Genomic DNA, 115343 nt, shown 5'->3' on the forward strand with positions numbered 1-115343 from the left:
ATTGTAATCGTTCCTGTATTACACGTTTCGTCTACTAACGTAGTTGTTAATCCTAATTGTGGATTTAATGTATGATTTGTTTGTGTTGATACACAACCCGATCCATCGCGTACATCTACTGTATATGCTTTTGGCGTTAATCCTGTAAATGTATAGGTAGTTGCCGTAGCTGGAGTTGGGGTTTGCCATGGTCCGCCATCTAAACTAAATTGATAATCGCCGTTTCCTTGCGTTACATTTACAACTATCTCGCCATTACTTCCATCGTAACATTGTGTTACTGTGGCCGTGTGTAATACTGTTGCTGGTGGATCAACAGTTACACTAACTGGTACACAACTATTTCTCGCTATTGTAATTTGTACATTGTCAATTAAATTACCTACACTTAAACTTCCCGTTGCTGTAGATACTGCATCAAAAGCAATAACTGTAGTTGACTGTCCTACTGGAACTGTATAAGTTCCTGAATAGACTCCCCAAGCTGATGTACCATCAGACATTGTTTCTACTATTGGTGCAGTTGCTAAATCTCCTCCAATCTTAACAGAAGCTACATCTACTCCACTTCTACCTCTATGTGCTACAGACCAATTGATTACATCTCCTGGTTCTGTACAGTATTCTTGATATAATGACCCTGGATTTCTAGCATTTAATTCAGCTAAAGCTACTCCATCATGCGGAGTTACACCTAAGAAATTATTATACCATATTTCTATTCTATTTGAAGGGTCTGTTGTATCCCAACCTGGGACATCATCTTCATTTCTTTGACGAAAACCAGTTGTAGCTAACGCTGGTGATTCAAAACTTCCATTTTCAAATAAGTTTGCCGTACATCCACATTCGTTACAATTTCTAGAGTCACGAACCATTACAATGTAATTCCCTACTGCAACATTTGTAAATACTGGAGATGATTGCCAATTTGCTCCTCCATCAACACTAAATGTATATGGAGGTATACCTCCTGTAGACACAGCTGTAATTGTACCTCCTGTTGCTGCACCAGCACAAACAGCTTGCTGTGTTACTGAAGCTGATAAAGTTAATTCTGTAGGTTCTCCTATTATAACTTGCCCTAAATCAATATCACAATTTAAAGCTCCAGAAGTTTCTCTTACAAATACACTATATGTTCCTGCTGCTAATCCAACAATTCTATATGGATTATCTGCTGTTGACGACCAAGTTGTTCCTCCATCAATTGAATATTCATAACTTCCTCCAGTAAAATTATTGGCAGAAATAGTTATTGTCCCATTATCAGAACCATGACATTCACTATCTGTATTTCCAACAACGCTACCTGTAAACTCTTGCCCTGCAGCAATATTTACAATAATATCTTCTGTACATGCACTTCCGTATGCAACTGTAAACGTATGTGATCCTACGGCTACATTATTAAATACATTACTTGACTGTGCTGTTCCTCCATCTAAGCTATATGTATAAGTTCCTACACTTGGAGTTATCGTTACATTTGCTGTACCGTCGCAATTATAAACAACTGAACTTCCTAAAGTAGGTGCTGCTGGTAATGGAGCTATTACTACATCTCCTAAATCTCTTATACACCCTCTCGCATCCTCTACTCTTGTATTGTATGTTCCTGCTGGTAAATTTGAAACAGTGGTTCCTGCTGCTGCACTATAATTAGTAGCGCCCGTTAATCGATAATAAAATGTATAAGCTGGTGTACCTCCTGTTGGTGCTGTAAATGTTAAACTTCCTAATACGGTATTTCCTGCCGCATTACATACAAGATCTGTAGCAGCAACTGTACCTCCTGCTAAAGCAGTTGGTTCGTTAATTGCAATATTTGTTATTTCGTAATTACATTGATAACCTGTTTTAGACGCTCTAATTGTAATCGTATAATTAGTATTTGCTGATAAATTATTGAACACTCCTGTTGTATTCCAATTTGTACCTCCATTGATACTATACTCTATCGGAGCAAAGCCTAAATCACTTCCTACTACATTTACTTCTATTCTACCATCTGTTAAACCGTTACATGAAATATCAGTTGTGGTGTGTGTAAATTGTAATGGTGGTTCAACATTAATTGTTACTGGACTTGATATTGTAGAACAATTATTACTATCTATTACTAAAAAAGTATAGGTTCCTTCTTGCCCATTAATAACATTAAATGTAGTATTTGTAAAATAATCACCTGATGGTATCGCTGCAATACTAGCATGCAAATTTACTCCATCTTTAGACCATACAGCAAAAGTATAATTATCTCCAGTATTAATTGTACCTCCAGTGGCATTTAATGTTATAATTCCATTAGAAGCCCCATTAAGACATGAAATATCTTTTGTAGCTACTGCAGCTAAATTAAGCTCTGCTGGCTCTACTATATTTATCATTTCTGTAGCAGCACAATCCGCAGTAGTAACATTTACAGTATAGGTACCACCATCTGTTACATTAAAAGTATGATCGTTTGTAGCTACAGGTCCAAAAGTAGCAACTGTTGCACCTCCTTGTGTTAACGTATATGTATAATCTCCTGGAACGTTATTTACTTGAATTCTAATTTGTGCTTGTTCATTAGCACATTGCATATTCGTTGTAATTACGTCTATATCTATAGTTTCTTCTTGTATGTTTATTGAAGGAAAAGTATAAGTACACGCCGCTGCAGAAGATCCTGCTAAACGAATAGATAAATCATAATCTCCTGGTTGTGTTACTGTAAATGTATTACCAGCTTGGAATGGAGCATTGAAACCTCCTGGTCCTGTTAAGCTATATTCGTATCCAACTGGAATATTGTTTATGGTAATATCTGCAGAAGCCCCACAAAGAATATCTTCTTTTACTATAGTAGGATTCAACGTTGCTTTATAAACATTAAAGTAATAGGTAGTTGGACATAATCCGTCATACAATACTTCTAATTTATACTCTCCTGCATCACTAAAAGTCCTTGTTAAATCAGTTCCTAAATCATTCCATGTACATGCTGAACTTACGTTTGCACATCCTACTACTGTTTGATCTGGGCATGAGCTTTCATCTAATTGAAACCATCGTACTGTAGTTGCTGAACTTGCAACAAAAGGTAAATTTATTTCTCGTGTACTTCCATCTCCACATAAATAAATTTCAGCCAAAGGAAAACTATTACTTGGACATGAAGTTAAAATTTGATCTGCAAAACCTGCTAAAGGATTCGGTTGCGAATTAAAATCAGTTACAATAACTGTTTCTGTACTATCAATACAACCTACTGGCGCTGTTTTAGTTACTGTATAGGTACCTGCTTGGGTAACTGTTAATGTTTGGTTAGTTCCTATTACCGTTCCAGGATTATTTGCATTTACCCATGAATAAGATGCAAAACCATTTCCTGCTACTAAATCTAAATTCCCACCACATAAAACTTGTGTTCTTTCAAATGTACATCCAGAAGTATCAACCAAGAAATTTGAAGTACCTACAATACCAAAATTACATGCGTCAATACCTGCAAAACTTGGTTCATTTATTACTCTCGGCGTTCCTCCTTCATCACTATCATAATTTGCAAAAGCCTGATTTTGAATACGATTAGAACAAACATCTCTTAAATCGTTACAATCTGAAACTACTTGTACCTTTATTTTTATTTCATACGCAGGATCACCTTCTTCAACCATACTATCTGGTATGTTAAAACGTAATTCTCCTCTAAAACCGTTTGCTAAAGCCGGTGGTGTATACGTATAATTCGCTGCAGTTAAACCTGCAGGTAATATTAAATCTGCTTCTATTAAATCTACATTTTTAGGAAGTAAATCAACCAACTCAGTATTTAAAGCATTGTCAGTTCCTACATTCTGGAATCGTACTGTATAAAATAATTCATTTCCTAAGCCTACCGGTGCTCCTGCCAAATCATTACCAGCAGCATCTTCAATCGTTTTAATTAACTGTATTTTAGGCTCAATAATTTCAACCGATAAAGCATTTAAAAAAGCCCAATACACGTCTCCACTTGTGGTAAATCGTAAACTTGCACTCGTTTGATCGTTTGCTATAATACTGTTACTACTATTGTCTAACTGATATAAATCAACATCAAACCCTAAAGTATTCTCACTGTTTGGAGTTCTATCTGTTAAGTATGCATCGTTTTCACTAATAGATCCATTAAAAAAGTTATAATTTCTTCTCCAAACCCAACCAATAGTAGGATCCCACACCCAACCAAATTGCGCTGGGTTTATATTTGGTGTTTCCTGATCTATATAATCTCCATTAGTATCTTGAATTTGAAAGCTATCACCTCCTATCCCTTTATCTCCTTCTAATACTCCAACCAAAAGTTTTGCTCTTACAGGACCTACAGGTATAGTTTGAAAACCTGAATACGATATTGTTTCACTACTATTAATACTAGGGTCTATTGATGTAAAACCATCGAAAATAGAAATGTTTTTACTCGACAAGTTTTCGTTTTCATAAATTACCACCATAGTCCATCCTCCAGCTCCACCAACTCCATTAAGATTATCTACTCCTACAGTTGCTTTAATATCTGCTGCAAAATAATCTCCATTGGCATTAGTTCCTAAACCTGCTAACAATGTAGTTACATCATTATAGTATAGGTAAGGTCTCAATGTAGGTTGATCATTTTGGTCATATATAACAGTACCTGTTATATTTCTATAATTTATATCCCCTGGAATTTTAAATTTAATTTGATCTTTATTAGGATCTCTAGTTGAAGAATCTTGATTTAACCAAGTTTCATATGGATATACTGCTCCCCAATACAATCCTGCATATACAACTCTTGAACAAGCTGGTAATGTAAGTCCAGCTCTTGAAGATGACTCTGTTGAAGCATCTCCATCAATATCAATGTATTGCATATCGAAGCTTCCATTGGTAGAATTTCCATTATAAGGTACATCTGGCGTATCAGTTCCAGACGACCTACTTATAATATTATTCCCTATAAAAGTAATATCTCCTCTTATGTTAACACCACCACTACCTAAACGATTAGTGAAAGGCCTATCTGGTCTTTTATTAGTTTTTTTAACTATTTCTCTTACAGGCTTAGGATATGCCTGAGACTGTAAATCTATTACTTGAAGTAATAATATTAATATTAATAGTAATCTTTTCATCATCGTATGGGGGAATTTAATTATTGGGGATAATTATTATACCTAAACTTAAAACTATTTTACATTTATTATGGATTTCCTATCATAAAAAGCGCCATCTAAATTGCTATTATACAATCGTATTGCTTCTTTTCGATCTTGGGTCTTAGCTATATATATATGCATATAACCTGTTGCTGGATTTATAAAATATCCTGCGTCTATATTATCGTTTCTTAATTCATCAACATTTCTATCTGCTAACGATTTTTTAGAGTTTACCCACACAACAATATAATAGCCTGGTGCTACTCCTTGCATTTTTGCCATGGTACGTACTCTTGCTGGCGGTTGCTTTTTAGGTTCTTTATAACTATCTCCTTCTTTTCCAATAGTTAATTTTCGAACATAAACTCCATCTTTACCGCTCTTTTTTACTTTTATAGAAGACTCATCGTTCTTATCATTGTTTTTTTCATATAGCCTAGTTTTATCACTAAACTCTTCAAAAAACTTTTCATCTGCATCTTCTTCTTTAGCAAATCTATCAAGGTATACATAATACCATTTTGTTTTAGGTTCAAAAATGTATTTTGCCTCGTAACCTAATCGACTCCATTTTTCAATTAATGGATCAACACGATCTTTATTTCTATATCTGTCTGCAACTATATAGTACATAGTACCTCCACCTCCTGTGTAGGTTACTGTACTTTGACGCCATGGTTTGTTTGATCTCCTTTTTAAAGAAGTATCTTTTTCATCCGTGCTATTTTCAACAGGTGTATTTACAGTTACTTTTACTGGTTCTGGTTGATTCTTTAACAAACGAAGTATTTGATCTACCTTTTTATTTAAAATATCTATAGAATCTTGTGCTTGTTGAATTTCGTCTGATAAATCATTATGCTCAGGATTATCATAGTCTAACTTCTTCTTAGTACCTCTATTAGGCAAGGTAACTTTTACATTACCACCTCTTCTTGTTGGACGATCTCTTGTAAAATATTTTTTACCAAAATTGTAGATTATTCCAATCTCATTTGTTGATGCAAAATCACTTTTCTCATAGGTAAATCCTATGGCTAAGTTTTCAGAAATATTTACTCCTACTCCTGCTGAAATCCCGTATGTCTTATCGTAACCTGCTTTAATCCAACCCGCTTTTGGCAAATCTAAAATAGCATTACCTCCTGCACTAAATGTTTCTTCTCCTGGTTTTCTTGCAATTGCTAAAACTCTTAAATCGGCTCCTTCAAAAATTCCTGATGCATAGGTAAATTCATGGGAATACATTGCATGAGCAGAAAACGTTTTTTCACCAAAAGAAGTAGCCATTTCGCTACTTTTTAAATTAAAATCTACTAAATTTTCAAAAAACACCCCTACATCAAACTTTCCAAACGATAAGGTTACCGCTGGTTGAAAATTTACGATGGGTATATCTTGAAAATTTGCTACTTGTGGATCTGGTACTGCTGAATTTACTTTTAGTCCGTCTGCACTTCTACGACTGTATAAAAAGTTAAATCCAAAAGTTAAATCCATATTATCATTTAACTGTAAACGGTGAGCATAATTTGCTAAGGCTCCAAAATCTTTAAAAACACCTACTTCTTGTTGGTAAATAGCCAATCCAGCTCCAACATTTTCGCGCATTTTTCCTGAATACGTTCCTACATACAACCTAGGATTGTCTTCAAACGCTACATTACTATTACGAACAATAGCTGTTATTGATGTTTTATTTTCTCTAAGTGCTGAAAAAGTGGGTACTGTTAAAAAACGATTAAACTTCATAAAGTTTCTTGAAGTAAAACTATTGTATTGTTGTGCACTATTAGATACCTGCGCTTCCAACGAAAACGTAGTTACCAATATTAACATGTATACTATAAACTTTTTAGTCCCCATAAATTTTTAATCTAATACCGAAATTGTTCCTGCTTTAAATAAAACATCGTCTTTAATTATTTTATAATAAAAAACCCGCTGATTCCCTAAACTTTCAGTTGGCCAATCATTCTGATAATCGGTTGTGTTTAAAATTTCTTTACCATTTGAGTTATACAACTGTATTCTAACAGTTGGTTGAAATGAATATTTATTTGATATTTCCCATGTATCGTTAATTCCATCTTGATTTGGCGTAACAATATTTGGCACAATAATTTGATCGTCTTGTTCTACAACTTCTATAGTTTTGGTAACCGTACAGCTACCTACACTTACTACCACTGTATAAAAGCCTAAAGCATTTACATCTAATGTTTCGTTTGTTGACAATACTGTTCCTGTACTATCTTGTCCTAAATGCCATACATAACTTTCTCCTCCCGATGCCGTTACTGTTACCGTTTGTCCTTGGTTTAACACTACTTTTACAGAGGGTGTAACTTCTACTACTGACTCATCAAACAATACTACATTTATAGGATCTACTGATCTCTCACAACCAAAGCCTGTCATTTTAAGTACGTATTCACCTATTGCATCTACGTCAAAATCTACTACATCAGTTGCAACTGCTGTAGTACTTCCATCCTTAAACCATTCGTATGTAAAACCAGGTAATAAACCTCCTTCTATAGAATAGGTTATTTTACTTCCTGGATCGGTACATAATGAATTTGAGTTTGGAGCAGAAGTTATTGTTGGTAAGGGTGCAGCCAACTTAACATTAATCTTATTAACTGACTTTGTCTTAATAACACCAGATCCACAAGTGCTAACTTCTAAATCGTATTCTCCATTACTTAAATAAGAATTTATTGTATACTCATTTGTATTTCCTGCTGAGGGAATAGCTACATTATCTTTATACCATTGATATTGCACCAATGGAGGAGCACTTGCACTAAGTTGTTCTGCTGTTAGATCATACTCATTCGAATTTTCATTCACTAGAGCTTTTACACCTACAATAACTAATTTAGCATCGGTAGATTCACATTCTTTATAATTAGTGTCTTCTATCCTTATCTCTGCTTTAAATTCTTTTAATGAATAAATAGAATAAATTTCCGATTTTACTGTTGCCGGGCATGATGAAGATGTAGTTGGGTCTGTTACCACTGCATAATATTCTCCTGATGAACCAATAGCAGTCGTAAATTGATTTGCCCCTGGAATCACTATATCATCTTTATACCATTGTATTGTTGCTCCAGAAGGAGCTCCTGTAATCTCAAGTTTCCTAGTTTCACATTCTAACCAAACACTTTCTCCTGGATCTACTGTGGTAATAGAAAAACTAGCTGTTGTTTTTTGTTTTAGTTCTACTTCAGTTGAAGTTGTAACACAAGCATCTGTACCTGTACCCGTAATAATTTTCAATACGTATTTACCAAATTGTCCTGCATTTGGTGTTATATATTGATTTGAATTTGAAGATTGTTTTAACACACCATCTAAATACCATTCATAAGTATATGCAGGATTATTTATTTTTGATTTAAATGTATGTGTTTCATTACTACATATTTCTATTTCTGCTACCCCTTCAATCTGCGCATCTGCAGTACTAATACCTGAAACTAAAACCCTAATTGATTCAACAGCCGTACAAGCGCCATAATCAACAACTACATAATAAAGACCAGGATCAGTTATTGTAAACTTAGGATCTTGTGTTGTAGCAATTAATGTATCTACGGCTCCGTTTTCTTTATACCATAAATATTCACCAATAACAGTAGTACTTAAAAAGACCTCTCTACTTTCTCCAGGACATAAGGTAAACTTTTGATTTCCACTTGCATCAGCTATTGTTAACTCATTAGAAGCAAACATATCATGGTAGGCTTGAAAAGAACTTGAAACTGAACTCATCTCTGGTGAAGTACTACGAACACGTATTCTATAATTTTTCCCAAAAGTACCTGATGGTAAATTAAAACCTACATTATTTATCATAAATACGTTATTTGGAACTGGTGTATTTACTTCTGTAAGTTTCACTGCAGGAGTACCAAAATTACCATCTGCATCAGACAATTCTACAATAAATTTATTATCATCATTAAAAAAGCTTCCGGAATAAGTTATGTCGATTAGAAAATTCCTAGGACCTGTAGGGTCATCATCACATGCACTTGCACCAAATTGTAAGGTAGGTGGATTTAAGGTCTGCGCAACCGTAGTGCTGTATATACAAAAGAGAAATACACCTAAAAGTATTTTTATGCTTCTAGTTATTTTGTTCATTTAAAGGGATCCTAAGGGACGATAAAAATACACTTTTTTTTAAATAAAGGTATTAACTCGCTATAATATTATTAGGAAATATATAAAAACTAAATCAAACACACAATTCAAAAAACAAAAAACAACCATAAAACTCTAAAAAACAAGGTATTCACCCTTTGTTAATTTTTATAAAACTGACACTAAAAAAAACAATCCTTTAGATTTTTTTTCTTTCAAAAAAATACTAATATTTGTAAAAACAATTGCGAAATGTCGTGAAGCTATAAGCGACAAAATTTAATTTTAAACTTTAATCCCCCAAACCTTGCGTCTAAATAGCATAGACGTAAAAATCCTATTTATTATGAAAAAAAAACAACTCCTTATTGCAAGCATGTTTTTATGCTTTTTTGCAAACTCATTTGCACAAATTAATTTTCCTGACCCTAACTTTAAAAACGCTTTATTAACTCACTCCCCTGCTATTGATACTAATGGAAATAGTCAAATTGAAATAAGTGAAGCCTTAGCAGTTGTAAGATTGGAATTAGACAATAAAAATATATCTAACTTAGAAGGTATAGAATATTTCACAAACTTGGAAATATTAAAGTGTAGCGATAATAATATTAAAGAAATTAACACAGAAACCTTAACTAAACTACGATTTATAGTTGCTGAAAGAAACCAAATAAAAAGCATCGATGTTAGAAACTGTATTATTTGGGGATTAAGACTCGACGGAAACCCTCTTGAATATGCTTATTTAACTGGTAATAGCACTTTTCAAATAGAAAGTGTTTATGGTGTTTATTTTAATCTTAGTAAGATTAAATATGTTTGCATTAGCCAGGCTCAATATAATGTACAAGCTAATAATGTAGACCACAGAGGTTTTTGGGACCAGATAGGTAGCGCCTTACATATTGGCGAATGTACTATTCAAACACCACCAACCGGATGCCCAATAATTAATTTCCCAGACCCTAATTTTAAACAAGCCATTTTAAAAGACAAAAGTATAGATACTGATGGTGATGGTGAAATTTGTATTGACGAAGCTGAAAAAGTAATTCGCCTTCACCTTCTTACAAACAGCAATATTACAGATATTACAGGAATTGAATACTTTATAAATTTAGAAGGAATAAGTCTAGGTTATAATAATTTACCTACAGTAGATTTAAGTAAAAACATTAAGCTACATACTTTATATATTGAGAACTGTAATTTAACACATATTGATCTTAAAAAAAATATAAATCTTAAATACATCAGAATAGGAGCAAATCCTATAAAAAATATTGATTTGAGTTTAAATAAAAAATTACTTGTTTTTTCTGCTTATAACAATCAATTAACAAATTTAAACACCTCTAATTTAACCAACTTAAGAACCATAGTAGTAGGTTGGGGTACAATTTCTGAATTAAACACTGATAATTGTACTTCTTTAGAACATGTAGATGCCTGGGAAAATCTAATTACAAAATTAGATTTCACAACTAATATTAACTTAAACTCTATACGAATTTATAATAACTTATTCTCTGAAATAGATGTTAGAAATTGCAAGCTTAAACAGCTGAGTGTAGAAAATAACCCTAATCTTGAAAAAGTATACGCAACTGGAAACCATAGTTTTTACACTAGTTATGCTGAATTTATTAAAACTAGCGGAGTAGATGTAAGTAACTGTCCTAAATTAAAATTTATATGTGTTAACAATGTTTCGTTTTTTAACAACATAAAAACATATATTACCAATATGTACCCTAGTTGTGTGGTTAGCACAGATTGTAGCAATACAACACCTGTTATTAACTTTAACACTTATTTTAACTTATCGCCAAACCCTACAACGGGTGCCATGTGGTTAAAACGAAAAAGTTTAAAAACTTCTGCTTCATTTGGTCATATTTATAATGCACAAACAGGTGCTTTGGTAAAAAGTGTAACCTTGTTTAAAGATGGTCGTATAGATCCGTTTGATGAAACTGACAGAAACCTTAACCCTATTGAAATTCCTATACCAATTGGTGATCAGACTTCTGTTTTTATTGATGTTAGAGACTTACAAAATGGAACTTACATTTTTAAAGTTTACTCTAGTTTAGGTCAATTTTCAACTACTTTTATAAGATCTTCACTTGGTGAGTTTTAAAAACATTAATTAAACCATCACTAAAAAGCCTAGTAATTTAAAATTACTAGGCTTTTTTTTTAGAATTCTGTCGTATATTTGTGATCCATTTTTAAGCATTTATGACACAAAAAATCACCATTGCCATCGACGGTTTTTCTTCAACCGGAAAAAGCACCATAGCTAAACAGCTAGCCAAAGAGCTAGGCTATATTTATGTAGATACAGGCGCTATGTATAGAGCCGTTACGTTATATGCTATGCAACAAAATTACATTTCAGATTCACATTTTAATCCAAACGATTTAATTGCAGATTTACATAATGTTTCTCTTTCTTTTATTTTTAATAAAAGTTTAGGCTTTGCCGAAATGATTTTAAACAATATCAATGTAGAAAAAGCTATTAGAACTATTGAAGTTTCTAGACTGGTTAGTAAAATTGCTACAATTTCTGAGGTTCGTAAAAAATTAGTGAGCGAGCAACAAGAAATGGGAAAAAATAAAGGTATTGTAATGGATGGTCGTGATATTGGTACCGTTGTTTTTCCTGATGCTGAATTAAAATTATTTATGACTGCTTCTGCCGATAAACGTGCGACAAGACGTTATAAAGAATTATTAGATCGTGGCGATAAGGTAAATTATGAAGAAATTTTACACAATGTTCAAGAACGTGATAGAATAGATTCTACACGTGAAGATTCTCCTCTAGTTATTGCTAAAGATGCTATTGAATTTGACAATTCTGACATGGGCCTAAAAGAACAATTTGAACGTATTATAAGTTTAGTGAACAGAAATTTTAAATAATACATTCTATATAAAACATAAAAAACCAGCAATATTTGCTGGTTTTTTTATACTTAAAATATAATTTATTTTAATATTCTTCTAATTTTGAATTCTCAGAATAGGTACGCCATTTTGTTAAACACGCTTCTATATCTGCAGGTACTTCCGTATTAAACTGCATAAATTCTCCTGTTTTTGGATGTGTAAATCCTAATGTTTTGGCATGTAGTGCTTGTCTAGGCAATGCTTTAAAACAATTATCTACAAACTGTTTGTATTTTGTAAAGGTTGTTCCTTTTAAAACAGCATTACCTCCATAACGTTCATCATTAAAAAGTGTGTGCCCTATATGTTTAAAGTGCGCTCTAATTTGGTGAGTTCTACCCGTTTCTAATTTACACTGCACTAAGGTTACATAGGTTAAACGTTCTAAAACTTTAAAATGCGTTACCGCATGTTTACCATGCTCTCCATCAGGAAAAACATCCATTTGTAAACGATTTTTAAAACTACGACCAATATTTCCTTCTATAGTACCTTTGTCTTCTTCAATATTCCCCCAAACTAATGCATAATACAAACGCTCTGTAGTTCTATCGAAAAATTGTTTTGATAAATGTGCCATTGCAAACTCTGTCTTAGCAACTACTAACAATCCACTTGTATCTTTATCAATACGGTGCACCAAACCTGGTCGTTCATTTGAGTTTGTAGGTAAATTTTCAACATGATACATTAATCCATTTACTAAAGTACCTGTATAATTCCCATGACCTGGATGTACTACCATTCCTGCGGGTTTGTTTACCACAATTACCTCATCGTCCTCATAAACAATATCAATAGGAATATCTTCTGCTATTAATTCATTTTCTGTTGGTGGGTAGGCTAAAACTACACGAACTACATCTTTTGGTTTTACTTTATGATTTGATTTTACCACCACATCATTTACCAAAACATTTCCTGCTTTCGCTGCTTGTTGAATTTTATTTCGAGTAGCATTTTCAATAAAGTTCATTAAAAACTTATCTACTCTTAAAGGCTCCTGTCCTTCTGTTGCTACAAATTTATAATGCTCGTATAAATCGTCGTTTTCTATTTCTGGAGTTGTATCTTCCTGCATGAATCAATTATAAAATTAGTTACCACTACCATCTCCTAAAATAAGATCTATGGTTGTTTTCTTTGGTAATTTTGCTCCTGGAGTAATTTTGCTTCCTTTAAATTTTAATCCTCTCACTACATTTTTACCTATATCTCTTACCCAAGTTACATCTTTACCTACATTAAAACCTATAGAACGTAAATGTGTTGTAGCTTGTCTTTTTGTTCTTCCATTTAAATCAGGGATTTCTACATCTCTGTATTTTGATGGATTTAATGTTAAATATATTTTACGCTTTTCTTTTACAAAATCTCCTGTTTCTGGGTTTTGCTCTATCACCGATTTTTTTGGATAATTCGGATTAAAACTAGCACTATCTATTACTATAAACTCAAGATTAAGCTCGTCTAATTTTTTTTCTACTGCTGCCAATGACATTTTATGCAAATTTGGCACTTGTATTTTTTGAGTATGGTTAGTTGTTACACCTAACCACCACTGTAAAACAAAAACAAATATTAATACTGATGTTACAGCAATTCCTATTTGGATAAAAAAAGTTTTACTCTTTATAAATTGAAATAAATTTTTAAGATTTTCTGAAAAATTACTCATATTGATTTTTTGTATGATGGCGCAAATTTACACCAAAAATAGTACTATTTTTAATTCATTAACTCATAAACGAGTTTTTTTGGTAAGTTTGTATTATTATGGTGTAATTTATTTTACAAATAAGCAATTAAAAAAGTAATTCAAATACAGTAAAGTGAAAAAAAACGTAGCTATTATTATGGGAGGTTATTCCTCTGAAGTAGAAATATCTTTAAAAAGTGGAAGTGTAGTTTACAAGCACCTTAACAGAGAAAAATACAATCCTTATAAAGTACATATTTTAAAAAACAAATGGGTTTTAGTTGATGAAAACGACAATGAATATCCAATAAACAAACATGACTTTTCATCTGAAATAAATAATAAAAAAATCTCTTTCGACTGTGTTTTTAACGCCATTCACGGCACACCTGGTGAAAACGGAACTATTTTAGCTTATTTTGATTTAATAGGTTTAAAGCATACTTCTGCGCCTTTTTATCAAATGGCATTAACCTTTAACAAACGTGATACTTTAAGCGTAATAAAAAAATACGGAATACCTACAGCTACTTCTATTTACTTAAACCAAGGAGATGAGATTAACTTATCTAAAATTATTGAAAAAGTAGGCTTACCTTGTTTTGTAAAGCCAAATAATGCAGGTTCTAGTTTTGGAATTTCTAAAGTACACAATAAAGAAGAATTAATACCTGCTTTAAACAAAGCTTATAAAGAAGACTCTGAAATATTAATTGAAAGTTTTTTAGATGGTACAGAAGTTTCAGTTGGTGTAATAGAATATAAGAATGAAGTTACAGTTTTACCAATTACTGAAATTGTTTCTGAAAATGATTTTTTTGACTATGAAGCTAAATATGAAGGGAAATCACAAGAAATCACCCCAGCTCGTTTAACCAAAGAACAAGAGAAAAAAGTTACTGATGTAGCCAAACGTGTATATCAAATATTAAACATGCGTGGTTTTTCACGTTCTGAATACATTTTTGTAAATGACGAACCTCACTTTTTAGAAATAAACACCGTACCTGGTATTACAGAAGCTAGTATTTTACCACAACAAGCAAACCAAGCTGGTATTTCTTTAACCGAATTATGTGGTAACGCAATAGAAATGGCATTAAATAACTAAAATTATGAAAAAAGCAATTTTCCCAGGATCCTTTGATCCTATTACCTTAGGACATGTAGATATTATTGAACGAGGTGTTACTTTGTTTGACGAATTAGTGATTGCTATTGGTGTTAACTCCGACAAAAAATACATGTTCTCTTTAGAAGAACGTAAACGTTTTATTGAAGAAACTTTTAAACACCAGCCTAAAATAAAAGTAGTTACCTATAGTGGTTTAACAGTTAACTTTTCTAAAGAACTAAACGCAGAATTTATTCTGAGAGGCTTGAGAAATCCTGCCGATTTTGAGTTTGAAAAAGCCATTGCACATACTAATCGTAAGCTTTCAGAAATTGAAACAGTATTTTTACTAACCTCTTCTGGAAAAAGTTATATATCTTCTTCTATCGTTAGAGATGTTATTAAAAATGATGGAGATTATACAGGTTTAGTTCCTAATGCTGTAAGAATTTAAAGATGAAAAAATTAAGTTTTATATTCTTATTTATTTTTCTTGCATGCAAACAAAATTCTAAAATAACAGAACAAGATTTCACTACTCTATTTGAAAAGTCAAACGGAACCGAAACCCCTGAATATAAAGAAGTAATTTCTTTCTATAAAGATTTAGCAAGCGCTTACAATGAAGTTTCATTATTCGAGATTGGAAAAACAGATTCGGGAAAGCCATTGCATTTGGCTGTATTTAATGCTGATGGAAAAACTAGCTTAGATGACATTAAAAATTCTACAAAAAATAGAGTTTTAATTAATAATGGTATCCACCCTGGAGAATCTGATGGTATTGATGCCTCAATGCTACTTTTACGGGATATCGTTAAAAATGATTCTTTAAAAAAAGCTTATAAAAACTCACTAATATGTTTAATTCCAGTTTATAATATTGGAGGTGCTTTAAATAGAAACTCTCATACAAGAGCAAACCAAAACGGCCCTAAAGAATATGGGTTCAGAGGCAACGCTCGTAACTATGATTTAAATCGCGATTTTATAAAACAAGATACTAAGAATGCAGCGGCATTTGCTAAAATTTTCCATACTGTAGATCCAGATATTTTCATTGACAATCATGTTAGTAATGGTGCAGATTATCAATACGCTATTACCCATTTATTTACACAACACAATAAACTTGGTGGTAAACTTGGTGATTTTCTAGAAAGTAAAATGCGCCCTTTTATAGAAAAATCTTTAACCAAAAAAGATATTCCAATTACACCTTATGTTAATGTTTGGGGAAGCACTCCAGAAAAAGGATGGTCGCAATTTTTTGATTCTCCTAGATATTCTACAGGTTACACTACTTTATTTAATACCTTAGGTTTAATGGTGGAAACTCATATGCTTAAACCTTATAAAACAAGAGTTAACCAAACTTATGAATTATTATTTTCTACATTAGATTTTTCTGAAAAGAACTCTTCTAAAATTAAAAATTTACGTAATAAAAATTTTGAAGACATTATACTTAAAAAGAAATATCCAATTACTTATAAAGTTAATACTAATAACCCAAGCACATTAAAGTTTAAAGGATATGAAGGAGAGTATATTAATAGTGAAGTAACTAACGGTAAACGTTTATTTTATGACAGAACAAAACCTTATATAAAAGACATTACTTATTATAATAATTTTGTTATTACAAAAGAAGTAACAATACCTGAAGCATATATTTTACAACAGGGATGGTATAAAATAACTGAAAGACTTTTAAATAATAAAATTGAATTTACTCGTTTAAAAAAAGATACAACATTAATAGTAGAAACTCAACATATAACAAATTTAGAATCTAGAAAATCTCCATACGAAGGACATTATTTACACTATAATACTCAAATAAAGAAAACTCTTAAACCTGTAGTGTTAAAAAAAGGGGATCTATATATCCCTACAAAACAAAAAGGAATTCGATATATTATTGAAACCTTAGAAGCTGAAGCCACTGATTCTTTTTTTAATTGGAATTTTTTCGATACTATTTTACAGCAAAAAGAAGGGTTTTCTGCTTACGTTTTTGAAGACATTGCTGCACAATTCTTAAAAAACAACCCCGTTCTTAAAAAGAAATTTGAAGAAAAAATAAATTCAGATAAAGAGTTTTCAAAAAACACTTACGCACAACTATTATATATATATAAATCTACACCTCACTACGAAAAACAACACATGATGCTACCTATTTTTAAAAAATATTAAATTAATGTTAATTTTTTTATACAATTCTTAATCGCAATTTCCTATTTTTGGAAAATTAGAAGAAGCTAATGAATGACCTACCCTTAAAATCAGTTTGTGAGCAAAAGAATTTTGAAAAAATTTTCAATCAGCATTCACAATCTTTACGAAACTACATTTATTACAAATGTGGGAATACTCAACAGGCAGAAGATATAGTCCAAGAAGCTTACATAAAGCTTTGGGATAACTGTGCTAAAGTTGTATTTGAAAAAGCTAAATCTTTTTTATATACAGTTGCTAACAATAAATTTTTAAATGAAGTAGCTCATAAAAAAGTAGTTCTTGAGCATCAAAAAAGGAACATTGTTCCTGATAGAACAAACGAAACTCCTGAATTTATTATAGAGGAAGAGGAGTTTTACACTAAATTAAAAAAAGTAATTGCCAATTTACCAGAAAAACAACGAGAAGTTTTTCTTTTAAGTAGAATTGACAAAAAAAAATATACAGAAATAGCTGAAATCGTTGGTGTTTCTGTTAAAGCAGTTGAAAAACGAATGAGCAAAGCTTTACTTACATTGAAAGAACAAATAGGTAAAGTTTAAAAAACTATATTTACAGTAGGGTAAATAATATTTTAAATGTTCTTAATACAAATAGGCAAGAATACCAGAAAATGAAACAAGAATATACAAATGAAACTTTTTTAGCTCGATGGGTGGCAAATGAATTGACCCAAGAAGAGTTAGCTAAATTTCAAAGCTCTGAAGATTATCATCATTTTAAAGCAATAAATGATGCTTCTCAGCAATTAAAAGCACCTGATTTTAATAAATCTGCTGTTTTTAATAAAATAATGGGGGAAACATTAGAAAAAAAGAAATCTAACAAAGTTGTAAAATTAATTCCTACGTGGTTATATGGAGCTGTTGCATCTATAGCTTTGATTGTGAGTTTTTTTTATTTTAATAATGATAAAACAACTAGTTTTTCTACAAGTTATGGAGAACAAATAACCATAACATTACCTGATAATTCTAAAGTTTATCTTTCTCCAAGTTCAAAACTAGAATACCTAGAAGGAGAATGGGATACTAATAGAAATTTATTATTAAGTGGAAAGGCTTACTTTGAAGTTGAAAAAGGAAAGTCATTTACTGTAAACACAACACAAGGTAATGTTACAGTTTTAGGAACAAAATTTACAGTTAACTCTTCAAATAACTTTTTTGAAATTCAATGTTTTGAAGGAAAAGTTAAAGTTACTCCAAGTAATAATAGTGAAATTATTTTAACAAAAGGAAAGGCTCATAGAATATACAATAATGAAAGTGAGAGTTGGAATTTTAATCAAGATTCTCCTTCTTGGATAAATGGTGAGAGTAGTTTTAAAAACACTCCCATAAGTCAAGTTATTACAGCTCTTGAAAAACAATATAAAATTAAATTTGACGCAACTAATATTGACGTTAATAAACGATTTACAGGTACATTTACACATGACAATATTAACATTGCTTTAAAAACAGTTTTTGCTCCAATGAAAATTTCTTTTACTTTAGCAAAAAATAGTTCAGTTATATTGACATATAATTAATGAAGCAAAAATTAAGTATACTTTTTATGTGCTTAACAATGTCTATTTTTTCTCAAGAAAAAATAGACATTGTTTTTTTAAACACACCTTTATTAGACGTTTTACAACAAACAGAGTCTAATTTTAAGGTGAAATTTTCTTTTGACTCAGATATCACTAAAGATTTATTCTTTACTTTCAATAAAAAGAAATGCCTTTTAAATGAAATACTTAATGAAATTGAAACCCAAGTTTCTCTAAAGTTTAATCGTATAAATGAACGTTATTTTTTTATTTCCATCAATAAACCTATAAATCTTCGTAATTATAATTTATTAAAAGAAGTTCAAATTAGTAATTACGTTACTTCTGGTATAAATAAGAATAAAGATGGAACAATATCTATCTTACCAGAACAATTAGGTGTATTACCTGGTTTAACAGAGCCTGACGTCTTAGAAAGTTTAAAAATAATACCTGGTGTACAGAGTCCTAATGAAACAGCTTCTGGCATTTATATTAGAGGTGGAACTCCAGATCAAAATTTAATTTTTTGGGATGGTATAAAAATGTATTATTCTGGACATTTCTTTGGTATGCTTTCAGCTTTTAACCCTTATACCGCCAAAAAAATAACCTTATCCAAAAGCGGTACTCAAGCTAGATATGGTAATAAAGTATCTGGGGTAATAGATATTAAAACTCATGAAGATATTCCTGAAAAAACTACTGGGGGTTTTGGTTTTAATATGACACATTTTGATGCATACATTAGAATTCCTTTTTCTAAAAAAGTAGCTTTTACCACTTCTTTTAGACGTTCTTTTACAGATATTCTTAATACTTTTACTTTTAATAAACTTTCTAATCGTGTATTTCAAACATTTGACGCTAATCAAGAAAGAAGAATAATTAATAAAAGTATTCTTTTTAAAAGAGATAATCGCTTTTATTTTGCTGATTATACTGCTAAACTGACAATTGTACCTTCTGAAAAAGAATCTTTGTCCTTTAATTTTTTATTTACAAAAAATAAATTAATTAATAATTTTAATATTCCTGTTTATAAAGATAATTATGAAGACAAATTAAACATTACAAACAGAGGTCTTAGTATTTTATGGAATAAAGAGCTTAGTAGTAAACTTACTCAAAATCTAAAAGCTTATTATTCTAATTTTAAACTAGATTACAATGGTAATTACAATTATATAGACAATTATTTAATTCAACATTCAATAAAAAATAATTCTGTAAGAGATTTAGGGCTTTCTTATAATTTAAATTACAAAATTAACACTAAAACAAATTTTCTTTTTGGTTATGATTTTCTTTCTAATGAAACTCAATATAAACTAAATTATAAAGTTGATGTTAATAACAACAACGTAATAAATTCTATACAAGAAGATTCGGGAACTAATAATACACATTCTTTTTTTACTGAGTATTTATTTGATAACAATAACTGGAGAATAAACTCTGGCTTGAGATTAAATTATTTCGATAAAATTAATAAGACTGTCCTAGAACCTAGGTTATATGTAGAGAAAAAAATAAATGAAAATTTCAGTTTTAAAACTTCATTAGAACAGAAACACCAAACACTTGGTCAGATTATAGAATTTCAAACTTCAAGTTTAGGCTTTGATTTAGAAAATCAAGTTTGGGCACAAGTGAATGACAATAACATACCTCTTCAAAAAAGTTTTCAATTTTCAACTGGTGCCGTTTTTAATAAAGATAAATGGAAAATTGACATAGAACCGTACCTAAAGTATGTAAGTGGTATGACCTCCCAAACTAGAGGTTATAATGACCAGACTACTGATTTTTCTAGAGGTAAAGGTGAAGTTTTTGGGATTGACCTTCTTATTAATAAAAGAATTGGTAATTATAGAACGTGGGTTAATTATTCTTACTCAAAAAACAATTTTAAGTTTATTGATTTAGAAAATAGATTTTTCCCTGCAAATCATGACATTACCAATTATTTTTCTTGGTCACACGCATTTAAATTTAATAATTTTGAAGTTTCACTTGGATGGAAACATAGAACAGGTAACCCTTATACTGCTGTTAAAGAATTTAGAATTCATCCTGATACAGGATCCCCAACAATAATACTAGATACAGATAATATTAACGCTAAACGTTTACCTAAATACCATCGTTTAGATGGTTCTATTACCTATTCTTTTAATTTTTCTAAAAGGTGGAAAGGCAAACTTGGATTTTCTATCTTAAATATGTACAACCAAAAAAATATTTTAAGAAGAACATTTACATCTGTACCTACAATAGACAACAATAACAATACAATCGTTTATCAACTAGGTCAAATTGATAAGGTTTCATTAGGTACTACGCCTAATTTAGTGTTCAGAATACGTTTCTAATAAAAAACCTCACTAATAAGTGAGGTTAATATTTTTAATAATTTCTATATTTTTTTGTTTCTTCAAAAACATACTCTAGAATTTTCTTTTCTTTTTCATCAAATTCTATATTTCTTCTTTTCATTACCACCTCAGCTACTTCAAATACTTTATTTGTTTTATATTCTGTAAATCCAGACGCTCCACCCCAACTATATGACGGCACAAAGTTTCTCGGAAAACCACTTCCAAATATATTAGCAGATACTCCTATAACTGTTCCTGTATTAAACATAGTATTAATACCACACTTAGAATGATCTCCCATCATTAAACCACAAAACTGCAGTCCAGTTTTAGCAAACCTTCCTGTTTCATAGTTCCATAATTTTACCTCAGCATAATTATTTTTAAGGTTAGAATTATTAGTATCTGCTCCTAGGTTACACCACTCACCTAGTACTGAGTTCCCTAAAAAGCCATCATGCCCTTTGTTAGAATACCCCATTAAAACAGAATTATTCACCTCTCCTCCTACTTTACAATGTGGTCCAAGAGTCGTTGCTCCATAAATTTTTGCTCCTAATTTTAATACTGATTTTTCACACATAGCTAAAGCTCCTCTTACAACTACTCCTTCCATTATTTCTGCATCTTTCCCTATGTATATTGGTCCTGTAGAAGCATTTAAAATTGCATATGTTAATTTCGCTCCTTTTTCTACAAAAATATCTGCTCTATTAATACAACTAACGGTTTCTGGTATTGGTTCCGATTGTCTTCCTTCTGTAATCAAATCAAAATCAGCTCGGATTGCTATATCATTTAAAGAAAAGATATCCCAAGTGTTTTTTATTTGTATGATATCATCTTCAAACTCAATTTGTTCATAGCTAGAAAAATCTACCTCTTCTTGTGTATTTACTGTATAAAAAGCAATAACATCATCTCCTTTAAAAATAGCTTGATTCTCTGATAAACCTTTAACCATTTCAATTAATGGCTTACTAGGCAGAAAAGAAGCATTTAACAGCACATTTTCTTCCATTTCTACCATTGGATATTTTTCTTCTAAATATTCTTCTGTAACGGTTGTTGTGGTTAACCCTAAAAATTTTTCCCACTTTTCTCTAATTGTTAAAATACCTACTCTGATATCTGCAACAGGCTTAGTATACGTAAATGGTAACAATGCTGTACGCACATCACCATCAAATAAAATATAATTCATTTGTATTTCTTTTTTGAAGATACACAAACTTACTACTTTCCTTTGATTTTCTAAGTCTAAATTTTAATATTACTTTTGCTCTAACAAAACCAAATTGGTTTTTAATTTTTAAACAATGAAAAAGATTTTAGCCTTAATTATTGGTGTTATTATATTAATTGCAGGACTTTACTATGCTTTTATTTACTATGTTCCTTATAGTGAAGGTGTTCGTTCTGGCGAATTAATAAAAATAAGTCACAAAGGTGTATTTGTAAAAACTTGGGAAGGAGAAATTAGCCAAGGAATTTCTGGAGCTCAAATATTCGCCTTTTCTGTAGAAGATAAAGAAACTAATGTAATTAGTAACTTACAGAAATTTCAAGGTCGTTATGTAAAAGTAACATACAAAGAACGTTTTGGAACTTTCTTTTGGTTAGGTGATACTAAATATTTTATAACCAAAGTAGAAGAAGAAGTTTCTCCACATTTTAGAGGTATAAAACCAAAAGATGAACAATAAAACTCATAAACGAGTAGAAGATACTCGTATTACTATTTCTGAATTAATGTTGCCTTCACATGCTAATTTTAGCGGTAAAATTCATGGTGGTTATATTTTATCTTTATTGGATCAAATAGCTTTTGCTTGTGCTGCAAAACATTCTGGACAGTATTGTGTTACTGCTTCAGTAGATACTGTAGATTTTTTAAACCCTATTGAAGTTGGCGAATTAGTTACTATGCAAGCATCTATAAACTATGTAGGAAAAACCTCTATGGTAGTTGGTGTTCGTGTTGAAGCTGAAAATATTCGTACTGGTATAAAAAAACATTGTAATTCGTCATATTTTACTATGGTAGCAAAAGATGAAGATGGTAATAGTGTTTCTGTTCCTGGTTTAATTGTTAATAGCGATATTGAAGTAAGTCGTTTTTTAAAAGCTGTGAAACGAATAGAAATGAAAAAAAAGCGTCAAGATGAATTTGACAGTGAAGATTTTGTTCCTCACAATTATATTAAAGAATTAGAAGGTTATAATGTAAAAATTAAATTATAAAAAAACCGAAGCTTGGCTTCGGTTTTTTTATTCAAGTTTAAAAGTTTTTATTATCTAACAACATTCCTGCTAACTGTAATAATTGTAATTCGGCATTTTTAGCTGTGTATTTTGCACTACTCACACTTAATTCTGCATTAATTAAATTAATTTGTGCTTGACGAAAATCTATCGAAGTAATTTGCCCTAACTTATATCGTTCATTAGTACGCTCAAAGTTACGTTTATTCGTTGTTACATTTTTTTCTTGTGCTTGTAACGAAAACAATGCATTTTGATATGTTTCCCAAGCATTATTTACATCTCTTTCTAATTGTTCTTCCTGTTGTAATTTTTGAATTTCTTGAGTTTCTAAAGCTATTTTAGCATTGGCTACATTCGTTTTTGTCCTTCCTCCATCAAATATATTCCAAGACAAGTTTACTCCAGCATTTAGCCCTGTTTGAGTATTAGATATTGGACTGAATGCATTCGTTGCATCGTTATTACTTTTACTCCAAGCATACGAGCTTGTTAAACCTACATTTGGCATCCAACCTGCTTTATTAATTTTTACATCTAATTGTCTTAATTCAATATTCTTTTTCGCTTGTAAAATATTAGCATTGTTTGATTTTGCCTTTTGTAAAACATCTATTAAATTTAAATCAATTGCATAAGTAACCTCAGTGTTAACATTTACTTGAGTGTTTACTCCTCTTCCAAGTACTACATTTAAATCTCTTTTTGCATTTGCTAATTGTCTATTTATATCTATATACCGTATACTATCATTATTTACATCAACTTCTGCATTTAACACTTCTAACTTAGTATTCTGTCCATAATCAAAATTATAATTAGCTCTCTTCAAACGTTTTTTAGAAATTTCTAAAGTTTCTTTTTGTGTTACTTTATTTTCTGTTAGTCTCCCTACTTCATAATACGCTAAAAATAATGTTGTCAGCGTATTTTCCATCACTTGACGTGCTTGTAGTTCTGTTAAATTATACGCTTCTTTTAATCGCTTAAAAGTATTCTGTCTATTAAACCCATTAAAAATGGTATAATTTAATCCTATAGAAGCATTATATGATTTAGATTCTGCTCCTGTAACTGAATTTATAGTTCCGTCTTGAAACTCACTATCTGTATTATTATTACTGTAGTTTGCGCCAGCATTTCCAGTTACAGTTGGCAAGTATCCGGTATTATAGATACTCTTATTGTTTTTAGCCGTTTCTAAATTATTCTTTGTAACTCTTATATCGTAGTTATTTTTTAGAGTAATTTCAACAGCTTTTTCTTTCGTTAATACTTCTTGTGCATAAAAAGAAATACTTACAAATAGAAATCCTATAATTAATTGTGATTTTCTCATTTTCTTTTCTTTTACTCTTTTAATTCTTCATTTTCTGCTTCTAACTCTTTTATAGCTCTCTCTACTTCTTCTCTTGCAGGCTTTTTTCCTTCCCATAACCACTTTGTATATACTTTCGAGTAGTTTGATATAGATAATAACACTGGCAGCGTTAAAAGCGTTAAAAATGTAGCTATCATAATTCCATATGCAATTGATATTGCCATTGGTATTAAAAACTGAGCTTGTCTACTCGTTTCAAAAATTAAAGGTGCCAATCCAGCTACTGTAGTAATTGTTGTTAAAAATATTGCTCTAAATCTTGATTTCCCTGCAGCAAACAATGCTTCCTCATATTCCATTCCTTCTTTTAGATAACTATTGAATTTACTTATGAGTACCAATCCATCATTTACCATTATTCCTATCAAGGCAATAATTCCTAAAAGTGATAGAATATTTACGGCAAACCCATGAAACCAATGCCCCCAAGCAACACCTATTAAACTAAATGGTACCATAATTAACAACATAAATGGCTGTCCATATGATCTAAATGTAAATACAATAACTATGTAAATTAATAATAGAATTACCGGTCCTACTACTGCTGCTGAACTTGAAACTTTTGAAGCCTCTCTATTTTGCCCTTCATACAACGCTGTTACTGATGGATTTTTTGCTGTAATTTCTGGCATAATTCTCGTTTGAACATCTGCTAGAATATCCGTAGCACTTCCTTGTGCATTTTTCAAATCTGCATCTACTTTTATTTCTCTTTGTCCATCTAAGTGACTTATCGATATTTCTCCTCGTTCTATTTCATAACTAGCTATTTCTGAAAAAGGGATCCTACTTCCTGTAGGTGTTACAATTCGCATATCATCTAAATTTTTAATTGATGATCGTTCATTTTTATTATACCTAACCCATACTTTTATTTCATCTTGCCCTCTTTGAAAACGCTGTGCTTGTCTTCCAAAAAATCCACTTCTTATTTGGGACATTACTTCATTTAAATTCAGTCCTAATAAATAAGCATTCTCTTTTAATTGTATTTTTATTTCTTTTATTCCTTGTGGATCATTATCAGTAATGTCTTTTAAATCTTGGTTTTTATTTAATTCTGCTTTTAATTCTGTTTTTGCCGCTTTTAATTCTGTTATATTATTACTCAATAACGAAACTGACACTGGACTTCCTCCAAAATTACCGCCTGAGCCAAAAGTTAAGGCTTCTACTCCATAGATTGCCCCTACCTTTTGTCGTATTGCATTCGTAATTTCTCTCGAACCAAATGTTCTAGTTTCTCCTGGTAATAAATTAATTCGTAAAGATGCTTTTGCCGTCCCTGGTCCAATTTGCTTTAAAATGTTTTCTACCACAGGCTCTCCCTCTACTCCATATTTTGCTGTAAACTCCTTTTCTACTGTCCAAGCTTTTGTTTCAATTACAGAAATAATACTATCAGTAATTTGCTCATTCGTTCCTTGTGGCATTGTTAAATTAATAGAAACCCTATCACTAGCTATTGATGGGAAGAAAGTTCCTTTTATGATTCCTCCTTGAAAAGCTCCAATTGTTAACATTAATAATGCTATAGGAATAACTAAACCAAAAAACTTGTTTTCTAATACAAATCTTAATGCTGGAGCATATAATTTATCGCGCATAAAATCCATAAAATCTTCTGCATATTTATTAAATGCATATAATTTCTGATCTCTATGTAATGCTTTTGAATGTGCTACGTGTGCAGGTAAGATAATTAAAGCCTCTACTAAAGAAAGTATTAATGTTAACGCCACAACTGTTGCGACCTCTCCAAAAAACTCTCCTATATTTCCATCTAAAAAGAAAAACATTGAAAATGCCAATACCGTAGTCGTAATTGCCGATATAATTGGCGGAACTACTTCCATTGTACCATCTATTGCTGCTCTAATAGGATTCTTTCCTTTTTCGTAATGATGATAAATATTTTCTGAAATTACAATTCCATCATCAACTAGAATACCTATTACGATAATCATTCCAAACAACGATAATACGTTAATTGTAATATTAAAATACCCTGCTAACATGAACATTCCAAAAAATGCTACCGGTAAACCTGCTGCTACCCAAAACGCTAACCTTGGACGTAAGAATAATGATAAAAATAACATAACTAATAACATTCCTTGCCATGCATTTTTAAACAATAATTCGGTACGTTGATTTAAAGTAATAGATGAATCTCTTGTTATTTCTATTTTAACATTATCGTGTTCTGTATTAAACTTCTCTATGTATTCGTTTATTTTCTCTGCTGATGTAAGTAAATCTTCACTATTAGTATTACTCACTTGCATTCGTACTGCTAAATTCCCATTATAGAAATTTCTATTTGGTGTTTCATTCCAAATATCTTTTACTGTTGCAACATCTTTTAGTCTAATTATTCTTCCCGAAGCATCCGCTTTTACAACTAAATTGTCTAACTCATCTCCATAATACGAACGATTATTTGCTCGTATTAAATATTCTTCTGCTTCTGTTTTTACTGAACCTCCTGTTGTTAAAATATTTGCCGTAGATACTGCATTTGCTACTTGATTGAATGTTAAATCATACGCTAATAAATCATTCTCTCTAACTGCTATCTCTATTTCTTCTGCTGGATATCCTGAAACTGAAATTTGTGAAACCCCATCTATTCTTCTAATATCATTTTCAATATCTCTTGCTATATTTTTTAACGACTTAAGAGGTATTTTATCTCCTGTTACAACAAAACTTATGGTTTCTGCAATATTTTCGATTTTTGCTACTACCGCTGGTTCCATTCCTGTTGGAAAGTTAGGAACTTTGTCTACTGCATTTTTAACATCTGCCAAGACTACGTTAATATCATAACCTTTTAGCTTTTCAACAGTAATACTAGCCGCATTTTCTGATGATGTTGATGTCACTCTATCAACTCCAACTAGTCCTTTTAAATTGTCTTCTATTTTTAAAACAACCCCTTCTTCCATTTCTTGTGGAGATGCTCCTGGATATGCTACATTTATACTAATAAACTTAGCTTCTGTTAAAGGAAAAAAAGAAGATTTTAACGAAGAGAATCCAAAATATCCTAATATTACAAAAGCTATAATAATTATATTTACCGCTACTGGATATTTTATAAAATATGCTATTACTTTTTTCATATCTTATTTTTTTGTCGTGTTTTGAGCTTCAGAAAATATTTTAACTGGCATGCCTGCATAAGCTCCTGCTACAGGTTTATTCACTAATTGCATTCCATTTCTTAAACCTTTTACCACCACTGTACTTTCATTAAAATGAACTGGATCTATTTCTATCAAATCCAAAGCATTATTATTTACTATGTAAAGTGATTTATTTTCAACTAATAATTTTCTATTTACTTCTATAGCTTCTTTTTCTGCTTTTACTGGTACATTAGCTTCTAAGTACATGCCTTCTCTCAAATCTTTCCCTCTTACTTCAATAAACACCTGAACTGTTTGTGATGTTTGATCTATCTTTCCATTAATTCTAGATACTTTTCCTGACCATGCTTTAGTTTTCTCTAAATTATGAAGTTCAACAGTTTTCCCTACTTCTAAAATATCTACAAGCCCTCCATTTACTGATAATGCCAACTCAAATACTGAAGTATCTATAAATTCTCCCATTTTTTGACCAGATCTTACCAAAGTTCCATTTGTTACTAAAGCTTCTGTTAAAATGCCATTAAATGGCGTTTTAATATTATATTTTCCTAACCTAGTTTCTAGGTTTTTTATAGTATAATACGTTGTATATATGTTTCTTCCTGTTATAAAATATTTCTCTTTATCTGATTTTGGACTAGGAAGCGGTTGCACTGTTTTATTAATATCAAAATTTTTCAAATAAGCACTCCAGCTGTCAAAAGAGTCTGGATAATCCAAACGCAAATCTGGCATAATTGAAGCTATTAAGTTTTGTAATGAGCTTCTTTGTGATTGGATAGATGCATAGAATTCTTGATTATTAATTCTTAAAAGTGTTTGCCCTTTTTTATACGATACTCCTACTCTAAAATCTTTCCCTGTAGCTAGTAAAACCCCTTGTACTTCCGAATAAATATCTACTTTATTTTTAGCTACTAAGTTTCCATTTGCCGAAATACTAATTGCTACCTCTTCATTTTTAACTTCTTTTACAAAAACAGTTTTCTCTACTCTCGTTACTTTTTGTTTCGGTATTTTTTTACTGTTTTTTAAATAATTAGATACTAAAAATGAAATTCCAAGTACCACTACCCCTGCTGCTACAATAATTATTTTCCTCATGTTATATATTTTAGTTGCTGATACAACTTTTAGCTGATTTTTGTATTAAATTTTCTTGTACTTTTTTTATTACATTAATTGTTGTTGCAATCTCTTTCTCTGAAATATTTTCTTGTAAAGACTTCGCAAAACTTTCCATTACTGGCAACGTTTCTTTAAATAACTGGGCTCCTTTTTTAGTTAGATGAATGTGATTTATTCTTCTATCTGACTTTGATGGAATTCTAGCTACTAAGCTTTTCTTCTCCATTGTATTTATTAATCTAGTTAAAGAAGTCTTGTCTCTACCTGTTAAAAAAGCAAGTTCTTGTTGTGGCACTCCATTCTTTTCGTTCAACTTTTTTAAAAGCACCCATTGTATTTTAGTTAAATTAATATTCATTTCATAAAAAACATCTTGAATATGATTGTCTATCATTTTCATTGTTTTTCCTAACCAAGGGGCTAATGTATTTTCTAAAGCCATATTCAATCTTCTTAATTAGATACAAAATTAAATTAAAAGATTAATTTAGTTGCATATACAACAAGTTAAGATTCTGTTAAAAATAAAGCATAAAAAACCCGAAGATTTATTGTCTCTTCGGGCTACTTATCATTTTTTAATTAATCGTATAAATATCATTTACTATTTCACTCAATCTAAAATATCCAAAGACCTCTTCATTACTATCATTTATATTAATACAATTTCCTTTTAAACGAGCCGGTGTGGTTTGAAATGGCCCTCCCTCTCCTAGCTGCTCTATTAATAAATCTATGTAATTATAGTATCTTCTTGAAATACCTTGGAGACTTAAAGTAACTGTTCCTCCTTTCAACAACTCCTCATCTTCATACTCTATAAAGTTTTGATTTCCATCGGTAAATTCATCTTTTAAAGTTTCTAAATCTGGAATTGCTAAATTTGATGCTTGAAATACTCCAATATAAAAATTTGCAATACCCTTTGGATCGTCAAAATATATTTTTAGTTTAATTTCATCATCTCCCCCAATCGACGGTATTGCCTCTTGTTCTATGTCTGTAATTTCTACAACAGAAGTTAAACTCTCCGTAGCCCTATAGGTCTTTCCATTATAAACCACCTCTAATTCATATTCGTTATTTATTATTGGATTGAATGTACTTATCGTATAATCTCCATTATTTTGATTTATAAATACAAAAACTTCTCCTGTATTTAAATTCGTTACTTGAACTTGAGCATTTAGAACTGGTTCATTAGGTTTATTTGAAAAATATTCGGTTGATGTACTTAATTTAACTGTCTGATCTGCCCCCGAACTTCCTTTTTCCCATAAAATAGATGCCTCTATCACCAAACGATTACCACCGTTTGGAACACTCACATTTACTACCTCCGAACAAGCATAAAACAAATTAATGATAAGAATGATTACGACTGATTTGATAATTAACTTTTTCATTTTCTTAAAATTTAAAATTATAACTTACTGAAGGGATAATACCAAAAATGGTAGTCTGTGTAGCTTCATTTGCTCCTGTTGTTGCGTTTTGCCCGAAACTAATTGAAGCTGCATTATTACGATTATAAATATTATAAATACTAAAGACCCACTCTCCTTTCCATTTTCTGTTCTTATTTTTTTTAGGTATTAATGTAGCTGAAACATCTAAACGGTGATAAGCTGGTAACCTACTTGCATTTCTTTCTCCATAGGTAGGTATAGACAAACCTTGGTAATTAAACTGTCCATTAGGGTACGTTACTGGTCTTCCAGTTTGGAAAATAAAATTTGAACCAAAACTCCATTTATCATTTAACTCATAATTTCCTGTAAATGAAAAATCATGCGTTCTATCGTAAGCTGTATTATACCAATTTCCGTTATTTATTCCTAAACCTCCTGAAGCATTTCCAGGAGTACGCTGTTGTGCTTTTGATAAAGTATAAGACACCCAACCTGTAAAACTTCCTTTATTTTTTCTTAACAACATTTCCAATCCATAAGATCGCATTTCACCTGTCAAAATCTCACGTTCTATATTATTTTGCGCTATTAAATCCGCTCCATCTATATAATCTACTCTATTGTTTACAGTTTTATAATAAACCTCCGTTTCCAATGAGTACATGTTATTTTTAAAATTCCTGAAATAGCCTAATGCATATTGATTTGCAATTTGTGGCTTTATAAACTTACCACTCGGAGCCCATACATCTAAAGGTGTAGCTGATGTTGTATTTGAAATTAAATGCAAATACTGAGCTGTACGATTATAGCTTGCTTTGAACGAAGATTTATTATTTAACTGATATGCTAAAGCAAAACGAGGCTCAAAGTTTCCAAAAGACGCTACTGTTTTTCCGCTTGAGAAATTTGTTTCTCCTACAGCATCCGCTCGTTCATAAATGCCTAACTCTGAGTTATACACTACAGGTAAGTTATTTTGATATTCATTTAAAGTTTGTCTTCCTAAACGATAAAAAGTACTGTAACGCACCCCATACATTGACGTTAACTTATCTGTAATTTTATGTTCTAAACTTGCATATGCTCCACCTTCAAAAGCAAGCTTATCATCTAATTTTCTAGGATTTATTCCTGAACTTTCATTTAATGGGTTTAACTCCCCTGGATTGAATTGATAATAAATTCCACTTGCACCAAAATTAAATTTCATCTTATCGTTTACATAATAACCAACATCATATTTCAAATTATAGTTATTAATATTCGATTTCCAATCTAAACCTTGCATATCAAGTGCTAAAGCATAATTGTACCTACTATAAATTACAGATAAGTTTGAAAATAGTTTATTATTAAAAATATGATTCCATCGTAAATTACCAGAGATATTCCCATAAGAATTAGAAAATCTTTTAGCTAAACTAAAATCATCTTGTCCTAAATAACCTGATAAAAACAATCTATTTTTATTATCAATCTTATAGTTTGTTTTAAAATTTAGGTCATAAAAACTAGCACTATTACTATTGTTTGCTAATTTCAAAAATAAATGAGCATAGGATGCTCTCCCTGATAACAAAAACGAACCTTTATCTTTAAAGGTAGGCCCTTCGGCTGTAAGCCTACTTGATATTGCTCCAATACCTCCCGTAAGTGCAAATCGCTTGCTATTTCCTTCTTTTTGACGAATATCTAACACTGAGGAAACGCGTCCTCCAAATTGGGCAGGAATTCCTCCTTTATATAATTTTATATCTTTGATAGCATCACTATTAAACACCGAGAAAAACCCAAATAAATGCGAAGAATTGTAAATTATTGCTTCATCTAACAATACTAAATTTTGATCTTCTGCACCTCCTCGCACATTAAAACCTGAAGCTCCTTCTCCTGAATTTGTTACTCCTGGCAAAAGCTGTATTGATTTGATTATATCTACCTCTCCCATAACTGCAGGAATTTTCTTAATTGTTTTTGTAGATAATTTAGTTACACTCATTTGTGGTGTTCGTAAGTTTGTTTTCTTTAATCCTTCAGAATTAATAACTACTTCATCCAACTGTGATGTATCTTCTTGTAGTTCAAAACTGAGTTTTAAACTAGTATTAAGTGCTACTTCTTTTTCAACAGTTGTGTATCCTAAATAAGAAATCAACAATGTATATTTTCCTTTGGGCACTGTTAACGAATAAAACCCATATTCGTTTGTTGACACCCCAAAATTGGTTCCTTTTATAAGGATTGTTGCCCCGGTTAATGTTTCTCCATTTGTCTTGGATTTCAATGTTCCGCTAATGGTAATTTTTTCTTGAGAATACCCTAGAAAAGATGTGAAAATTAGTAGATAAAAAATGAATTTCTTCATACGTGTTTAAATTTTTTATTGGTTTAAAATCATCAAACATAACGAGAAGAACTAGTATGTATTTGCTTATTTTATTGGGCTTGGAGCGAAATACTTATTTTAGGAGTGAAAAGTATCAGATTAACTTTTCTTTAAGAACAAAGAAGGTAATTAGTCTTTTTTAATACAATGAAATTTTTGTTTTCACATCTTTTAAATAGGTTTTTGAAACGGGCACTTTTATCATTTCTGAATCACCTAATATTAAATTAGGCTTTTGATTTAAGTATTTTAAACTTTCAATATTCATCAAATTCACTGCATACGAACGGTGACATTTAATTAAAGATGGAAACTCTTTTAATTCATTTAAAATTTTTGAGAATCGTGTTCTTATACTTTGTTCTATAAGCCTACCATTCTTTATATATTTTATTAAAATATATTGATTTTGTGACTCTATAGCATAAATTGTATTGATGGCTATTGTTAATTTACAAACATTATTCTCATCTAATACCTTAATTAAATCATCATTTCCTGAAGCTATCTTATAGTGCTTTTTTACTACTTTTAAATCTTTTTCTAATGTTATTTTGTCATTTAATAACTGCTTTAAATAAGTATACACTAAAATGCCCATTACTGGATATAATAGCACTACACACAAGCCTACATACGTTAAAAAAGAATATAAAAACATCTCTTCTAGAATGTTATCAATTGTAATAACGTCTTCTTCAAATACAAAATAATCAATAATAGTAGTAACTAATACTATTAATAATACATCAATAAAAAACCATTTTAAAAAATATTTTATGGTATAATTTTCTGCAGAAAATAACTTTCGTAAAATAAACTGACTAAATGCCAAAACTAAAAATATAACACTCGAAAAAAATAATAAAAGCAATAAAAGCTCTACAATGTTATAACTAGTATTTTTCATTTCTGCATAAACCCCAAAAGGTTGATACATTACTATAAAAAGCATCAAAAATATTGTACTGCTCGTTGCATAGAACCATTTTTCTTTCTGAGAATTAAAAAACTGAAATGGTATATCTAAAAACTGTCTTATTTTCATTAGTTGACTTTATAAGTTTAATCACATTTAAAACAGTTTCAATTTGAAAATAGTATAAAACTCTTATATTTTTATACAAAACATAATATAACTCCACAAAAGTAGCTACCATTAAAAAGAGGCGATTTTCATAATGAAAATCGCCTCTTTAGTATTTATTCTTTTTATTCTTTATTTACTCAAATACATCTTACGTCTTGAATATAAATCATAAAACTGATCGTCTTTTAAATCGTCAATAAATAAAATACTTTCTCCAGTTGATTTCATTTCTGGACCTAATTTTTTATTTACGTTAGGGAATTTGTTAAATGAGAATACTGGTTGTTTAATTGCATATCCTTTTAACTGTGGATTAAAATCAAAATCAGTTACTTTATTCTCTCCTAACATTACTTTTGTTGCATAATTTACATAGGGTTCTCCATAAGCTTTTGCAATAAAAGGAACTGTTCTAGAAGCTCTAGGATTTGCTTCAATAATATACACCACATCATCTTTAATTGCAAACTGAACATTAATTAAGCCTACCGTTTTTAACTCTCTTGCAATTGTATACGTATGATCTTTAATTTGCTGCATAATCAAATTACCTAAATTAAAGGCTGGTAAAGTAGCGTTAGAATCTCCAGAATGCACTCCGCAAGGCTCAATGTGTTCCATAATACCAATGATATAAACATTACCATCTGCATCACAAATTGCATCTGCTTCTGCCTCTATTGCACCATCTAAATAATGATCTAATAATAATTTATTTCCAGGCATACCTTTTAATAAATCAACAACATGTTCTATTAATTCTTCTTTATTAATTACAATCTTCATCCCTTGCCCTCCTAATACATATGAAGGTCTTACTAAAATTGGAAAATCTAATTCTTCTGCTAAAGCTAATGCTTCATCTGCTGTTTCTGCAATCCCAAATTCTGGATAAGGAATCTTATTTCTTTTTAATAAATCTGAAAAACTTCCTCTATCTTCTGCTAAATCTAAAGCCTCAAAAGAAGTTCCTAGTATTTTAATTCCATATTTAGTTAGTTTCTCTGCTAGTTTTAATGCAGTTTGACCACCTAACTGAACAATTACTCCTTCTGGATTTTCATGCTTAATTATATCATAAATATGTTCCCAGAAAACTGGTTCGAAATATAATTTATCTGCTGTATCAAAATCTGTTGAAACAGTTTCTGGATTACAGTTAATCATAATTGTTTCATAACCACATTCTGCTGCTGCCAAAACTCCGTGCACACAACAATAATCAAACTCAATTCCTTGTCCAATTCTATTTGGACCAGAACCTAAAACAATAACTTTCTTCTTATCAGAAACTACACTTTCATTTGCTGGCAACTTATTTCCGTCTACAGTTTCTACTTCATTTTCAAAAGTTGAATAATAATATGGTGTTTGTGCTTTAAACTCTGCCGCACAAGTATCTACTAATTTATAAACACGCTTAACTTTTAACTCTTCACGTTTTTTATAAACTTGACTTTCTAAACACTCTAACATATGAGCTATCTGACGATCTCCATATCCTTTTTGCTTAGCTTCTAATAATAAATCTCTATCTAAAGTATCGATTGTATATTTAGAAATTTCTTTTTCTAAATGATACAATTCTTCATATTGCTTTAAATACCACATATCTATTTTAGTGATATCATAAATTTTACTCAATGGAATCCCCATTGCTATAGCATCGTAAATAGCAAAAACTCTATCCCAACTTGCATTGGTTAATTTTTCTATAATTTGGTTATAATCTTTATAGCCTTTACCATCTGCTCCTAAACCGTTACGTTTAATTTCTAATGATTGTGTTGCTTTATGCAATGCTTCTTGGAACGAACGTCCAATTCCCATTACCTCACCAACTGCTTTCATTTGCAATCCTAAAGTTCTATCTGATCCTTCGAATTTATCAAAATTCCAACGTGGAATTTTTACGATTACATAATCTAATGTTGGTTCAAATAATGCTGACGTAGATTTTGTAATTCCGTTTTCTAATTCATCTAAAGAATAACCAATCGCTAATTTTGTAGCTACTTTTGCAATAGGATATCCTGTTGCTTTTGATGCTAACGCTGATGAACGTGAAACACGTGGATTAATTTCAATTGCAATAATATCTTCTTTTTCATCTGGCGATACTGCGAATTGCACATTACATCCCCCTTCAAAATCTCCAATAGAACGCATCATTTTTATTGCCAAATCACGCATTTTCTGAAATGTTTTGTCAGAAAGCGTCATTGCTGGTGCTACGGTAATCGAATCTCCTGTATGTATCCCCATAGGATCCATATTTTCAATAGAACAAATAATTACTACGTTGTCGTTTTTATCACGTAATAATTCTAATTCATACTCTTTCCACCCCATCATTGCTTTATCAATCATCACCTCATGAATTGGTGATGCTTCTAAACCTCTTCTCAATAGTTTATCAAAATCTTCTGGATCATATACTATAGAAGCTCCAGCTCCACCTAATGTATAAGAAGAACGAATTACTAATGGAAAACCAAACTCTTGTGCTATTTCTTTTCCTTTTAAAAATGATGTCGCTGTAGCTTGTGGCGCCATTGGAACATCTATTTTCAACATCAATTCTCTAAACTGTTCTCTATCTTCAGTAATATTAATTGCATCTATGTCTACACCAATTAATTTTACTCCAAAATCTTTCCAAATTCCTTTATCGTCAGCTTCTATACATAAATTTAACGCTGTTTGACCTCCCATTGTAGGTAAAACCGCATCAATTTGTGGATGCTCCTTTAAAATTTGAATAATTGATTTTGTAGTTAGGGGCAACAAGTATATATGATCTGCCATTGATGGGTCAGTCATAATTGTTGCAGGGTTAGAATTGATTAAAATTGTTTCAATTCCGTCTTCTCTTAAAGATCGTAAGGATTGTGATCCAGAATAGTCGAATTCACACGCCTGACCAATAACGATTGGGCCAGAACCGATGATTAAAATAGATTTAAGGTCTTGTCTTTTAGGCATTTTGTTGATTTGTTGTGTTGTGTTGGTAAAAATAAAAATTGTTTGGGTATAAAAAAAGGTGTTACTAAAAAATAGTAACACCTTAATTAATTAACAATTGTTAATCATTATTTCTTTGGTCTTGGAGCTGAAGATACAGATAAACTCTTTCTTCCTTTAGCCCTTCTTCTAGCTAATACTTTACGTCCATTAGCAGATGCCATTCTTTCTCGGAAACCGTGTTTGTTTCTTCTTTTTCTCTTCGATGGTTGGTACGTTCTTTTTGGCATTATTTATATTTTTAAAAATCTTCTTTAAATTATATGTTGCTTTTTGAAATTCCGTCTGCTAAAAGCGTGGGCAAATATACAACAGTTTTTTTGTCTGACAAATCCTATTTTTATTTTTTTGAAAAAAAATTTCCATTCGCAAAAATAAGTAATTTTTATACATGTTTTTTACCTTTTTTATTTGTTCGAATTGCTAGACTTCTTACTTTTGCCCAAACCTAATAATACCATGAACAACACTAAATACGTTTTTGTAACTGGAGGCGTAACTTCATCACTAGGAAAAGGAATTATTGCTGCTTCTTTAGCTAAATTATTACAACAAAGAGGTTATTCCGTAACTATACAAAAGCTAGACCCATATATAAACATTGACCCAGGAACATTAAATCCGTATGAACACGGAGAATGTTATGTTACGGATGATGGCGCAGAAACTGACTTAGATTTGGGTCATTATGAGCGTTTTTTAAACATTCCTACATCACAAGCTAATAATGTTACTACAGGTAAAATTTATCAATCTGTAATAAATAAAGAACGAAAAGGAGAGTTTTTAGGAAAAACCGTACAAGTTATTCCTCATATAACTGATGAAATAAAGCATAGAATTCAAATTTTAGGAAATACAGGAGACTATGACATCGTTATTACTGAAATTGGAGGAACTGTTGGTGATATTGAATCATTACCTTATATAGAAGCTGTACGTCAATTACAATGGGAATTAGGAGAAGACAATGCTATTGTTATTCACTTAACTTTAGTTCCTTATTTAGCTGCTGCTGGTGAACTAAAAACAAAACCAACGCAACACTCTGTAAAAATGTTAATGCAAAGTGGAGTAAGCCCTAATATACTAGTATGTCGTTCTGAGCATGAAATTAATGACAATATTAAGCGTAAATTAGCTTTATTCTGTAATGTTAAAAAGCAAGATGTAATAGAATCTTTAGATGCTGAAACTATTTACGATGTTCCTAATTTAATGTTTAAACAAGGTTTAGATTATGTAGTTTTAGATAAATTAAATTTATCTACTCGTAAACAACCTAAGTTAAAAGCTTGGAATCAGTTTTTAGAGCGTCATAAAAACCCAACGGCTACTATAGAAATTGGTTTAGTTGGTAAATATGTTGAATTACACGATTCGTATAAATCAATTACCGAAGCATTTATTCATGCTGGAGCTTCAAACAAAGCTAAAGTTAAAGTTCGTTGGATTCACTCTGAAGAATTAACTCCCGAGAATGCTGCAAGTAAACTGGAAGGTTTAAATGGTGTTTTAGTTGCCCCTGGATTTGGTGATAGAGGTATTGAAGGTAAAATTGCAGCGGTACAGCATGTACGCGAAAACAATATTCCTTTTTTAGGTATTTGTTTAGGTATGCAAATGGCTGTTATTGAATACTCTCGAAATATTTTAGGTTTAAAAGAAGCCAATTCTACTGAAATGAACGAAAAGTCTGCTCATCCAGTTATTAATTTAATGGAAGAACAAAAAGACGTTACCGAAAAAGGTGGTACTATGCGTTTAGGTGCTTGGGATTGTGAAATTACTAAAGACTCTAAAGTCTTTGATGCTTATAAGTCTAAATTAATTAGCGAGCGTCATCGCCATAGATACGAATACAATAATGACTATAAAGAGCAATTAGAATCTGCCGGAATGAAGGCAACTGGTGTAAACCCTAAAACTGGATTGGTAGAGATTATAGAAATTCCTACACATCCTTGGTTTGTTGGTGTACAATACCACCCAGAATATAAAAGTACGGTGTTAAATCCACATCCTTTATTTGTAAGTTTTATAAAAGCTGCTTTACAACAATCGAAAAAATAAATTTAAAAACCTGCAATTAAAAAATTGCAGGTTTTTTTCTAACAAATTGGAACACTGTTTGAACTATCACCCTTATCAAAATTAATCATAGTAAAACATCATAAAATCTATAGGGTTTTACTACATTTGTCGGGTTTTTCAATTATCAGAAAAACAAAAAATGACAAGTTGACATTATAACACATAATCAATGGAACAAAAAAAATTTGATTTTAATTCCTTTATAGGAATGATTTTATTAGGAGGTATTTTAATGTGGTGGATGAGCAATCGTACGCCTGAAGTTACTCCTGAAACAACTACTCAAACAGAACAAACTTCTGAAGCTTCGACTGTTCAAAATAATTTAACTGAAACGCCAATCTTAAATGATTCGTTACAGCAAATTGCTTTAAAAAATAAACTAGGTGCTTTTGCTTATGGTGCTTCTACTAGCAAAGAAGGGAACACTACTATAGAAAATAAACTTGTTAAATTAACTATTGATAATAAAGGTGGTCAAATTACTGAAGCTTTAATTAAAGATTTCAAAACATACGATTCGCTTCCTTTATATTTAATTAAGGATAAGAATGCTTCTTTTAATATTAATTTTGGTACTACAGACAATCGTATTTTAAATACTCAAGATTTATTGTTTTCTCCTACATTAACTAAAAATGGAGATACTCAAGTACTTTCTTTAAAATTAAAAGTATCTGAAGATAAATTTTTAGAATATCGTTATGAAATGAAAGAAGGTGATTACCGTATTGGTTTCGCTGTTCGTTCGCAAGGATTAAGTAACGTTATTAATAGTTCTCAGGCTATTAATTTAGATTGGAATTTAAAAGGTTTTAGACATGAAAAAAGTTTAAAAACCGAAAACATGTATTCATACTATTATTACAAAACTGATGATGAAGTTGAATACTTACAAATGAACGATGATGAAGCTGTAAGTGATGTAGATTGGGTTGCTTATAAACAACATTTCTTCTCTTCTATCTTATCTTCTAAGACTCCTTTTAATAATGCTAATTTAAAATCGGTTGATTTTGCTGGGGAAGAAAAAGATAGTGTATTTACAAAAACATACGGAATAAAAGCTCCTTTAGCTTTAACTAATGGAGAATTAAATTATGATATGCAATGGTTTTATGGACCTACAGATTATAACTTATTAAGTACATATGAAGGAACTAACTTAGATGAAATTACTGATCTTGGTTGGGGAATTTTTGGTTTCTTAAACCGTACAATTTTCTATCCTGTTTTTAACTTGTTAAAAGGATTTATTGGTAACTTCGGGTTAATTATCATTTTAATGACAATTGTGGTTCGTATTATTATGTCTCCTGTACTTTATAAATCGTATTTATCTAGTGCTAAGATGAAAGTGATTCGTCCTGAATTAACTGCCTTAAACGAAAAATATCCAGGAAAAGAAAATGCAATGAAACGCCAGCAAGAAACAATGGCAATTCAGCGAAAAGCAGGAGTTAGTATGATGTCTGGTTGTATACCCGCATTACTACAAATGCCTGTATTCTTTGCGCTATTTAGGTTTTTCCCTACCAATATAGATTTTAGACAAAAAAGCTTCTTATGGGCTAATGATTTATCTTCTTATGATACAGTATTTCAATTACCTTTTAAGATTCCTTTTTATGGAGATCACGTAAGTTTATTTCCAATATTAGCTTCTGTTGCTATTTTCTTTTATATGAGAATGAACCAAAGTCAACAAGCAAATATGCAAGCTCCTACACAAGAAGGAATGCCTGATATGGGTAAAATGATGAAGTATATGATTTACTTCTCTCCTATTATGATGTTATTCTTCTTTAATAACTATGCGAGTGGATTAAGTTTATACTATTTTATCTCTAACTTATTAACGATTGCAATTATGTTGGTTATTAAAAACTATGTAATTGATGAAGATAAGATTCATGCAAAAATTGAAGAGAATAAAAAACGTCCTGAAAAGAAAAAAAGTAAGTTCCGTGAACGTTTAGACACAGCTATGAAACAAGCTCAAGAGCAACAAGCAGCGCAACAACGTACTAAAGGTAAAAAATAAACAAACTTATTAAGTTTTATAATAACCCCGTTTAAATTGAATTTAAACGGGGTTATTTTTTTATAATGTCATTGCGAGGTACGAAGCAATCTCATTTCTAATTCTTCTTAAGAAAAAAATATAAGCTTTTAAAAACAAAAACTACCCCTATATAAATTAGGTCGTTTTATTCTTATATATATCATAGTTTGTCTCTTTTTCTTTTACACTCCATAATCATACGGAGTAAAGCTAAAATCTATTTAATATCATCAGCGAGCTTCGCTGATCCAATAAAAACTTTACAAAACCATCAGCGAACTTCGCTGATCAAATAAAAACTTTGCAAAACCATCAGCGAACTTCGCTGATCAAATAAAAACTTTGCAAAACCATCAGCGAGCTTCGCTGACGCAATAAAAACTTTACAAAACCTTCAGCGAACTTCGCTGAAAGAAAAAACTACCTTAATTAACTAAAATTAAGGTAGCTATTATATTTATTATTGGTAATTGTTAAACTGCATATTACTAACTGTAAAAGCTTCCTTCTATATAATCTTATCAAAATCAGTTTTTTTCATACTAAGACTAACATAAGTAAATACTCCATTAAAGTCAAAGAAATGTATAACTTTTACCTTTAATTTCTCACCAATTTCAGGGTAGTCATTTAGTTTAATATTTTTCTCTCCTATATAAGGGACTAAAACTATTCCATAAAAATCTTTATTTATATCAACATACACTCCATAAGGCTCAACTTTAAAAACTTCACCATAAAGAACATCACCAACTTGAATTTCAAATTTTAATTTTTCCCAATTTTCTATTGTTCTCTTATTCATCATTCTAAAATCTAGTTTATTTTATTAAACTCACTAAAATTCAACATATAAAACCCCTCGACCCCGCTAGTTTCTAACTAGTGGCTACTACAAATTAATACAATAGTACTCAAAAAATTAATGTTTTTATTTCTAAAATAGTATAATCATCCTGAAAATTTGTTGCGAAGTTTTTAAAATAATAAAACTGTCAGAATAATCGGAAATTCTAGTGAAAATAGAACCAATTAATCGACTATTGCAGTAAATACCCCTAAAATTTCTAACTCTTTTACAAAATACTCTAATTCGTAATCTTCAATATTAAAAAAAACATCTTCTCCATCAATAATTTTATTTAGTATTTTTTTTGAACTTATTAAACCATTCTCTGTATTTTCCGAGATGTACTTAATAAAATCTAATCTATTAAATGATGGAATATATGATTCTATTTTTAACTTTGTCATTTTACGTTATTTAAAACTAAAGTAAAAGTTTTGAACTTTTCCAAGATTAGCTCTTGTTATTCTCTTACCTGTAATTATTTTTATTTTTTAACATTATTAATTTTCTTCGTGAATGTATCAAATCCACTATAACGAGTAGTCTTACCGCTCCCGCTAGTTTGGCAAATAGTGCTACCACGAATTAATACAATAGTACACAAAGAACTCATATTGTACAATCTTTTATTTAACATTCCTTTAACTAAACTCGATTAAACCTTTAAAGAACTTCGCAGTCTAATAGGTCTTAATTAAATAATAACCATGAAATATATTACCCATCTATTACTACTCTTTTCTATAAGTTTATTTGCTCAGGCCCCCAAAAGCAGAGCACCAAAAGTTTCTTTATCAGGTACTATTATAGAAACTCAAACAAAACAAGCTTTAGAATATGCTACTGTGGTACTTACACATTTAAAAAGTAAACGAGTAACTGGAGGTATTACAAATACAAAAGGGAACTTTGATATTCAAGTTCCTAAAGGGGAATATGCTGTAAAGATTGAATTTATTGGTTTTAAGACCAAATCACTTCCTAATCAAAAACTATCTCAGAATACCAATTTAGGAACTATAACTTTATCTGAAGATACTGAAACCTTAAATGAGGTAGAAGTTATAGCTGAAAAATCTACTGTAGAAATACGTTTGGATAAAAAGATTTACAATGTTGGAAAAGATATGACCGTTAAAGGAGGAAATGCTTCTGATGTTTTAGACAACGTTCCTTCTGTAAATGTAGATGCAGAAGGAGCTGTAAGTTTACGTGGTAGTGAAAATGTTCGAATTTTGATTGACGGAAAACCATCGGCATTAGTTGGTTTAACAGGAACCGATGCTTTAAGAAATCTTCCTGCAGATGCAATTGAAAAAGTAGAAGTAATTACCTCTCCATCTGCTCGATATGATGCTGAAGGAACCGCTGGAATTTTAAATATTATTCTTAGAAAAGGAAAAATAACAGGATTTAATGGCTCTGTTAACCTTACTGTGGGAAATCCTGATTTATTTAGAGTTTCACCAAGTATAAACTATCGTACAAAAAAAATAAATTTATTTACGAATCTAGGATATTCATACCGTAAGGGACCTGGAAATTCATTCTCAAAGTTTTCATATATAAATAAAACAACCTCACAAATTGATAGTACACAAATTGAAGACAGAGTTTTTGATAGAGAAAACAAAAACCTTAATGCCTCTATAGGTTTAGAATACTACACATCGAAAAATAGCTCTATTACTGGTTCATTCTTTTACCGTAAATCAAAAGGAGATGATATTGCAACTAACTTAACTAATAGGTATGAATTCGAATCTCCATCATCACCTTTATTTAATGAAAATAGAGTTGAAACAGAAAAGGAAGATGGTTCAGACAAACAATACTCTTTAAATTACACTAACAATTTTGATGGCAAAGGGAAAAAACTTGTGCTAGATTTCCAATATAGTGATAGTGAAGAATTAGAGAACTCACCTATAGTAGTAAATAATATACTAACCGAACAAAATTCTCAATTAACTAAATCTAAAGATTATTTATTTCAAGTTGATTATATAGTACCAATTGGAGAAAATAGTCAAATTGAATTAGGGCACAAATCTACCTTACAAGATTTATTTTCAGACTTTAAAGTACGTGACAGAAACGGAAATCCTTTTACTTATGACCCTTCTAATGCTATCGATTTTAAACAAAACATTTATGCTTTTTATGGTCAATATGGAAATAAAATTGATAAGTTTTCTTACCTATTAGGTTTACGAACAGAAATTACAGATATAGATTTAAAAGTATTAACTGATAATACACTCTCTGACAAAAACTATACTGAATGGTTTCCAACCGTAAATTTAGGTTATGAACTTAATGATAGTGATAATTTAACTTTGGGTTATAGTAGACGCTTACGTAGACCTCGTCATTGGTTTATAAATCCTTTTGAATCTCGTAGCTCAGCAACAAATATTTTTAAAGGAAATCCAGATATTAATCCAACTTTTACTAACTCTTTTGATTTAGGTTATACTACAAAAATTAAAAAACTTACAATAAACTCGTCTATTTACTATCAACTCTCAACCGATATTATGCAAGGAGTTTCTTATAGTGAAAAAAGAATTCAAGACAACACAGAGCTTACTGTATTTATAAGAACCCCTGTAAATTTAAATACTGAGAATCGTTACGGGTTTGAATTTACTAGTAATTACTCTCCTGTAAAATGGGCTCGTTTATCAGCAACCTTTAACTACTTTAAATTTAAAACAGATGCTTTTACTTATAATTATACAAATAGTAATGGTGTAAGTGGCTCGGTTCCTTTAAAAGAAGTTAATGAAAGTAGCTGGTTTGCTCGTTTTAACTCTCGCATTACATTACCAGGAAAAATTCAATGGCAAACTCGCTTAATGTATAGAGCTCCAAGAACAAATGCACAATCAGAAAGAGGTAATATGTTTGTTACCAACTTAGCTTTTAGTAAAGACATTTTTAAAGATAAAGCTTCTTTAGTTTTAAATGTAAGTGATTTATTTAATGCCCGTAAAAGAGAAAGTACAACATACTTATATGATGCCGATGGTGATTTACAGTCTATAAACAACGGTACTTTCCAATGGAGAGAACGTCAAATATCTTTAAGCTTCACATATCGATTTAATCAAAAGAAAAAGCGCCAACGACCTCAAAGAAACTTCGATGGTGGTGGAGATTTTCAAGGATAATAATATTAAAAAAGAGGAAACTAAGTAGTGTTTCCTCTTTTTTAATATTATTTTACCATTTCTTATATAAAACATAAACGTTCTTACAAGTATAATTAAAAAACTAAAGATTTATTTATGAAAAAAATTATTCTTTCTAGCTTACTTATTTTCTTATTTACAAGTAACATTCAGGCTCAAAAAATAAAAGATCAATCAAAAATAATTGATAAGCAATTAGAAAAAGTTCAAAAAAAATTAAAAATAGACAATATTCAACTTCTAATGATTAAAGAAGTTGTGCTAAAATATAGTCAAGAAAAAATAGCTTTACTAAATCGGAAAATACCAGACGGAGAGAAAAGAATTCAATTCAAAGAAATTAACTTAAAACAAGAAAAAGAATTAAGTCAATTTTTAAATGAAAAACAATTGATCGAATTCAAAAAAATTATGGAAAAACAGCAAAAAAAGATTCGAAACCGCAGATCGGGAAGAAGAAGAAACAGCAATAGAAGAGGGCGTCGAAACTCATTTTAAAACAAAAAGGCTCGCAAAATGCGAGCCTTTTATTATATCTTATCAAAAGCTTACTTACCTTCAGCAGCTTTTTTTGCTTCTCTCTTTAACTTTATATTTTCCCAAATAGTTCCACCTATCCAGTAAGGAACTACAAATGTTAACAAGAAAATTAACAACCAAAATCCAGTTGTAAAAATAAACATGAATAATACTAATCCTGAAAATTCTGAAAAATCTAACATTTGTTCCTATTAATAATTTGTTACGCGACAAAATTAAAACTATTTTTCTTTTCAACCAATAAAATCTGATAAAAATCATAACTAAAAACTATAAGAATTTGTAATTTTGGATTTCGTTAATTTATAGCCTTTTAAATCATTTTAAAATGACAAAATACAGAATCGAAAAAGATACGATGGGACAAGTAGAAGTTCCTGCTGATAAATATTGGGGAGCACAAACAGAACGTTCTCGTAATAACTTTAAAATTGGTCCTGTTGGATCTATGCCTTTAGAAGTAGTTTACGGATTTGCTTATCTTAAAAAAGCTGCAGCTTATACAAATGCTGAATTAGGTGTTTTAGCTGAAGAAAAACGTGATTTAATTGCGCAAGTTTGTGATGAAATTTTAGCAGGTAAACACGATGACCAATTTCCTTTAGTTATTTGGCAAACAGGTTCTGGAACACAATCTAACATGAACTGTAATGAAGTAATTGCTAACAGAGCACACGAAATTGCAGGAAAAGTAATTGGAGAAGGTGAAAAAACAATTCAACCAAATGATGATGTAAATAAATCACAATCATCAAACGACACCTTCCCTACTGGAATGCATATTGCTGCTTATAAAAAAATTATAGAAACAACGATTCCAGGTGTTGAACAATTACGTGATACGTTACAAGCAAAATCTGAAGCATTTAAAGATGTTGTAAAAATTGGCCGTACACACTTAATGGATGCAACTCCATTAACCCTAGGACAAGAATTTTCTGGTTATGTAGCTCAATTAAACTTTGGTTTAAAAGCATTAAATAATTCTTTAGAACACTTATCGCAATTAGCTTTAGGTGGAACCGCTGTAGGAACTGGATTAAACACTCCTGCTGGATACGATGTATTAGTTGCTAAATATATTGCTGAGTTTACAGGATTACCATTTATAACTGCAGAAAATAAATTTGAAGCTTTAGCTGCGCACGATGCGTTAGTTGAAACGCATGGAGCGTTAAAACAATTAGCTGTTTCTTTAAATAAAATTGCCAACGATATTCGTTTAATGGCATCTGGACCTAGATCTGGAATTGGTGAATTAATTATTCCTGCTAATGAACCAGGTTCATCTATTATGCCAGGAAAAGTAAATCCAACACAAGCTGAAGCTATTACTATGGTTTGTGCACAGGTTATGGGTAACGATGTTGCTGTTACTGTTGGTGGTACTCAAGGTCATTACGAATTAAATGTCTTTAAACCAATGATGGCTGCAAACGTATTACAATCTGCTCAATTAATTGGAGATGCTTGTGTGTCTTTTGATGTAAATTGTGCTGCTGGTATTGAGCCTAATCACGGAAGAATTACTGAGTTAGTAAATAACTCATTAATGTTAGTTACTGCTTTAAATACTAAAATAGGGTATTATAAAGCTGCTGAAATTGCAAACACAGCTCACGAAAACGGAACTACTTTAAAAGAAGAAGCGGTACGTTTAGGCTATGTAACTCCAGAACAATATGACGAATGGGTTAAACCAGAAAACATGACTGGAAGTTTAAAATAAAAATCTTAATTTTGTACAATATAAAAGCTGCACAAAACATGCAGCTTTTTTTTAGCGAAAAAAATTAATCATATTAAAAGATAATGAAGATGAACAAACACGAAGAATATATGAGTGAAGCTGTAAAAGCAGCTTTAAAAGGAATGAGCAATAACGAAGGTGGACCTTTTGGTTGTATCGTTGTTAAAGATGGTGAAATTGTTGGACGAGGAAACAACAAAGTTACTTCTACGAACGATCCTACAGCACATGCTGAAGTTACTGCTATTAGAGATGCCTGTAAAAATTTAGGGTCTTTCCAATTAGATGGATGTATTGTATATACTTCTTGCGAACCTTGCCCTATGTGTTTAGGTGCTATTTACTGGGCTAGACCTGATAAAGTATATTATGGAAGCAACCAAGTAGATGCTGCTAATATTGGTTTTGATGATGAATTTATCTACAAAGAAATTCCACTACCTTATGAAAAAAGAAGTATCCCTTTTGAACAAGTTGGACGTGAGATTGCTTTAGAACCTTTTGAAAAATGGACTGAAAAGCAAGACAAAATAGAATATTAAATAAAAAAACCTTGTATTAATAATACAAGGTTTTTTTATTCCAATCAATTAAACTATTCTAATTGAAATCTTATAAACTCCTCTACTTCTTGTTTCGCTTTCATTGCCTCAACTTCATCAAACGTCTTTCCTTCTGCTCGTTTTATGTAAGCGTCAAAAATATGGCTCATATAAATAGGTGAACTATTATTTGTATAACTTACTGCATTATGACAACTAAAACAATTTGCTAAGTTCCCTACATTTACCTCCGATAATTCATCCTTAAATGTTTGTGTAAATGTTTCCATTGTAACATTCGCGCAATTTAAAGAACCTCTAGCAAAGCCTCCTGGATACGCATTAGCCACTTCTCCTCTTAATCCTACAAGTATTTGAGCTTGTTGTTCTGATGAAAAGCCATCAGTATCTATCCAAATAGAGCCATTATAAAAATAGTTTTTCCATGGTCCTTCTTCTTTCTCTAAATTCTTTTTTACACAAGCATTTATATCTCTAATATTGTTAAAGTTTATTGGCTCTTCTTGACTTGTATTTTTCATGAAACCTCCAGTACTATCTCTAGGCACACCGTATTCAAATAAATCAAAAGCTTTGCTTTTTAATACAGGTTGTTGTGTTTTTGAATCCCAAGTAATACCAGTTATTCCTGATGTCTCTCCTTTTTCAAACAATAACTTTTCTGTTAATGAGCTCGCTTTATCCTCTCCTCTATCGTAGTTTGGAGCCATATCTGAATGCTCAAAAGTTGCCCAAATAAATTCTGGGTGATTCTCTACTACGCCAACAACATGCATTCCTAACAAGGCTACTTCTGTATTTACATAATCCGTTCCATTTTCACTAATGGCTGCTACTGTTGTATAATAATTATCTAATTCATTTTCTGGTATGGCTGATTTAGCAACCCAAGAAACTTTTAACTCTAAAGAGCCAACTGGAAAAGAAGACAAGTTATTTTTAGACAACGTTCCATTTAAAATAGAATCTTTAAACTTTGTAGCTGCCTCTTTAAATATTGGACTCACATGAATAGAATAATATACAGTTTCTGCTTTATTATTCTTTTTATTATATGCTGGATTTGTTTTTAAAATAGCTCCTGGTCCTGCTTGTTTAGTATCAGTTAAAACCACTGCAACTCCTTTTGTTAACGGAACACTTTCTAAATGAGACGTTACCTGATGCATCTTCTCTGGATTTAAAAATAAAGGTAATTTTCTTGTTATTATAATTGGGGTTGGTTCTCCTCTTGTTATAATAGGAATCAACTCTACCTCAACCGTTGGTTTTGTAAGCCACAAGAATTTTTGCCATGACCACTGGTGAAAAATTGCATTGGTAGTACTAGGCACATCAAAAGGGCTACCTTTTCCTTCTTCTGGTGCTGGTGTTTGTATATGAGGAAACCAGTCGCTCATACACAAACTTTCTGTTACCTTTTTATTATAGGCTACTTTTTCTTTTACCTTGTTTAATGTTTCTTCTTTCTTCTTACAAGAAGTAAAAATAATAGCGCTCAATATAAGTACTGCTATTAAATTTTGTTTTAATAATAATTTCATAATTGGTTAGTTTTTGATATTGACTAACAAATTATAGAATTTCAACATATTTTCTTAAAAAAATGTCATGAAAGGCTAATTTTACGTTGTGAAAAAAGAAAAATTAGTATTAAGGAAAAAATTAATTTTAAATATAAGTAACAGCATAAAAAAGCCAGTAGTATTTAACTGGCTTTTTTTATTATTTATTCAACGGCTTTTGTTGTTTTTCTAAACATTAACCAGAATCCAATTAATACTAACGGTATACTTAATACCTGCCCTGTATTTAATGAATTGAATACCCAATCTTCTCTTTCTGCTACTTGGGCTTTCTTTAAAAACTCTATAAAGAATCTTAACGACCATAATACTACCAGAAACAAACCAAATAAAAATCCTGATTGATTCTTTTTGTCTGTTTTCCAATAAAAATACCAAAGCGCAAAAAACAATGCTAAATAACTAAATGCTTCGTATAATTGTGTTGGATGGCATGGAACCGTTTCTCCTGCTCTTTTAAAAATTACTCCAAAGCTACTTCCTGTTGGTTTTCCATAAATTTCTGAATTAAAGAAATTTCCTAATCGGATAAAGAAACCAGATAAAGCAACCATAATCCCTAATCTATCTAAAATAAACAACCAAGGTTTATGTAAATGTTTTTTAGCATAAAAATACATTGCTATTGGAATACCTATTGCTGCTCCATGACTTGCAAACCCCGTAAATCCTGTAAATTTCCATCCTTTAATAAAACCGAATAAAGAATCGTTTGCACTTTCTTTTATTGGTAAAATTATTTCTAATAAATGATTTTGATAATAATCCCAACTATAAAAGAAAACATCTCCTAAACGCATTCCTATTAACATAGAAATGAACACATACATAAACAAAGGATCTAGTTTTTCTACTGGAATTTTATCGTTAATGTAAATTTTCTTCATAAAATGAAGTCCTAATACAAATGCTGCTACAAACATTAAACTATACCAACGTATACCGAAACTTCCAATTTTTATGATTTCAGGATCTAAATCCCACACTATAGATAAAAAATTCATTTATTTAATTTTAATTTGTCACTACGAATATAATGAAGCAATCTTTTAAAAATAAGATTACCTTCTCATAATAGTTATTATTTATTCTTCTTTTCTGGCACTGGATCATATCCACTTCCTCCCCATGGATGGCAACTAAATATTCGTTTTAGAGCCAACCATCCGCCATAAAACAATCCATGCTTTTGTAAAGCTTGTATTGTATAACTAGAACATGTTGGCGAATACCTACATGTAGCTGGTGTAAATGGTGAAATTGCGGTTTGATAAAATCGAACCAGTGCTATAAACGGATATGTTAAAATCTTTTTCAAGTTATTACCAATTCTTTTTTAATAATTCATACCGTCCTATCGGTACATTTATCTTTTTTATTATAAAGCTCCTTAATTAGTTTAAAAACTTACTTAACACTTTGTTAGATGGAATATTTTCAATCCAAACATCTGCTGTAATTTTCTCAAAATTTAAAACTGAAAAAGAATAGTTAATCATTTCTTTAGTTATTTCTGAAGCATATCCTATACCCCAAAAATCTTTTCTAAATCGATATCCTAATTCTCGTTCTTCTTCTTCATTTGTTAAGAAACCTGCTAAACCAATTAATTCATTTTTATTTTTTTCAAAAACACCTAAAAGACTTATGCTATTTCCTTTTATATTTCCATCAAAAGAAAGTGCAATTTGAAATTTCATTGCTACATTTTCTTCTGAAGGTCTTTCTTGAGGAATCGCATTTATTATTTCTTCAGCAGTTAATAGCTCTATGAATTCATTTTCATGAATCTTTTCTATGGCTTTAACTGTAAGTCTCTCTGTTTGAAAAACCATTTTTTTAATTAATTGAAAAACTAGTTCCTTCTCTTCCGTCTTTTAATTGAATTCCTAAAGCCAATAACTCATCACGAATCTGATCAGACAATGCCCAATCTTTATTCTCTCTTGCTTCTTTTCGTAGTTTTATTAATAACTCTACAACTCCATTAACCTTATCTGAACCTCCTTGAGAGACTTCATTCATTAAACCTAAAACATCAAATACAAAACCATTAATCGTTGTTTTAAATTCTTCTAAATCTTCTGCCGTTAAACTTACTTTTTCTTCTTTTATTTGATTAACTACTTTTACTGCTTCAAATAAATGAGAAATTAAAATAGGTGTATTAAAATCATCATTCATGGCTGTATAACAATCATTTTTCCATTTCTGAACATCAAATGTTGAAGTTTTTCCTGCTTCTATTTTATCTAAGAAATTAACTGCTTCCATTAATTTAGCATGTCCTTTTTCTGAAGCTTCTAAAGCGTCACTTGAAAAATCTAAGATACTTCTATAGTTTGCTTGCATATTAAAAAAGCGAACTACACTTGCTGAAAAGGCCTTACTTAACACTTCGTTTTCTCCTGTAAGTATTTCATTTGGCAAAATATAATTCCCCGTTGATTTTGCCATTTTCTGACTATTCAACAGCAACATATTTGTGTGCATCCAATAATTTACTGGTGTTACACCACTACATGTTTGAGATTGTGCTATTTCACATTCATGGTGTGGAAACTTTAAATCCATTCCTCCTCCGTGAATATCAAATTTTTCACCCAAATATTTTGTACTCATTACTGAACATTCTAGGTGCCAACCTGGAAAGCCATCTGACCATGGCGAAGGCCAACGCATTATATGGCGTTCGTCTGCTTTTTTCCAGAGTGCAAAATCTTGTGGATTTTTCTTATCCGACTGCCCGTCTAAAGTTCTTGTGTTATGAATTGCATCTTCTATTTTTCTTCCAGAAAGAATTCCATAGTTGCCTGTTTCATTATATTTTAATACATCAAAATATACTGATCCATTTACTTCATAAGCTAAACCTTTTTCCATGATTTCTTTAATCATTTCAATTTGTTCAACAATATGTCCAGTAGCTGTTGGTTCTATACTTGGCGGTAGAAAGTTGTAGTTTTTTAATACATCATGAAAGTCAACTGTGTAACGTTGTACAACTTCCATCGGCTCTATTTGTTCTAAACGAGCTCTTTTAGATATTCTATCTTCTCCTGCATCTGCATCATTTTCTAAATGGCCTGCATCGGTAATATTACGCACATAACGTACTTTATATCCTAAATGTAATAAATAACGATATACCACATCAAAAAACATAAACGTTCTTACGTTTCCTAAATGGGCATTGCTATATACTGTTGGACCACATACGTACATTCCAACATGTCCGTCATTTACAGGTTTAAAAAGCTCTTTGCTTTTTGATAAAGAATTATATACTTTTAATTGATTTTCTTCGTATAATTTCATAGAAAAAGTGACTATTAATAGATGCTAAAGATAGGCACTTTATAAAGAATAATGAAATAGATTTTGTTAGCAATTTTATAAAATATAAAAGTAATTGTATTTGCTATATATTATTATTTTTTTAAGGTCAACTGACTATACTTTCCTTTAATTTCTATTTTTTTGTTTTTTGAAGTAATTATAAAATCTCCATTAAATTTTATATCTCCATTTTTTAAAGTCCTCATATTATCATTTACATCAAACTTTAATTCTCCTACAATTCCTGACGAGTTAATATTACCATTAGAATAATTTAGAAAAACACTTAAATTATTATGGTTAGAATGTACTTTTTTAATGGTTAATTCTCCGAATTTATTAATTACTTCAACATTATCATAAACATTATCTACGATTACTCCAGAAGAGTTTGTGTTTAAAACAGTATTAGCAACCGATGCTACATGAGCATCGGTTACATTATTTAAGAACAACGTACAAGCGTTTAATGAATTTATAGTTACTGGAGAGTACGATACATTTAACTTACCTCCATTTAGTACGTCTGCTTTAAAAGTACCATAACTTACTTTTCCAGAAGCTTTTGTTTTTGGTAACTTTACTTTACAGTGACGTGTATTTAAATCGAAAGTTGCATTTTTTGGCACTCTAATAATAATCTTTTTAGTTACTTTAACTTTTTTATCATTAATCATAAAATTATTACTATCTGTAGAAAAAGAATAACTTACACGTGATTTTTTCATGTTTCTGTTAACCCTTAGAATCTCTTTTTGTGCTTTTGCTAATTCTCTTCGTATTTCTTCTCTATTTACTTTTTTAATTTCTACTCTTGCTCTTTCTAACTCTCTTTGTAGTTCTGCTCTATTAATTCTTTTTTCTCGAACTTCTTTCAAACTCTTTTTAAGTTCTATTTTTAGCTCTTTTTTTCTTTTTTCTTGTTCTTTTTTAAACTTTTTATACTTCTTACTTTTTTTAAATTTCTCCCATTCTTTCTTAGATTTTATAGTAATATTATTTACACCATCTTTCCATTGAAAGAAATAATTACCACCATCTTTAGCATATTTATCAAAATCAAATTCGATGTCTTCTAAACCATATACAATTTCATCAAAATTAATTTCAGGAATTACAATTTCTGGCATTTCAGGAAGCTCTTGCATTTCTGGTAGTTCCTGAATTTCAGGAATTACTATAACATCTTTATCTCCTTGAAATTTGTACACTTTTGGAAAGTTGTTTCCGTTTGAGTTGAAGTACACAAAATTATCTTTACCTAAAGAACGATAATTATTACTATTCGTTTTTATTTGAACTTTATTTTTATTACCTAAAGCTTCAAACTGCCAGTTTTTCAAAAACTTTTCAGCTTCTTTTTTATCAAGTCCTTCAACTTCTATAACAGCTTCTACAGAAACTTCATTTTTATTCCAAGTAGTTACATCTATATCTGCATTTGAAGCATTAATATTTACTACTACATCTTTATTTGTATTAAACTTCTCACTAAACTTCTTATTGTGTTTTTGTGCTGACACTACTGTAGTTAACAGCAATATTGAAACACTTATTTTAAATTGTTTGAATGTCATTTTGAGTTGGATTTTTAAGTTCTTTTAATTGTTTATGCATACGTTTTAACAGCTGTAAACGCAATTGCAGGTTTCCAATCAATGCATTGATGGTATTATCGTTAATTCCTTTTTTATTGAGCTCTAAGGTTAACGATTTATATTCTTTAGTTAATTCACCTATTTTAGTAAAATAGCCATCGAATAGTTCTTTATTATTATTTGTTAATTCTAACTGACTTAGTTCGTAATTTATCGTGTTTACATAATATGTTTCTAAATTTTTCAACTCTGGTGAAACATTCCCTAAACTAATTTGATTTGTTTGAGTATTAGGGTTTATATTAACTATGGGACTAACAACATCACCTCCAGTTGGATAAAACTTAATTCCTAAACCTAAAAGCACAACTATTGATGCCGCTATATACAACCACTGATATGATTTTTTTGTTGATGGCTTCTCATGTAATTCTTCCATCAATTTTTGTTGAAAACGCAACCTATGATTTGTTGATAATTCTGCTTTTTTCTCAACATCTTTTTTTAATATTTCTCTAATATCTTTTTTAGACATGATGTGCTGCTTTTAATTCTTCTTGTACTTTCTTTTTTCCTCTTAACAAGTGTGTTCTTGAGGTTACTTCTGAAATCCCTAATATTTGTGAAATCTCTCCATGATCATAACCTTCTAACAAAAACAAGGTTAATACTACCCTATATTTATCTTTTAATTTTTGAATACAGTTTACTATTTCCTGATACGATATTGTTGGCGCTACGTTCCAATCATCTTTATCTTCTTCTATAATTGTAATAACCTCATCGTTAAGAGAAATCAATTCTAATTTTTTCTTTTTTAACCAATCTATACTTTGATTAATCACGATCCTCTTCAACCAAGCTCCAAAAGCCACTTCTTCTTTATATGACTGTATGTTTTTAAACGCTTTTATAAATGCTTCTTGCATTACATCTTCAGCTGTAAACGTATCTTTCACATAACGATTCGCAACATTAAGCATTGCTTCGCAATACAAATCATACAATTGCATTTGTGCTTTTGCTTCATTGTTTTTACACGCATCTATAACCGATTGATGTAGCTGTTTGGTTGATTTCATTTTTGATTTCTTATACTAAAGACGATACTTTTTTAAGAGTGTTGCATTTTGCTGAATATTTATTTCTAAATTTACGTTATTATTTCGTTTTCACTTTATATGACTAATAAAAACAAATCTGCTCTTTCTGAAAAAGATGGTGTTTCTCAACCAAAAACAACCAGTAAATCTTCTGCTGAAAAAATAAAATTAAGTAGAAAAAAAAGAACCTCTACTAAGGAGTTTGTTTCTCAAATCTTAACAGGAAATATTCCTTTTTTAAGTAGAGCTATTACATTAGTAGAAAGTACCAATAGTAAACATCAAAAACAAGCAAATCAAATTCTAGAAGCTTGCTTGCCACATGCCAATAAATCGATAAGAATAGGTATTACTGGAGTACCTGGAGTAGGTAAAAGTACTTTTATTGAAGCTTTAGGAAAACACCTTACTTCTTTAGGTAAAAAAGTAGCTGTTTTAGCTGTTGATCCTAGTAGCTCTATAAATAAAGGAAGTATTTTAGGTGATAAAACTCGAATGGAGCAATTAGTTACTGACAAAAATGCGTTTATTAGACCTTCTCCTTCTGGAACTTCGTTAGGAGGAGTAGCTCAGAAAACTCGTGAAAGCATTATTTTATGTGAAGCTGCTGGGTTTGATACCATCATTATTGAAACAGTTGGTGTGGGGCAATCTGAAACTGCGGTACATTCTATGACCGATTTCTTTTTATTATTGAAATTAGCTGGTGCTGGTGATGAATTACAAGGTATTAAACGCGGTATTATTGAAATGGCTGACGCCATAGTAATTAATAAAGCTGATAGCGGTAATGAGAAAAATGCAAAAATTGCTAAAGTTGAGTTTAATAGAGCTTTACATTTATATCCACCTAAAGATAGTGGTTGGCAACCTAAAGTTTTATTAGCTAGTGCGCTTCATAATCAAGGAGTAGATTATGTGTATGAAATGATTAATGAATATATTAACTCTGCAATTAGTAGTAATTATTTTGAAAATAAAAGAAATGCTCAAAATAGATACTGGCTTCTGGAAACCATTAATCAGCAACTAAAGAATAATTTTTATAACAATCCAGCCATTAAAGATTTACTAAATAACGAACTCACAAAATTAGAAGACGGAAAAACTACACCTTTTGCTGCTGCAAATAGGTTATTAAACAAATAACTATGGAAACCAACAATACTTTAACTTGGAATGATTTTACCAAAGTAGAAATGCGTATTGGTACTATTATTAGTGCTGAAGAGTTTAAAGAAGTAAAAAATCCTGCCTATAAAATGCAAATTGACTTTGGAGAGTTTGGAATTAAAAAAACCTCAGCTCAAATAACCAAACTATATACTCCCCAAGAACTAATAGGAAATCAAGTAATAGCCGTAGTTAATTTTCCTAAAAAACAAATAGCAACTATGATGAGCGAGTGTTTGGTATTAGGTGGTATTGGAGACAATAAAGAGGTTACTCTTATTGCTCCTGAACGAAATATTAAAAACGGTACTCGGATTGGATAAAACTTAGTTTTTATAACCTTATTATTTAAAATAATTTTTATGAAACCATTCTTATTTATCAGTCTATTAATTGTATTTACTAGTTGCACGAATAATCAGAAAAAAAAGAATCCTTCTAAAAAACAACGAGAAATAACCGATTCACGTGATGGAGAGATTTATAAAACAATTCAAATAGCTAATAAAGTTTGGATGGCAGAAAATTTACGTTATAACTCTGCTGGTTCTATTATAAACCCAAACAATCCTTCCAAAATTTACGGTAGATTATACACATTAACCTCATTAAAAGAAGCATGTCCAAAAGGTTGGCATCTTCCTTCTAACAAAGAATGGGATGCTTTAGAAATAGCACATGGAATGCCTACTTCGTTTATTGATAAAGCTGGTTGGCGAGGAAAACATGCTATACACATGAGATCTATAAATTATTGGGATAATGAAACTAACAATACCAATAAGCTACAATTTAATATCTTACCTGCTGGTTATTTCGCTTCGGGTAAAATGGGGCTTCCAAAAGGTTATGAAGGTTTAGGTTATGCTGCAGCTTTTTGGTCTTCTACCCAAAAGAATATTGCTACTGCTCGATTTATGTTTAGTGGAAAAACTTTTGTTAATAAATGGGAAGACATAAATAACAATACTAACATGGCCTTATCTTGTAGATGTGTTAAAGATTAGCTTTATTTACGAAATAAAAACATATCTAAAATCCTTTTCCTACATTCATAAATAATTTATTAATTTCGAATTTCTAAACTGTATTAATGAAAGTTTGTATCGCCGAAAAGCCGAGTGTAGCTCGTGAAATTGCTAATATATTAGGAGCCAATACTAAACGAGATGGATATTTCGAAGGTAATGGCTATGCTGTTACTTACACTTTTGGGCATTTATGTACACTTTTAGAACCTAAAGACTACAAACCTCATTGGAAAAGCTGGGATTTAAATAATTTACCTATGCTTCCAGAACGTTTTAATACCAAAGTAACTAATGATGGAGGTATTCAAAAACAGTATAATATTGTTAAATCTTTATTTGAACGAGCTGATGTTGTTATTAATTGTGGGGATGCAGGAACAGAAGGAGAATTAATACAACGTTGGGTAATAAACCAAGCAAATTATAAAGGAGAAGTACAACGTTTATGGATTTCTTCCTTAACAGAAGAAGCTATTAGAGAAGGTTTTAATAATTTAAAACCCGCCGAACAATATGATAATTTGTATTATGCTGGTTTTTCACGTGCCATTGGCGATTGGTTATTAGGTTTAAACGCTACTCGATTATATACCGTTAAATTTGGTGGATACAAACAAGTATTATCAGTAGGTAGAGTGCAAACTCCTACCCTAGCCATGTTGGTTAATCGATTTAAAGAAATTCAAAATTTTAAGCCACAACCTTATTGGGAATTACAAACTTTATATCGCGAAACATTATTTAGTTATGAAGAAGGTCGTTTTCTTAAAAAAGAAGAAGGTCAGGTTTTTGCTGATAAAGTAAAAGAAAGCGATTTTGAAATTACTTCAGTAACCAAAAAGAAAGGAAAAGAATACGCTCCGAAGCTATTTGATTTAACAGGCTTACAAGTATATTGTAACAATAAATTTGGATTTTCTGCAGATGAAACATTAAAAATGGTTCAGAAGCTTTATGAAATGAAAGTAGTAACCTATCCTAGGGTTGATACTACATTTTTACCAAATGACATTTATCCGAAAGTACCCGGTATATTAAGTAAACTTACTAATTACAGTGAATTAACTCAACCGTTACTTGGAAAGAAAATAAAAAAATCTAAAAAGGTTTTTGATGATAAAAAAGTAACAGATCACCACGCTATTATTCCTACAGGGATTCAGAATAATTTACAATACAATCAGCAACAAGTATATGATATTATAACACGACGTTTTATAGCTGTTTTTTATCCTGAAAGTGAAATTGCAAATACCGCTGTAATTGGCGAAGTAGATAAAATTTCATTTAAAACAAGTGGAAAAGAAGTTTTATCTAAAGGTTGGCGTATTGTTTTTGAACATGGAAATGCTTCTAAAAAAAACTCAGATTCTGGAGTTTTACCAACCTTTGAAAAAGGAGAGAAAGGGCCGCATGAACCTAGCTTCTTAGAAAAAGAGACCAAACCTCCTCGTAATTATACTGAAGCAAGTTTATTACGTGCTATGGAAACTGCTGGTAAACAAGTTGATGATGATGAAATGCGAGAATTAATGAAAGAGAATGGTATAGGTCGACCATCAACACGTGCAAGTATTATTGAAACTTTGTTTAGAAGAAAATATATTGAACGTCAGAAAAAGTTAGTAGTTCCTACGCAAACGGGAATTGATTTAATTGACTTAATTGACAATGAATTATTGAAATCTGCCGAATTAACAGGTCGTTGGGAGAAACGTTTAAAAGAAATTGAACGAGGAGAATTTAACGCAGGGACTTTTATAAATAACATGAAAAAAATGGTAGATGAATTGGTATATGAAGTTCGTTCTAGCAATAAAACAAAACGTCTTTCTTCAGAAAACGAAATTCCTAAAGTAGCTGTAAAAAAATCTACATCGAAGAAAAAAACTGTTGTTGGTAAAGAATGTCCGAAATGTAAAAACGGACAATTACTAAAAGGTAATACTGCCTATGGATGTTCTGCTTATAAAAGTGGCTGCGACTTTAAACTACCTTTTGAGTTTATGGCTAAAAAAGTATCCGAAAATCAATTAATTAGATTACTAGATAAAGGATGCACTACTAATTTAAAAGGTTTTAAACATGGTGAAAATAAAGTTGAAGGTTTAATTCGTTTTGATGATAATTTTAATCTGAAATTTGAACCTAAAAAAGTAGCTAGTATAACTAAAGTTCCAGAGGTTATTAGTTGCCCAAAATGTAAAAAAGGAACTGTTTTAAAAGGAAAATCTGCTTACGGATGTTCTGAATATAAAAACGGTTGTGACTTTGTTTTTACTTTCGATAACATCAAAAAAATAGCCAACGGACAAACGTTGACTAAAGAATTTGTTCTTGAAATATTAAGTTCTAATAATTAGGTTACACCAACTCCATTATAGCTTGTCCTAACTCCTGCCCTCTTTCTAGTCTCATTTTTTTTCGAATACGGTGACGAGAAGCTTTTACAGATCCCATACTAACATTTCTAATGATCATAATTTCCTTGATACTTAAATTCATTCGCATCAAAGCGCAAATCTCTCTTTCAGACTTAGTTAAATCTGGGTATTGAGTTCTAAGCTTTTCATTAAACTCTTTGTCTAGTTGTTCAATATTATCTCCTATAGAATCAAATTTACTTTCAGTTTGTATTTGTGAGGTCAAATCTACGATTAACGATTGAAAGCCAGAAGCATCTACATCATCTCCATGTTTATTTACCTTCTTTAACTTTGTCAAAAACTCTTGCTTAAACTGCAAACGCATTTTATTATCTGCCACCAATTGTTTTGCTTGATAAGTAGTATGTTTTAATTGCTCATCTAACAGTTCTTTTGCAAACTGTTCCTTTTTAAAACGTTCTCTGTTGAGTCTTCTTCTATTATTCACAATAATCAAAAGTGTAATACCGATTATAGAAATTGATAATAATACAACAATGTAAAGTCTATTTCTTGCTTGCTTTACCTCAGTTATTAATTCCAACGCTTTTTTTTCATTTGCAAATTTCAAACTATCAGCTTGTTTTTCTTTTTGAAATTTATAATTCAACTCTAATTCAGTAATCTTCTTTGCATTTTTAACATTGAAAATAGAATCGTAGTAATATTTATGGGTTTTGTAATAACCAAGGGCATACCTATAATTGCCCATTTTTTCGAAAATATGGCTTCTTAATTGGTATATAAGTGGCAATTTCGAAGTATTTCCATATTTTTTAGCATAGAATAATGTTTCATCAATATAATGTATTGCTTGCTTATGTCTACCTAAATCAGAATGAATCTTAGCAAGATGCATTTGAACATTAATGATAAAGTCGTTGTTTTCTTCTGATTTATACAATGCTAAGTTTTTTTTATATATTTCAATGGCTCTTTCATAATTACCTGTAGTGTAATAGATTGCAGCTATATTTTCATTAGGTCTTGTTTTTCCAAAAGCTCTAGGATAATAATTTCTAGAAAGTTTATAGCAGTACATTGCCGAGTCATTTTGCTTGTTATAATAATAACTAACTCCTAACATGTTATAAGTTCTAGCAAATTGGGCACTATCAATATTTTTCTTTTGTATCTCAAGAGACTTTAGGAAATAGAATTTTGACTTATCATATTCCTTTTGATATCGAAATAACATCCCCATACTATGATAACTTTTGGCTATTTCAATTGAGTCTTTTAACGCTTCTCTAATCTTTAAAGCTTGTAGCCTAAAATTAAGAGAATTTTGATAATTAATTTGTCGGGATTCATATTTACCTAAGGCATCTAATATAGATGCTTTTTGCTTTAAAAAATAGTCATTTGGAATTTCTATATCATTTATAATTCCCAAAGTCTCCATTATTAATTCTCTTCCTTGACCTATATTAGATTTTTCTACCTTTTTTGTAAGCTTAATCAAATAATGAACCTTTACAGAGTCGTTCTGAGCATTTTCAACTTTCCCCTTTAATTCAATAACCAAAGAATCTTGAGGTACTTGTCCAAAAACTGTACCTATAACCGTATAAAAAACAACTAATAAAAATAGCCTCATAAACTGTGGGAGTGTTAAAAAAGTAACACAAATATAACTAGATAAAGATAAACACATTACAATTCCCAAATAAACAAAATTCTCCAAAACCCTTAAAAACAAAGGGGTGAAACTTTTTGTAACCATAAAAAAAGCTTGGTAATAAGAATAGTTTTGTACCATTGTGTCACAAAACAAACTATAAGTTTAATAAAGTCTACCAAACTTCTCTTTTATGAAAAAAACGGCCCTCCCAATACTCACATTGCTATATGCAATAACATGTATCTTTCTTTCAGAAAGTATCCATGCAAACAAACGAACAGATCCTGCAAAAACTTTTGTTGGTCAAATTAAAGTAAAAGGATTTGATCCTATGGGAAGTCCTTTTACCAATGGACAAACCAATGTATCTGAACCAGATGGCACTCTTTTTATGAATACTGCAGCTGGGGAAACAAATCTTTCAACTTTCACAATTGAAAACATCAGCCCAATGGATATTCTCAATATTTCTAGTATTACTATTACTGGGGCTAACGCAAGCGATTTTGAAATTGAAGGAACATCTCCTACAATGGTAGCACCTGGAGCAAGTGAAGAATTAAATATCAAGTTCACCCCCCAAACCGTTGGTACTAAAAATGCTACTGTAACCATTACCAGTGACGATGCCACCAACGGTACTTTTACGTTTGCTATTCAAGGAGCCGCTTACGAACAAGGAAGTGGGTTACACTTTGATGGTGTGAATGATAATATTACATTTAATAGTGGGAATTATAATATAAATGGTGGGAATTTCACTTTAGAATTTTGGATAAAACCTGAAATTTCTGGTACTAATGAACATTTCATTTTTGATAATATGAGTGGGAGTTCTGGGTATAATTTACGAATAGACACTTCTTTACAACTAAATTTTACATTTTTTACTTCAAGTGGTGCTAAAACCTTTATGACTCCTCCTATTGTAAACAATCAATGGCAGCACGTAGCTATTATTTATAATGGAAGTAATTATCAAATTTTTATTGATGGAACTCTTGAAAATACACTTAACATTTCAGAGGCCATTGTTGATAGTAGCAGCAATTTAACTATCGGTAGTGCTATGGGCGGTGTACAATACTATGCAGGAGCAATTGATGATTTTCGTGTATGGGATATGGATTTATCTAGTTGTAGAATTTCCAATCAGTTTAAATGTCAGCTTACGGGAAGTGAAGATAATTTAATTGCGTATTACACTTTTAACAATGGTGAAGTAAATGGAAATAACTTTCCTATGTTTTCAATACTTGACCCAAAACATACCATTAGTTCAGGTATTCCTCCTCAAGGTACTTTGAATAATTTTGGATTAACAGGAACAAGTTCAAATTGGATTGATGCTAGCTCAAATGGGCTTATTGGAACTTGCAGTACCTACACAGAACCAATTATTAAAATTTCTTCAAATAATAAGGATATTAATAACGGAGATACCGATGTAGTCGTAACTAATAATACTTCCTTTGGTAACGTACAATTAGGACAAGCAGAACCTGCAGATTATACAATCAATAATTCAGGAAGTGCAAGTTTGAACATTTCAAATATTACTATTAATGGTTCTACAGATTTCTCTATTATTGAATCGCCTACAACCATAGCCGCAGGAGCGTCAGGAAACTTACGTATCCTTTTTACTCCTTCAGCAAATGCACATAGAACAGCAACTGTTGAAATTTCAAATAATGATTGTGACAATGGAACTTTCACTTTTGCAATCGAAGGAACAGGATATACTCCTGCAACGGGACTTCATTTTGACGGAACGGATGACCATATAAGTATTAGTCATAATAGTTCTTTTAACACCAACACATTCACTGTGGAAGGTTATTTTAAAACATCTTCAACGACAGATAATAACCCAATAATTAGTAAATATGATGCTACCAATGAAAACGGTTTTTCTATTCAATTATCAGATACAGGGAGGTTACGTTTTTACTATAAAAGCTCCAATATAACCACTACCGTAAATTCGAGTATTTCTGGTTTAAATGATGGTAATTGGCATCGCTTTTCTATTGTTTTTGGAGATAATGCTGTTCAGTTTTATGTTGATGGAACTGCAAATTCAAGTAATTCTTATGCTACAACTCCCAATGCACCTACCAATACAGAAAGTACTTTTATTGGATATTCTAGCTATTCTAATCAATACTTTTCAGGTGAATTAGATGAAATTCGTTTTTGGAGTCGTGCATTATGCTCAGATGAACTAAGTGCTCAGGAAACTTGTGAGTTAACAGGAAATGAATCTGGATTAGTTGCTTATTATAATTTGAATGAAGGAAATGTAAATGCTAATAATTCATCTAAATCCACTGCAAATGACGAAACTTCCAATAATTTAGATGGTACGCTAACAAACTTTTCTTTAACAGGTACTAGCTCTAATTGGGTAGATACTACAGCCAATAATATTTCAGGAAATTGTTCAGTGGCTATTCCTGAAATCAATGTACAAGGTAATGGTAATGATATCTTAACTGGAGAAACTACTCCTATTACTGGTGATAATACTGATGCTGATAGTGTTAATGTAGGTAGCTCTAAAGAAATGAGCTTTTTTATTCGTAATTCTGATGGTTCAGCTTCATTAAATGTTAGTGGAATAGTACTTACCGGTGATACTAGTGATTTTTCAATTACTCGAAATCCAAGTAATAATCCAATACCTGCTACGGAATCTGCTTCATTAATTATAACTTTTACTCCTACCTCTGGTGGAATAAAAACGGCTACGGTAGTTATTAGTAGTGATGATTGTGATGAACCTACTTATAGTTTTACTATCCAAGGAACTGGTATTCCTCCGGGAACAGGTTTAGATTTTGATGGTTCTGATGATTTGGTAACTATTTCACACAATACTTCTCAAAACAATCTAAATTTCTCTGTTGATTTTTGGATTAAAACTACAGACGGTCTTGGTGGTGTTATTAATAAATTTACACCAGATGTCAATAACGGATGGAGAGTTAATCTTGATGGAGGAAGAATAGAATTTTACTACTATGCAAGTACTTCAAATTATGTTACTCGTTTATTAAGTCCAGCAACTAAAGTAGATGATGATGAGTGGCATCACGTGGCAATTACCTTAGATTCAGGAAATGCTCGATGTTATATTGATGGTACGCTAGCAAGATCAACAGGTTGGGTTGGAACTCCTACAGTAACATCTACCACGGCAAATATTCAATTAGGATATGCAGCCGCCGATAGTCCAAGTGGAGATGCGGGTGGTTATTTTGATGGTCAATTAGATGAATTACGTATCTGGACAAAAACATTAAGTGCATTTGAAGTTGGTCAATTAAATGGTTGTACAGCAGATATGTCACAAAACAACTTAATAGCTAGTTATAATTTTAATTCGGGGATTTCTGGTGCAGACAATAGCGGATTAACAACTTTAACTGATAGCTCTTCTAACAATTTTAATGGAACTTTAAGCAATTTTGCTTTAACAGGTGTTACTAGTAACTGGATTGATGCTTCCGCTAATAATGTTTCTAATAGTTGCGACTGTATAGTAATAGGAGATGTAACATTAACTACACAAACCGAAGTAGATACTTTTACAGCAACTTTAGGAGATTGCGGAATTATTGAAGGAGATGTAACTATTAACGGTACTATTACTGATTTATCAGGTTTTTCTAAGATTCATACTATTTCTGGTAACCTACATTTAGAAGGAAATATTTCTAATGATTTATCAGGATTTTCAAACTTAACTACTATTGGAGGTAATATGACATTTAAAGACATGTCTAACATCACATCAATAGTAAGTTTTTCAAACATTACAAGTTTGGGGGGAAGTTTTGAGGTTAACAATCTAGACCAACTAACAGATATTTCAATTCTTAATCAACTTACTTCTATTTCAAGTATAGCTATCACAAATAATTCAATATTATCAACGATTGCTTTTGATGAAATACAAACTATAAGTTCAAATTTTTCTATTACATTCAATAGCTCTTTAAGTTCTATTTCAATTCCAAAATTGACCCAAGTAAGTGGAGAATTTAGAATGAATAATAATGGAGGTGGAATGACCAATCTTAATTTAGCTCTTCTAGAAAGTACAGGGAATTTTCTAATTACTGATATGCATAGTTTACAATCTATCACCGCTCCAGAATTACAAACAGTTACAGGTCGTCTAGCCATTGGTAGTTGTAGTGGTTTAACTACATTAAGTATTTCTAAGCTAACAAGTATTAGTAACAATGCTTCTATTGATCATTGTCAACAACTAACTACCATTACAACACCAGCGCTATCAACCATAGACGGTAATTTCAGTTTAGACAACTTAGGAATAACCAATTTAAGTTTCCTTCAAAATCTAACAAGTATTAGCGGTCAACTTTTATTAAGAGATCTTGTTAGTTTAAATAATCTTCAGGGACTTGATGAATTAACTACTTTAGGAAGTTTTAATTTATCTAATTGTGATTTGGTTAGTAGTTTAGAAGGTTTTCCTAAATTAACTATTACATCTATAAATACCTTAAGTATTTCTGAAAATGAATTAATTACAACATTCGATAATTCTTTCTTAGCATCATTAACATCTATTGGTATTTTAGGTATTAGCTTTAATGGAAATCTGGCAGATATAAGCGCTTTACAAAACGTTACGGAATTAACTAGTACAGATTCTACTATTAGAAATAACAATGCTTTACTAACAATTGATTTATTTGGGTTACAAAATGTAACCAATACATTAGTAATCCAGAACCAAGAAAATACTACAAGTTTATGTGGTTTATTCAATTATGTCCATAATGGTAACGGCTCTTCTACCCTATCATTTGTTGGAACCCATCCAACCGCTTGGGATAGCGTGCAAGATATTACTAACAGTTGTGGTACCCCAGTTATTACATTAACAGGAGACAATCCACAAAGTATTGCATTAGGCAGTGGTTATACAGAGTTGGGAGCTAGTGTAAATGACGGCTCTAATGTTACCATAGATGCAAGTGCATTTATTGATGCCATTGGAAGTTATAGTATTACTTATAACGCTACGGGGGTTTCAGGAAACGCAGCAGTTGAAGTTATTAGAACAGTAAATGTAGTACATCCATCACAAGTTACTTGGAATGGAAGTGTAAATACCAGTTGGACAACCAATGGAAATTGGTCTACCAATCTAGAACCACTTACTACTCAAAGTGTAATTGTTCCGAATGTAACCAATACACCAGAAGTAACTAGTGCCATTCAAATAAATGATTTAACCGTTGAATCTCTTTCTTCCTTTGATATCAATGAAAATGCCGATGTAATAGTAGACGGTAACTTGATAAATAATGGAACTTTTACCATGACATCCACAGCATCCAATAGTGCTAGTTTAATAGTCAAAGGAACATCAAATGGACAAGTAACTTATAAACGTGGAGGATTAGTGGCTAACAAATGGAGTATTGTATCTGCACCCGTTTCTGGTCAAAGTATCAAAGATTTCGTAGAGAACTCAACGAATGATATTCGCGTAAACGCAACTGTAACACCTAATAGATATGCTATTGGATACTATGATGATAGCAGAGCCGTTGGAAACAAATGGGTGTACTATACGGTAGATGATTTAGCATCTAATAGTATAACTTTTGAAAAAGGTAAGAGCTATGCTATTTCAAGAGCAACAAACGGCTCGGTTACATTTACTGGAACTATAGAAACTACCAATATTAATACTTCTGTTGTAGCATCGCAGTGGAATGCCATTGGAAATCCTTATACCACTTTCTTACCACTAAACGAAAACTCCGACACCAATTTTATCAACGATAACCTTGCTAGTTTTGATCCAAGCTACGTTGCAGCTTATATTTGGGAAAATACTCAAAATAAATATGTGGCTAAAACTCTGGTAAGTGGCGAGAGTTCATTTGCACCTGGACAAGGATTTTTTGTCAAAGCCAAGAGTGGTGTAAGTACAATGGCCTTCAATCAAGCACAACGAATGTTACAACCCGCTACTGGAGGAACTTTTAACAAAGGCTTCAGTATTCCAATCATTGAATTATCCTTAACCTCAAAAGGAACTCATGTTAATACAAGTATTAGTTATAGAAATAATGCGACAAAAGGATTAGATGTTGGATATGATATAGGAAATTTTGACGCAGCTGAATTAGATATTTATACAAGATTATTAGATGGTTCTTCAGAAAAGAATTTCACCTATCAATCTTTACCTAATGATCTAAAAGAAGCATTTATTATTCCAATTGGAATCAAGGCAAAAGAAGGAGTTTCAGTAACGATCTCTGGAAAAGGAATTTCATTACCAACGGGAATTGAAATCTACTTAGAAGATAGAGAAGTAGGAAAGTTCATCAATTTAAATGAAGAAGTTTATTCATTAACCATGGCAAAAACTACAAATGAAGTTGGAAGGTTTTACTTACATACAAAAGCACAAGTAGAAACTCCAGAAGGAAGTTTAACAAACATTACCCTTTTCAATGTAAATAATCAATTATTCGTAAAAGGAATCGTCGGAAAAACTTTTGAACTAGCCATGTATAACTCTTTAGGTGCTATCGTTTATAAAGATAACTTTGAAGGAACTGGCAACAATAGTATTGATTTACCAATAGTAGCAACAGGAGTTTATATAGTTAGCGTAAAAACAAATATTGGAATCAAGCGTAAAAAAATTATCCTTAAAAAATAAAACAATGAACAACCAAAATATAAATTTAAAAGGAAACAAAATCACCAGAAAAGAAGCTTTAGAAAAGTTGGGTAAATATGGTAAGTATTCAGCTTTAACTGCTTTAGGAACTTATATGATTTTGAATCCGCAGAAAGCGCAAGCACAAAGTCCTCCAACCGATCATCCAGGAGGGAACTTTTAATAAAAAAAACGAGGCTATTCAGCCTCGTTTTTTTTTTGATAATACGCGATTAACTTATCAGGGTTCTTAATTGTATTTTTAATCCATTCAAAATACAAAACTCTTTTTTCTTCATCAGTTAATTGCCAATCAACATTAGTCTTACGTAAGCGTGAAGTTACATCGTTTAAAGTGATTGCAGCTGCTACCGATATGTTTAAACTCTCGGTAAAGCCAACCATTGGTATTTTTAAAAATCCATCAGCCTCTTGTTTAATATAATCAGAAATACCCTCTTTCTCAGCTCCAAATACAAAAGCGGACTTCTTTGTTACATCAAAATCAGATAGCACACAAGAATCAGTATGTGGTGTTGTTCCTATAATTTGATACCCTTTTGCTCGTAAGTCTTCTAAACAAGCTTTTGTATTATCTCCATCTTCCTTAAAACGATTAATATTTAACCATTTCTGACTTCCTTTCGCAACATGTCTAGAAACTTTATTCGTAAATCTATTTTCAATTGCATAAACATCTTGCACACCGAAAATATCACAACTTCTCACCACAGCACTTGCATTATGCGGTTGATATATGTCTTCTAAGACAACAGTAAAATGACGTGTTCTTTTATTCAACACTTTATGAAAAATATTTTTCCTTTTCTCTGTAATATAATCTTCTAAATAAGCTAATAATCCTTCGTCAATCATACAACAAACATACTAAAATTTCATATTTTAGTTTTATGAAAAAACGATTGGTTGTATTAACAGGTGCTGGTATAAGTGCAGAAAGTGGAATTAAAACATTTAGAGATGCAGATGGACTATGGGAAGGACACGATATTTATGAAGTAGCTTCACCTGAGGGTTATAATGCAAATCCAGAATTAGTCCTTGATTTTTACAATCAACGTAGAAAGCAATTATTAAATGTTAGTCCAAACAAAGCGCATTTAAATCTTGTTACATTAGAAGATCATTTTCATGTTGATATTGTTACTCAAAATGTAGATGACCTACATGAACGTGCAGGAAGCTCCAATGTATTACATTTACATGGTGAACTTTTAAAAGCTAGAAGTACTACACATGAACATTTAGTTTATAATTGGAGTTCTGACATTATTTTAGGTAATCTATGCGAACAAAATTCTCAATTACGCCCTCATATAGTTTGGTTTGGAGAAGCCGTTCCAATGTTAGAAAAAGCTATTGAACTAACTTTAAAAGCAGATATTATAATTATTATTGGTACTTCTATGCAAGTATATCCAGCTGCTAGTTTAGTTGATTATGCTCAAGAAAATACTCCTATTTATTTTATTGATCCAAAACCAGCTTTAAACCAAAACTCGCTTAATAACCTAACAGTTATAAAAAACGTTGCTAGTTTAGGTACCGACAAACTTTTAGAATATTTAATTTAAAAATTACTAGTATCTTGTATTCATGAAAAAGAAACTTCTTTTTATTACAGTTATTTTAGTCTTAATCGTTGGATGGATATTATTGAAACAAGATTTTAAAAAGTCACCTCCTACCCTATATTATAATGCCAATATAATTACTGTAAATAACAAACAACCTACAGCAAACGCGATGCTAGTTGTTGATGGAATTGTTCAAGAAATTGGCGATTTAAAAAAACTTCCAAAGTTTAAAAATGAAGGGCTTAAAAAAATAAATTTAAAAGGAGCTACTATAATGCCTGGCTTTATTGATGTTCATACGCATTTTGCTTTGTCAATGTTTTTTGAAAACATGTATGATTTATCTGGTTTTAAACATAAAAGTAATACTGAAGTTTGGAAGTATTTTGAAAATTGCATGAAAAATTCTACCCAAAATGAGTGGTTAGTTTTTAAAGGCTTAGATCCTGTGTTAGTAAGTGACTTAAAAACTCCAACATTAGAATACTTAGATAAAATTAGTCCCAATAATCCTGTCGTTATTTTTAGCCAAAGTTTACATAGTTATTGGGTAAATTCAAAAGCTTTTGAAAGTGTAGGCATTACTAAAAACACTAAAAACCCTTCAAAAAACAGTTTCTACGAAAGAGATTTAGAAGGAAATTTAACAGGTCTTATTACAGAACAAGAAGCTTTTAAACCATTTATAGAAAAGCTCAAAAAAGAAGTACTTACACCTAAAATATTAAGCAATTCTTCTGTAAAAACAATGACCAATTATGCTAAAAATGGGAATACTACTATTGTTTCAACTGGTTTAACAATAAACGACACTAAACCGCTTATATTAATGAAACATTTATCTGATAAAACACCTAATTTGTTAGGTAATTTTTTAGCGTTCATAGGACAGCTTCCAGAAAGAAAACCAACTCCACGTCATTTTATATATGTACGTCATGATATGACACACATTTTACCTGAAACAAAAGGAAAACCTAATGATTTTTACGATATTATTGGGATTAAACATTGGTATGATGGTTCGCCATATACAGGGTCTATGTATATTAATGAACCGTATTTAACTACAGATTTAACGGCTAACAAATTACATATCAAACCAAACTCTAATGGAAAAGCACTTCTTAGTAAAGAAAAATTAAAAGAATTTATAACTAAATATCATAAAAGAGGTTGGCAAATAGCAATACACGCTCAAGGTAATGCTGCAAATATCGAAGTTATCAATGCTTTCGAAGAGCTTAATAGTCAATTAAATTTTAATAAATCTAGACATCGATTAGAGCATTGTTTACTTCTTCCTGAAACTGAATTATTAAAAATAAAAAAGCTGAATTTATTTCCTAGTTTTCATATTAATCACTTACTTTATTATGGAGATGCTTTGAATAATGATATTTTAGGCGAAAAAAGAACTTCTAAAATATTACCCGTAAAATCTGCCTTAAATCAAAAAATAATAAGCACATTACATGCAGATCAACCTATGTTTGAAAGTAAACCTTTTAGATTAATTCAAACTGCTATTGAGAGAAAAACCAAGGAAGGAATTGTTATAGGTAAAAATGAACAATTAAATCTTCTTGAAGCCATCGAGTCTTTAACCATAAATGCTGCTTACCAAATACATAAAGAAAATAAAATTGGTTCTTTAGAAAAAGGAAAGTATGCAGATTTTATTGTTCTTGATAAGAATCCTTATACTGTAAAAACAGAAAATCTACATAAAATTAAATGTATTCAAACATTTATTAATGGTAATAAAACTACTTATTAACTTTGAAAGATTTTAAGTTTTTGAAACTAGTTTATTAAAATACTCAAACAATTCTCCTTTTGAAATAGCACCGCCTTTTTCTATTAAATCAAAAATCTCTACGTTTCTATCTGTTGAATATTCTTTAGCCCCTGTGAAAAACTCAATTTTTTCATCATTAGGATTCTTCATCAACCACTCAAAACCTTCTTGCTCTAATAAATTTATATCTTTATCTATAGTAATAACGATACGGTGTATTTCTTTTTCATCACATTTAAATAAATTAACAACCTTAGGTGAAAAATGTTCTAAATATTGAGTTTTTGTAAGTACATCATCCCAAACTACATCACTAAAAATATTCATTTCATCTTCTGCCACATGTGGCTTTTCTTCTTTTAATTCTTTCCATTCTTTTGCATCTATACTTTGTGACGCTAAAAAACGTGCAAATTCTTCGTGTAATCCTTCAAACTGTTCTTTGGTAAGTTGTCTATATTTCATAAAAAAACCGCCTTTTTATAAGGCGGTTCAAATATCTGAATTTCTAAACAAAATAGAAAATTCATATAGAATTTATATTATCTAGTCACTGTACCAGAAATTTCTTTTCCTGAATACGTATTAGCTACCGTAAATGCTGTAGCTAAAGCTTGACTATTTAACGCTTGTACAAAAGGCTTTAATCCAAAAGGAGCTTGTGCATCATTCGTAGTTGGTTCAATAGAAATAACAACAGTTGCACTTGTTAAATCAATTGGAAAAGTTACATTAGGATACCTTCCATTTGGATCTGCTATATAATCTTCTCCAGGGAAAGGTGGTACTCCATTAGGTCCTTTAAATTCATTATTATTAGCTGCTCCAAAAAAGCTTGTATCTGCCATATTTGGATCTGAAAATCTTCCTGTAGATATTGGTGTTGGATTACCTGAAGTATCATTTACAACAACCCAACCTTCATAAATCCATCCACTACCTAAAGTTGGTAAGTTTGCAAACCCTCCTGTAGTTGGTGGTAATGCATTGATAAACCAAATTCCATTAGCATCTGTTCCTACCATTCCTACAGATGGTGCTTTTAAGAAACCTTGAGCTGTAGCTGTTTCTAAATTACTAGAACCATCAAATAAAGCTCCATCCGTAGATGGCGATGCTGTAGTATTTGTAAAAGCTCCTTTTGAGAAAATCCATCCACTTGGAGATGTTAAATCTGTTCCTGTTTCAGTCGCTGGTTCAATAGTTAACACATATTCTGTAGCTGCACTTACTTTTGTAATATCTATTAAAGAACTAGTATGATTTGCTCCTTCAGTATTAGAGAATCTTCCTGTTGATATTTTTTCTGTTCCTACAATTAACCATCCTTCATACACATAATTAGCGCCTAAATCTGGTAAGTTTTGAAATGATTGACCTACAGTTTTTGTTGTTGCAACATTATCGTTATCATCACTACAAGAGGTAAATACTAAAGAAGTTATTACTAATGCTCCTAAAATTATTTTTTTCATAATTATGTAAATTTTTGATTATTCCTTTATTAAGTCGATCAATAAATTAAAACTTACACACTATTATTTTTTTAATAAAGAAATAAAAAACTCCAGACAAAAATCTGGAGTTTTCTTTAGTATTAAAAAAAATATTTATTAAGTATTCTGTTTCTTTATTAAATTTAAAGCTGATCCTTCTTTAAACCATTCTATTTGCCCTTCATTGTATGTGTGATTAGTAATAATAATATCTTTAGTTCCATCTGCATGAACTGCTTCAATAGTTAATGGTTTCCCTGGAGAAAATTCATTTAAATCTAAGAAATTAAACGTATCATCTTCTTGAATTAAATCATAATCAGATTCATTAGCAAATGTTAACCCTAACATTCCTTGTTTTTTTAAATTTGTTTCATGAATACGTGCAAATGACTTAACAATTACTGCTGCGACTCCTAAATGACGTGGTTCCATTGCGGCATGCTCACGAGAAGATCCTTCTCCGTAATTATGATCTCCTACAACAATCGTTTTTATTCCTGCTGCTTTGTATTTACGAGCTACATCTGGAACGCCTCCATATTCACCATCTAATTGATTTTTGATGAAATTTGTTTTTTTACCAAAAGCATTTACTGCTCCAATTAAACAATTATTAGAAATATTATCTAAATGTCCACGATAACGCAACCAAGGACCTGCCATAGATATATGATCTGTTGTACATTTTCCAAAAGCTTTAATTAATAGTTTAGCTCCTTCAATTTTGTCTCCTAACGGAACAAATGGTGTTAGTAATTCTAATCGCTCTGATTTAGGGTCAACTGTTACTTCTACTCCACTACCATCTTTCATTGGTTCTAAATACCCATTATCATCAACCTCAAAACCTTTAGGAGGCAACTCCCATCCTGTTGGTTCATCTAACATTACTTCTTCTCCATTCTCATTTATTAAAGTATCTGTTAATGGATTAAAATCTAAACGACCAGCTATTGCAATTGCAGCTGTTAACTCTGGTGATGCTACAAATGCATGTGTATTTGGGTTTCCATCTGCACGCTTTGCAAAATTTCTATTAAATGAATGTACTATGGAGTTCTTTGGTGCATTTTTAGGATCTTCATAGCGTCCCCATTGACCAATACATGGTCCGCAGGCATTTGTAAATATTTTAGCATCTAACTTTTCAAAAACTTCTAAAATACCATCTCTTTCTGCTGTATAACGTACTTGCTCAGAACCTGGGTTAATACCAAATTCTGCTTTTGTTTTTAAACCTTTATCTAATGCTTGTTGTGCTACTGAGGATGCTCTTGATAAATCTTCATAAGAAGAGTTTGTACAAGAACCTATTAACCCCCATTCTACTTGTAAAGGCCAATCATTAGCTTTTGCTCTTTCTGCCATTTCTTTACCTACATGTGTAGATAAATCTGGGGTAAAAGGCCCGTTTAATAGCGGTCCTAATTCTGATAAATTAATTTCAATTACCTGATCAAAATATTGCTCTGGATTTGCATATACTTCTTCATCTCCTGTTAAATGTTCTTTTATTTTATTTGCTGCATCGGCTACATCGTTTCTATCTGTAGCACGCAAATAACGTTCCATTGATTCGTCGTAACCAAAAGTAGAAGTGGTTGCTCCTATTTCTGCACCCATATTACAAATGGTACCTTTACCTGTACAAGACATAGAAATTGCACCCGGCCCAAAATATTCTACAATGGCTCCTGTTCCTCCTTTTGCAGAAACTATACCTGCAACTTTTAAAATAACATCTTTAGGAGCTGTCCATCCAGATAACTTACCTGTTAACTTTACTCCTATTAATTTAGGAAACTTCAATTCCCAAGGCATTCCTGCCATTACATCAACCGCATCAGCTCCTCCAACACCAATTGCTACCATTCCTAATCCTCCTGCATTTACTGTATGTGAATCTGTTCCTATCATCATACCTCCTGGAAATGCATAATTTTCTAATACCACTTGGTGAATTATTCCCGCTCCTGGTTTCCAAAATCCAATTCCGTATTTATTAGAAACAGATTCTAAAAAATTAAATACTTCGTTTGAATTATTTAAAGCTGCTTGTAAATCTTTATCTGCTCCTAACTTTGCTTGAATTAAATGATCACAATGAACCGTTGTTGGCACTGCTACTTTATTTTTACCTGCTTGCATAAATTGTAGTAATGCCATTTGAGCTGTTGCATCTTGACAAGCAATACGGTCTGGAGCAAAATCAACGTAATCTTTTCCTCTTTGAAAAATTTTCGTTGGATTACCATCCCAAAGGTGAGCGTATAAAATTTTCTCTGCTAACGTAAGTGGTTTTCCCGTAAGTTCTTTTGCTGCTATTACACGTTCTTTAAACTTTGCATAAACCTCCTTAATGATTTTAATATCAAATGCCATGTGCTTGTTTAGTTTTTGTTACAAGTCTAAATTTAGCAAAAAATGATGTAATCAACTTTATTCTATAATATTTAATACTAATATGAGTATCTAATTAATTGATTATGGTCTTTGTTAAATGTAATAATTCTCAGCACTAATGATCACTCATTATAAACTCTTAAGATTCATAATCATATTCTTTTTTGATATTGTTTCAACAAAAAAGCCCGAGTTTAAAAACTCGAGCTTAAATATTCTTTAAATAATGTAATAATTACATTACTAACTGTTTTTGAGATGGCTTAAACTTCGTTAAAACTATACCTTCAACTGCAGCTTCATATTCTGCCATAGTAGGAGTTCTTCCTAATATACAAGATAAAACTACAACTGGAGTTGAAGACAATAATGATTCTCCTTTTTTACCCTCTGTATCTCTTACTACCCTTCCTTGGAATAAACGAGTAGATGTAGCCATTACTGTGTCTCCTGGTTCAGCTTTTTCTTGATTCCCCATACATAAGCTACAACCTGGACGTTCTAAATATAATTTATTCTCGTACTTAGTTCTTGCTACTGCTTTTGGAGCACTATCATCAAATACAAAACCTGCATATTTTTCTAGAACTTCCCAATCTCCTTCTGCTTTTAATTCATCAACAATATTATATGTAGGTGGAGCAACAACTAAAGGAGCTTTAAATTCTACTTCTCCTTTTTGAGCTTCTACGTTTTTAAGCATTTGTGCCAATATTTGCATATCTCCTTTATGAACCATACATGAACCAACAAAACCTAAATCAACTTTCTTAGTTCCTCCATAAAAAGATAAAGGTTGAATATTATCGTGCGTATAACGTTTAGATACGTCTGCATTATTTACATCAGGATCTGCAATCATTGGCTCAACAATCTTATCTAAATCAATAACAACCTCTGCATAGTATTTAGCATCTGCATCTGGTTTTAATGCCGATTTAATTCCTGTTTTAATTTCTTGAATACGATTATTAGCTTTATCTACTAATCCTTTAAGATCTTGCTTCGGATTATCCATCCCTTTATCAATCATAATTTGAATACGATCTCTAGAGATTTCTAATGATTCAATTAAAGTGTCATCTTCTGAAATACAGATAGATGCTTTTGCTTTCATTTCTGCAGTCCAATCTGTAAATGTAAATGCTTGATCTGAAGTTAAAGTACCAATATGTACTTCTATAATTTTTCCTTGGAAAACATTCTCACCATCAAACTGATTTAACATTTGTTCTTGAGTCGCATGAACTACATCACGGAAATCCATATAAGATTTCATTTCTCCTTTAAAAGTAACTTTAACAGATTCTGGTATTGGCATTGTAGCCTCACCTGTAGCTAATGCTAAAGCAACTGTTCCTGAATCCGCTCCAAAAGCAACTCCTTTTGCCATACGTGTATGCGAATCTCCTCCTATAATTACATCCCAATCATCAACTGCAATATCATTTAATACTTTATGAATAACATCAGTCATTGCATGGTACTTTCCTTCTGGATGACGCGCTGTAACTAATCCGAAGTCATTCATAAACTTCATTAATCTTGGAATATTAGCTTTTGACTTATCATCCCAAACTGAAGCTGTATGACATCCTGATTGGTAACCTGTATCAACAATTGGAGAAATAACTGTTGCAGCCATCATTTCCAACTCTTGAGAAGTCATTAATCCTGTAGTATCCTGAGATCCTACAATGTTTACTTCAACTCTAACATTAGATCCTGCATGTAATGTTTTTCCTGGAGTAGTTCCTACTGCATTTTTATTGAATATTTTTTCAACAGCAGTTAAACCTTGTCCTTCAATAGAAACTTCTTTTGAAGTAGCATAAACTTGAGGGACATCAATTTCTAAAACTTTACAAGCAAATGATTGTAATTTCTTACCGAAAACAACAGCATAAGAACCTCCTGCTTTAATAAACTCCATTTTTGGTGGTGTTAAAGCGGTAGAAATATCTTTTAACTCTTTGTCTCCGTTATATAATTTCTTTGTTTTTGTATTTATAGTAAGAACAGTACCTGTTGCTACAGAATATTCTTCCTTTAAAATTGCATCTCCTTCTTTATCAACTATAGTGTTTCCATCTGTATCTTTTTGCTTCACCCAGTTTTTTAAATCGATACCAATACCTCCTGTAACCCCAACAGTAGTTAAGAAAATTGGTGCAATACCATTTGTTCCTGCAATTACTGGTGCTATGTTAATAAATGGTACATAAGGGCTAGATGAAATCCCTGTCCATAAGGCAACGTTATTTACACCTGACATTCTTGAAGAACCGACTCCCATAGTTCCTTTATCAGCAATTAACATCACACGTTTATTTGGGTGTTTCGCTTTTAAAGCTAATAATTCATTTTGCATGTCTTTATTATGCTCAAACATACACTGACCATGTAATTCACGATCTGACCTTGAATGTGCATCTGCTCCTGGTGACAATAAATCTGTTGAAATATCACCGATACCGGCAACAAACGTTACTATTTCTATCTCTTCATCTATCTCTGGTAACTTCGTAAAGAATTCTGCTTGTGCATAACTCTCTATTAATTCTTTAGCGATAGCGTTTCCTGCCTTATAAGCATTTTCTAAACGCTCTGTATCTGCTTCATATAAGAAAACTTGTGTTTTTAATACTTTAGCAGCTTCATTAGCTACTTCAGTATCATTTCCTAAAGCTAAATCTAATAACACTTCTACTGAAGGCCCTCCTTTCATATGAGACAATTGTTCAAAAGCAAATGCTGATGAAATTTCTTCTACTACAGTTTCTCCTAAAATAATCTCTTTTAAAAACTTAGATTTTACCCCTGCCGCACTTGTTGTACCTGGTAAAACATTGTATATAAAAAAGTTAAGAGATGCTTCACGATGTTCATTATTTACATCTTTAATTTGTGTAATAATGTTACTTAATAATTCGCTTCCGTCAATTGGCTTAGGGTGTAACCCTTGAGCTTTTCTTTCTTCAATCTCTTTAAGATAATCTGAGTATGTGTTCATAAAAGGTTTATTTTTCTTATAAAGAATAGTTACTTAATACACCTCTTAAAAGAGGTTTATCAACATTAAAAGTTATATTCTAAATAATTTATTTTGTTAATTTTAAAGCTCCACAAAAATACGTTTTTAGCTTCATATTAAAAAATAAACAACAAAACTCAAAAAACAATAAATTTACTTGATTAAAATCCTAGTTTTTACGAAAAAAACAAAAAAAAGCATCTTTAATTAGTTAAAAATTACGAATATGATAATTCATCATTTTTTTGAAGCTAGAAATTAAAGCTATAATGATTCTAAATAGGAAAAAAGCAGACCAGTAAGCTGGATTCTGTTCCTCTAGTGAGGCTCTTATCATTTATCTAGTTTTACAATTACTCGTAAAATCAATCTGCCTACCCCTTAGAATCGCGCGAGTAGCGCTCAAGCTCTAATGTACATGGCATTGCACCGCATAGAGTTTACCTGGTTTCACTACAGCATTACCTGTACATACTTTCTGCTGCACTTGTCCTCGGTTTACACCGGACGGATGTTATCCGCTATGCTACTCTTTGGTGTCCAGACTTTCCTACTTATACTAAATATAAGTCGATAAGATAGGTCTGCTTATATGTTATTTTAAATCTTAGTTCATAAAAAACCCACTCAAAAACTGAGTGGGAAAATTGCTATGAAAAAGAAAAAGTGTCTAGAACGTCTTCTAGACACTGCAAATATAAGATTGTTTTTTCTTTTAAAAAAATATTTTTTTCAAAAAAAGTGTTTTTCTCTTTTAAGAAAACATATCCTTTACTTTCTCAAAAAATGATTTGTCTGATTTTTGTGGATTTGGACTAAAGTTTTCATCTTCTTCCATTTGTTCAAAAAACTTACGTTGCTCTTTTGTTAACTCTTGAGGAGTCCAAACATTAACATGAATTAAAAAATCTCCATTTCCATATCGTTCTATACTTGGTAATCCTTTTCCTTTTAATCTTAAAATTTTACCTGATTGTGTACCAGCTTCAATTTTAATTTTTACTTTACCCGTAACTGTTTCTACTTCTTTTGAAACCCCTAAAACAGCTTCTGAAAAATTAATATATAAATCGTAATGAATATTACTTCCTTCTCTTTTTAAACTTTCGTGCTGTACTTCTTCTATTAGAACTAATAAATCTCCTGGAATTGAGTTTTTTCCTGGAGCTTCATTTCCTTTTCCTCCTACTTTTAATTGTACTCCTTCCGTTACACCTTCTGGAATATTAATAGAAACTGTTTCTTCTTTAACAATTAACCCTTGAGCATCTGCACCATTTGGCTTACTACCAATCATTTCTCCTGCCCCTTGACAGGTACCACAAGTAGTCGCTGTTTGCATTCTACCTAAAATGGTATTGGTAACACGCATTTGTTGTCCACTACCATTACATGTTGTACATGTCTTATAAGTTACTCCGTCTGCTTGAACTTTTCTTCGAACTTTAACTTTCTTCTCTACTCCATTAGCAATTTCTTCTAATGTAAGTTTTACACGAATACGTAAGTTGCTTCCTTTTACTCTAGCTTGACGCTGTCCGCCGCCTCCGAAGCCTCCGAAACCACCACCAAAAGCTCCTCCGAAAATATCTCCGAATTGACTGAATATGTCATCCATATTCATTCCTCCGCCACCGAAACCACCTTGGCCTCCTTCAAAAGCTGCATGCCCATATTGATCGTAACGAGCTTTTTTATTCTCATCACTTAGTACTTCATAAGCCTCTGCACATAATTTAAATTTTTCTTCAGCACTTTTATCATCTGGGTTTTTATCTGGATGATATTTAATCGCCATTTTACGATATGCTTTTTTTATTTCAGATTGTGTCGCTGATTTTGAAATACCTAATACTTCGTAGTAATCTTGTTTTGCCATTTTATTTCAATTGACAATTAACAATTAACAATAAACAATTGATAACTGATAATTATTGGTAACTATTAATTGTTTATGCTTGTCCTACCACCACTTTTGGGTGACGAATAATTTTATCTCCTAATTTATATCCTTTCTCTACACAATCTATAATTTTTCCTTTTAAATCATCTGATGGTGCAGGAATTTGAGTAATTGCCTGATGTACTTCTGCATCAAAAACATCTCCTGGCTTAACCTCTAAAACTGTCAAACCTTTTTGCTCTAAAGTTTTTATTAATTTTTGATATATCAATAAAACTCCTTTACGTAATTCTTCAGCTTCTTTGTCATCTTCTATATGTGTTAAAGCTCTCTCAAAATCATCTAAAACTGGCAGTAAAACTGTCATTACTTCTTGATTTGCCGTTTTAAATAATTCTATACGCTCTTTTGACGTTCGTTTTTTATAGTTCTCAAACTCTGCAAACAAACGTAAATACTTATTTTTCTCTATTTCAATTAGTTCTTCTGTAGTAGGCTCTTCCTTCTTAACAGCCTCTTGATTATCAACACCTTCTTCTTGATTACCTTCTACTTCAATGTTATCAATAGTGTCTTTCAGTTCGTCTTCTTTTGTATATTGATCTTTACTCATTGTAAATCGTCTCTTTTGTTTTCTCTTTTTTACGCAATAATACTGCCAATAAATCAAAATATGCCAACATGACACTTTCTATAACTGTTATGTATTTACTCTCTTTTTCTAAAATTATTTTAAAAATTTATTTTAAAAATGCTTTTTTTTAAAATAATTATCTACTTTTATAGAAATTAAATTAAACTTTTAAGTCCCTCATTAATTATGAAAAAAAATTTATTAAACATTAACGGTGCAACAATTTTAACAAAAAAAGAGCAAAAAAACTTAACTGGAGGAATTTCTTTTGATCAAGATATTCGTAAGTGTGGTTGTGATTGTGCAGGACGTGTAACTGGTCCTAAATATTGTAGTAGTCTTATTGCTTGCCCTCAAGTTTATACTTGTGATGACGCCCAGTTATCATAATAAAAATTTATTCAAAAAAATAAAAACCAGCTGTTAATAGCTGGTTTTTTTATTCTTTAATTTATTTCCTTATTTGTTTCTATCTCTATTGGCAATTTTCCTTTTTGAAATAATCTTGCTGATAAACTTCCTTTCAGTATAATTGATTCTCCTTTTACTTCTAACCAACTTCCTTCCCTTAAACCTAATACGGGTGTTTCATTAAAAACATGATATTCTTTTATTCTTATTTCTCTAGTCTCTCCCATATGTGTAGAATCTGGATTCGGATCTAAATAATGTGCATTTATATTAAACGAAATAAACTCTAATGTTTTAAAACTAGGTGGATACACAATTGGCATATCATTCGTATTCATCATTGTAACTCCACAAATATTACTTCCTGCACTTGTTCCTAAATACGGTATTCCTTGCTCCACTATTTCTTTTAAATCAGAAAAAACATTATTCTTATAAATTTGATTTACTAATTCAAAAGTATTTCCTCCACCTATAAAAACTCCTTTAGCTTCTCGTATTGCTTTTTGAGGGTTTTCAAATTCATGAATTCCTACTACTTCTTTATCTATTTTATTAAAAGCTTTTCTAGCTATATTAGTATACTCATCATAACTTATGCCCCCTGGTCTTGCATATGGTATAAATAAAATTGTTTTTGTTTCTTTAAAAAAAACAGAAAGGGTTGGTAAAATATATTCTAAATACCCACTTCCATGAACAGTTGATGTACTTGCTATTATAAGTTTCTTCATGCATCAAATTAACAAAAATTTACCATGTTATTAAAACATTTTTAAGACAGTTAGGTAGTTTATTTGTTACATGAAAAAAATTGCATTCTTTTTATTTATAGTAATAACGAGTACAATCATAGCTCAAAATAGTCCAAAAATTATTTCTGGATACATTTTTATAGATAGCCTTCCCATACAAGATGTCCATCTTATAAATAAGAAATTAAATCTAGGTACTATTTCTGATGAGCAAGGACATTTTGAAATTTTAGCAAATAAAGGTGATGTTATTATTGCTTCTCATCTAAATTTCGAATACAAAGAATATACTATTACAAACGAAGATTTAAAATCGAAGAAGATTAATATCTATTTAAATAGTAAGACCTATTTACTTGATGAAGTTGTTTTGAAAAAAAAGAAAGGGATTTTTGATATTGACAAGGATATTTTAATCAACAACGCTCCAATTGTAAATGCTAAAACCTTAAAATTACCTTATGCTAATAGTAAAAAACCTAAAGAAGACAAAACATTAAAAATTGAATCTGGTTTATCAATCGGAATTGAGGGACTTGTAAATGCTCTTAACGGAAAAAACAAACAAAAAAAATTATTAAAAAAACTGAAGTTTGAAGATAAAAACTTATTAAGGATAAGAAAGCACTTTACTGATGGATTCTTTATCCAACAATTAAAAATAAAAAAAGAAAATATTAATTTGTTTTTAGAAAATTGTATTTCGGGAGGCATTATTAACCTATATAATAAAGACAAACTTTTAGAACTTACATCTGTGCTAATTGACAATAGCAAAAACTCTCCATACCTTTTAGAAAAAGAAAACACCAAACTAACCCAAAAATAAGCCTATGAATAAACCATTACTCTTCTTTCTTTTCTTAATCACATCTAATAACTACGCTCAACAAAAAAGAAAATTCTTATATGCTACAATAATAGATAATATGGATGTAATTGGTAATGCTCATATTATTAATTTAAACACAAATCAAGGAACATACACTAATGAAGATGGTGAGTTCAGAATTTTAGCAAAACCTAATGATAATTTAAAAGTTTCATTTGTAGGTTATAAAACCAAACGCATAGCTGTTAAATCGAATCATTTTGGAATGCAACTAAATTCTTTTATTCTTGAAAAAAAAGTAATTGAACTTGATGAAGTTGTTTTAAAAAAACATAGTTTATTTGGAGTTCTTTCAAGAGATATGAAACAAACTCCTGAAGATATTGCAATTGAAAAATCAAAAGGGGCTTTTGATTTTTCAAAGGTTAATTTTAAACAAATTATAATTAAAAAAATTGATGATGTTGATAGGTCAAAAGCTCCTGATATTTGGAAAGAAATCGATCCTACAGCTAAATTTTTCGGCCTTATTGGTGTTAGTTTTAATTCTGGTTCTGTTAAGAATGCTTTAAAAAGAAAAAAACATAGAAGAGAAATTAAATTTAAAGAAAACTTTCCTAAAATGTTAATTTCAGAATTTGGTTCAAGTTTCTTTTTTAATGATTTAAAAATTCCAAAAGAAAAATACTATCATTTCTTAGAATATTGTAATCCTCTAAATATTGAACAACTATATAAAAATGGAAATGTATTAGAAGTAATAAAAATATTACAAGAACAAAGTATTACTTATCTAAAAAGTATAAATTTACAAGAATGAAAAAGACGCTATTTTTTTTATTTTTTCTAATTTCTTTTTTCAAAATTCAATCTCAAGAAACTAGAAAGTTTTTTTATGCTGAAATAAAAGATAAAATTGGGTTTGTAGTTAATGCTCACATAATTAACTTAAATACAAAACAAGGTACTTACACGAATAATAATGGTGAATTTAGAATTTTAGCAAAAGTCAATGATAGTTTAAAAATATCCTTTGTGGGGTATCAATCGAAGATTTTAATTATAAAAATTAAACACTTTGGCATACAGAAAAACACTATCCTCTTAGTTAAAACCTCATATGAATTAGATGAAGTCAACCTAAATGACAATAATTTATTAGGATATTTATCTTCCGACAGTAAAAAAATTAAATCTAAAAAAGAGATCAATGCTAAAACATTAAAACTCCCTTATGCAGGTTCCAGAATTCTTACTCCTGCTGAAAGAAAATTGCAAACAGCAAAAGGCGGTAGTACACCATTTTCTTTTGGACTTGCAAATTCTCTTTCCTTAGATTACATACTTAATACTATTTCTGGTAGAATAAAGAAACTTAGTAAACTTAAAGATATCGAATCTTTAGAATTTAAAGTAAAAAAAATAAAAGACACTTATTCAATTCACTTTGTAAAAGAATTTGGCATTAAAGAATATGACATATATAAATTCATTTATTTCTGTAGTGCTGATAAAAATTTTAATACTATATACAATTCTGGTGAAATAGATTTAATACAATTTTTTAAAGTTAAGTCTGAAAAATTTAAAAAAAATTATTCATCAGATTACAATCACTAATTAGATGCGATAATTGGCATAAAAAAAATTATTTTTTTATTTTCATACAAATTCTAGTTCTGTATTTTTCATAAAATTTTCGTATCTTTAGAAGTATACCAATCATACTTTATCATGAAAAAAATACTTCTATTTATAATGTTCATTTCTCAATTTACTTTCTCTCAAGAAGAACGAAAAACATTGTTTGGAATTATTTATAATGAAAATGGAGTTTTAGAAAATGCCCATATTGTTAATTTGACAACACATCAAGCTACATTTTCAAACAAAAAAGGAGAATATCGAATTTTCGCAAAACCAAATGATTCTATTCGTTTCTCGTCAATAGGGTATAAAACTATATTCGAGAAGCTTATTTCTAATGATTTTAATGTTTATAGAAAAAGAACTACTTTAGAAAAACGAGTTTATGAACTAGACGAAGTTTCACTTAAAAACAATGAACTTTCAGGTTCACTTAGTAATGATTTAAAAAAAATAAAACATAATCCTAAATTAGAACTTGCGAAAAAAGCTAGTAATTTCTCTGAAATAAAATACACAAGTAATTCAGGAGATCATATAAACACTAGTGTAAAACCAAATATTGTTAGAACTGATCCTACAACAGCTTTTGAAGGACTAGGCACAACAACTGTAATTCCTTTTAAACAGGTAGGAGAAGTAAAAAAACTTCGAGAAGAATTGGCTTTTAAAGAAAATTTACCTGCTAAGCTTTTAAATGAGTTAGGCGAAGACTTCTTTTTTATAGAATTAAAAATCCCTGTTGATAAATATTATCACTTTCTTGAATATTGCTCTCCGTTAGGTATTGAGAATTTCTACAAAAAAAATGAAGTGCTAAAAGTTATAAATACCTTAAGAAAAGAGCATCTAAATTATCTTAAACTTATAGAAAAACACTAATTTGGCGCAATAATTGATTTTTAACAAAGTATGAAAAAATTATTCGTTGCTATATTAATAGTGCCACTATTATCTTTTTCGATACACAAATACTACATAGCTTTAACAGAAATTGAGTACAAAGAAGAAACTCAATCTGTCCAAATGATTATGAATGTTTTTATGGATGATATTGAAACAGCCATCAATAAAGACTTTGACGTAGACCTTAAACTATCTACTAAAAAAGAATTAAAAAATTCTGATGAATATTTTTTAAAATACTTAAAAGAGCACTTTAAAATTTTTATTAATAATCAAAAGTTTGACTATAATTTTATAGGAAAAGAATACGATGGAAATATTGTTTACTTCTATCTTGAAATAGAAAATATTTTATCAGTAGAATCAATCGAAATTAAAAATGATGTATTAATAAAATACTTTCCAGAACAACAAAATCTAGTAAAAGCATCTATAAAGAAAGAACGTAAAAGTTTATTTTTAACTAAAAAAAACGATAAAGGTTTGTTAAAATTTTAACACTTTCTAAGTTAATTACCTGCTATTTATTAAATTCAACCACAATTAAATAAACAACAACTCATGAAGAAAATAACTTCGTTAGTGTTTGCTTTTTTATTTGTTACAACTGCTATAGTTGCACAAACAAAACAAGGACACACAAATCAAAACAAATTTAGGCAACTAAAAGATCTTTTAGCAACACCAAATAGCCAACATACAGCTTCAGGTGCTCCAGGAAAAGAGTATACTCAACAAAAAGTTGATTATAACATGGACATTCTTTTAAACGATGATAAACAACAAATAACCGGTAATGAAACTATTACATATTATAATAATTCTGTAGATGAATTACCTTATTTATGGGTACAGTTAGATCAAAACAGGCGTGCTGCAGACTCTAAAACACCAGATATAAGTTCTGGTAAAGTTATAAAAAAACTAAGCAAAGAAGGATTCGATAGAGCTTTTCCAGAAAAATCTTTCGATGGTGGGTTTAAAATTACAAGCGTAACAAATACAGATGGAAGTAATTTATCACACACTATCAATCAAACCATGATGCGTATTAATTTACCAAAACCATTAGCTTCTGGAGAAACATTTAAATTCAATATTTCTTGGTGGTACAATATAAATAATCATAGAACTCAAGGTGGGAGATCTGGTTACGAACACTTTCCTAAAGATCGCAATAACAATTATGTTATCGCACAGTTTTACCCAAGAATGTGTGTATACGATAATGTAGAAGGTTGGCAGAATGATCAATTTTGGGGACGTAGCGAATTTGCTTTAGAATTTGGAGATTTCAATGTAAATATTACAGTTCCAGCAGACCATATGTTAGGAGCAACAGGTGTTTTACAAAATAGAAAAGATGTTTTTTCTAAAACTGAATTGAAACGTTTTGAAAAAGCTAGAAATACATTTGACAATCCCGTCATTATCAGAACTCAAAAAGAAGCAGAAAAAATTGAACAAGGTCGTTCAAAGAAAACAAAAACATGGAAATTTAAGGCTACCAATGTAAGAGATTATGCATTTGCAACATCAAGAAAATTTATTTTCGACGCAATGGCTGTTAACATAAATGGTAAAACTGTAATGGCAGAATCTTTATACTCCAAAGAAGCAAATCCACTTTACGGTGAGCACTCAACAAGAGCCGTTGCGCAAACGTTAAAAACATATTCTAGATATACATTTGATTACCCTTACCACAAAGCAATTTCTGTCGATGGTCAAATGGGAATGGAATATCCTCAAATTTGTTTCAACCCTGGAAGACCAAATCCTGATGGAACTTATTCTGACAGAACAAAGTATAGAATGATTAAAGTTACTATTCATGAAGTTGGTCATAATTTCTTCCCTATGATTGTAAATTCTGACGAAAGACAATGGACTTGGATGGACGAAGGTTTAAATTCTTATATGGAAATGTTAGCTGAATTAGATTATGACAAGAACTTCCCTATAACAAGAGGCTATCCTAAAAATATTGTAAAGTACATGGCGGGAGATCAATCTAAAATTGCACCTATTATGTCTAAAGGAGATCATGTATATGAATTTGGAAATAATGCTTACGGTAAGCCGGCTACTGCATTATGGATTTTAAGAGAAACTATTATGGGACACGAATTATTTGACCATGCTTTTAAAACCTATGCTAAAAGATGGAAATTCAAACACCCAACTCCTGCTGATTTCTTTAGATCAATGGAAGATGCATCTGCAATGGATTTAGATTGGTTCTGGAGAGGATGGTTCTACACTACTGATGTAAATGATATTGGGATAAAAGGGGTTAAGAAGTTTTATACGAGTAAAAATAAAGATGACTCTGTTAACTTTAACGAAGACAGTACTAATGGATTAAGTTTTTCTAATAAGCATAATAAATACCATTATGAAATCACCTATAATAAACCTGGAGGATTAGTAATGCCAATTATTGTTGAGTTTACTTATAAAGACGGAACAAAAGAAAAGAAAACATACCCAGCTCAAATCTGGAGATTTAACGATAAAGAAGTTAGTAAAGTGTTTTCATCTGACAAGGAATTAAAAAGTATAACTATAGATCCTGATTTAGAAACCGCTGATGTAGATACATCCAATAATAGTTGGCCTAAGAAAACAGCTACTAAATTTGATAAGTTTAAAAATAAAATAAAAGGTTAAGAACCAAAATATTTAAAAAGCGACATTATTAATAATGTCGCTTTTTTATTTCATTTTTTTATATAAAACAAATGATTGTTAAAGTTTTTACAAAATTTCTTTACTAGCTATCAAAATTCAGTAACTTCCCGCATATTTTTTAAAAATCAATCAAAACAAACTAATGAGAAAATATTCCACGTTACTATTTTCAGCTCTATTTCTTTCTGCATCGTTATTTGCACAAGAAACAGAAAAGAAAGAGCCTCAAAAGGGTCATATTGATCAAAATAAGTTTCGCCAATTAAAAGATGTATTGGCTACACCTAATGATCAACATACAGCTTCAGGAGCACCAGGTCATGCGTATACACAACAAAAAGTGGACTATGTAATGGACTTACGTTTAGATGAAGCTGCTAATAAATTATATGGAGACGAAGCTATTACGTATCATAACAATTCTAAAGACCATTTAGATTACTTATGGGTACAGTTAGACCAAAACATGCGTGCTCCAGATTCTAAAACTCCTTTAGCTCAATCTAAAGGCGCAAGTGGTTTTCAAACACCTGAAAAGTTTGTTGAAGAAAACATGGGTAAACCAAAAGATTTTGGTTTTAAAATTGAAGCTGTAAAATATTCAAACGGAAGAAATTTATCGTATACTATTAATCGTACAATGATGCGTATTAATTTACCTAAAGCGTTAGCGCCAGGTGAAGTTTTTAAATTCAATATAAAATGGAACTACCTAATTAACAATTCTGTTGAAGATGGTGGTCGTTCTGGTTTTGAATTATTTCCTGACGGTAATAAAAATTATACTATTGCTCAATTCTTTCCTCGTTTAGCTGTTTATGATAATGTAGAAGGATGGCAAAATATGCAGTTTTGGGGACGTAGCGAATGGGCTTTAGAATTTGGTGATTACGACGTTAAATTAACCGTACCTGCCGATCATATTGTTGATGCCTCTGGAGAATTACAAAATGAAAAAGAAGTTTTAACAAAAGAACAACGTAATCGTTGGGCTAAAGCTAGAAAATCTTATAAAGACCCTGTTTTTATCGTAACTCAAGAAGAAGCTGAAGCTAACGAAAAAGAAGGGACTACAAAAACTAAAACTTGGCACTTTAAAGCAAAGAATGTTCGTGATTATGCATTTGCTTCGTCAAGAAAATACATTTGGGATGCAATGGCAGTAAACATAAATGGTAAAAACATTATGGCTGTTTCATTATATCCAAAAGAAGGAAACCCTTTATGGGAAGAGCACTCAACTAGAGTTGTTGCAAACACTTTAGAAGAGTATTCTAAAATGACTTTTGATTATCCTTATCCAAAAGCTATTTCGGTTCATGCAAAAAATCAAGGAATGGAATATCCAATGATTTGCTTTAACTATGGACGTCCTAATCCTGATGGAACTTATTCTGACAGAGTTAAAAATGGAATGATTGGTGTAATTACACACGAAGTTGGTCATAACTTTTTTCCAATGATTGTAAATTCAGATGAGCGTCAATGGACATGGATGGATGAAGGTTTAAATTCTTTTGTTGAAATTTTAGCAGAATTAGATTATGATCCTAAATTTAATACTGGTAATCTACCTAAAGATATTGTAGGCTACATGAGCTTAGATCAAAATAAATTAACTCCAATTATGGCACAAGGTGATTATGTTCAAAATTTTGGACCTAATGCATACACTAAACCAGCAGCTGGTTTATATATGTTACGTCATACTATTATGGGACCTGAGTTATTTGATTATGCATTTAGAACATATTCTAAAAGATGGATGTTTAAACACCCTACTCCTGCAGATTTCTTTAGAACAATGGAAGATGCTTCTGGTATGGATTTAGATTGGTTTTGGAGAGGGTGGTTTTATACTACAGATTATTCTGATATAGGTATTAAAGAAGTTAAACCTTTATACTTAACAAATAAACCTAACGAAAGAACTAAAAAATTACAAGAACAATATCCTTCATATTTTGCTCGTTTAGGAAAATTAATTTTCTTAACTACTAAAAAAGAAGATGCTAATGCTTCTGAAGTAGAAACTTACATTAATGGTTTATCTGCTGATAAAAAAGTTAATTTAAAAGCATTACCTAAATACATGTATCAAGTTGAATTTGAAAAACCAGGAGGTATACCTATGCCTATTATTGTTGAATTAACGTATGCAGATGGAACTAAGAAACGTGAAACTTTCCCTGCTCAAATTTGGATGAAAAATGAACAAAAAGTGTACAGAGTATTTTCTTCTGAAAAAGAAGTAAAAAGTATTGTTGTAGATCCTGATTTAGAAACTGCTGATATTGACACAAAAAACAATAGTTGGCCTAAGAAAACAGCTAATAAGTTTGATAAATTTAAAAATAAAGTAAAAGGATAATATAATTATCTATCGTTTATATATTAAAAACGCAGCTCATGAGCTGCGTTTTTTGTTTTCTAAAAAGTTGAAAAATATTATTTCTGAAATAATTTATTAACTTCATTTAATGTTAAAAACTTAGAAACAGTCATTACATCTGGATCTCTACTAACATATTGTTGAATCTGCATTCTCATTTCACCATCATCTCCTCTTTCATATTTAAAGAAAATTACATCTCCATTAGCTTTTATTTGAAATTTCTGCATAGGCATTTCTTCAAAGCCTTTCAACATAATTTGGTGTAATTTACTTACATCATCATTCGTATTCTTAAATGAAAAAAACACATATTCATTTATTGGATTATTAATATTTTTATAAAATAAATTATACGATTCATTATCACCTACCTTTTCTAGGTAAACAAATTCAACTTGACCAACAATATCTACTTTTGTTGATGATTCAATAAATTCGATTTGTGAATACGACACAACAGAAAAAAATAATGCTGCTAAAAAAAATAGTTTCTTCATAAAATTTAAGGGTTTAAAGTTCGATCTAAATATATTTGATTATAATTAAATAAAAGAACGTTTTTATAAATAAAAAATTATATCCTCTTTTTTTAAACATGCAATTATAATAATAACATCATATGCTACTTTACCATATCTTATTCATTTATACGGAATAAAAGCAGTACCTTAGATATATACTCTACCTTAATATTTATGAAATATTTTTTACCTTTTATACTTTTTTTCGTTTTTTTTTCTTGCAACAAACGATCTTCTAAACAATTAGAAATTGGAAATTATAGAGCCGTTTTAAAAATTCAAGACAACCAAGAACTTCCTTTTATTTTTAAAGTAAAAGAAAATAATTTAATTGAAATATACAATGCAGATGAAATTATAGAAGTTGATGAAATCACCTATAAAAATGATTCTATTTACATTCAAGTTCCAGTTTTCGAAGGTTATATTGCTGCTGAAATTTCCGATAATAATAAATTAAAGGGGCACTTTATAAAACCTAGTTTAAATAGAGTTGTTTCTTTTCTTGCCAGAAAGAACGATGAAAGATTCAAATCAAAAAACGAAGCTTCTTTTAATATTACAGGAAATTGGGAAACCGTTTTTAGCCCAAACAGTAAAGAAGACAAGTACACCGCAAAAGGAATATTTACTCAAAAAAAGAATAAAGTAAAAGGTACTTTTAGAACAACAACAGGAGATTATCGATATTTAGAAGGTATTATTGATGGCGATTCATTAAAACTTTCAACATTTGATGGTGCACACGCTTTTTTATTCACAGCTAAAGTAACAGACTCAAGTATGATTGGTAATTTCTATTCGGGAAATCACTGGAAAGAACCTTTCATTGCTAAATTAAATAATAACTACGAGTTACCTGATGAAAATACTCTTACAATTTTAAATGATGGTTATAAAAATTTTAATTTTTCTTTCCCCGATGAAAATGGTAATTTAATTTCTTACGTTGATGAACAGTTTAAAAACAAAGTTGTAATAGTACAAATTATGGGAACTTGGTGCCCCAATTGTTTAGATGAAAGTAAATATTATGTTGAATATTTAAAAAAGAATAAAAGTACTGATGTTCAATTTATTGCTTTAGCTTTCGAAACAGATAAAACACAAAAAAAAGCTTTTGAAAAAATTAGTCGTTTGAAAAAACGATTAGACATTACCTACCCTATATTATTAGCACAATATGGAGGTTCAAATAAAAAAGAGGCAGCTAAAAAATTACCTATGTTAAATCATATACTTTCATATCCTACTACAGTTTTTATTGATAAAAAAGGAATTGTTCGTAAAATACATACTGGTTTTAACGGTCCTGCAACTGGAGAAAAATACATTAAGTTTAAAAATGAATTTGAAACTTTTGTAAATGCTTTATTAAAAGAGTAAAGCTAGCACTTACTTTATTCTATAGTACTAATTAAAATTATAGTTATAATCCATTACTTAATAGTATATGTTAAAGTTAAAATCATTTCATTATTTTTACCCAATGAAATGGATTTATTATTTAGTATTATTTTCTTCTTTTATTTTACATTCCCAAACTTTACCAAAGGGTTTTTCGTATATAAAAAACATAGATTCTTCTATAAAAAAAGAACTTAGATATTGTTCTAGTAATAACTTTATAGGGTCTCCTATAAATGGTTATGAAGAAAACATACTTATAACAACAACACAAACTGCAAAAGCTTTAAAAAAAGTACAAGATCAATTACAAAAAAAAGGTTTAAGTCTTAAAATTTTTGATGCTTATCGACCACAAATTGCTGTAAATCATTTTGTAAAATGGGCTCGATTGATTAATGACACATTAATGAAACATCAATACTACCCTAACATAAACAAACGTCATTTATTTAAATTAGGATATATATCTTCCAAATCAGGGCATTCAAGAGGTAGCACAGTAGATTTAACGATCGTTGATTTAAAAACCAATATTGAGTTAGACATGGGAAGTCCTTATGATTTTTTTGGGCCTTCATCACATATTACGTACTCTAAATTAACTAAAGAACAAAAAGGTAATAGACAATTATTACAACGAATAATGCTAAAAAATGGATTTAGACCATATTCCAAAGAGTGGTGGCATTTCACTTTACGTAATGAGCCTTTTCCTAAAACTTATTTTAAATTCCCTATAAAGTAGTAATTTTTAACGCTTTATTTAGACTACTAAAAGATATCGGCATTATATTTGCTTAGATTTATTTCATATGATAAAAATTCTACATTTTTTTGTGCTTTTTGGTTTAATTGGTATGCATTCTAATAGTTTTGCTCAATTAGACAACTCTTTTGGAGGTAAAAAAAAGGGAACTTCTTCTTTCGGAATTACTACTACTTCTGCTAAAAAGGCTGAGAAACCAAAATCATTAGATTTTAAAAATAACAATGGTTTTAAAACTGCACATACTAAACAACAAAAAGAGTTTCAAAAAAAACAAGCTGAAAGAAACTTAGAAAACAAAGGTATTTTAACCAAAGCTAAAGTTGCGGAAGAACAATATTTAAAAGCCTTCAAAAAAATAAATGGGATGTACCAATACCCTATTATCGATCAAGACTTAGGGAGTTTTAGTACAAAATCAAAAAGTGTGAATATTATTTGTAGAGATTTTCAATATCCAGATGGAGATAAAGTAACTATTTTTGTAAATAACATTCCCGTAGTTAGTAATATAGTACTTAAACAACGTTATCAATCGTTTAATATCCCTTTAGATGAAGGTATTAATACAATTGAAATCTTAGCTTTAAACCAAGGAACTTCAGGTCCAAACACAGCAGGTTTTAAAATTTATAATGATGCAGGAATGTTAATTTCATCCAATCAATGGAACCTTGCTACGGGTGCAAAAGCATCAATTATTATAGCCAAAGAAAAAGAATAATATTAAAAGGTTTTACCACTACGAAAACCTTACAGCAACTTTTAATAAGAACTTTTTTTAAATTACCAAAAACTACTTACTTTTGTGGTTACGTTTTTCAACAAGATAAACAAACAAACGTTAAATAAACAACTAATATATAATGAATAAAATCACCAAAGAAACCTATATCAATTGGTATAGAGACATGCTATTTTGGAGAAAGTTTGAAGATAAACTAGCAGCTGTTTACATTCAACAGAAGGTAAGAGGTTTTTTACACTTATATAACGGTCAAGAGGCTGTTTTAGCAGGTTCATTACATGCAATGGACTTAACTAAAGATAAAATGATTACTGCTTACCGTAACCACGTACAACCAATTGGTATGGGTGAAGACCCAAAACGTGTTATGGCTGAACTTTATGGTAAAGTTACAGGTACGTCTCAAGGTATGGGAGGTTCTATGCACATTTTCTCTAAAGAATTTCGTTTTTATGGTGGTCACGGTATCGTTGGTGGTCAAATTCCATTAGGAGCTGGATTAGCTTTTGGAGATAAATTTAAAGGTAATGATGCAGTAACACTTTGTTATTTTGGTGATGGTGCAGCTCGTCAGGGTTCATTACACGAAACATTTAACATGGCAATGAACTGGAAGTTGCCTGTAATATTTATTGTTGAAAACAATGGATATGCAATGGGTACTTCAGTAGAAAGAACTGCCAATCATACAGATATTTGGAAACTAGGGTTAGGGTATGAAATGCCTTGTGGACCAGTTGACGGGATGAATCCTATTAAAGTTGCAGAAGCTGTAGATGAAGCTATACAAAGAGCTCGTCGTGGCGAAGGACCAACTTTCTTAGAAATGAAAACATACCGTTATAGAGGTCATTCTATGTCAGATGCTCAACATTATCGTACCAAAGATGAAGTTGAAGAGTACAAAAAAATAGATCCTATTACGCAAGTATTAGACATTATTAAAGAAAATAAATACGCTTCAGATGAAGAAATTGAAGCTATTAATAAAGAAGTAAAGGCTTCGGTTAAAGAATGTGAGCAATTTGCAGAAGATTCTCCATATCCAGAATTAAATCAATTACACGATATGGTATACGAACAAGAAGATTACCCATTTATAAAATCAAAGTAAACCTATGGCTACAATTATAAATATGCCTCGCTTAAGCGATACGATGGAAGAAGGAGTTGTTGCTTCTTGGTTAAAAAATGTAGGAGATAAAGTTGAGGAAGGTGAAATTTTAGCAGAAATCGAAACTGATAAAGCTACAATGGAATTTGAATCTTTTCATGAAGGTACTTTATTACACATTGGGGTACAAGAAGGAGAAACATCTCCAGTTGATACTTTACTTGCTATTATTGGTGAAGAAGGTGAAGATATTTCTGCTTTATTAAATGGAGGTTCTGCCCCTGTAGTAACAAAAGAGGAAGCTCCAAAAGATACTACTGAAACTAAAAACGAAAGTTCTACTGTTACCATCCCTGAAGGAGTGCAAGTAATAACAATGCCTCGTTTAAGTGATACAATGACTGAAGGTACTGTTGCTTCTTGGTTAAAAAATGTAGGTGATAAGATAGAAGAAGGTGATATTTTAGCTGAAATCGAAACTGATAAAGCTACTATGGAATTTGAATCTTTCCATGAAGGAAACTTATTACATATTGGGGTTAACGAAGGAGAAAGCGCTCCTGTAGATAGTTTATTAGCTATTATTGGTGCTACTGGAACTGATGTTTCTTCTTTATTAGAAGCACATAAATCTGGTGCATTAACTAGTACTGCTGCTTCAAGTGAAGAAAAAGAAACTCCCAGGGTTAATAAAGAAACTATTGAGACTAATACTGCGGTAACTGAAGTAGCTACTAATAATACTAGCGGAGGAAGAATTTTCGCATCTCCTTTAGCTAAAAAAATAGCAAATGACAAAGGTTTTAATTTAGCAGATATTAAAGGTTCAGGAGAAAATGGACGTATTGTTAAAAAAGATGTAGAAAATTATACTCCAGCTGCTAAAGTTGAAGCTCCAACTTCTACAAGTACAACTTCTACTCCAACAGCCATAACTAATTTTGCTATTGCTGGTGAAGAAAGTACTTCTGAAGTTAAGAATTCTCAAATGCGTAAAGCAATTGCAAAAGCATTAGGAAACTCTAAATTCTCTGCACCTCATTTCTACTTAAATATAGAAGTAGATATGGACAATGCAATTTCTTCTAGAAAAATAATCAATCAAATGCCAGACACTAAAGTATCATTCAATGATATGGTAGTAAAAGCATGTGCTATGGCGCTTAGAAGACATCCACAAGTTAATACAATGTGGAAAGATGATGTTACAGTATACAATAAGCATATAAATATTGGAGTAGCTGTTGCGGTTCCTGATGGACTTGTAGTACCTGTTTTAAAATTTACAGATCACATGAATATTAATGAAATTGATATTCAAGTTCGTGATTTAGCAGGTAAAGCTCGAAACAAAAAATTAACTCCAGATGAAATGCAAGGAAGTACTTTTACCGTTTCTAATTTAGGAATGTTTGGTATTGAAAGCTTTACATCTATTATCAATCAACCAAATTCAGCTATTTTATCTGTAGGAGCTATTGTTGAAAAACCTGTAGTAAAAAATAGTCAAATAGTTGTAGGTAATACTATGAAGTTAACTTTAGCATGTGATCATAGAACAGTTGATGGTGCTGTCGGAGCTCAATTTTTACAAACTTTAAAAACGTATTTAGAAAACCCTGTTACAATGTTAGCGTAACATTTTTTTTAAAATATCATAAAAAAAACTCGGAATATTAATTCCGAGTTTTTTTATTTTAGAATGTAATGTATCATTTTTTTTTCGACGAATTCAAGGTTAAATAACCCATCAAAAAAAATTAAATGAAACATTTACGATTATTACTAGTACTCTCAGTAGTATTGTTACAAAATTGTGTTCAAAACGATATTGTAGAAGATAGAATTGAAGAAAAATTATCTTTTAACACTTCTCTTCAAGAGCTTACTATAAAAGGTACTTTCCAATACACTACTAAATACACAAACAATGTAGGTGAAGTACAAACACCAACAATTATATGGACGAGCTCTAACCCTGATGTTATAACTGTATCTAATTCTGGATTAGTTACAGCTTTAAAAATTGGAACTTCTATAATTACAGCAACTGCAATAACTACAGATGGTAAAGCTGTTTCTTCTGAAAATGAAATAACTGTTGTTAAGGCTGAATCTAAATTAGAAATTGACAACTTATTACAAGATATAACTATAAATACTACGCATCAATATACTACTACATATACTAATGATTTAGGTGAAGTTGAAACCCCTCAAATTTCTTGGTCTAGCACTAACCCTGCGGTACTTTCTGTTTCTAGTAGTGGTTTAATTACAGCTATTGCTTTAGGGAACGCTACCATAACAGCATCTGTAACTATCAATGGAAATATCTTTTCTTTTGAAGATGTTTTAACTGTAGTTGGTGTTGCTGAAAGATTAACTATTAATAATCCTATTACTGAATTAAATGCTGACACTAGTCAAACACATCAATACACCACTACTTATACAGATCAAACTGGGCAAACACAAACCCCACAAATAACTTGGTCAAGTTCAGATACAAGTATAGCTAGCATATCATCTACTGGAATAATTACTGCTGTCTCAATAGGTTCAGTTACAATTACAGCAAGTGTTACTTTAAATGGAAACACAACTACAGATCAAAATACAATTACTATTACTGGTAGTGCTCCAAAAGAAAAAACGGGTACTATAAAAACCACAAGTAGCTATCCTTTATCTGGTACTTTCACTTTGAAAGAAATACCGAATACAAACGATTTAGAATTAATTGTTAATGCAGATTACAACGCTTCTACTGCCTTACCTGGCTTGTATTTATATATAACAAACAACCCTAACTCTGTGGGCGGCGCTAAAGAAATTCAAAAAGTTGCTGTGTTTAATGGTGCACACACTTATATTATTAAAGACACAGGAATAGATGATTACAATCATCTTTTATATTGGTGTAAACCATTTAGTGTTAAAGTTGGTGATGCAGAAATTAAATAATTTAGAATACATAAAAATGAAAAAATATATCATATTATTAGGATTAATTATCACATGTTCAAATTCTTTATTTGCACAATGGTCTAAAGGAAAAGGGAAAGGTTATTATAAATTATCTGCATGGTATTTAAAATCTGACCAACATTATACGAATACTGGCGCAATAGATCCAAATGTTACTAGAACTCAGTTCAACACAAGTGTTTATGCTGAATATGGACTTACAAACAAAATTGACATTATTGGTTATATACCATTCTTTTCAAGAGCAGCTCAAAACAATCAAATTTCTGGCACAAACAACAGTACCATTCAACAAGGAGAGTCTTTTAATTCTTTTGGTGATATAGATTTAGGTGCTCGATATGCTTTCTATAAAAAAGGAAAATGGGCTGCTGATGTAAAATTACTATTAGGAATACCAACGGGTGATAACGCTGGAGGTAGCGATGGAAGTTATCAAACTGGAGATGGAGAATTTAATCAATATTTATCAACTTCTTTAGGCTATTCAACTTCTTTAGGTAATTTACCTTTTTATGCGAAATCGCATGTTGGATACAATAATAGGTCTGAAGGTTTTTCAGATGAATTTAGGGGAGGTCTTGAAGCGGGACTTAATTTATTTAATAACAAATTTTGGCTAATTAGTCGCTTAAATATTGTAAAATCATTTAAAAACGGAACTTTAAATGCTGCAAATAGTAACGGAAGTATCTTTGCTAACAATGTAGAATATACAAGTTTTGGTTTAGAAGGCGCTTATTATATAACAAAAAAGATAGGTGTTTCTGCAAGTTTTGATTCAGCTTTCTCAGGAAAAATTATTGCTGCCAATCCATCATTCTCAGCAGGAATTTTCTTAGATATAAAATAATAATTTGAAATAGATTATAAAAAAGCTCGCTAATAGCGAGCTTTTTTTATTCTGGATATTTATGATATGTGAATGATTTATGTATAATTTTCCATTCTCCTTTTATTTTTAACAACATCATATAATCAGTATAAATTCGTTTCCATTTAGGCATTAAAATTTCAACTTTAGCCATCGCTGCATTGTTTTCATAATCAACAGAAATAATACGTCCTATTCTATTGCTTTTTTTTCCTTGCTTTATATTACTCACATAATTCTTTCCCTTCCAAATTACCAAACTATCTTTTTTAATATGGTACAAGTTTAAACCTTCATCAAAAGCCTCACGAACTCTTTCTGGCTCTCCATTAGCTGTTCCTTCAATATAGTTTAATAAAGTTTTGTTTATTTTTTCTAGTTCATTTTGAGCATTTATACTTTGCATATATAATAAAACTAGCACAGCCACTATTATAATTTGTTTCATGATATTCCTTTTTTATAAAATTTACTTAATTATTTAAAAATCAAATCTATAATTCATTTTAAAAGCTACTCCCCAATTTTTTCTATGGATTCTTTTATTAAAATTATCACTCACTACCAAATATACATATGATAATGGTTTATACTCCCACTGAAGCCTTGTGTTTATATTAAAATTATCCCGTTGTGTGTTATATTGAACATAAGTAGTCCAATTTAATCGAGTATTAAAAAATACCTCTCCTGTAAATTTTGTTAAATGAAATGTTTCTTTACCTAACTCATTTAAATCAATCGAATTAACATCATAGGAAGCTTCTAAATTAGCAAAAGGTAATAATTGATAATTCAAATATAAACCTCCTGCAAATCTATCTCCATTATAATAATTTCCTTTTTGCACATTTATCCGGTAACGTAATTTTTGATTATTAGCTGAATTATATCCCAGTTTTAAGATTCCAAAACGATACATTTTAGGAACCAATGCATTACCATTTCTCAAAGGATCAAATCCGTATTTTAAATCTATAACATCATAATTAAACACATAATATAAGGCTGATAAGTCTTTAAAAAATATTGCTGAATTTAAAAAATGTGAGCTCTGATTTAACGTGCCATTTTCATCAAAATAAGTTTGATTGTCATAATTCAAATAACGAATTCTGTTTATGTTTTTAGACTTATCATAAAACTTCACGTATTGAACTCCTCCAGAAATTTGTTTATACCCCTCTCTAACTACCTCATCATTTATGGCGTCATAATTATACAATCTTGGAGCGAAACCAACATCAGTAATATAATTCTTCTGAATATTTTTAATAGCTGCATTCCAAGAAAAACCTCTTTTGTTAAACCAAACACCTAGATTATAAAAATTGTCTTTTCCTGAAACACCATTATTAAAGCTCTTTCCATAATTAGCTAAACCAATCCATTTATTATTGTTCGATTTATAGTTTAAATTAACTCCTGTTACTCTATTGTAATCGTTTACAAAACCTACTCCGTCTGTTTCTTGGCGATTTATCAAAAAACCTGTAGTTGTAAAGTTTTTAGATAATTGTTGTTCTACCACTAAAGCTCCATAGTTTTGAGAAGCTTCAACACCTTCCCTATCAGTTTGTACATTTAAAACTCCTACTCTAGTTTTAGGTGAAACATTACCTGAAAGTTTAACACCAAATTTAATATCTCTATTTGCTCCAATTTTTCTAGAGTAAAAAGGTGTTACTCCATTAACCCCAAGATTAGAGAATAAATCAGCATTTTCTAAAAAGAAATTTCTTCGCTCTGGAAAAAACACTGAAAAACGAGACAAATTCGTTACTTGTTGATCTACATCTATTTGAGAAAAATCAGGATTTACAGTAACATCTAACTTTAAAGAAGAAGTAACATTATACTGCACATCTAAACTGGGAGTAAAATCTGTATTATCAATATTATTTTCAATATCTTTTTGATAATTAAATGTAACAGAAGGTGTAACTGCAAATCTAGAAGCTGCTTTATTAGGCAACTTTTCAATTATAAATGGTTTGGTAAAACGTAAGTCAAATGTTGGATAGTTTCTAGATAAATCAGTCATAATTGTCCAAGAATTATTTTTAATATCTCGAACATACATTTGAATTCCAAAAGTGTTATTATTTTTATTATAGTTTAATGATTTTAATGGAATAGCAATCTCATATATTTTCTGATTTTCTTGCTGTGATGTTTTAACTTCCCAAATAGTACTCCAACTAAAATTAAGTCCATAACCTTGGTTTTTCTTTTCAACTAAAGCATCAACCTGAGTTCCATAGGCATTTGCTGCAAACAGATATCCGCTTTGTTGCTGATTTTGAGTATCAAATACCATAATAAAAGCATCACTTAACGCTATAGAAACATCTCTTTTTAAAGAGCTAACCTGTACTTTTGAAGTCGAATCATTATAAATAGCACTTACAAATAGTTTACTTCCATTATGAAATAACTTTACAGATGTTTGATTTTCAGCAAAACCAACATCTGTTGGAGACAAGTTGTGAAAATTTGTAATTTCCGGTAATTCTTTCCAAATCGCTTCATTTGTTTTTCCGTCTAAAACTATTTTAGATGTTCTAAAAGGTATTGATGATAATTGCTCCTGACTATATATAATAACAGAAAATAACGATATTATAAAAACAAAAAATCGTGTCATATTAATTGTTTTTTGTCTCATCAATTCTAGTCGCAGTTTTGCTAATTATTTTCCAGCTTCCTTCAATTTTCTTTAGTAAAAATAAATCGACATACACCCATTTGCACTTTGGCCCAGCAATTTCAACTTTAGCTGTAGCTATATCTTTTACAATTTTTACTGATACTATTTTTCCATCACGCCCATTAAACTCCCCAGCAGTTCCCTTTTTAAAAAAATCAGCGTATTCCTCTGGAGTATATCTTTTAAATCCATCTTTACCTGTTAAGTATAAAGTTGCATTTTTAGCAAACGCATTTTTTATCAAGCCACGTTTATTATAAGAACTTCCCGTAATATAATTTTGAAGTGTTTGTTTTATTAATTCTTCATCCGTTAAAAGAATAGCATTCGTTCCTTGTATACTTTCATAAAACAATCTATCATCTGAAACAAAGCTTTTATCATAATTAATAACTTTTTTATTGTTTTGATAAATGCTAGCAAGTAACTCTTGTTTTGTTTTCTCTTTAGTTTGAGAAAAACTCAAGGTAAAAATTAATGATAAAGGAATAATCAGTAGTGTCTTCATTTTTAGAAATTTTAGTTTTGTCAAACTTCCTAAAATGTCTAAATAATAAAATGATGAGTTATAATACAGTTGTCCTGAATTATAATTCTGGAGGATTTACTACTACAAAAATTGTTTTTGATACTGAGCTGGGGTTTGCCCTACTATTTTTTTAAACGTGGCGTAAAAGTTTGATTTTGAAGAGAAACCTGCTTCAAAACCAACAGCTTCTAAAGTAATACTTTTATTTTCTCTTAGAATATTCTTTGCTTCATCTATTCTATAAGTATTTAAAAATGCTGCAAAACTTTTTCCAATATTATCATTGAGTAATTGTGATAATTTATGTGGTGTTATATGAATTTCTTTGGCTATATCTAGTAATTTCACATTTGTATTTTTATACAGCTCTTTTACTTTCATTAAGCTGTTTAGTTTTTCAATTAACAAAGCAGCTTCTTCATTTTCTATTTTTTTTGTTTCGTACTTCTCTGGTATCTTTTGAAAAATAGTTTCTCTATTTTTCTTAGATAAAAAGAAAATCAATAGTGCATAAAACACCACAGAAAATGTAATTGTCCCTACTAAATATAAAAAGAAATATCCTACAATGTAAGCCGTAAAAATTAAAGCATTTGCCATAAAAACTGCTATCAACCAAAGTTCAGCCGTAGTACACTTGCTAGTCTTAGAAAATAGCTTTTTTACAATATCTTTTAATAGATAAGACGAAGCTAATATGTATAAACCCCAAGCGCCATAAATTATCCAAACAAAAAATCTCCAAAATTCATAATTAATCGTATAAGGTTTTACGATTCCTACTATAGATATAAAAAGAAACAAAATACTAAAATGAACTATCCATGATTTAGGAATACTTTTTCTATTTTCTATAGACGCCTTTATATAATAGAACAAGGATACACCAATTAAAAAACAAGCAGACAAGCCTATTTGCATAACCAATAAATCTATTTCTTCTTGAGATGCAAAAATTCGATAAACTGATTTTCCTATTCGTAGACTTAAAAATAAGACCAGTAATCCAAACCAAAAATTCTGTACGCGTTTTTGTTTATTAAAAAACAGAAAATAGATACTCACTAAAAAACCGTTAAATACACCTAACGAACAAAGGAAAAATATAATTGGGTTGCTAAAATTCATTACAGTTTTATCAAATCAAAGTTTTGACTAAAGTATAAAATGATAAGCTTATAATAAATTATATCTTTTTTAAAATTTTCCTAACACTTTTTTTGCTTGTACAATATGACGTTCATTATGGCTAATTACAAATCGTAAGGTATCACCTAATCTAAATCTTACAAGAGGTAAAGTTGTCCAAGTTTTGGTTTTCGTTAAATCTTTAGTTGTCGCTAATTCTAATAAGTCTAAAAGCTCTTTTTGAAATGTTATAAAACTTTCTAAAACCTCATCCTTTTTTAATTCTGAATATATTGGATTCTTGCTTTTAAATGTATTCATAGTCTTCATCTCATCTTTAGGCAACATATCCACTGCAAACTTATTTCCTAAATAGCTTGGTTTAAATATTTCTGATTTTGGGTATTTAGTCTTTTCTATCCTTTTATTTATTTCTGGATTGTATAATGCTGCATATAAATTTAAATGCTCTAAACATTCTAAGACCGACCATGATTTACTATTGTCTCTCTCTTGCAACTTATCTTCTGCTTCATTTTTTAATGATTCAACAAATTCAATATGAGAAGTTACATACTGTTTTAACTCTGTTATTAGTTCTGCTACTTTAAAAACCATTCTTTTTAATTTTACATCAAAGTTGAGACTTTTATCAATTATAAATCTTGATCCTAATCAAGAGTTTTTAATATTCTCGATAATGTTTCTGGGGTCATTCGTAAATAAGAAGCTATGTATTTTTGAGGTATTTCTTGAAATACTTGTGGACTCCTTTTAAATACTCTTTCAAAGCGCTTTTGTGGCGAATAGGTTATTAAATCTATTTCTCTTTCTATTTGTTGATATACAAAACTCTCTAATAATTTCTTCCAAATTTCTTCATACTCTTTTTTTGAATTTATAAAGCGCATATAATGTGCCTTCGAAATTACTTTCAGTTCGCATTTTTTTAATGCTTGAATATAAAATGAGGTTGGTTTTTCAGTTAAAAAACAATCCAATGCAGTAATTAATGACTCTCTATACCCAAATCGGATAGTATGCTCTTCAATATCATCGTCTATAAAAACACGTAAACTTCCTTCTTTAACAAAGTATAAGTTTGTATTTATATCTCCTGGATTTGCTAAAAAATCATTTCTTTTAATTGTAATTTCTTTCTCCCACTCCCCTTCTAAGCCTTTTAACAATTTTTCTAATGGATTCATGAAAATAAATTCAATTGATTTGTTTGGTATTTATCAAATTTAGTAAAATCTAGTGGAGGAAAATTTCTTTCTTTTAAATATAGTTTTCTTGCCAGTTTAAACTGCATACTAATTTGTTCAGCAATTTTTCCTTCTCCTCTCATCCTTGTTCCATAAGCTGAATTGTTAAGAGTACCATTATGACAGTCTTCTATTTGATGTAGAATTTTGTTTGCTCTGTCGGGATATGCTTTTTCTACCCAATTTGTAAAAATTTCTCCAATAGCTCCATTTAAACGAACTACAGTATAACCAACTGATGTTGCCCCTAATTCACTCACCTTTTTTACTAATGGTAATATTTCATGACTATTTATTGAAGGAATTATTGGTGCCATCATAACATTAACTGGAATCCCATTTTCAGAAAGTTCTTTAACGGTTTCTAGTCTTTTTTTTATGGTAGTTGTTCTTGGTTCTACAGCTCTCCTTGTTTCTTCTGATAAAGATGTTATTGAAAGGCTTACTCTTACTAAATTCATTGAAGCCATTTCTTTTAATATATCTAAATCTCTAAGTATTAAGGAATTTTTGGTTATAATGCTTACTGGATGTTTCAACTTAAATAGTATTTCCAATATACTTCGTGTTATTTTCAATTTCTTTTCTATAGGCTGATAACAATCGGTATTTCCAGAAAGCATAATATTTTGTGCTTCCCAACTTCTACTTCGTAGTTTTTTCTCTAATAATTCTGGAGCATTTGCTTTGTATAATATTTTACGTTCAAAATCTAATCCTGCAGAGTACCCCCAATATTCATGACTATTTCTGGCATAACAATAAATACAACCGTGTTCACACCCTTGATACGGATTCATAGAATATGTAAATCCTATATCTGGACTCGTTACTTTGTTTAAGATCGTTTTTGGATAAATTTCTAAGTACGACGTTTTATTATTGTCAGCCTTTTCATTTTCTGCTTCACAATAATTTAAAAAGTCATCTAACACCTCATGTTGATGCTGCGAAAATTTATTATGGGTATTATGCTGTGCACCACGCCCTTTAATGTAGTCCTCCATTTTGTACTCTTAATAAAATAGTATTAAACTGCCTTTAGAATGACTTTATCGAGAACACGTTAGAAAACTTCTCGACAATAAATTCCGATAAAGAAATCGAAATCACTCAAAGTAACTTTATAAAATTACAGTAAAATCAAACGTAAAAATGTTAATATTGAAATAGCTTATTAACAATATTAAAAAGCTATTCTAAAAACAAAATGATGAGAAACCTCTTTTAAGTTTTCTCATCATTTTATTCTCATTCCTTCAAATGAGTAATTATTTATTAGGCCTCTTTATACCCTTCTAGTTCTATCAAGTAACCAAAAATCTGCTAAAACTAAAGCCGTTAAAGCTTCTACAATAGGTACAGCTCTTGGAACTACACAAGGATCATGACGTCCTTTTCCTTGTATTTCTGTAGCCTCTCCTTCAGAATTTATCGTTTGTTGATTTTGCATAATGGTAGCCACTGGCTTAAAGGCTACTCTAAAATACACATCCATTCCGTTTGAAACACCTCCTTGAACTCCTCCTGATAGATTTGTTTGTGTTGTTCCGTCTTCATTAAAAATATCATTATGCTCAGAACCTTGCATTTTTGCACCACAAAAACCACTTCCAAACTCAAAACCTTTTACGGCGTTTATTGATAACATTGCTTTTCCTAACTCTGCATGTAACTTATGAAAAATAGGTTCACCCAAACCTACAGGCATATTTTGTGCTACACAGGTAATTGTACCTCCTATTGTATCTCCAGCTTTTCGTATTTGATGAATTTTTTCAATCATTTGTTCAGCCGAAGCTTCATCTGGACAACGTACAATATTACTTTCTGTTTTAGCAAAATCTAAATCCTGATAAGGTTTAACCATAAAAATATCACCTACCGATGATGTAAAAGCATTAATATTAATATGCTTTATTAATTGTTTTGCCAAAGCTCCCGCAACAACCCAGTTAGCAGTTTCACGAGCAGAAGTACGTCCTCCTCCTCTATAATCACGAATACCATACTTCTTATCATACGTATAATCGGCATGTGAAGGACGATATACATTTGTATTATGATTGTAGTCTTTACTTTTCTGATTGGTATTCTTAATAACAAATCCTATAGAAGCTCCCGTTGTTTTACCTTCAAAGATACCCGATAAGAATTCAACAGTATCTGGCTCCTTACGCTGTGTTACTATTTTAGATTGCCCAGGCTTACGGCGGTCTAATTCAAATTGAACAGCTTCTAAATCTACTTCCATACCAGCTGGAAAACCATCAATAACTCCACCGATTGCAGTTCCGTGTGATTCACCATATGTGGTTACTTTTAAAATATTTCCAAATGAATTAAACATACTTTCTTTATTTTAAGACGAAAGTAAATTATTTACCCTAAATAATTGCAATCAAAAAACCATTATTATGTAAATAATTCGACTAAAAAAGCGAGCATACATCGCTTGTTTTTCCATTCCCCCCCTATTTAAAACCTAAATTTTAAAAACTTTTTAAAAAAAGTGAAATTATTTTTCAGGGCAAACATTCTGATAGTAAAAGAATTACATTTAATTACCTGCTAAAGCCTTTATTTTTAAAGTAAAAAATAAGTCTTTTTTTTTTTTGAACTAAAAAAAGATACTATATTTGCACCCGCAATCAGGAAAATACTTGATAGCGCGTCAGGAGAAATGGCAGAGTGGTCGAATGCGGCGGTCTTGAAAACCGTTGTCTGTAACAGGACCGGGGGTTCGAATCCCTCTTTCTCCGCAAAGTCCGAAGTCAACGCTTCGGATTTTTTTTAGGGGATTAAAGAAAAAGCTTACTTAGTAAGCTTTTTTCTATTTATAAAAGTTCCCTTTAAAAATTCTATATAATTAAATATACACAATGTATTATACTATAAATTAAAGAACTTCAATAAAAAAAAAAAAGAAGTAGTTCCTTCTGATAAAATATACTATATTTGCATCCGCAATCAAGAAATACTTGATAGCATGTCTGGAGAAATGGCAGAGTGGTCGAATGCGGCGGTCTTGAAAACCGTTGTCTGTAACAGGACCGGGGGTTCGAATCCCTCTTTCTCCGCAAAAAACCGAAGCAATAGCTTCGGTTTTTTTTAGGGGATTAAAGAAAAAGCTTACTTAGTAAGCTTTTTTCTATTTTATATACATCCTATAATTTCCTTACTAAAATTCTTTATTTTAAAAACCTCTTTCTTCACCCTATATAGAAACTATTAGGTTACTTTTCTTTTTCAAAAACAAAAAACAGCAAGAAAACAGAAAAGAAGTAGTCCCTTCAGATACTTCTTTTCCTAAAACAATAATCAAAAATTAACAATGAAAACTTTAAACTTTTAATTATTACTTTAAAAATAGTTGTATTAAACAGTTCTTTAGAAAAAATTAGATGAAGTAAATTTAAGTATCGATTAATGGTAACTTTTTACACACGAAATACTTTCTTATTTAGTACTTTTAGCTTTTAAATTAAATAATTGCTATTCTTTCTTAAAATGATTTTCTTTTTATTTCTCATACTCGTTATATTCTTTCTACTAATAAAAAACAGTAGTAAAAGTAGTTCCCTTCTTAAATGGAAAAAACCGACAACTGATTTCCCTAAAAAATGGACTCTTGTTTTAACTCAGAAAGTAGCATTTTATAATGCGCTATCTTCTAAAGAAAAGAAACTATTTGAATACAAAGTGCATGAGTTTATACTAAACTGTAATATTGTTGGTGTTGATACCACGATTACTATTACCGATAAACTCTTAATTGGTTCCAGTGCCGTTATTCCTATTTTTAATTTCCCTCAATGGAAATACCCAAATATTTATGAAATAATCTTATACCCTGATATGTTTAATCAACATTTTGAAACTGAGGGTGACAACCGTAGAATTTTAGGAATGGTAGGAAATGGTTATATGGAAGGCAAAATGGTATTATCTAAACCTGCATTACATTTAGGCTTTACCAATGAATCTGATAAAAAAAATACAGCTATTCATGAATTTGTACATTTAATAGATAAATTAGACGGTACTATTGATGGTATCCCGCAAGTTTTACTAGAAAAACAATATGCCATTCCCTGGATGGATTTAATGAATAAAAAAATTGACGAGATTTACAATGATGATTCTGATATTAACCCATACGGTGGTACTAACAAAGCAGAATTCTTCTCTGTTACCAGTGAATACTTTTTTGAACGACCTAAACTACTGGCAAAAAAACACCCAGAGTTGTATATATTATTAGAAAAGATTTTTAAACAAGACATGGACGATATGAACTTACATTTTAAACGTATAGACATTTCTAGAAACGATCCTTGTTTATGTGATAGCGGAATTAAATACAAAAAATGTTGTGGAGCTAACTAAACTTTCATTCCTAAAAATAATACTTTACCTAAGCTTGCTTATGAGTATAGTGTATAGTTGTCAACCTAAAAAAAACAGCTCTCTTTTTAGCAGTACTAGGAATACTTTTATACCAAATACTGCAAAGAATTTGAGTGAAAAACAATGGGATAGTGTACAAAACACATCTAACAAAATTCTCCAGCATCCAAAAAGTAAACGAAACTCTAACAACAAAATATTGGGATGGCATATCTACTCCAATGGTACTTCTTACAAAAATTATAATTTTAAACTCTTGTGGGGTATTTCTTATTTTTCATATGTTATAAACCCCTTAACTGGTGCTTCAAAAAATAAGCACCATTGGAAAACTACTGCTTTAATAGACAGTGCTAAAGTGCATGGTTGCAAAGTATTCTTATCGGTATCTAATTTTGGAGCTAAAAGCAACTCTCAGTTTTTAAACAATACCAAAGCACAAGAAACATTAATTAATAATCTTGTTGAGCTTTTAGATTACAGAAAGGCAGATGGTATTAATATTGATTTTGAAGGCGTTGCTAAAAAAGACAAAAAACTATTTACTTCTTTTATAAATCGTATTTCTAAAAAACTTAAAAAAGTTAATCCGAATTATCTAGTTACCTTATGCCTATATGCTAATGATTGGCATCGTGTTTTTGATATTAAAAACATACAAACTTCTGTAGATTTTTATACGTTGATGGGCTATGATTATTATGGCAATTTTAGCAAAATAGCTGGTCCTATTAGTCCTTTAAAAAACAGTCAAAAATTTGGAAATGGATTAGAACATTCGGTAACACATTATATACAAAAAGGTGTTACCCCTGCTAAACTTATTGTTGGCCTCCCCTATTACGGCGGTGAATGGTATACAAAATCTGAAAGTGTACCTTCTAAAGTAGTAAAATACAAATCGAGCCCTACCTACAGTACTATTAAAAGAATATATATAGACTCTTTAAAAGTACCCGTTAATTTCCATGCTCAAAGTGGTGCAACTTATCTAAGCTTTAAAGAAAATAATGCGTACCGACAATTGTGGTTTGAAAATCCAAAATCTTTAGCTTTAAAATACGATTGGATTAAAAAAAACAAACTTGCCGGTGTTGGCATTTGGGCTTTAGGGTATGACGATGGCTATGCTGATTTATGGAACCTTTTGTCTGAAAAATTTTCAGAACAAACCCCATAAATATCATTTAAATTAATATATAATTAGTTTTTAGTTCTCCTTATTAGTATGATTTATTTAAAGCAACTTATTTTTAATTATGATAGAAAAATTAATTGAATATGAAAATGATGAACTTGACAGTTGGTATGAAACTTCTGTGGAGTATTCTGATAATTTTATGAAAGAGTTTGTTATATATGCAGATAACAACAAAGATAAAGTTCTTAATTACGCTCTTAATTCAGAACCTTCATTTATATCATCTCATAATATAATATTTGAAGCATTATCTACTTTTTCTACAAACTGGAGTGATTTTCTTTTTAATGAAGCTCAGAGAATTATGGGAATAGTAGAAAATGAACCAGAAAAATATCGAATTCTAGAAGTCATTTCTGATTCTTTTGACGTTGATAACATCTATGATAACGATTTTATTTTTTTTGAAAAACTAATTAACTCATTGTTTGAATATTATTATAATTCAAAAAATAAAAAAGTCAAAAGAGAAACTTTATTTGTACTTCATGATTTACTAACGGAAGCTGGTGAAGATCATAAAACACTAAGATGGTGGTATCAAATGGATACAATAGATGCCGAATGTATAGCAGAAAGACTAAACAAAACATAACCTCTATTATCATCCATTATATATATTTCTAGTAATTTTTTCTAAAACTACTTTTCTATTATAGGTCTATTTCTTTTAACGCTTTAATATTATTACGTTCTAAGAAAGCATCTATTGTTTCAAAATGCTCTATAACACGTTGGTCTTTAAATTCAAATACTTTTTGAGACAATCCTTGTAGGAAGTCACGATCATGCGATACTAATATTAAGGTACCATCAAAATGTAATAATGCTTCTTTTATTACATCTTTAGATCGTAAATCTAAGTGGTTTGTAGGCTCATCTAGTATTAATACATTTACTGGTTCTAACAATAGTTTTACCATTGCCAAACGTGTTTTTTCTCCACCCGATAATACTTTTACTTTCTTATCAATATCCTCGCCACCAAACATAAAACGTCCTAATATGTTTTTAACTTGTGTGCGAACATCTCCTTCTGCAACCTCATCTACTGTTTGAAAAACAGTTAATTCTGGATCTAATAAAGAGGCTTGGTTTTGTGCAAAATAACCCACTTTAGCATTATGCCCTAATCCGGCTTCTCCTTCAAAGTCTATCTCGCCCATAATAGCTTTTATCATGGTCGATTTTCCTTCTCCATTACGTCCAACAAACGATACTTTTTCTCCTCTTGCAATTGAAAAACTTGCATCTTTAAATACCGTTAAATCTCCATATTTTTTTGTTAATCCTTCTACTTTTACTGGATAATCTCCAGAACGTGGCGATGGTGGAAAACGTAATTTTAACGCTGTTGTATCTACCTCATCTATTTCTATAGGAACTATTTTTTCTAACATACGTTCACGTGACGCTACTTGATTTGTTTTTGAATAAGTTCCTTTAAAACGTTCTATAAATCCTTTAATGTCTGCAATAGTTTTTTGCTGTTCTTGGTAGGCTTTTAATTGGTGAGAACGACGTTCTTTACGCAACTCCAAGTAATGAGAATAATTCGCTTTATAATCGTGAACAGTCCCCATGGTTACCTCAATAGTTCTGTTGGTAATATTATCAATAAACGCTTTATCATGCGATATTACAACTACAGCTTTGGCTTTGTTTAGTAAAAAGTTTTCTAACCAAATTACCGATTCTATATCTACGTGGTTGGTAGGCTCATCTAACAAAATTAAATCTGGTTTTTGTAAAAGTATTTTTGCCAGCTCTATACGCATACGCCAACCTCCACTAAACTCTGAAGTTAAACGGTTAAAATCTTCTTGTTTAAAACCTAGTCCTTTTAAAGCCTTCTCTACCTCAGCTTCATAATTTATTTCTTCTAAAGCATAATAGCTTTCTCCTAAATCCGATACACGTTCAATAATTTTCATGTACTCTTCAGATTCATAATCGGTACGAGTTTCCAATTGCTTGTTTAGCGATTCCATTTCTGTCTTCATAGCAAAAACAGCTTCAAATGCTTTAGAGGCTTCTTGTTTTACCGTACAGTTATCTTCCATTAATAAATGCTGTGGTAAATATGCTATTACAGTATCTTTAGGGCTTCTAACGCCTCCTTTTGTTGCCTTAGAAACTCCTGCTATAATTTTCATCATGGTAGATTTTCCTGCTCCATTCTTACCCATTAGGGCAATTTTATCATTCTCATTTACAACAAAAGAAACATCTTTAAATAATGTTTTTCCACTAAACTCTACCGTTAACTGATCTACCGTAATCATAATGCTAAATTTTGAATGGCGAAATTAGCAAAATCTATGTACATCGTATTAAAAATTTTACAATTGATGCTTAATATCTTTAGTTATTTTTTTAACATCAGAAACTCACCTTCCTTTTAACTTGGTTAGTATCCTAATTACTCTTTGAAACATAAAAACCAATACATTAAAGTTTTTATAAACATTTTGTCTTTATAAAAACTTTTGTAGATAAAAGCATCAGCATATAATGTTCATGAAAACTTTTCTATACAATAATATCAGCGTATGGTGCTCATAAAAACTTTTCTTAATAATAGTATCAACGTATGGTGTTCATAAAAACTTTAGTTTATAATAGTACTAACATCTCATGTTTATAAAAACTTTTATAAAATATAGTATCAACATCTTGTGTTAATCAAAATTTCTTAATTGGAAACTCTTAATATACTATGCCTAAAAAAATTACAATTGATGTATCTTCTATTTTCTTATATTTGAAAGAAAAAAATTGCTCGGATTTTATTCCTTTATATTTTTTGCTATCTAAGTATTTTTAGTTCTATTGAACTGTAAAACAAGTTTACTTTTAATGCTTAAAAATTCCGCATAGCCAACCTAATTAGAGGTATATAAAGAATAAAGTTCCGCATATAAATAAGTTGGGCATAATTTAAGCGAATGAACATAAATCGAATTTTTAGTTTAATTTTTACACTTGTGATTTTAACAAGTTGTGCGGATTCTAATAAAAAATTAAAATTTCAGGAGTCTGATAAGAAAAAGTTGATTCTGCAAGAAAACATTCTCTCAAAAGAGTATCTGAAAACAGTTGAATTTAAGAATCATCTTTACTCAAAAGCATTCGACACGATTACAGCAGAAACTTCATACGAATACGAATCTGAACTTTGGAAACAAAATAAAATGATTGGTGGTTTTATTACTTCAACTTATGTTCACCCAATGTCTGACTTAAATGAAATGAATGAATATTTTTTAGCATATATAGCTGGACACAATTTTGAGGAATTTATCTCACCTTATTTTAGATATGAAAGAATATACGAAATAGAATTACCATTCGAAAAATATCGAATTTACCGCGCATTTAAAAATGACACTTTGGATGTTGGATTAGCGTTTAACATTTTAAAAGAAAACAAAATAATATTTACATCAGTTGTCACAAATGACCAATTAGAATTGGAAATTGACAAGCTGATAAAAAAACTGAATGAAATATAAAAAAACTATGCCCAACAATGTATAACCGCAATTACGGCGGATTCGACTACGTCCGAATCCACTCGGAATTGCTAAAGTCTGTGCCAAACCGAAAATTACCACATATTAACCTGTAACTGACGGTTATACGAGACCGTTGTCCACAATATGAAAAAGACATTATCATTAATATTAATAATCCTTACAATTGGAATTACAAAAGCTGAAAATATAATTACAGCTCAATATCCTGACAAAATCATTTATGAAGGAAAAGAGTTTAATTTAAACTCAAACCCATTAGAACCATATTTTGACAAGAATCCCGAAAATAGACCAGAAATGACTTCGACAGCTCTTTGGCGTGGATATGTAGGTCACTTTGAAATAATCGGAAGAGAATTGTTTCTAACTGATATGAAAAAACCTGTTAGTTATACCGATGATGATGGAAATTATAAGCAAAAATGGGTTTCAATCTACAAAATGTATTTTCCTAGGCAAGAAAAAGTGAAAATTGACTGGTTTACTGGAATTCTAATTTTACCACACGGAAAAATGGTTGAATATGTTCATATGGGTTATGCATCGACTTACAATAAATACTGGCTTCTCGAAATCGATAAAGGCAATTTTAATGAAGCTCGAAAATATAAAAACAAAGAGTTTGTAAAGTTCAAAAAACGCCAATTTGAAATGTTTGAGAAAACAGAAGAATACAAAAAGTTATATGCAGAAATGAAAGAGAATGATGAATATAACGATGACAAATTTATAAAGTCTTTTATTTCAGATTTTGTGATAAACTATACGACAAAATTTCTAACTAAATAAAATACTGTGGACAACATCGTATATAATTTATTGCATGGTTCTAGCC

89 protein-coding genes, 2 tRNA genes, 1 other RNA gene and 1 pseudogene are annotated in these 115343 nt (G+C 30.6%); 46 read left to right on the forward strand and 47 right to left on the reverse strand.

Features of this window, described 5'->3' with window-relative positions; translation table 11 throughout:
* The 3 genes from Q0881_RS14060 to Q0881_RS14070 form a co-directional block, all read right to left on the reverse strand.
* The coding region (locus tag Q0881_RS14060) for a SprB repeat-containing protein (protein ID WP_299161522.1) at nucleotides 1-5150 on the reverse strand (5150 nt) is incomplete at its 3' end.
* Nucleotides 5151-5201: 51 nt separating this feature from the next.
* Complete coding sequence (locus tag Q0881_RS14065; protein WP_299161524.1) at nucleotides 5202-7040, reverse strand: PorP/SprF family type IX secretion system membrane protein; 1839 nt, start codon at nucleotides 7038-7040, stop codon at nucleotides 5202-5204.
* 6 nt (nucleotides 7041-7046) lie between these two features.
* Entirely contained in the window at nucleotides 7047-9332 is a 2286-nt protein-coding gene (locus Q0881_RS14070; RefSeq protein ID WP_299161526.1) for a gliding motility-associated C-terminal domain-containing protein, read from the reverse strand.
* Between the two features lie 346 nt (nucleotides 9333-9678).
* On the opposite strand from Q0881_RS14070, the gene Q0881_RS14075 reads away from it, so the two are divergent.
* Nucleotides 9679-11478, forward strand: coding sequence for a hypothetical protein (locus Q0881_RS14075; protein ID WP_299161528.1), 1800 nt, complete (start codon nucleotides 9679-9681; stop codon nucleotides 11476-11478).
* Between the two features lie 101 nt (nucleotides 11479-11579).
* Nucleotides 11580-12269 (forward strand): (d)CMP kinase, encoded by a 690-nt coding sequence (gene cmk, locus Q0881_RS14080; RefSeq protein ID WP_299161530.1) that lies wholly within the window; start codon nucleotides 11580-11582, stop codon nucleotides 12267-12269.
* A gap of 70 nt (nucleotides 12270-12339) precedes the next feature.
* On the opposite strand, the gene Q0881_RS14085 is transcribed toward cmk, so the two are convergent.
* Together Q0881_RS14085 and Q0881_RS14090 are read right to left on the reverse strand one after the other, a co-directional pair.
* A complete protein-coding gene (locus tag Q0881_RS14085) occupies nucleotides 12340-13377 on the reverse strand; it encodes an RluA family pseudouridine synthase (RefSeq protein ID WP_299161532.1) in 1038 nt (345 codons plus the stop codon).
* Nucleotides 13378-13392: 15 nt separating this feature from the next.
* Nucleotides 13393-13974 (reverse strand): PASTA domain-containing protein, encoded by a 582-nt coding sequence (locus tag Q0881_RS14090; protein ID WP_299161534.1) that lies wholly within the window; start codon nucleotides 13972-13974, stop codon nucleotides 13393-13395.
* Between the two features lie 154 nt (nucleotides 13975-14128).
* Between Q0881_RS14090 and Q0881_RS14095 the strand changes: the two genes are divergently transcribed.
* From Q0881_RS14095 to Q0881_RS14120, 6 genes are all read left to right on the forward strand, one after another.
* Complete coding sequence (locus Q0881_RS14095; RefSeq protein ID WP_299161536.1) at nucleotides 14129-15106, forward strand: D-alanine--D-alanine ligase; 978 nt, start codon at nucleotides 14129-14131, stop codon at nucleotides 15104-15106.
* 4 nt (nucleotides 15107-15110) lie between these two features.
* Nucleotides 15111-15563, forward strand: a complete 453-nt coding sequence (coaD, locus tag Q0881_RS14100; RefSeq protein WP_299161538.1) for a pantetheine-phosphate adenylyltransferase — start codon at nucleotides 15111-15113, stop codon at nucleotides 15561-15563.
* A gap of 2 nt (nucleotides 15564-15565) precedes the next feature.
* Complete coding sequence (locus Q0881_RS14105) at nucleotides 15566-17311, forward strand: M14 family metallopeptidase (RefSeq protein WP_299161540.1); 1746 nt, start codon at nucleotides 15566-15568, stop codon at nucleotides 17309-17311.
* A gap of 68 nt (nucleotides 17312-17379) precedes the next feature.
* Nucleotides 17380-17898: an RNA polymerase sigma factor gene (locus tag Q0881_RS14110; RefSeq protein WP_299161542.1), complete on the forward strand. Its 519-nt coding sequence runs from the start codon at nucleotides 17380-17382 to the stop codon at nucleotides 17896-17898.
* Between the two features lie 71 nt (nucleotides 17899-17969).
* Nucleotides 17970-18890, forward strand: a complete 921-nt coding sequence (locus tag Q0881_RS14115; protein WP_299161544.1) for a FecR family protein — start codon at nucleotides 17970-17972, stop codon at nucleotides 18888-18890.
* A complete protein-coding gene (locus Q0881_RS14120) occupies nucleotides 18890-21268 on the forward strand; it encodes a TonB-dependent receptor plug domain-containing protein (RefSeq protein WP_299161546.1) in 2379 nt (792 codons plus the stop codon). Before Q0881_RS14115 ends, Q0881_RS14120 begins: the two co-directional genes overlap by 1 nt.
* A gap of 34 nt (nucleotides 21269-21302) precedes the next feature.
* Here Q0881_RS14120 and Q0881_RS14125 read toward each other — a convergent pair whose 3' ends face one another.
* Nucleotides 21303-22478 (reverse strand): GlmU family protein, encoded by a 1176-nt coding sequence (locus Q0881_RS14125; protein ID WP_299161548.1) that lies wholly within the window; start codon nucleotides 22476-22478, stop codon nucleotides 21303-21305.
* A 115-nt stretch (nucleotides 22479-22593) separates the two neighbouring features.
* Between Q0881_RS14125 and Q0881_RS14130 the strand changes: the two genes are divergently transcribed.
* Both Q0881_RS14130 and Q0881_RS14135 read left to right on the forward strand, forming a co-directional pair.
* Nucleotides 22594-22980: a 6-phosphogluconate dehydrogenase gene (locus Q0881_RS14130; protein WP_299161550.1), complete on the forward strand. Its 387-nt coding sequence runs from the start codon at nucleotides 22594-22596 to the stop codon at nucleotides 22978-22980.
* Nucleotides 22970-23518 (forward strand): acyl-CoA thioesterase, encoded by a 549-nt coding sequence (locus Q0881_RS14135; RefSeq protein WP_299161552.1) that lies wholly within the window; start codon nucleotides 22970-22972, stop codon nucleotides 23516-23518. The genes Q0881_RS14130 and Q0881_RS14135 overlap by 11 nt, the downstream gene beginning before the upstream one ends.
* Nucleotides 23519-23555: 37 nt before the next feature.
* Here the strand turns inward: Q0881_RS14135 and Q0881_RS14140 are convergent, their stop codons facing one another.
* The 10 genes and pseudogenes from Q0881_RS14140 to rpmH all read right to left on the reverse strand — a co-directional run bounded on the left by Q0881_RS14140 (nucleotide 23556) and on the right by rpmH (nucleotide 37354).
* The gene (locus tag Q0881_RS14140; protein ID WP_299161554.1) at nucleotides 23556-24878 is read right to left on the reverse strand and encodes a TolC family protein; all 1323 of its coding nucleotides are present in this window, start codon (nucleotides 24876-24878) and stop codon (nucleotides 23556-23558) included.
* An 11-nt stretch (nucleotides 24879-24889) separates the two neighbouring features.
* Nucleotides 24890-28051 (reverse strand): efflux RND transporter permease subunit, encoded by a 3162-nt coding sequence (locus Q0881_RS14145; protein WP_299161556.1) that lies wholly within the window; start codon nucleotides 28049-28051, stop codon nucleotides 24890-24892.
* A gap of 3 nt (nucleotides 28052-28054) precedes the next feature.
* Complete coding sequence (locus Q0881_RS14150) at nucleotides 28055-29185, reverse strand: efflux RND transporter periplasmic adaptor subunit (protein ID WP_299161559.1); 1131 nt, start codon at nucleotides 29183-29185, stop codon at nucleotides 28055-28057.
* A gap of 10 nt (nucleotides 29186-29195) precedes the next feature.
* Nucleotides 29196-29651, reverse strand: a complete 456-nt coding sequence (locus Q0881_RS14155) for a MarR family transcriptional regulator (protein WP_299161561.1) — start codon at nucleotides 29649-29651, stop codon at nucleotides 29196-29198.
* Nucleotides 29652-29787: 136 nt separating this feature from the next.
* The gene (locus Q0881_RS14160) at nucleotides 29788-30615 is read right to left on the reverse strand and encodes a DUF4249 family protein (RefSeq protein ID WP_299161563.1); all 828 of its coding nucleotides are present in this window, start codon (nucleotides 30613-30615) and stop codon (nucleotides 29788-29790) included.
* A 1332-nt stretch (nucleotides 30616-31947) separates the two neighbouring features.
* On the reverse strand, nucleotides 31948-32019 hold the full coding sequence (locus tag Q0881_RS17880; protein WP_366139569.1) for a hypothetical protein: 72 nt from the start codon (nucleotides 32017-32019) through the stop codon (nucleotides 31948-31950).
* Nucleotides 32020-32344: 325 nt separating this feature from the next.
* A pseudogene (locus tag Q0881_RS17885) lies at nucleotides 32345-32989 on the reverse strand (TonB-dependent receptor); the annotation flags it as partial.
* A gap of 160 nt (nucleotides 32990-33149) precedes the next feature.
* Nucleotides 33150-34058, reverse strand: coding sequence for a LytTR family DNA-binding domain-containing protein (locus Q0881_RS14170; protein WP_299161567.1), 909 nt, complete (start codon nucleotides 34056-34058; stop codon nucleotides 33150-33152).
* 171 nt (nucleotides 34059-34229) lie between these two features.
* Nucleotides 34230-37085, reverse strand: a complete 2856-nt coding sequence (gene carB, locus Q0881_RS14175) for a carbamoyl-phosphate synthase large subunit (protein WP_299161569.1) — start codon at nucleotides 37083-37085, stop codon at nucleotides 34230-34232.
* Nucleotides 37086-37192: 107 nt separating this feature from the next.
* Nucleotides 37193-37354, reverse strand: a complete 162-nt coding sequence (gene rpmH / locus Q0881_RS14180; RefSeq protein WP_299161571.1) for a 50S ribosomal protein L34 — start codon at nucleotides 37352-37354, stop codon at nucleotides 37193-37195.
* 229 nt (nucleotides 37355-37583) lie between these two features.
* Here rpmH and Q0881_RS14185 point away from each other — a divergent pair, with 229 nt between their 5' ends.
* Together Q0881_RS14185 and yidC are read left to right on the forward strand one after the other, a co-directional pair.
* A complete protein-coding gene (locus Q0881_RS14185; protein ID WP_299161573.1) occupies nucleotides 37584-39197 on the forward strand; it encodes a CTP synthase in 1614 nt (537 codons plus the stop codon).
* Between the two features lie 190 nt (nucleotides 39198-39387).
* Nucleotides 39388-41262, forward strand: a complete 1875-nt coding sequence (yidC, locus tag Q0881_RS14190; protein ID WP_299161575.1) for a membrane protein insertase YidC — start codon at nucleotides 39388-39390, stop codon at nucleotides 41260-41262.
* Nucleotides 41263-41791: 529 nt separating this feature from the next.
* On the opposite strand, the gene Q0881_RS14195 is transcribed toward yidC, so the two are convergent.
* Entirely contained in the window at nucleotides 41792-42091 is a 300-nt protein-coding gene (locus tag Q0881_RS14195; RefSeq protein WP_299161577.1) for a S1 RNA-binding domain-containing protein, read from the reverse strand.
* A 224-nt stretch (nucleotides 42092-42315) separates the two neighbouring features.
* A complete protein-coding gene (locus tag Q0881_RS14200; protein ID WP_299161579.1) occupies nucleotides 42316-42537 on the reverse strand; it encodes a hypothetical protein in 222 nt (73 codons plus the stop codon).
* Between the two features lie 303 nt (nucleotides 42538-42840).
* Here Q0881_RS14200 and Q0881_RS14205 point away from each other — a divergent pair, with 303 nt between their 5' ends.
* Both Q0881_RS14205 and Q0881_RS14210 read left to right on the forward strand, forming a co-directional pair.
* Nucleotides 42841-45309: an outer membrane beta-barrel family protein gene (locus tag Q0881_RS14205; protein WP_299161581.1), complete on the forward strand. Its 2469-nt coding sequence runs from the start codon at nucleotides 42841-42843 to the stop codon at nucleotides 45307-45309.
* A 117-nt stretch (nucleotides 45310-45426) separates the two neighbouring features.
* A complete protein-coding gene (locus Q0881_RS14210; protein ID WP_299161584.1) occupies nucleotides 45427-45828 on the forward strand; it encodes a hypothetical protein in 402 nt (133 codons plus the stop codon).
* 50 nt (nucleotides 45829-45878) lie between these two features.
* Here Q0881_RS14210 and Q0881_RS14215 read toward each other — a convergent pair whose 3' ends face one another.
* A complete protein-coding gene (locus Q0881_RS14215) occupies nucleotides 45879-46052 on the reverse strand; it encodes a hypothetical protein (RefSeq protein ID WP_218772764.1) in 174 nt (57 codons plus the stop codon).
* A gap of 146 nt (nucleotides 46053-46198) precedes the next feature.
* Between Q0881_RS14215 and fumC the strand changes: the two genes are divergently transcribed.
* Both fumC and Q0881_RS14225 read left to right on the forward strand, forming a co-directional pair.
* Nucleotides 46199-47599: a class II fumarate hydratase gene (gene fumC / locus Q0881_RS14220; RefSeq protein WP_299161589.1), complete on the forward strand. Its 1401-nt coding sequence runs from the start codon at nucleotides 46199-46201 to the stop codon at nucleotides 47597-47599.
* An 89-nt stretch (nucleotides 47600-47688) separates the two neighbouring features.
* Nucleotides 47689-48162, forward strand: coding sequence for a nucleoside deaminase (locus Q0881_RS14225; protein WP_299161592.1), 474 nt, complete (start codon nucleotides 47689-47691; stop codon nucleotides 48160-48162).
* A gap of 53 nt (nucleotides 48163-48215) precedes the next feature.
* Here the strand turns inward: Q0881_RS14225 and Q0881_RS14230 are convergent, their stop codons facing one another.
* The 8 genes from Q0881_RS14230 to Q0881_RS14265 form a co-directional block, all read right to left on the reverse strand.
* Entirely contained in the window at nucleotides 48216-49727 is a 1512-nt protein-coding gene (locus Q0881_RS14230) for a hypothetical protein (RefSeq protein WP_299161595.1), read from the reverse strand.
* 185 nt (nucleotides 49728-49912) lie between these two features.
* A complete protein-coding gene (gene lgt, locus Q0881_RS14235) occupies nucleotides 49913-50773 on the reverse strand; it encodes a prolipoprotein diacylglyceryl transferase (protein ID WP_299161597.1) in 861 nt (286 codons plus the stop codon).
* A 77-nt stretch (nucleotides 50774-50850) separates the two neighbouring features.
* Nucleotides 50851-51087 (reverse strand): membrane protein insertion efficiency factor YidD, encoded by a 237-nt coding sequence (gene yidD, locus Q0881_RS14240; protein WP_299161600.1) that lies wholly within the window; start codon nucleotides 51085-51087, stop codon nucleotides 50851-50853.
* Between the two features lie 76 nt (nucleotides 51088-51163).
* Entirely contained in the window at nucleotides 51164-51604 is a 441-nt protein-coding gene (locus Q0881_RS14245; RefSeq protein ID WP_299161603.1) for a GNAT family N-acetyltransferase, read from the reverse strand.
* A 4-nt stretch (nucleotides 51605-51608) separates the two neighbouring features.
* Nucleotides 51609-53087 carry a cysteine--tRNA ligase gene (gene cysS, locus Q0881_RS14250; RefSeq protein WP_299161605.1) on the reverse strand — a complete coding sequence of 493 codons (1479 nt, stop codon included), beginning with the start codon at nucleotides 53085-53087 and terminating at the stop codon, nucleotides 51609-51611.
* A gap of 113 nt (nucleotides 53088-53200) precedes the next feature.
* Complete coding sequence (locus Q0881_RS14255) at nucleotides 53201-54685, reverse strand: hypothetical protein (protein WP_299161608.1); 1485 nt, start codon at nucleotides 54683-54685, stop codon at nucleotides 53201-53203.
* Nucleotides 54666-55241: a hypothetical protein gene (locus Q0881_RS14260; RefSeq protein ID WP_299161610.1), complete on the reverse strand. Its 576-nt coding sequence runs from the start codon at nucleotides 55239-55241 to the stop codon at nucleotides 54666-54668. The genes Q0881_RS14255 and Q0881_RS14260 overlap by 20 nt, the downstream gene beginning before the upstream one ends.
* Entirely contained in the window at nucleotides 55234-55788 is a 555-nt protein-coding gene (locus Q0881_RS14265) for an RNA polymerase sigma factor (protein WP_299161612.1), read from the reverse strand. Before Q0881_RS14265 ends, Q0881_RS14260 begins: the two co-directional genes overlap by 8 nt.
* 99 nt (nucleotides 55789-55887) lie before the next feature.
* On the opposite strand from Q0881_RS14265, the gene meaB reads away from it, so the two are divergent.
* The 4 genes from meaB (at nucleotide 55888) to Q0881_RS14285 (ending at nucleotide 60376) form a co-directional block, all read left to right on the forward strand.
* Entirely contained in the window at nucleotides 55888-56958 is a 1071-nt protein-coding gene (meaB, locus tag Q0881_RS14270; protein ID WP_299161614.1) for a methylmalonyl Co-A mutase-associated GTPase MeaB, read from the forward strand.
* A gap of 2 nt (nucleotides 56959-56960) precedes the next feature.
* Nucleotides 56961-57305 (forward strand): tRNA-binding protein, encoded by a 345-nt coding sequence (locus tag Q0881_RS14275; RefSeq protein WP_299161617.1) that lies wholly within the window; start codon nucleotides 56961-56963, stop codon nucleotides 57303-57305.
* A gap of 39 nt (nucleotides 57306-57344) precedes the next feature.
* Complete coding sequence (locus tag Q0881_RS14280) at nucleotides 57345-57989, forward strand: FISUMP domain-containing protein (RefSeq protein ID WP_299161620.1); 645 nt, start codon at nucleotides 57345-57347, stop codon at nucleotides 57987-57989.
* An 86-nt stretch (nucleotides 57990-58075) separates the two neighbouring features.
* Entirely contained in the window at nucleotides 58076-60376 is a 2301-nt protein-coding gene (locus Q0881_RS14285) for a type IA DNA topoisomerase (RefSeq protein WP_299161624.1), read from the forward strand.
* A gap of 1 nt (nucleotide 60377) precedes the next feature.
* On the opposite strand, the gene Q0881_RS14290 is transcribed toward Q0881_RS14285, so the two are convergent.
* A complete protein-coding gene (locus tag Q0881_RS14290) occupies nucleotides 60378-62039 on the reverse strand; it encodes a tetratricopeptide repeat protein (protein WP_299161627.1) in 1662 nt (553 codons plus the stop codon).
* A gap of 214 nt (nucleotides 62040-62253) precedes the next feature.
* On the opposite strand from Q0881_RS14290, the gene Q0881_RS14295 reads away from it, so the two are divergent.
* Together Q0881_RS14295 and Q0881_RS14300 are read left to right on the forward strand one after the other, a co-directional pair.
* Entirely contained in the window at nucleotides 62254-68787 is a 6534-nt protein-coding gene (locus tag Q0881_RS14295) for a LamG-like jellyroll fold domain-containing protein (RefSeq protein ID WP_299161629.1), read from the forward strand.
* Between the two features lie 4 nt (nucleotides 68788-68791).
* Nucleotides 68792-68971, forward strand: coding sequence for a hypothetical protein (locus Q0881_RS14300; RefSeq protein ID WP_299161631.1), 180 nt, complete (start codon nucleotides 68792-68794; stop codon nucleotides 68969-68971).
* 14 nt (nucleotides 68972-68985) lie between these two features.
* Here the strand turns inward: Q0881_RS14300 and Q0881_RS14305 are convergent, their stop codons facing one another.
* Nucleotides 68986-69663, reverse strand: coding sequence for an RNA methyltransferase (locus Q0881_RS14305; protein WP_299161634.1), 678 nt, complete (start codon nucleotides 69661-69663; stop codon nucleotides 68986-68988).
* Nucleotides 69664-69698: 35 nt separating this feature from the next.
* Here Q0881_RS14305 and Q0881_RS14310 point away from each other — a divergent pair, with 35 nt between their 5' ends.
* Together Q0881_RS14310 and Q0881_RS14315 are read left to right on the forward strand one after the other, a co-directional pair.
* Nucleotides 69699-70382 carry an NAD-dependent deacylase gene (locus Q0881_RS14310; protein ID WP_299161636.1) on the forward strand — a complete coding sequence of 228 codons (684 nt, stop codon included), beginning with the start codon at nucleotides 69699-69701 and terminating at the stop codon, nucleotides 70380-70382.
* A 22-nt stretch (nucleotides 70383-70404) separates the two neighbouring features.
* Nucleotides 70405-72165: an amidohydrolase gene (locus Q0881_RS14315; RefSeq protein WP_299161638.1), complete on the forward strand. Its 1761-nt coding sequence runs from the start codon at nucleotides 70405-70407 to the stop codon at nucleotides 72163-72165.
* Between the two features lie 12 nt (nucleotides 72166-72177).
* On the opposite strand, the gene Q0881_RS14320 is transcribed toward Q0881_RS14315, so the two are convergent.
* The 7 genes from Q0881_RS14320 to Q0881_RS14350 all read right to left on the reverse strand — a co-directional run bounded on the left by Q0881_RS14320 (nucleotide 72178) and on the right by Q0881_RS14350 (nucleotide 81638).
* Complete coding sequence (locus Q0881_RS14320; protein ID WP_299161640.1) at nucleotides 72178-72651, reverse strand: DUF6495 family protein; 474 nt, start codon at nucleotides 72649-72651, stop codon at nucleotides 72178-72180.
* A 77-nt stretch (nucleotides 72652-72728) separates the two neighbouring features.
* Nucleotides 72729-73661 carry an anti-sigma factor gene (locus Q0881_RS14325; protein ID WP_299161642.1) on the reverse strand — a complete coding sequence of 311 codons (933 nt, stop codon included), beginning with the start codon at nucleotides 73659-73661 and terminating at the stop codon, nucleotides 72729-72731.
* A gap of 138 nt (nucleotides 73662-73799) precedes the next feature.
* The gene (locus tag Q0881_RS14330) at nucleotides 73800-76067 is read right to left on the reverse strand and encodes an aconitate hydratase (protein ID WP_299161644.1); all 2268 of its coding nucleotides are present in this window, start codon (nucleotides 76065-76067) and stop codon (nucleotides 73800-73802) included.
* Nucleotides 76068-76323: 256 nt separating this feature from the next.
* Nucleotides 76324-79101 (reverse strand): bifunctional aconitate hydratase 2/2-methylisocitrate dehydratase, encoded by a 2778-nt coding sequence (locus tag Q0881_RS14335; RefSeq protein ID WP_299161646.1) that lies wholly within the window; start codon nucleotides 79099-79101, stop codon nucleotides 76324-76326.
* Nucleotides 79102-79405: 304 nt separating this feature from the next.
* An RNA gene (gene rnpB / locus Q0881_RS14340) (RNase P RNA component class A) lies at nucleotides 79406-79713 on the reverse strand.
* Between the two features lie 163 nt (nucleotides 79714-79876).
* Complete coding sequence (gene dnaJ, locus Q0881_RS14345) at nucleotides 79877-81001, reverse strand: molecular chaperone DnaJ (RefSeq protein ID WP_299161648.1); 1125 nt, start codon at nucleotides 80999-81001, stop codon at nucleotides 79877-79879.
* Nucleotides 81002-81074: 73 nt separating this feature from the next.
* Nucleotides 81075-81638, reverse strand: a complete 564-nt coding sequence (locus Q0881_RS14350; protein WP_299161651.1) for a nucleotide exchange factor GrpE — start codon at nucleotides 81636-81638, stop codon at nucleotides 81075-81077.
* A gap of 207 nt (nucleotides 81639-81845) precedes the next feature.
* Between Q0881_RS14350 and Q0881_RS14355 the strand changes: the two genes are divergently transcribed.
* The gene (locus tag Q0881_RS14355) at nucleotides 81846-82049 is read left to right on the forward strand and encodes a hypothetical protein (RefSeq protein ID WP_299161653.1); all 204 of its coding nucleotides are present in this window, start codon (nucleotides 81846-81848) and stop codon (nucleotides 82047-82049) included.
* A gap of 56 nt (nucleotides 82050-82105) precedes the next feature.
* Here the strand turns inward: Q0881_RS14355 and pepE are convergent, their stop codons facing one another.
* Nucleotides 82106-82804 carry a dipeptidase PepE gene (pepE, locus tag Q0881_RS14360; RefSeq protein WP_299161656.1) on the reverse strand — a complete coding sequence of 233 codons (699 nt, stop codon included), beginning with the start codon at nucleotides 82802-82804 and terminating at the stop codon, nucleotides 82106-82108.
* 70 nt (nucleotides 82805-82874) lie between these two features.
* On the opposite strand from pepE, the gene Q0881_RS14365 reads away from it, so the two are divergent.
* From Q0881_RS14365 to Q0881_RS14395, 7 genes are all read left to right on the forward strand, one after another.
* Nucleotides 82875-83654 carry a carboxypeptidase-like regulatory domain-containing protein gene (locus Q0881_RS14365; RefSeq protein WP_299161659.1) on the forward strand — a complete coding sequence of 260 codons (780 nt, stop codon included), beginning with the start codon at nucleotides 82875-82877 and terminating at the stop codon, nucleotides 83652-83654.
* 4 nt (nucleotides 83655-83658) lie between these two features.
* Nucleotides 83659-84477, forward strand: coding sequence for a carboxypeptidase-like regulatory domain-containing protein (locus Q0881_RS14370; protein WP_299161661.1), 819 nt, complete (start codon nucleotides 83659-83661; stop codon nucleotides 84475-84477).
* A complete protein-coding gene (locus tag Q0881_RS14375; protein WP_299161663.1) occupies nucleotides 84474-85277 on the forward strand; it encodes a carboxypeptidase-like regulatory domain-containing protein in 804 nt (267 codons plus the stop codon). Before Q0881_RS14370 ends, Q0881_RS14375 begins: the two co-directional genes overlap by 4 nt.
* Nucleotides 85278-85391: 114 nt before the next feature.
* A complete protein-coding gene (locus Q0881_RS14380) occupies nucleotides 85392-86186 on the forward strand; it encodes a hypothetical protein (RefSeq protein ID WP_299161666.1) in 795 nt (264 codons plus the stop codon).
* 30 nt (nucleotides 86187-86216) lie between these two features.
* A complete protein-coding gene (locus Q0881_RS14385; protein ID WP_299161668.1) occupies nucleotides 86217-86708 on the forward strand; it encodes a DUF6702 family protein in 492 nt (163 codons plus the stop codon).
* Between the two features lie 63 nt (nucleotides 86709-86771).
* On the forward strand, nucleotides 86772-88883 hold the full coding sequence (locus tag Q0881_RS14390; protein WP_299161671.1) for a M1 family metallopeptidase: 2112 nt from the start codon (nucleotides 86772-86774) through the stop codon (nucleotides 88881-88883).
* Between the two features lie 163 nt (nucleotides 88884-89046).
* Nucleotides 89047-91275: a M1 family metallopeptidase gene (locus Q0881_RS14395; protein ID WP_299161673.1), complete on the forward strand. Its 2229-nt coding sequence runs from the start codon at nucleotides 89047-89049 to the stop codon at nucleotides 91273-91275.
* Nucleotides 91276-91352: 77 nt separating this feature from the next.
* Here Q0881_RS14395 and Q0881_RS14400 read toward each other — a convergent pair whose 3' ends face one another.
* Nucleotides 91353-91796, reverse strand: coding sequence for a hypothetical protein (locus Q0881_RS14400; protein ID WP_299161675.1), 444 nt, complete (start codon nucleotides 91794-91796; stop codon nucleotides 91353-91355).
* A 198-nt stretch (nucleotides 91797-91994) separates the two neighbouring features.
* Here Q0881_RS14400 and Q0881_RS14405 point away from each other — a divergent pair, with 198 nt between their 5' ends.
* From Q0881_RS14405 to Q0881_RS14435, 7 genes are all read left to right on the forward strand, one after another.
* The gene (locus tag Q0881_RS14405) at nucleotides 91995-93206 is read left to right on the forward strand and encodes a redoxin family protein (protein ID WP_299161677.1); all 1212 of its coding nucleotides are present in this window, start codon (nucleotides 91995-91997) and stop codon (nucleotides 93204-93206) included.
* Nucleotides 93207-93309: 103 nt separating this feature from the next.
* A complete protein-coding gene (locus Q0881_RS14410) occupies nucleotides 93310-93975 on the forward strand; it encodes a M15 family metallopeptidase (RefSeq protein ID WP_299161678.1) in 666 nt (221 codons plus the stop codon).
* Nucleotides 93976-94042: 67 nt separating this feature from the next.
* The gene (locus tag Q0881_RS14415) at nucleotides 94043-94720 is read left to right on the forward strand and encodes a hypothetical protein (protein ID WP_299161681.1); all 678 of its coding nucleotides are present in this window, start codon (nucleotides 94043-94045) and stop codon (nucleotides 94718-94720) included.
* Nucleotides 94721-94862: 142 nt separating this feature from the next.
* Nucleotides 94863-95858, forward strand: coding sequence for a pyruvate dehydrogenase (acetyl-transferring) E1 component subunit alpha (gene pdhA, locus Q0881_RS14420; protein WP_299161684.1), 996 nt, complete (start codon nucleotides 94863-94865; stop codon nucleotides 95856-95858).
* Between the two features lie 4 nt (nucleotides 95859-95862).
* Entirely contained in the window at nucleotides 95863-97497 is a 1635-nt protein-coding gene (locus Q0881_RS14425; protein ID WP_299161687.1) for a pyruvate dehydrogenase complex dihydrolipoamide acetyltransferase, read from the forward strand.
* A 125-nt stretch (nucleotides 97498-97622) separates the two neighbouring features.
* Nucleotides 97623-98825, forward strand: coding sequence for an Ig-like domain-containing protein (locus Q0881_RS14430; protein WP_299161690.1), 1203 nt, complete (start codon nucleotides 97623-97625; stop codon nucleotides 98823-98825).
* 16 nt (nucleotides 98826-98841) lie between these two features.
* A complete protein-coding gene (locus Q0881_RS14435) occupies nucleotides 98842-99702 on the forward strand; it encodes a hypothetical protein (RefSeq protein ID WP_299161694.1) in 861 nt (286 codons plus the stop codon).
* A 46-nt stretch (nucleotides 99703-99748) separates the two neighbouring features.
* Here Q0881_RS14435 and Q0881_RS14440 read toward each other — a convergent pair whose 3' ends face one another.
* The 8 genes from Q0881_RS14440 to aroC all read right to left on the reverse strand — a co-directional run bounded on the left by Q0881_RS14440 (nucleotide 99749) and on the right by aroC (nucleotide 107708).
* A complete protein-coding gene (locus Q0881_RS14440) occupies nucleotides 99749-100171 on the reverse strand; it encodes a nuclear transport factor 2 family protein (protein ID WP_299161697.1) in 423 nt (140 codons plus the stop codon).
* 33 nt (nucleotides 100172-100204) lie between these two features.
* Nucleotides 100205-102370 carry a DUF5916 domain-containing protein gene (locus tag Q0881_RS14445; protein ID WP_299161701.1) on the reverse strand — a complete coding sequence of 722 codons (2166 nt, stop codon included), beginning with the start codon at nucleotides 102368-102370 and terminating at the stop codon, nucleotides 100205-100207.
* Nucleotide 102371: 1 nt separating this feature from the next.
* Nucleotides 102372-102941, reverse strand: coding sequence for a nuclear transport factor 2 family protein (locus tag Q0881_RS14450; RefSeq protein ID WP_299161704.1), 570 nt, complete (start codon nucleotides 102939-102941; stop codon nucleotides 102372-102374).
* 102 nt (nucleotides 102942-103043) lie between these two features.
* Entirely contained in the window at nucleotides 103044-104027 is a 984-nt protein-coding gene (locus Q0881_RS14455; RefSeq protein ID WP_299161707.1) for a helix-turn-helix domain-containing protein, read from the reverse strand.
* Nucleotides 104028-104159: 132 nt separating this feature from the next.
* Complete coding sequence (locus Q0881_RS14460) at nucleotides 104160-104708, reverse strand: DinB family protein (RefSeq protein WP_299161710.1); 549 nt, start codon at nucleotides 104706-104708, stop codon at nucleotides 104160-104162.
* Nucleotides 104709-104761: 53 nt separating this feature from the next.
* The gene (locus tag Q0881_RS14465; RefSeq protein WP_299161713.1) at nucleotides 104762-105298 is read right to left on the reverse strand and encodes a Crp/Fnr family transcriptional regulator; all 537 of its coding nucleotides are present in this window, start codon (nucleotides 105296-105298) and stop codon (nucleotides 104762-104764) included.
* The gene (locus tag Q0881_RS14470) at nucleotides 105295-106365 is read right to left on the reverse strand and encodes a PA0069 family radical SAM protein (protein ID WP_299161717.1); all 1071 of its coding nucleotides are present in this window, start codon (nucleotides 106363-106365) and stop codon (nucleotides 105295-105297) included. Before Q0881_RS14470 ends, Q0881_RS14465 begins: the two co-directional genes overlap by 4 nt.
* 281 nt (nucleotides 106366-106646) lie before the next feature.
* The gene (aroC, locus tag Q0881_RS14475; RefSeq protein WP_299161720.1) at nucleotides 106647-107708 is read right to left on the reverse strand and encodes a chorismate synthase; all 1062 of its coding nucleotides are present in this window, start codon (nucleotides 107706-107708) and stop codon (nucleotides 106647-106649) included.
* A gap of 327 nt (nucleotides 107709-108035) precedes the next feature.
* On the opposite strand from aroC, the gene Q0881_RS14480 reads away from it, so the two are divergent.
* The 5 genes from Q0881_RS14480 (at nucleotide 108036) to Q0881_RS14500 (ending at nucleotide 111564) form a co-directional block, all read left to right on the forward strand.
* A tRNA-Ser gene (locus tag Q0881_RS14480) sits at nucleotides 108036-108120 on the forward strand.
* A gap of 233 nt (nucleotides 108121-108353) precedes the next feature.
* Nucleotides 108354-108438 (forward strand) — tRNA-Ser (locus Q0881_RS14485).
* Between the two features lie 430 nt (nucleotides 108439-108868).
* Nucleotides 108869-109747 (forward strand): zinc-dependent peptidase, encoded by an 879-nt coding sequence (locus Q0881_RS14490; protein WP_299161722.1) that lies wholly within the window; start codon nucleotides 108869-108871, stop codon nucleotides 109745-109747.
* A 40-nt stretch (nucleotides 109748-109787) separates the two neighbouring features.
* Nucleotides 109788-110948, forward strand: coding sequence for a glycoside hydrolase family 18 protein (locus Q0881_RS14495; protein ID WP_299161725.1), 1161 nt, complete (start codon nucleotides 109788-109790; stop codon nucleotides 110946-110948).
* 79 nt (nucleotides 110949-111027) lie between these two features.
* Nucleotides 111028-111564: a hypothetical protein gene (locus Q0881_RS14500; RefSeq protein ID WP_299161728.1), complete on the forward strand. Its 537-nt coding sequence runs from the start codon at nucleotides 111028-111030 to the stop codon at nucleotides 111562-111564.
* 58 nt (nucleotides 111565-111622) lie between these two features.
* On the opposite strand, the gene Q0881_RS14505 is transcribed toward Q0881_RS14500, so the two are convergent.
* Nucleotides 111623-113254: an ABC-F family ATP-binding cassette domain-containing protein gene (locus Q0881_RS14505; RefSeq protein ID WP_299161730.1), complete on the reverse strand. Its 1632-nt coding sequence runs from the start codon at nucleotides 113252-113254 to the stop codon at nucleotides 111623-111625.
* Between the two features lie 663 nt (nucleotides 113255-113917).
* Between Q0881_RS14505 and Q0881_RS14510 the strand changes: the two genes are divergently transcribed.
* Together Q0881_RS14510 and Q0881_RS14515 are read left to right on the forward strand one after the other, a co-directional pair.
* Nucleotides 113918-114484 carry a hypothetical protein gene (locus tag Q0881_RS14510; RefSeq protein WP_299161732.1) on the forward strand — a complete coding sequence of 189 codons (567 nt, stop codon included), beginning with the start codon at nucleotides 113918-113920 and terminating at the stop codon, nucleotides 114482-114484.
* 147 nt (nucleotides 114485-114631) lie between these two features.
* Nucleotides 114632-115297, forward strand: coding sequence for a hypothetical protein (locus Q0881_RS14515; protein ID WP_299161734.1), 666 nt, complete (start codon nucleotides 114632-114634; stop codon nucleotides 115295-115297).
* Nucleotides 115298-115343: the final 46 nt, after the last annotated feature.

Source organism: uncultured Tenacibaculum sp., assembly GCF_947494125.1.
GTDB lineage: Bacteria > Bacteroidota > Bacteroidia > Flavobacteriales > Flavobacteriaceae > Polaribacter.

Bases quoted from the DNA above. Each gene is read 5' to 3' on its own strand.
- Q0881_RS14170 (WP_299161567.1), bottom strand. From the start codon at position 34,058: ATGAAAATAAGACAGTTTTTAGATATACCATTTCAGTTTTTTAATTCT.
- Q0881_RS14380 (WP_299161666.1), top strand. From the start codon at position 85,392: ATGAAAAAAATACTTCTATTTATAATGTTCATTTCTCAATTTACTTTC.
- Q0881_RS14355 (WP_299161653.1), top strand. From the start codon at position 81,846: ATGAAAAAAAATTTATTAAACATTAACGGTGCAACAATTTTAACAAAA.
- Q0881_RS14400 (WP_299161675.1), bottom strand. From the start codon at position 91,796: ATGAAGAAACTATTTTTTTTAGCAGCATTATTTTTTTCTGTTGTGTCG.
- Q0881_RS14245 (WP_299161603.1), bottom strand. From the start codon at position 51,604: ATGGTTTTTCAAACAGAGAGACTTACAGTTAAAGCCATAGAAAAGATT.
- Q0881_RS14300 (WP_299161631.1), top strand. From the start codon at position 68,792: ATGAACAACCAAAATATAAATTTAAAAGGAAACAAAATCACCAGAAAA.
- Q0881_RS14120 (WP_299161546.1), top strand. From the start codon at position 18,890: ATGAAGCAAAAATTAAGTATACTTTTTATGTGCTTAACAATGTCTATT.
- dnaJ (WP_299161648.1), bottom strand. From the start codon at position 81,001: ATGGCAAAACAAGATTACTACGAAGTATTAGGTATTTCAAAATCAGCG.
- Q0881_RS14290 (WP_299161627.1), bottom strand. From the start codon at position 62,039: ATGAGGCTATTTTTATTAGTTGTTTTTTATACGGTTATAGGTACAGTT.
- Q0881_RS14510 (WP_299161732.1), top strand. From the start codon at position 113,918: ATGAACATAAATCGAATTTTTAGTTTAATTTTTACACTTGTGATTTTA.
- Q0881_RS14490 (WP_299161722.1), top strand. From the start codon at position 108,869: ATGATTTTCTTTTTATTTCTCATACTCGTTATATTCTTTCTACTAATA.
- Q0881_RS14090 (WP_299161534.1), bottom strand. From the start codon at position 13,974: ATGAGTAATTTTTCAGAAAATCTTAAAAATTTATTTCAATTTATAAAG.
- Q0881_RS14330 (WP_299161644.1), bottom strand. From the start codon at position 76,067: ATGGCATTTGATATTAAAATCATTAAGGAGGTTTATGCAAAGTTTAAA.
- Q0881_RS14200 (WP_299161579.1), bottom strand. From the start codon at position 42,537: ATGACAAAGTTAAAAATAGAATCATATATTCCATCATTTAATAGATTA.
- Q0881_RS14460 (WP_299161710.1), bottom strand. From the start codon at position 104,708: ATGGTTTTTAAAGTAGCAGAACTAATAACAGAGTTAAAACAGTATGTA.
- Q0881_RS14405 (WP_299161677.1), top strand. From the start codon at position 91,995: ATGAAATATTTTTTACCTTTTATACTTTTTTTCGTTTTTTTTTCTTGC.
- Q0881_RS14225 (WP_299161592.1), top strand. From the start codon at position 47,689: ATGAACAAACACGAAGAATATATGAGTGAAGCTGTAAAAGCAGCTTTA.
- Q0881_RS14415 (WP_299161681.1), top strand. From the start codon at position 94,043: ATGATAAAAATTCTACATTTTTTTGTGCTTTTTGGTTTAATTGGTATG.
- Q0881_RS14370 (WP_299161661.1), top strand. From the start codon at position 83,659: ATGAATAAACCATTACTCTTCTTTCTTTTCTTAATCACATCTAATAAC.
- Q0881_RS14305 (WP_299161634.1), bottom strand. From the start codon at position 69,663: ATGATTGACGAAGGATTATTAGCTTATTTAGAAGATTATATTACAGAG.
- aroC (WP_299161720.1), bottom strand. From the start codon at position 107,708: ATGTTTAATTCATTTGGAAATATTTTAAAAGTAACCACATATGGTGAA.
- Q0881_RS14435 (WP_299161694.1), top strand. From the start codon at position 98,842: ATGAAAAAATATATCATATTATTAGGATTAATTATCACATGTTCAAAT.
- pepE (WP_299161656.1), bottom strand. From the start codon at position 82,804: ATGAAGAAACTTATAATAGCAAGTACATCAACTGTTCATGGAAGTGGG.
- Q0881_RS14325 (WP_299161642.1), bottom strand. From the start codon at position 73,661: ATGAAAAAAATAATTTTAGGAGCATTAGTAATAACTTCTTTAGTATTT.
- Q0881_RS14185 (WP_299161573.1), top strand. From the start codon at position 37,584: ATGAACAACACTAAATACGTTTTTGTAACTGGAGGCGTAACTTCATCA.
- Q0881_RS14140 (WP_299161554.1), bottom strand. From the start codon at position 24,878: ATGAGAAAATCACAATTAATTATAGGATTTCTATTTGTAAGTATTTCT.
- Q0881_RS14310 (WP_299161636.1), top strand. From the start codon at position 69,699: ATGAAAAAACGATTGGTTGTATTAACAGGTGCTGGTATAAGTGCAGAA.
- Q0881_RS14425 (WP_299161687.1), top strand. From the start codon at position 95,863: ATGGCTACAATTATAAATATGCCTCGCTTAAGCGATACGATGGAAGAA.
- Q0881_RS14500 (WP_299161728.1), top strand. From the start codon at position 111,028: ATGATAGAAAAATTAATTGAATATGAAAATGATGAACTTGACAGTTGG.
- Q0881_RS14320 (WP_299161640.1), bottom strand. From the start codon at position 72,651: ATGAAATATAGACAACTTACCAAAGAACAGTTTGAAGGATTACACGAA.
- Q0881_RS14385 (WP_299161668.1), top strand. From the start codon at position 86,217: ATGAAAAAATTATTCGTTGCTATATTAATAGTGCCACTATTATCTTTT.
- carB (WP_299161569.1), bottom strand. From the start codon at position 37,085: ATGCCTAAAAGACAAGACCTTAAATCTATTTTAATCATCGGTTCTGGC.
- Q0881_RS14285 (WP_299161624.1), top strand. From the start codon at position 58,076: ATGAAAGTTTGTATCGCCGAAAAGCCGAGTGTAGCTCGTGAAATTGCT.
- rpmH (WP_299161571.1), bottom strand. From the start codon at position 37,354: ATGCCAAAAAGAACGTACCAACCATCGAAGAGAAAAAGAAGAAACAAA.
- cmk (WP_299161530.1), top strand. From the start codon at position 11,580: ATGACACAAAAAATCACCATTGCCATCGACGGTTTTTCTTCAACCGGA.
- Q0881_RS14160 (WP_299161563.1), bottom strand. From the start codon at position 30,615: ATGAAAAAGTTAATTATCAAATCAGTCGTAATCATTCTTATCATTAAT.
- Q0881_RS14115 (WP_299161544.1), top strand. From the start codon at position 17,970: ATGAAACAAGAATATACAAATGAAACTTTTTTAGCTCGATGGGTGGCA.
- Q0881_RS14075 (WP_299161528.1), top strand. From the start codon at position 9,679: ATGAAAAAAAAACAACTCCTTATTGCAAGCATGTTTTTATGCTTTTTT.
- Q0881_RS14280 (WP_299161620.1), top strand. From the start codon at position 57,345: ATGAAACCATTCTTATTTATCAGTCTATTAATTGTATTTACTAGTTGC.
- fumC (WP_299161589.1), top strand. From the start codon at position 46,199: ATGACAAAATACAGAATCGAAAAAGATACGATGGGACAAGTAGAAGTT.
- Q0881_RS14495 (WP_299161725.1), top strand. From the start codon at position 109,788: ATGAGTATAGTGTATAGTTGTCAACCTAAAAAAAACAGCTCTCTTTTT.
- Q0881_RS14505 (WP_299161730.1), bottom strand. From the start codon at position 113,254: ATGATTACGGTAGATCAGTTAACGGTAGAGTTTAGTGGAAAAACATTA.
- Q0881_RS14125 (WP_299161548.1), bottom strand. From the start codon at position 22,478: ATGAATTATATTTTATTTGATGGTGATGTGCGTACAGCATTGTTACCA.
- Q0881_RS14275 (WP_299161617.1), top strand. From the start codon at position 56,961: ATGGAAACCAACAATACTTTAACTTGGAATGATTTTACCAAAGTAGAA.
- Q0881_RS14315 (WP_299161638.1), top strand. From the start codon at position 70,405: ATGAAAAAGAAACTTCTTTTTATTACAGTTATTTTAGTCTTAATCGTT.
- Q0881_RS14130 (WP_299161550.1), top strand. From the start codon at position 22,594: ATGAAAAAGATTTTAGCCTTAATTATTGGTGTTATTATATTAATTGCA.
- Q0881_RS14470 (WP_299161717.1), bottom strand. From the start codon at position 106,365: ATGGAGGACTACATTAAAGGGCGTGGTGCACAGCATAATACCCATAAT.
- Q0881_RS14465 (WP_299161713.1), bottom strand. From the start codon at position 105,298: ATGAATCCATTAGAAAAATTGTTAAAAGGCTTAGAAGGGGAGTGGGAG.
- Q0881_RS14450 (WP_299161704.1), bottom strand. From the start codon at position 102,941: ATGAAGACACTACTGATTATTCCTTTATCATTAATTTTTACCTTGAGT.
- coaD (WP_299161538.1), top strand. From the start codon at position 15,111: ATGAAAAAAGCAATTTTCCCAGGATCCTTTGATCCTATTACCTTAGGA.
- Q0881_RS14365 (WP_299161659.1), top strand. From the start codon at position 82,875: ATGAAAAAAATTGCATTCTTTTTATTTATAGTAATAACGAGTACAATC.
- Q0881_RS14445 (WP_299161701.1), bottom strand. From the start codon at position 102,370: ATGACACGATTTTTTGTTTTTATAATATCGTTATTTTCTGTTATTATA.
- cysS (WP_299161605.1), bottom strand. From the start codon at position 53,087: ATGAAATTATACGAAGAAAATCAATTAAAAGTATATAATTCTTTATCA.
- Q0881_RS14205 (WP_299161581.1), top strand. From the start codon at position 42,841: ATGAAATATATTACCCATCTATTACTACTCTTTTCTATAAGTTTATTT.
- Q0881_RS14105 (WP_299161540.1), top strand. From the start codon at position 15,566: ATGAAAAAATTAAGTTTTATATTCTTATTTATTTTTCTTGCATGCAAA.
- pdhA (WP_299161684.1), top strand. From the start codon at position 94,863: ATGAATAAAATCACCAAAGAAACCTATATCAATTGGTATAGAGACATG.
- Q0881_RS14135 (WP_299161552.1), top strand. From the start codon at position 22,970: ATGAACAATAAAACTCATAAACGAGTAGAAGATACTCGTATTACTATT.
- Q0881_RS14515 (WP_299161734.1), top strand. From the start codon at position 114,632: ATGAAAAAGACATTATCATTAATATTAATAATCCTTACAATTGGAATT.
- yidC (WP_299161575.1), top strand. From the start codon at position 39,388: ATGGAACAAAAAAAATTTGATTTTAATTCCTTTATAGGAATGATTTTA.
- Q0881_RS14065 (WP_299161524.1), bottom strand. From the start codon at position 7,040: ATGGGGACTAAAAAGTTTATAGTATACATGTTAATATTGGTAACTACG.
- Q0881_RS14410 (WP_299161678.1), top strand. From the start codon at position 93,310: ATGAAATGGATTTATTATTTAGTATTATTTTCTTCTTTTATTTTACAT.
- Q0881_RS14395 (WP_299161673.1), top strand. From the start codon at position 89,047: ATGAGAAAATATTCCACGTTACTATTTTCAGCTCTATTTCTTTCTGCA.
- Q0881_RS14210 (WP_299161584.1), top strand. From the start codon at position 45,427: ATGAAAAAAATTATTCTTTCTAGCTTACTTATTTTCTTATTTACAAGT.
- Q0881_RS14215 (WP_218772764.1), bottom strand. From the start codon at position 46,052: ATGTTAGATTTTTCAGAATTTTCAGGATTAGTATTATTCATGTTTATT.
- Q0881_RS14195 (WP_299161577.1), bottom strand. From the start codon at position 42,091: ATGATGAATAAGAGAACAATAGAAAATTGGGAAAAATTAAAATTTGAA.
- Q0881_RS14110 (WP_299161542.1), top strand. From the start codon at position 17,380: ATGAATGACCTACCCTTAAAATCAGTTTGTGAGCAAAAGAATTTTGAA.
- Q0881_RS14260 (WP_299161610.1), bottom strand. From the start codon at position 55,241: ATGTCTAAAAAAGATATTAGAGAAATATTAAAAAAAGATGTTGAGAAA.
- Q0881_RS14295 (WP_299161629.1), top strand. From the start codon at position 62,254: ATGAAAAAAACGGCCCTCCCAATACTCACATTGCTATATGCAATAACA.
- Q0881_RS14375 (WP_299161663.1), top strand. From the start codon at position 84,474: ATGAAAAAGACGCTATTTTTTTTATTTTTTCTAATTTCTTTTTTCAAA.
- Q0881_RS14430 (WP_299161690.1), top strand. From the start codon at position 97,623: ATGAAACATTTACGATTATTACTAGTACTCTCAGTAGTATTGTTACAA.
- Q0881_RS14145 (WP_299161556.1), bottom strand. From the start codon at position 28,051: ATGAAAAAAGTAATAGCATATTTTATAAAATATCCAGTAGCGGTAAAT.
- Q0881_RS14350 (WP_299161651.1), bottom strand. From the start codon at position 81,638: ATGAGTAAAGATCAATATACAAAAGAAGACGAACTGAAAGACACTATT.
- Q0881_RS14150 (WP_299161559.1), bottom strand. From the start codon at position 29,185: ATGAGGAAAATAATTATTGTAGCAGCAGGGGTAGTGGTACTTGGAATT.
- Q0881_RS14390 (WP_299161671.1), top strand. From the start codon at position 86,772: ATGAAGAAAATAACTTCGTTAGTGTTTGCTTTTTTATTTGTTACAACT.
- Q0881_RS14230 (WP_299161595.1), bottom strand. From the start codon at position 49,727: ATGAAATTATTATTAAAACAAAATTTAATAGCAGTACTTATATTGAGC.
- Q0881_RS14255 (WP_299161608.1), bottom strand. From the start codon at position 54,685: ATGACATTCAAACAATTTAAAATAAGTGTTTCAATATTGCTGTTAACT.
- Q0881_RS14440 (WP_299161697.1), bottom strand. From the start codon at position 100,171: ATGAAACAAATTATAATAGTGGCTGTGCTAGTTTTATTATATATGCAA.
- Q0881_RS14070 (WP_299161526.1), bottom strand. From the start codon at position 9,332: ATGAACAAAATAACTAGAAGCATAAAAATACTTTTAGGTGTATTTCTC.
- Q0881_RS14085 (WP_299161532.1), bottom strand. From the start codon at position 13,377: ATGCAGGAAGATACAACTCCAGAAATAGAAAACGACGATTTATACGAG.
- Q0881_RS14265 (WP_299161612.1), bottom strand. From the start codon at position 55,788: ATGAAATCAACCAAACAGCTACATCAATCGGTTATAGATGCGTGTAAA.
- lgt (WP_299161597.1), bottom strand. From the start codon at position 50,773: ATGAATTTTTTATCTATAGTGTGGGATTTAGATCCTGAAATCATAAAA.
- meaB (WP_299161614.1), top strand. From the start codon at position 55,888: ATGACTAATAAAAACAAATCTGCTCTTTCTGAAAAAGATGGTGTTTCT.
- Q0881_RS14335 (WP_299161646.1), bottom strand. From the start codon at position 79,101: ATGAACACATACTCAGATTATCTTAAAGAGATTGAAGAAAGAAAAGCT.
- Q0881_RS14155 (WP_299161561.1), bottom strand. From the start codon at position 29,651: ATGGCTTTAGAAAATACATTAGCCCCTTGGTTAGGAAAAACAATGAAA.